Source organism: Pseudomonas alkylphenolica (assembly GCF_000746525.1).
Lineage (GTDB): Bacteria > Pseudomonadota > Gammaproteobacteria > Pseudomonadales > Pseudomonadaceae > Aquipseudomonas > Aquipseudomonas alkylphenolica.
This window is the reverse complement of sequence record NZ_CP009048.1, coordinates 327197-440953: the sequence shown is the minus strand read 5'-3', so window position 1 is coordinate 440953 and position 113757 is coordinate 327197. Positions and strand designations below refer to the sequence as shown.

Genomic DNA, 113757 nt, shown 5'->3' with positions numbered 1-113757 from the left:
GCCCATCGGGCATGTTCTGGTGCCGTGTTTAGAGAAGCGCGCAAGGCCTAAATAGAAGAGCAATAGCTGAGCAGAGTGAGGCAAGCAATGACTGAACACGTTCAAGTCGGTGGCCTTCAGGTCGCCAAAGTCCTGTTCGACTTCGTGAACAACGAAGCCATTCCCGGAACTGGCGTCAACGCCGAGCAGTTCTGGGTGGGGGCAGAAAAGATCATCAACGACCTCGCTCCAAAGAACAAAGCACTGCTGGCCAAACGTGACGCGCTGCAGGCACAGATCGATGCCTGGCACCAGGCGCGTAAAGGCCAGGCTCACGATGCCGTGGCTTACAAAGTCTTCCTCCAGGGCATCGGTTATCTGCTGCCAGAAGCTGCAGACTTCCAGGCCTCGACCCAGAACGTCGACGACGAAATTGCCCGTATGGCTGGCCCGCAACTGGTTGTGCCAGTGATGAATGCGCGCTTCGCCCTGAACGCCTCCAACGCCCGCTGGGGCTCGCTGTACGATGCCCTGTACGGCACCGACGCGATCAGCGAAGCCGGTGGCGCGGAAAAAGGCAAAGGCTACAACAAGGTTCGCGGCGACAAGGTGATTGCCTTCGCCCGCGCCTTCCTCGACGAGTCCGCGCCGCTGGCCGCCGGCTCGCATGTCGACTCCACCGCTTATCGCATCGAAGGCGGCAAGCTCGTGGTTGCCCTCAAAGGTGGCAGCAACAGCGGCCTGCGCGATGACGCCCAACTGATCGGCTACCACGGCGACGCCTCGGCGCCGACCGCGATTCTGCTCAAGCACAACGGCCTGCATTTCGAAATCCAGGTCGATGCCAGCACGCCGGTCGGCCAGACCGACGCTGCCGGGGTCAAGGACGTGCTGATGGAAGCCGCCCTGACCACCATCATGGACTGCGAAGACTCGGTTGCCGCAGTCGATGCCGATGACAAGGTAGTGATCTACCGCAACTGGCTCGGCCTGATGAAGGGCGACCTCGCGGAAAGCGTCAGCAAAGGCGGCCAGTCCTTCACCCGGACCATGAACCCGGACCGCGAATACAGCGCGCCGAACGGTGGCACCGTTACTCTGCACGGTCGCTCGCTGCTGTTCGTGCGTAACGTCGGTCACCTGATGACCATCGACGCCATCCTCGACAAGGACGGCAACGAAGTACCCGAGGGCATCCTCGACGGTCTGGTCACCAACCTTGCCGCGATCCACAACCTCAACGGCAACACCAGCCGCAAGAACAGCCGCACCGGCTCCGTGTACATCGTCAAACCAAAGATGCACGGCCCGGAAGAAGCGGCGTTCACCAACGAGCTGTTCGGTCGCATCGAAGACGTGCTGGGCATGAAGCGTAATACGCTGAAGGTCGGCATCATGGACGAGGAACGCCGTACCACGGTCAACCTCAAAGCCTGTATCGAAGCGGCCAAGGAACGTGTGGTGTTCATCAACACCGGCTTCCTCGACCGTACCGGCGACGAAATCCACACCTCCATGGAAGCTGGCGCTGTAGTGCGCAAGGGCGCCATGAAGACCCAGAAGTGGATCGGTGCCTACGAGAACTCCAACGTCGATATCGGCCTGGCCACCGGTCTGCAAGGCCGCGCCCAGATCGGTAAAGGCATGTGGGCCATGCCGGACCTGATGGCCGACATGCTCGAGCAGAAGATCGCTCACCCGCTGGCCGGTGCCAACACCGCCTGGGTACCGTCGCCGACCGCCGCCGCGCTGCACGCGCTGCACTACCACAAAGTCGACGTGTTCGCCCGTCAGGCGGAACTGGCCAAGCGTGCACCGGCATCGGTGGATGACATCCTGACCATCCCGCTGGCACCTGACACCAACTGGTCGGACGAAGAGATCCGCAACGAGTTAGACAACAACGCCCAGGGCATCCTCGGCTACGTTGTACGCTGGATCGACCAGGGCGTGGGTTGCTCGAAAGTACCGGACATCAATGATGTCGGCCTGATGGAAGACCGCGCCACTCTGCGTATTTCTGCGCAGTTGCTGGCCAACTGGCTGCGCCACGGTATCGTCACCGAGGCTCAGGTACTGGAAAGCCTCAAGCGCATGGCGCCGGTGGTCGACAAGCAGAACGCCAACGACCCGCTGTACCGCCCACTGGCACCGGACTTCGACAACAACATCGCCTTCCAGGCGGCGGTCGAGCTGGTGGTAGAAGGCACCAAGCAGCCGAACGGCTACACCGAGCCGGTGCTACATCGCCGTCGTCGTGAGTTCAAGGCCAGGAACGGTCTGTAAATAGCCCGTCGCGGGTCAAGCCCGCTCCCACAGGTTTTGTGGGAGCGGGCTTGACCCGCGATCAGCTTCAAGCAATTCCCAACTCCCTGCGCACCAACCCCATCAACTTGTCCACATCGATCGGCTTGAGCAAAAAGTCGACAACACTCAAATGCATCGCCGCTATGGCGTCTGGCACGTCGGCATCACCGGACACGATGATGATCGGCAACGCCGCTTTGTCCGATTCGCGAATCTGCCGGATCAGCTCCAGGCCATCGAACGGCCCCATACGCAGATCGGTAATCAACAAACCGATATTCTGCTTGCCTTTCAGGCACGCCAAGGCCCGCTCGGCATTTTCCGCCATCACGCACTTGATACCCTTGGTTTTCAGGTAACTGGCCAACGCTTCGCGAGCCAGCTTGTTGTCATCGACGATCAATACCTTCTGTGGCGTAGCCCGCGGCGCCGTAACCGTTGCCAGTGCTTCACGTTCGGCATCACTCAGTATGTCTTCTTGGTCGGGCATGGCTGTCTCATCATCAATGACTCGCAAAATGTCCCTCGAATCAAGTTCAGACCGCTTTTGATCGCCTTGCAACCCGTCTCTCGTCGACAATTTGACACCCGTCGCGTTTCTCACCCTGCCCGTCGCCCCATTTAGACTTACGTCCAATGGGCACTGGGCACCCTGCAGCCGACCATGAGGGTCGAAAACAACAAGGTCGATATCTACAAGGTCGACACAAAGACGCGGTAATGCTCATGAGCAAAATGGACGCCTTCTCCCAGGCCGGAAAAACTGCAGTACTGCAGAACATCCAGGGGACCCTGCAGTTCCTGCAACGCTTCCCCCCCTTCAACCAGATGGAGAACGCCCACCTGGCGTTTCTCGTCGAGCAGTGTCAGCTGCGTTTCTATGCGGCCAACGACAGCATCATCAAGCCCAGCGACGGGCCGGTCGAGCACTTCTACATCGTCAAACAGGGCCGAGTGATCGGCGAACGCCAGCACGTCACCCGCCCCGGCACCGAAACCACGTTCGAGATCACCAGCGGCGAGTGCTTTCCCCTGGCCGCCCTGCTCGGCGAGCGCGCGACCCGCACTGAACATCTGGCCGGTGAAGACACCTTCTGCCTGCAGCTGAACAAGGCGGCATTCATTCGTCTGTTCGCCCTCTCCGACGTGTTTCGCGACTTTGCCCTGCGCGGCGTCAGCAGCCTGCTCGACCAGGTCAACCAACAGGTCCAGCGTCGCGCGGTAGAAACCCTCGGCACGCAATACTCACTCAACACCCGTCTGGGTGAGCTGGCCATGCGTCACCCGGTGGTCTGCGAACGCCACACGCCGCTGCGTGAGGCCGTGGCCCTGATGCACGAGCAACAGGTCGGCAGCATCGTAATCGTCGATGAGCAGCGCTTTCCGCTGGGAATCTTCACCCTGCGCGACCTGCGCCAGGTGGTGGCCGACGCCAGCGGCGATTTTGCCCAGCCGATCGCCGGCCATATGACCCACAATCCGTTCTACCTGAGCCCCCAGGCCAGCGCTTTCGACGCAGCCATTGCCATGACAGAACGGCACATCGCCCACGTCTGCCTAGTCGAGGACCAGCGCTTGTGCGGGGTGGTCTCCGAGCGCGACCTGTTCTCCCTGCAACGTGTCGACCTGGTCCACCTGGCGCGGACCATCCGCCATGCCACGCGGATCGAAAGCCTGGTGTCGCTGCGCGGCGAGATCGGCCAGCTGGTCGAACGCATGCTGGCCCATGGTGCGTCTTCAACACAGATAACCCAGATCATTACCCTGCTCAACGATCACACCGTGTGCCGGGTGATCGAGCTGGCAATCGAAGACAAAGGCGATCCGGGTGTGCCGTTCAGCTGGCTGTGCTTTGGCAGTGAAGGCCGGCGCGAACAGACCCTGCACACCGACCAGGACAACGGCATTCTGTTCGAGGCCCGCGATGCCGCCCACGCTGCCGAAATCCGTGGCCGTCTGCTGGCGCTGGCACAACACATCAACCAGGGCCTGGCGCAATGCGGCTTTACCCTGTGCAAGGGCAACATCATGGCCGGTAACCCCGAGCTGTGCCTGTCGCGTGCCGAATGGGCGCGACGCTTCGCCGCCTTTATCCGCGAAGCCACACCGGAGAACCTGCTGGCCTCGAGCATCTATTTCGACCTGCGGGTGGTCTGGGGTGACGAAAGCGCCTGCGAACAACTGCGCCAAAGCATTCTTGAGCAGGTCGCGGATAACCGCCTGTTCCAGCGCATGATGGCCGGCAATGCCTTGCGCCAGCGACCACCGGTCGGGCGCTTCCGCGAGTTCGTGTTGACCCGTCAGGGCAATGACAAGGCCGCCACACTGGACCTCAAGGTCCAGGGCCTGACGCCGTTCGTCGACGGCGCGCGGTTGCTGGCGCTGGCCAATGGCATCAGCGCCAACAACACCCTGGAACGCCTGCGCGAGCTGGTGACCCGCGAGGTCATCGACCCGCTCGACGGCGCCGCCTATGAAGAGGCCTACCACTTCATCCAGCAAACCCGCATGCAGCAACACCAGTTACAAAGCCGCCAGCACCTGCCGTACTCCAACCGCGTCGACCCGGACAGCCTCAACCATCTCGACAGACGCATCCTGCGCGAGTCCCTGCGCCAGGCCCAACGCCTGCAGAGCAGCCTGGCCCTGAGGTATCAGCTGTGAGCCTGTTCACCTGGCTGCGGCCCCGACAGATCAACGAACACATACGCCAACGGGCAGCACAGCTGGCACCCGCCGCCACACTCAGCGAAGACTCGCTGCGCAGCCAGCGCTGGGTGGTACTGGACCTGGAAACCAGCGGCCTGAATACCCAGCGCGACCAGGTCCTGTCGATTGGCGCAGTGGTCATCGAAGACGGCGCCATCGACTTCAGCCAGCAGTTCGAACGCACCCTGTACCAACGCGATCACAAGCTGACCTCCAGCGTCCTGATCCATGGCCTGGGGCCCAGCGCCATCGCTGCCGGCTGCGATCCTGCCGAGGCGTTGCTCGACCTGATGACCTTCATTGGCAACAGCCCGGTACTGGCCTTTCATGCGCCCTTCGACCAGCGCATGCTCAGCCGCGCCCTGAAAGACCACCTGGGCTATCGTCTGCAGCACCCGTTCTTCGACGTGGCCGAACTGGCGCCGCTGCTGAACCCGCAGATCACCCTGCGCGAAGCCGGGCTGGACGACTGGACGGCCTGTTTCGGCCTCGAGGCGATCGAACGGCACAACGCCAGCGCCGATGCCATGGTCACGGCCGAGCTGGCCCTGATCCTCTTCAGCCAGGCCCGGCGCCAGCACCTGGACAGCCCGGCGCAGCTGGACCAGCACCTGCAGCGCTGGCGGCGGCGAAAGCAACAAAGTCACGGCTTCTAGCGCCATCCGATAAGCGTCAATTGCGTTCCACAAGAAGATTCTGCAACAATCGCGAATAATTCTCGTTAGTTAACGCATCTTTTTCGGGGAACGCCTTGTCGTCCGTACAAAGCCCACACAGTGAGCTGGTCGGTACGCTCTACCGCGACCATCGCAGTTGGCTACTCGGTTGGCTACGGCGTAATATCGCCTGCGCCGAGCGTGCCGAAGACCTCAGCCAGGACACCTTCGTGCGCCTGCTGGGTCGCGACCAGTTGCCGCCACCGCGTGAACCCCGAGCCTTTCTCCTGGCCATCGCCAGGGGCCTGCTGTTCGATCATTTTCGCCGCGCGGCACTCGAGCAGGCCTATCTGGCCGAGCTGATGCTGATCCCCGAAGCCGAACAACCGTCCCCGGAAGAACAACACCTGATTCTCGAAGACCTCAAGGCCATTGATCGCCTGCTGGGCAAGTTGTCGAGCAAAGCCCGCGCGGCGTTTCTCTACAACCGTCTGGACGGCCTGAACCATGCGCAGATTGCCGAACGCCTGGGTGTTTCCGTATCCCGCGTGCGCCAGTACCTGGCCCAGAGCATGCGCCAGTGCTACATCGCCCTGTACGGCGAGCCGACATGAACGGCAAGCCGGTCAGCGCCCGCGTGCTTGATGCCGCCATCGCCTGGCAGCTGTGCCTGGATTCAGGCAGCGGCACTGCCGACGAACGTGCCGAATTCGCCCGCTGGCATGCCGCCAATGAAGAGCATGCCCGCGCCTGGATGCAACTGGGCATGCTCGAGCAGCGCTTCAGTGCCGCCGCCGGGCCTGCGCGCCAGGCTTTGCTGCAGTCGCGCGCCAGCCTGCGTCAGCGCGTACGCAAGATTGGCAGTGGCGTCGCCAGCCTGGTGCTGGTGGTTGGCTTGCTGAGCTGGGTCAGCGCCTATCAGTCAGTCGGTTACTGGCTCGCCGATCAGCGCACCGGCACCGGCGAGCAACGCAGCCTGCGCCTGGCCGACGGCACCCTGATCAGCCTCAACACCCATTCGGCGGTGGACATCCGCTTCGATGAAAAGGAACGCCTGATTGTCCTGCATGAGGGCGAGGTTTCCATCGAGACCGGACACAAGGATGATCGTCCCTTCATCGTCGCTACCGAAGACGGGCGCATGCGTGCGCTGGGCACACGCTTCCTGGTCAAAGTGGAAGATCAGGGTACCCGCCTGAGCGTGTTGCAGTCGGCCGTGGCGGCCAGGCCGCAGGACAGTGGCGACGAACAGATTCTGCATGAAGGGCAGCAGGTGCTGATGAGTCATGACCGGCTCGGGCAGATTGCCGGCCTCAACGTCGGTGCCGACGCCTGGACCCGCGGCATGCTGGTGGTCGACAACGTGCCTCTGAGCGAGTTGATCGACGAGCTTGGCCGTTACCGCAGCGGCTACCTGGGGGTTGCGCCGGAGGTGGCCAACCTGCGCATTACCGGCAGCTTCCCGCTGAACGATACCAACCTGGCGCTGACCTCATTGCTGCCGACCTTGCCGGTACAGATCGAGCAGCACACCCCGTGGTGGGTGACGGTGGTGGCGCGACCTTAAGACCCTGATCGCGGGCATGTGGGAGCGGGCTTGCCCCGCGATGGCCTGTGCCTGCAACCCAAGCTGCAATCAAAATCTAAATTATTTTCACTAAGCCCTATCACTTTTCCCCTCTCACTCGGCAAGGAAGCTAGTTAGCACGTATTCGTCGAGGAGTTGCTGCATGTCCCGCGTTTTCCAAACCTTCCTGCGCCCCAGCTTGCTGGCCATCGCCATTGCCCTGTCCGCCCCCGTGGTGAGCAGCTCGCTGGTGGCCGCCGAGCAATCCGGCCTGCACAGTTACAACCTGCCTGCCGCACCGCTGTCGAGCACCCTGAACCAGATCGCCAGCCAGGCCGGCATCGCCCTGACCCTCGACCCGAGCCTGGCCAACGGTCGCACCTCGGCACCGGTCAGCGGCGAGTACAGCGGCGTGGGCGCCTTGCAGGCGGCATTGCGGGGCACCGGTCTGCAACTGCAGCAAAGCAGCGCGGGCACCTACAGCCTGGTCGCGACGCCCGAAGGTAGCCTGGCGCTGCCGGAAACCAGCATCAACGCCACCGGCGATTATGAAAGTGCCTGGGGCCCGGCCACCGGTTTCACCGCTACCCGCAGCGCTGCAGGTACCAAGACCGACACCCCGATCGTCGAAATCCCGCGCTCGATGACGGTCATCACCCGTGAGCAACTGGACGATCGCCAGGTCCTCAACCTCAACGACGCCCTGCGCTACACCGCAGGCGTGCAGAGCAGCGGCTACGCCTCCGACCCCCGCGCCGACTGGCTGCGAGTCCGCGGCTTCGATCCAACCCAGTTCCTTGATGGCTTGCCGCTGCCAAAAGGCTCGTTCGCCAACCCCAAGGTCGAACCATGGAACCTTGAGCGTATCGCTGTGCTGCGTGGTCCGGCTTCGTCCGTCTACGGCCAGACCCCGCCAGGCGGCATGCTCGACATGGTCAGCCGTCGCCCGCAGGCTGAAAGTGCCCACGAGATCGAAGCGCAGACTGGCAGCAACAACCACCGCCAGATCAACTTCGACAGCACCGGCAGGATCGACGACGAGGGCCAGTTCCTCTACCGCGTCAGCGGTGTGGTGCGCGACAGTGGCTCGCCAACCGACCATGTTCCGGACAAGCGCTACAACCTTGCGCCCAGCCTGACCTGGAACATGAATGAAGACACCAGCCTGACCTTCATCACCCAGTTCACCCGCGACGATACCGGCATCTCCGGGCAGTTCCTGCCGATACAAGGCACCAAGCTGGACTCGCCGGCCGGCGATATCTCCCACCACAAGAACCTCGGCGATCCGGACTGGGAATTCTACGACCGCACCTACTACGCGCTCGGTTACGCCTTCGAGCATCGCTTGAACGATGTCTGGCAGTTCCGCCAGAACCTGCGCTACACCAAGAGCGATCTGTCGTTCCAGGGCATCAACGTCGCGACCATGAACAACGGCTTTGTCGAGGCAGACGGCACGGTTCCGCGGGAAACCGGCATCGTCAACGAAGACATCAGCCAGTTCGCCGTGGATAACAACTTCCAGGCCGACTTCCAGACCGGAGCCTTGAGCCACACCCTGTTGATCGGCCTCGACCATCAGCGCTCAAACACCAACTATCGATGGGACTACGGCCTGAGCGACAGCGTGCCGCCAGGCAACGTGATCAAGCCTCCGTATGGCCAGGACTTCTCCAACGTCCAGTACTTCACCATGTACGACTACAACCAGAAGACCCGCCAGACCGGCCTCTACGTCCAGGACCAGATTGCCCTGGACAACTGGCGCCTGACGTTGGGTGGTCGTGAAGACTGGGTACACACCGGCACCACCTTCCACAACCTCGGCGACGCCACCAGCACCGAACGCGACACGGCCTTCACCGGCAACGTCGGCCTGAGCTATGTCTTCGACAATGGCGTGACCCCGTACATTTCCTATACCGAGTCGTTCCAGCCGACCACCGGCGCAGCGGTCTCGGCCACTCAGTCGTTCAAGCCGACCGAAGGGCGCCAGTATGAAGTGGGCGTGAAGTATCAACCGGTAGGCAGCAAGAACCTTTACACCGCCGCGGTCTACGACCTGCGCCAGGAGAATGTCAAAGTTGCCGAAGGTAACCTGACCCGCCAGGTAGGCGAACTGCAGGTCCGCGGTCTTGAACTGGAAGCGACGACCCAGGTAACCGACAACCTCAAGCTGATCGGTTCCTACAGCTACACCGACACTGAAATCCTCAAGGGCGCGGCCAACGAGCAAGGCAATCGCATGGCCCTGATCCCGCGTAACCAGGCGACCCTGTGGGCTGACTACACCTGGTACAACGGCCCGCTTGACGGCTTTGGCATCGGCGGTGGCGTGCGCTACGTCGGCGACAACTATGGCAACACCGCCAACACCGATCTGGCCCACGTTGGCTCCTACACCGTCTACGATGCCTCGGTCCATTACGACCTGGGCCGCAAGATCAACACCCTCAAAGGCATGACCGTAGCGGTCGAAGCCAAGAACCTGTTCGACAAGGACTACCTGGCCAACTGCGATGGCTACTGGTGCTACTACGGTGACGAGCGCAACGTGGTTGCCAGCGTGAATTACAAGTTCTAAGGGCGTTAATGAAAAGCCAGACCATACGCCGCTGGTCCTTTGTCCACACCTGGACCAGCCTGATCTGCACCCTGTTCCTGCTGATGCTGGCAGTGACCGGCCTGCCGCTGATCTTTCACCACGAGATCGACCACTTGCTGGGCGATGCTCCGCAACTGCAGGAGATGCCCGCCGACACGCCGAAACTGGACCTGCAGCAACTGGTCCTCAAAGCCCAGGCGCATCGCCCGGGCGAGGTCATGCAGTACTTCGGCTGGGATGAGGACGACAGTAATGGCGTGATCGCGATCATGGCGGCCACCGCCGGTACCGAGCCGAACTCGTCGCATACCTTCATGCTCGATGCCCGCACCGGTGAAGCGGTGGAAATGCCGTCGGCCAATGGCGGCTTCATGATGACCATGCTGCGTCTGCATGTAGACATGTTTGCCGGCCTGCCCGGCAAGCTGCTGCTGGCGTTCATGGGCGTGCTGTTCGTCGTCGCGATCATCTCCGGCACGGTGCTCTATGCGCCGTTCATGCGCCGCCTGAAGTTCGCCACGGTGCGCCATGAAAAGTCGCCGCGCTTGCGCTGGCTCGATCTGCACAACCTGATCGGCATCGTCACCCTGACCTGGGCCCTGGTGGTTGGCGTGACCGGGGTGATCAGTGCCCTGTCGGACCTGGTCATCGCGGCATGGCGCAACGACAGTTTGAGCGCGATGGTGGCGCCTTACCGTGACGCCCCGCCGTTGACGCAACTGGCACCGGTCAGCCGGGTGCTGGACATCGCCGCCGAAGCCGCGCCGGGGATGGTGCCGGACTTTATCGCGTTTCCGGGCACGCGCTTCTCCAGCGAGCATCATTACGCGGTGTTCATGAAAGGAGGTACGCACCTGACTGCACACCTGCTGACTCCGGTACTGATCGATGCATCGACCCTGGCGGTGACCGCGGTTGGCGATCGCCCCTGGTACATGGACGCGATGGGACTGTCGCAGCCGCTGCACTTTGGTGACTACGGTGGCCGGCCGATGCAGATCCTCTGGGCGCTGCTCGATGTACTGACCATCATCGTGCTGGGCAGCGGATTGTACCTGTGGTGGGGCAAACAACGGCGTCCGCGGGTGCAGGAGGTGGCAGCATGAGCCACCGATCGCAATCAACCCGCAGGGTCTTTGCCTGGCCGCTGGTCATTGGCCTGTCGGGTGCAGCCGGGCTGTTCGCCGCGCTGCTTGGCGATGGCTGGTGGGATGCTCTGGCCTGGGTTGGCCTGGGCATTCCCGCGGTGTTGGGTCTGCGTGGGTTCTGGCGACCCCGCACCTCAGTGTCATAACAGTGTACCGACTGCGCCTGACTACGCGCTCCTAGCATGGCCAGCTCCTTTTCTGCAGGAGCTGGACCATGACCCCCCTTGAACGCATCGAAGCCGTCGATCAGCAGATCGCCGAGCTGCTCAACGACCTTCCATCCCCAGAGCAACAACTCCTGAATGGCAACCAAGGTGCGCGCCAGCGTCTTCATGGCGCACTGGCGAGTTTCTGGTCGAGCGCCAATCCAGAAGGTGTCACGCGCAAGCAGCAACTGATCACCCTGCGCCGCGATCAGATGCTCGCTGAAGTGGACCTGCGCGTGGCCGACCAGACCTTGAGCGCCGACCAGGCCTGGCAGATGCGTACCTGCCTGGAGCTTCCTCAGTCCTGGCAACGCCGGCATCTACCACAGCAGCAGCGCCCACAGGTTTATCGGCCGCTGCTGGAGAGCAGCCAACCGAGCTGGCGCAGCTACCTGCATGGCACCCTGGTGATCATTGCAGGCACCCCGGAAGGCACCCTGCTCAACCCGGGAGAGACCAGTGGCCGGGCGTTGCTATGCAGCTTGTCCCATGGCATCGAAGCCTATGCCACGCTTGCCGAGCTACACGCCGAACTGTGCGAGCGCCTGGACGATCCACAGCAAAGCAAACCCCTGCTCCATCTCTTCAGCAACCAGGAGGATGCCGAACGCGCGCGTCATGCCGAACGGCTGCGCTATGACTGGTACGCCTATGATCTGCTCGAAGAACAGATCGAGCGTTTGCTCGACACCCAGCGACAGCGCCTGAGCAACGCCTGGCTGCAAGAGCAACAGGGCAACCTCCGGGCCCGGCTCGACAAAGCAATGAGCCTGAAGGAAGACTGTGGCGCTCAGGCTGCACTGCAAACCCGCTATTCCTTGCTGCTGGAGAAACACTTGCCCGCATGGCTGCGCAAGACCAGCGCCCAGGGGCTTAGCCACATCATGCAGACCTTGCAAGAACTGGTGCTGGCCACGGAAGAAGCGGCCGCACCCGGCATCCTCACCCTCACCCGGTTTCAGCAGCAACACAGCTTGCTGGCATGGACCCGTGAGCGCCTGCAAACACGCATTCGCCACGATCTGGGCGTAACGCTTGCGCCTGAACAGATCAGGGTCAGCATCACCCGCGGGCGCCAGACCGGGCCCCATCTGAACCCGCTGAACCCATCGAGTCATGTCACCTGGCAAGGCGTAGTCCACGTCGGCGACGAACTCGTGGAGATGATCACCCAAACCTTTCCGTTAGACCTATTGGCGTTGAACAATCTGCCCTGGTTCGATTTCGACTACTGGCTCACGGCGAGGATTTCTCATGCGCAAAGAGCGGAGCTTCCCGCCGAGCTCTCCCCCGCCTATGTGAAGACACTCATCCGCGATCTGAACGTCGGCGGGAGCTACGCCGAGTTTCTCTATACCCAATTGATCGATTCACGCGCCGGGCGTTGGCGCACGCAGGCGCACGCCCGGATCAACCGTGCCCGGATGCGCGCCGAAGCGGCCAAAGCCCGCTATGCCGGGCATTTCGCCGAGGATCGGCTGGAACGTGGGTACCGTTGGGTGACTGCCGTACTCGACGCCCCTGACAATGGCAACAGCCGCCAAGTGGAAGGCCACTCGATTCAGGTTCGGCAATTGCTGATCAAGGGACATACCCTGCAAGGCGTACTGTTGATCAATGCTCAAGAACAGAGCATTCCCTCCTTTGTCCTGTACACCCCGGACGCACCGGACAGGCGATCCTGGCGCGAATACAGCAGCGTCCGTGCGTTGTTACGCGCCGTACGCACCAGCCCGCCGCTACGCCAGTACATTACCCAACGTCTGCCACAACTCGATCCGGCCATTACCGAGCGACTGCTGACCAAAGGTCGACTGGGCCCTTATTTCACCCAGCCAGCCATCTCAGGTGATCTGTTCTTCGCTTACTACATGGCTGAGGTACGCGGCCTGCTCGCGGCGGTCAGCACCAGCAGTCGAACGACCGCCGAGGTCAACGTGCAGTCGGTCATCGATGCAGCCTGGCTGATCGTCGACCTGATCAGTCTGGTACTCCCCAATCGCGCCATGCTGGCACTGTCCACAGGCCGCCTGGCGCTTGAGGTCTGGGATGGCTTCGAAGCTTATAGGCAAGAGGACCGGGAAGGCGTTCTCAGGCACCTCTACAACGCCCTTAGTCACGCCAATGACGCGGCCACCAGCTACGTTGGTACAGGCTTCATGCGCCGAGCCATCCGCGGCATACCCAAGCGACCACCGCTGCCGGTGCCAGGCCGTTTTCAGGTCAGCCCCGAAACCAGCACGCTGCGCTACCGTATCGATGGTATCTATGGCGAAGGCGTGTACGAAAAAGCTTCTGCCTTTGAAGGGCTCTCCCAGTACTACGTGAAGGATAACCAGGGGCACTATTACAAGGTCAGCTTCGATGGCCAGCGTTGGCATGTGCTCGATCCCGAAGAACCGGACGCCTACCTTCAACTCCCGCTCAAGCGTCGCGAGAACGGTGACTGGGTTATCGATTCACCGGTGATCTGGAACGAAGGGCTGCCGGACCTGAAACGCTTGCTGGATGACTGTCGCCTGGCAGACCCGCTTGATGGCCAAGCTGTCGACGGCGGCCATGGAGTGTATGAGGACGACGGCCAGCTGTACCTGCAGGCCGGCTCCAGGCAGCTGCCTCTGCGTCGGCACCTGCTGGACAAGCACTTTCACCTGATTATTCCCGACGCCCAGCGCGCCACGGTTGTTGCCTGGGCGGTACTGCGCTGGCACCAGGGCAGTTGGCGCATCAGGGTCCGCCAGACCGGCCGCAGCAGCGACTGGCTGGCGTTGCCCGCTGGCTACCAGTAGTGGGTGCCGGTGGGAGCGGGCTTGCCCCGCGATGCGATGTGGCTGCTAGACCGCTTTCGCGGGGCAAGCCCGCTCCCACAGAAGCCCGCTCCCACCGGTCAGTCAGTCAGCTTCGGCAAGCACTCATCCAGCCGCTTGTGCAGGGCACTGCCACTCGGCCAGTTACGCAACAGCCGCGCCCGGTCACGGGCGAAGGCCGGGGCGAAACTGAGCTGGGTGGCGTGCTGGCACATGGCGTCCAGGTCGATCAGCGACCACTGACCGTCCTGCCAGAACAGGTTGTGGCCCTTCATGTCGCCATGGCTGATGCGCTCATGGATCAGCTGCTTCAACAGCGCTTGCAACGCCTGCAACTGCGCCTCGGGCACCTCGCCACTGTCGACGTAAGGCGCAAAACATTCGATCAGGTCCGGCCCGTCGGCATACTCGGTCACCAGATAGGCGCGACTGCGCAGGCCAATGACCCGCTGCTCCAGCACCGCCAGCGGCCGTGGCGTGGCAATGCCGAGAAACTCCAGGCGATGCCCTTCGATCCACGAGTGCCAGGCCCGGCTCGGGCGCCAGAAACGCTTGAACCAGTGCGCGGTGTTCTTGATGTTGTAGCGTTTGAGGACCAATGGCCGGCCGTTCACGTCAATGCGCGCGACACTGGCGGCACCACCGGTCTTGTACAGGTGACCCTGGTCGATCAGCGCATCGGCCTGCTCCAGCACCGGCAGCATGGCCGCCAGCTCGTTGCGGCGGATCGAACGCAAGCCAGAGAGACCGCGCTCGACGCTGAACAACGTGCACTCGCGCCCGGCCTTCTCCAGGTAATCCTTCAGACGCCAGTTGCGCACCTTGTCGATCTGCTTCTGCAAGGCTTCCAGCGGCAGGGCGTGCTCGGCGTTGGCCAGCAGATAATGCACTAGCAGTTCTTCGATGAACGGCTCCAGACGCTTGGGCAGTTGCGCGAAGAGAACACCCAGGTTCTGCAACACTTGCGGGCGAGAAAGAGGTTTGCCAAGGGTTTCGGCTTTGATCCCAGCACCATCGATCAGGTACAGCTGGCCGCCATGGCGCAACAGGTTGTCCAGGTGCAGGTCTTCCTGCCACAAGCCCTTGGCATGCATCTGCCCGACTGCCGCCAGCGCTTCACCCAGCACCAGCTGCTGCTCATCGGCCAGCGGCGGCAAGGCTTCGACCGCTGCCCAGGCATCGGCCAGGCTCTGCGCATCTTCGAGGAATTCGAACAGTAACCAGCCACCCTCGCCTTCGCGCAAGCCATCGGCAAGCAACAGTGGTGTGGTCAGGCCTTGTGCCGCCAACAGGCGCGCACCTTCAAGCTCACGCTGGAAATGCCGGGAAGCACTGCTGCCCACCAGCAACTTTGCCAGCACCGGCTTGCCACGCCAGACGCCAGCGCCGACATAACGTTGCCCGGGCAACACCCGCAGCAGGCTGAGCAGTTGCAGCTCGGCATTGCCAGCGGCGTCGGCCAGGCTGATGTTCAGGGGCAGGTCCGGGTGTCGCCCGGCATCCTTGAGTTCGGACAAACGCATCAACGAGCCTCTTTCGCACGGCGGCGGCGCGTCAGGCGCTGCAGCCAGGTATCGACCAGCATGCTGTCGGCAGGCTGTTCCAGGTAGGATGACAGCATCACCCGCACTTCAGCTTCGCTCCAGACCGGGGCACGGCGCAACAGCGGCTCAAGGTCCTTGAGCCGGTCACGCATGCCCAGCAACAGCGGCCGGGTTTTCTCCAGGTCGATCAATTGCGCCAGCCAGCCATCGCTGCGCTCGCGCAGGAAGATGTGCTTGGGATAGAAGCAGCCATGCACCTGGCCGGCGGCGTGCAGGGTACGCGCCAGCAGGCCACAGGCGCGCAGGATGTCCTGGCGCTGGCCGATCTCCAGCATCGGCCATTGCCCGAGCAAGCCGTCCAGATCGTCCCAGTCGTCGAGGGCACGGGTCATCAGGATCGCCCGGCGTTCGCCGTCGACTGTGCGCTCACCGTAGTAGACCGCCTGCAGCGCGGGAATCCCCAGCTTCTGATAGCGGCTGATATTGCGAAACTCACGGGCGAAGGTCGGCTCGCCGAAGGGCCGGTGCAAGGTACGGGTCAGGTAATCGCTCTGGCGCTTGAGGTAGTAGCCCTTACCCTCCAGCTCCAGGCGAAAGACGCTGCTCCAGCCGCCGCGACCGGTATTGGGCTCATCCACCGCGTCGAGTTGCAGTGCCCAGAGCTGGTCGAAACCGTTCAGGCCATGGCGCTCAAGCAGTGCCGTCTCGGCACTGGCGAGAAAGTCATTCATTCGCGTCCCTCGAAAAACGTCACGACATGCCGGATCCGGCGCTTGTCCGCCGCATTCAGGCGCTCGCGTCCACGATACTGCAGGTAAAAGCGCAAACGCTGGGTGGCCGACAGGTGATACTTGGCCACTTTGTCCAGGCATGCCAGGTCTTTGGTGATCCGGTAGCGCAGCATGAAGCCCCACCAGAAGTCGCCGGTCGGGCAATCGATCAAGAATAGCCGGGCCTGGTCATCGACCAGCAGGTTGCGCCACTTCAGGTCGTTATGGGTGAAGTGGTGGTCATGCATGATCCGCGTATGCCGGGCCAGTTGACGGCTGACGTGGTCGACCCAGCCGCGGTCGGCCAGACGTTGATCCTTGCGCTCGGCCAGCGCCGACAGGTCTTCGGTGCGCGGCAGCTCACGGGTGATCATCGCCCCGCGGCCAAAGGCCAGACCGTTGCGCTCCAGGCCCCAGGCCACGACTTCGGCGGTGGGAATATCCCACTTGGCGAACTGCTTGAGGTTCTGCCACTCGGCCTTGATCCGCGGACGCCCCAGGTAGCGGCGCAAGCCTTTTCCAGCACCGATGTAACGTTTGACGTAATAGTTGACGCCGTCACGCTGAACGCGGATCACCTCACTCAACGGATCGTGCGTCAGGCGCTCGCCCTGCAAGGCGAAGACCGCCTCGATACTGCCAAAATCCGCCGCCAGTGCCTGGCAATCAGGCGCCAGTGTCCATCCCGCCATCAGAGCGCATCCCCGTATCGTTGTTTACGCTCGTAGAGCTTCTGGGCCTTGCCTTCCAGCCAGCGCAGCAGCGCGGCCTCTTCAGCAAGGATCTGACGCAGTGGTTGCTGGAAATAACCACGCAGGAAGCGCAGCTTGTCGCGCGTGGTCAGGCCGATGTCCAGCGCCGAAAAATACAGCGCGGCCAGGTCCTTGTTACGCCAGCGTCGGGAGATGGTGGTGCGGGTCTGTGCACGGTGCAGGTCGATCACCGATAGCCTGAAATCATCAGCCGTCACTTCACGATCGGTGTGCAGCAGGAAATGGCAGATGTAGCAGTCGCGGTGATTGACCCCGGCGCGGTGCATCATCCCGGTCATGCGCGCCACTTCGGCAATCAGCGCATGTTTGAGACGCGGCAGCGGCGGCTGCTTGACCCAGTCGATACTGAAGTCTTCCAGGCTGATGGTCGGTGCCAGCTCTTCGGTGACGATGAACGAATGCTGCCCGGCCGGATTGCTGCCACGTTCGCCGTAAGCGACGGCGGTCATGGTCGGCACCCCGACTTCATGCAGGCGCTGGATCGCCCGCCATTCCTGGCCAGCGCCGAGCACCGGCAGCTTGGCAGTGAACAGGTTCTTGAAGATCTCGCCCCAGCCAATGCCGCGGTGGATCTTGACGAAGTAGCCACGCCCTTCGACTTCAGTACGCAGGGTGCGACGGCCTTCCAGCTCGCGGTATACCTGACCCTGCAGGCCCTCCACGGCATCAAAGGCATCGCGCCCGGCCCACAGGCGTTTGAACGGCTCGGCCAGTATCAGTTTCATTTACGCTCCGGGGCCAGGATCACATCGGCGGCATGCTCGGGCATGCTGTAGAGATCAGCGCTGTCGGCGAAGGCCAGCCCGTTGCGCGCCCAGCTGGCGCGGGCTGCATCGTCTTCGAGCATGCGTTGTAGGTACTGGTTGAGCTGCTCCTGTTCGAACGGCTCGTCAAGCACCAGGCCACTGTCGGCTTCGGCAATGTAATGGGCATAGCCACAGACCTTTGACACCAGCACCGGCAAGCCGGCAACCAGCGCTTCGAGCAACACCGTGCCGGTGTTTTCGTTATAGGCCGGGTGAATCAACAGGTCGGCACCGAGCAGGAAACGCGGGATATCACTGCGGCCCTTGAGGAACTGCACCTGATCGGTCAAGCCAAGGGCCGCGCTTTGCAGCTGGAACACCTTGGGATCATCCTGACCGATGACCATCAGCCGCGTGCGTTTGCGCAGTGCCGACGGCAAGGCCGCCAGGGCCTTGAGGCTGCGGTCGACGCCCTTGGTCTTGAACCCGGAGCCGATCTGCACCATCAGCAACTGGTCGTCCTTGAGGTCGAACTCGCGACGAAATTCGGCGCGGATCTCGGCGGCATTGGCCGGTGCCCGGCGGTCCTGGGAAATACCCGGTGGTAGCAGATGGAAACGCTCCAGCGGGGTGCCGTAATGCTTGATGAACAGCGGTTGCTGGACTTCCGAGATCATCAGGACCTCGGTCTTGGCGTCCTTGGCAAACACCGCACGCTCGTACTCGGCAAAGTGCCGGTAGCGGCCCCAGCGCCGGTACAGCGAGTTACGCAGGTTCTGCGCCTTGTCTTCGAAACAGCCATCGGCGGCGTAGTAGACATCCAGCCCCGGCATCTTGTTGAAGCCGATCAGGCGGTCGACCGGACGCTTGGCCAGGTCGGCTTCCATCCAGGCACTGAGCTTTTCATTGCGCCGATGGTTGAACAGCGCCTTGACCGGCGCCACCAGCACTTCGAAGCCTTCCGGCACATCGCCTTCCCAGATCAGCGTGTAGACACGGATCTGATGGCCACGGCGCTGGCACTCCAGGGCAATACGCATGAAGTCGCGCTGCAGGCCACCGAAGGGGAAATATTTGTACAGCACAAAAGCCAGTTGCATTAACGAACATCCTCAGCCAGCAGCAACGCGCGCAATTGGCTCGCCACACGCTCGGGATTCAGGCGAGTGAAGCACAGCGGCCACTCGCGTTTGAGATCGAACCGGCGCTGGTCTTCAGCGCTCGGTTTATAGGTACATTTCTTCTGCAGGCAGGGTGCGCAGGCAAGATCGCTGGCCAGGTGGACCTGAGACTTGCCGTAGGCACCGGTCAGCCCCGGGTTGGTCGGGCCGAACAGCGACAGGGTCGGCACATCCAGCGCTGCCGCCAGATGGCCAAGACCGGTATCCACCGCCACACAGGCTTTGGCAGCCGCCAACACGCGAGCCACACCGGCCAGGTTCAATTTGGGCAGTACCTGGCAGTTATTCAAGCCCTTGGCGATGCGCTCGGCACGCGCCTGCTCGGCCGGGTTGCCCCACGGCAGACGCACCTCCAGGCCCTGCTGGCCGAGGCGCTCGGCCAGCTGACGCCAGTAGGCCTCGGGCCAGTGCTTGGTCGCCCAGGTCGTACCGTGCAGAAACACCACGAACGGCGCGGCCGCTGGCAACTGCAGGCGGTTGAGGTCCAGGCCGTAGTCGCCCAGACCGGCCGGCAGGTCGTAGCCCAGGGCCAGGGCGAACAGCTGACGCACCCGTTCCACCGCATGTTGCCCACGCTGCACCGAAAAACGCCGGTCATAGAAGCGGCTGGCCAAGCCTTCGCGCGCCGAATAGCGATCGAGCCCGGCCACCGGAGCCTTGACGTAGCGGGTCAGCCACGCGGATTTGACCAGGCCCTGGGCATCGATCACCAGGTCATACTTGGTCTCGTGCAAACGCTGCTTGAACTGGCGCCATTCGCCATTCTTGAAGGTCTGCCAGAGGTTCTTGCGCCAGCGGCGGATCGCCACCGGAATCACCTTGTCCACCGCCGGGTGCCAGCTGGGGATCTCGGCAAAGCCTTCCTCGACCACCCAATCGAAGCGAATACCGGGAATCGCCCGGGCCGCGTCGGTGAGTGCCGGCAGTGCGTGAATCACGTCGCCCAGGGAAGAGGTCTTGATCAGCAATACCCGCACTTAGTCGACCTCGGCCAGAACATCGATCAGGCCCGGACCATTGAGGCGCTGCAACGCAGCCACCACTGCCTCGGGCTCGAGCTGACGCAAGCAGTTGTAATGGCCGAAACGGCAGGTACGGTCGAAGCAGGGGCTGCATTCCAGGCCCAGGCGCACCACTTCGACCTGATCGGCCAACGGCGGAGTGAAGCCCGGCGAGGTCGAGCCGTAAACAGCCACCAGCGGCCGGTTGAGGGCAGCGGCGACATGCATCAGCCCGGAATCGTTGGACACCACCGCATCGCTGCACGACAGCAGGTCGATGGCTTCGGCCAGCGAAGTTTCGCCACTGAGATTGCTGGCTTCCTCACGCAGGCCAGGAATCAGCCGGTCGCGAATCGACTCGCCCACGGCGTGATCGTTCTTCGAACCGAACAGCCAGACCTGCCAGCCTTCGCGGATCTTGGTCTCGGCCACTTTGGCGTAATGCTCCGACGGCCAGCGCTTGGCTTCGCCGAACTCGGCGCCCGGACACAAGGCCAGTACCGGACGGTCCAGGCTCAGGCCGAACTTGGCCAGGGCGGCATCGCGGCTGGCAGCCTCGATCTGCAGGCTCGGGCGCGGGTACGGCTTGGGCAGCTCGGTACCCGCCGGGTAGGCCAGGGCCATGAAGCGCTCGATCATCAGCGGATAACGCGCCTTGTCCAGCTTGCGCACATCGTTGAGCAGGCCGAAACGCAGCTCGCCGCGCCAGCCGGTACGCTTGGGGATACCGGCAAAGAACGGCACCAACGCCGACTTCAGCGAGTTGGGCAGCAGGATCGCCTGGTCGTACTGACCGGCCAGGGACTTGCCGATGCGCCGCCGGGTCGCCAGTTCCAGTGCGCCGTGGCCGAGCGGAAAGCTCAAGGCCTGGCGCACTTCAGGCATGCGTTCGAGGATCGGCCGGCTCCACTCGGGGGCCAGCACGTCGATCACACACGCCGGATGTTGCTGCTTCAGGCAATGGAACAAGGTTTGCGCCATTACCATGTCGCCCACCCAGCTGGGGCCAATGATCAAAATTCTCATGCTTTATCCAGAAACGATCAGGGAGGCTGCAGCCTGTCCGCGAACAGCCTGGCCTCCCCTCTTTATATTCAGGCTATATGTGGACCAGTGTACGCCACTCGGGCTGTAGTGTGGTCTTGGCAGGCTTCCTGCCGCCTGATTCGCCTGGTTCAACCGCTCATGCCAGCCCCAGCTCAGCCCAGATACGCCGTACTTCCCGGCGCTCCTGGACAAACTGCGAGGCATCGATCACCCCGGCCTGCTTCTGCAGGGCCTGGCGGTGCGCCGCCGAGCGGAACGCTTTGTACACCTCACGCAGCAGTATGGCGTCGCTGGCAGGCATCAGTCCGGCCTGCTCGAGCTCTTCGAGGATGCGGATGTTGTCGGTCCAGCGCAGCAGTTCCGGATGGTCGTGAGACCAGGCCAAAGCGGCGTATTGCACCATAAATTCGATATCGACGATACCACCGGCATCCTGCTTGATATCGAAGGGCACGCCGGCCTCGAACGCGTTGGCACCGGTACCGGCGGCGCTGACCTTGGTCCCCAGGTTGTCGCGCATCTTGGCGCGCATGTCGCTGACTTCGGCCTGCAGCTTGGGCAGGTCGCGGGCCTGGCCCAGAATCTGCGCGCGCACCGTCTCGAACGCGCTGCCCAGCTGCGCACAACCTGCCAGCACCCGCGCCCGCACCAGCGCCTGGTGTTCCCAGGTCCAGGCCTCGTTCTGCTGATAGCGCTCGAAGGCACCCAGCGAACTGACCAGCAGGCCGGAAGCGCCGGAAGGACGCAGGCGCATGTCCACGTCGTAGAGCTGCCCGGAGTTGGTCTGGGTGGCCAGCAGGTGGATGATCCGCTGGCCCAGGCGGGTAAAGAACTGGGCACTGTCGATCGGTTTGGCGCCATCGGTTTCAGCCTGGGGGTCGCCATCATGGATGAACACCAGGTCAAGGTCCGAACCATGGCCAAACTCGATACCACCGACCTTGCCGTAGCCAATAATGATGAAACCGGGGTCACACAGGCTGCCGTCGCTGCGTTTGGGCTGTCCATGGCGCGCCACGGTCTGGCGCCAGGCCAGGGCCAGCACCTGGTTGAGGATGGCTTCAGCCAGCCAGGTCAGGTAATCGCTGACCTTCATCAGCGGCAGATTGCCGGCGATTTCCGACGCCGCTACCCGCAGGCTGTGGGCCAGCTTGAAGTGCCGCAGCGCTTCCATCTGCTGTTCAAGATCGTCCTCGGGAATCCGCGTCAGCCGCTCGCGCAATTCAGCCGCCAGCTCCGGGGCCTTGGGCGGGCTGAACAAACGGCCTTCGTTAAGCAGCTCGTCGAGCAACAGCGGGAAACGGGTGATCTGTTCGGCAATCCACGGGCTGGCGGCGCACAGGGTCAGCAAGCGCCGCAGCGCCCCCGGGTTCTCGGTCAGCAACACCAGATACGCCGAGCGCCGGGCCACCGCCTCTACCAGCGGCAGCACGCGCTCCAGTACCAGGTCCGGGTCGGCGTGCTCCACCGCCTGGGCCAGCAAACGCGGAATGAAGGCGTCCAGACGTTCGCGCCCCAAGCGCTGCATGGCGCGCAGCTGCGGACTGGCGCGCAACCCGGCGAGCTGCTTGAGTGCCTTGCCCGGATCGGCAAAGCCGGCGTCTTGCAACTGACGGCAAGCGGCTTCTTCATTCTGGGCTTCTTCCCACAGCGGCAGCCATTCGCCACCGACAATCACTTCGCCCTCTTCGTTTTCGTCCTCATCCGGATCGGCGATGACCTGGCGGAAGTGCCAGTCGATCCGACCGCGCCAGTGCGTCAGCTGGTCACGGAAGCTCGCCCAGTTGCTGAAGCCGAGCATAAAGGCAATACGCACACGGTCCAGTTCACCATCCGGCAACATCTGCGTCTGACGGTCGGCAATCGCCTGGATCGCGTGCTCGGTGTAACGCAGGAACTCATAGCCCTCACGCAGTTCGGCAACCACTGCAGGCGGCAGGTACCCCTGGCCCTCAAGCGTCACAAGGACTTTCAGCAAAGGCCGCTGTTGCAGGCTCAGGTCGCGGCCGCCATGGATAAGCTGAAACGCCTGGGCGATGAACTCGACCTCGCGAATGCCACCAGCTCCCAGCTTGATGTTGTCAGCCATGCCCTTGCGCCGCACTTCCTGCTGGATCAGCTGCTTCATGGTGCGCAGCGCTTCGATCGCGGAAAAGTCCAGGTAACGCCGGTAAACGAAGGGTCGCAGTACATCCAGCAATTGCGCGCCGGCCACCTGGTCACCGGCCACTACCCGCGCCTTGATCATCGCGTAGCGTTCCCAGTCGCGGCCCTGGTCCTGGTAGTACTGCTCAAGTGCATTAAAGCTGAGAGCCAGCGCACCGGACGAGCCGTAAGGACGCAGGCGCATGTCGACACGGAACACGAAGCCGTCGACGGTGATCGGGTCCAGGGCCTTGATCAGGCGCTGGCCCAGGCGGGTGAAGAACTCCTGGTTGTCCAGCGAGCGCTTGACCCCTTCGGTCTCGCCACCTTCAGGGAAGGCAAAGATCAGGTCGATGTCCGACGACAGGTTCAGCTCCACCGCGCCAAGCTTGCCCATGCCCAGCACCACCATATGTTGCGGCAGGCCACTGCGATGCCCGATCGGGGTACCGAATTGCTGGCAATGGCGTGGGTACAGCCATTGGTAGGCCTGATCGATGCAAGCGTCGGCCAGGTCCGACAGGTCACGGCAGGTCTGCACCAGGTCGGCCTGGCGGTTCAGGTCACGCCAGATGATCCGCACCTGCTGGCGGCTGCGCTGGCGCCGCAGGTTGCGCGCCAGCTCGTCTTCGCTCGTGGCAGCCTGGGTGGCAGCGGCAATCTGCGCGCACAGCTCGCCCGGCGCGAAGCTGCGGTCGAGTTCGCCGCTGGCGACCAGATCGAGGAGCATGGCCGGATCACGCAGTGCTTGTTCGAAGACAAAGTCGCTGGCCGCGGTAACCCGGGCGAACTGCGCCCAACGCTGGGCCGTCCAGCTCTCGAGCGATAAAGAAGGCGTCTGGGCAACCGCGTCACGCAACGATTGCTCGCTGCGGCTGACAAACGGCGCAAGGGTGGCGGGCACATCGGCCAGCAATGGCAGGCTCATGGTCTATCCTTGATCGGCGAGAAAAGATTGGCAGCGAGCTGTGGGAGCGGGCTTGCCCCGCGATTGCAATTTTCCTGGCAAAACGCAATCGCGGGACAAGCCCGCTCCCACCGACCAGAGTTGGACTGTCATACAAAAGTTAGAAATAGCTGAAAAATCTGATTCTCTGGCAGAAACCATCGCAGCAAACCTTTTCTTAACTTGTTTTTAACTACCGGTATCGATTTTTCTCACAACCCGAACAGAGGCCACGAGCCATTTTTCTGTAGTTTTACTACTGCTTCTTCACTTCAAAAGCATGAAATGGTGATTCATTTGTAGTAAAACTACACAACGCCGGTACACTCTCCGGTAATCCAAGAATTTCATGTCGTCTGCCCAAAAGGCCAGTCGCAAACTCAGGCAACCGATTCTGGAAGCCTTTCCGCCCTGGAGCAAGCCATGCAAGACCTCGATCCCGTCGAAACCCAGGAATGGCTGGACGCCCTGGAGTCGGTTCTCGACAAAGAAGGCGAAGACCGCGCTCACTATCTGATGACCCGTATGGGCGAGCTGGCCACCCGTAGTGGCTCCCAGCTGCCATATGCCATCACCACGCCATACCGCAACACCATCCCTGTCACCCACGAAGCACGCATGCCTGGCGACCTGTTCATGGAACGCCGCATTCGCTCGTTGGTGCGTTGGAACGCGCTGGCCATGGTGATGCGCACCAACCTGAAAGACTCGGACCTGGGCGGCCACATTTCGAGCTTCGCCTCCAGTGCCACCCTGTATGACATCGGCTTCAACTACTTCTTCCAGGCCCCGACCGACGAGCACGGCGGCGACCTGATCTACTTCCAGGGCCACACCTCGCCAGGCGTCTATGCCCGCGCGTTCATGGAAGGCCGCATCACCGAAGAGCAGATGAACAACTTCCGTCAGGAAGTCGACGGCAAGGGCCTGTCGTCCTACCCGCACCCTTGGCTGATGCCTGACTTCTGGCAGTTCCCGACCGTTTCGATGGGTCTGGGCCCGATCCAGGCCATCTACCAGGCACGCTTCATGAAGTACCTGGAGCACCGTGGCTACATCCAGCCAGGCAAGCAGAAAGTCTGGTGTTTCCTGGGCGATGGCGAGTGCGACGAGCCGGAATCGCTGGGTGCAATCTCGCTGGCTGGCCGCGAGAAGCTCGACAACCTGATCTTCGTCATCAACTGCAACCTGCAGCGCCTCGATGGCCCGGTTCGCGGCAACGGCAAGATCATCCAGGAACTCGAAGGCGTATTCCGCGGTGCACAGTGGAACGTGACCAAAGTCATCTGGGGCCGTTTCTGGGACCCGCTGCTGGCCAAGGACGTCGACGGTATCCTGCAACGTCGCATGGACGAAGTCATCGACGGCGAGTACCAGAACTACAAAGCCAAAGACGGCGCGTTCGTGCGCGAGCACTTCTTCAACACGCCTGAACTCAAGGCGATGGTTGCCGATCTGTCTGACGACGAGATCTGGAAGCTCAACCGTGGCGGCCACGACCCGTACAAGGTCTACGCGGCGTACCACGAAGCGGTCAACCACAAAGAGCAACCGACCGTCATCCTGGCCAAGACCATCAAGGGTTATGGCACCGGTGCCGGCGAAGCGAAAAACACCGCGCACAACACCAAGAAAGTCGACGTCGACAGCCTGAAGCTGTTCCGTGACCGCTTCGACATCCCGGTCAAGGACGAAGACCTGGAGAACCTGCCGTTCTTCAAGCCAGAGCCCGACAGCGCCGAAGCCCGCTACCTGAGCGAGCGCCGCACTGCCCTGGGCGGTTTCGTGCCGCAGCGCCGCGCGCAGAGCTTCAACATCCCGACTCCGCCACTGGAAACCCTCAAGGCCATCCTCGACGGCTCGGGCGACCGCGAAATCTCCACCACCATGGCCTTCGTGCGGATCCTCGCGCAGCTGGTCAAGGACAAGGAAATCGGCCAGCGCATCGTTCCGATCATCCCGGACGAAGCCCGTACCTTCGGTATGGAAGGCATGTTCCGCCAGCTGGGCATCTACTCGTCCGTCGGCCAGCTCTACGAGCCAGTCGATAAAGACCAGGTGATGTTCTACCGCGAAGACAAGAAAGGTCAGATCCTCGAAGAAGGCATCAACGAAGCGGGCGCCATGTCCTCCTTCATCGCTGCCGGTACTTCGTACTCGAACCACAACCAGCCGATGCTGCCGTTCTACATCTTCTACTCGATGTTCGGCTTCCAGCGTATCGGTGACCTGGCCTGGGCCGCTGGCGACAGCCGTACCCGTGGCTTCCTGATCGGCGGTACCGCCGGCCGTACCACCCTCAACGGTGAAGGCCTGCAGCACGAAGACGGTCACAGCCACATGCTGGCCGCGACCATCCCGAACTGCCGCACCTACGATCCGACCTACGGCTACGAGCTGGCGGTGATCATTCAGGACGGCATGAAGAAGATGACCGAAGAGCAACAGGACGTCTTCTACTACATCACCGTGATGAACGAAGCCTACACCCAGCCAGCGATCCCAGCCGGCGCCGAGGAAGGCATCATCAAGGGCATGTACCTGCTCGAGGAAGACACCCGCGAAGCGGCGCACCACGTTCAGCTGATGGGCTCCGGCACCATCCTGCGTGAAGTGCGTGAAGCGGCGAAGATCCTGCGTGAAGAATTCAACGTCGGTGCCGACGTCTGGAGCGTCACCAGCTTCAACGAACTGCGTCGCGACGGCCTGGCCGTAGAGCGCAGCAACCGTCTCAAGCCTGGTCAGAAGCCACAGATCACCTACATCGAAGAGTGCCTGGCTGGCCGTAAGGGCCCGGTCATCGCCTCTACCGACTACATGAAGCTGTTCGCCGAACAGATTCGCCAGTGGGTACCGAGCAAAGAGTTCAAAGTCCTGGGTACCGACGGTTTCGGTCGCAGCGACAGCCGCAAGAAGCTACGTCACTTCTTCGAAGTCGACCGTCACTTCGTCGTGCTGGCTGCACTGGAAGCCTTGGCTGACCGTGGCGAGATCGAACCCAAGGTTGTGGCCGACGCCATCGCCAAGTTCGGTATCGACCCGGACAAACGCAACCCACTGGACTGCTGAGGAGTATTTTTAAGTGAGCGAACTCATTCGCGTACCTGACATCGGCAGCGGTGAAGGTGAAATCATTGAGCTGTTCGTCAAAGTCGGCGACCGTATCGAGGCTGACCAGAGCCTGCTGACCCTGGAGTCCGACAAAGCCTCCATGGAGATCCCGGCCCCCAAGGCCGGTGTGATCAAGTCGCTGAAGGTCAAACTCGGCGACCGCCTGAAAGAAGGTGACGAGCTGATGGAACTGGAAGTCGAGGGCGCCGCTGCGGCGCCTGAGGCTCCGGCTGCTGCACCGGCTGCCGCGGCTCCTGCTGCCGCTCCGGTTGCAGAGGCTGCGCCTGCTCCGGCAGCTGCCCCGGCGGCTGCCACGGTTCAGGACATCCACGTTCCGGACATCGGCTCCTCGGGCAAAGCCAAGATCATCGAAGTACTGGTCAAGGTCGGCGATACCGTCGAAGCCGACCAGTCGCTGATCACCCTGGAATCGGACAAAGCCTCGATGGAGATTCCGTCTCCAGCCGCTGGCGTGGTCGAAGCCGTGATTGCCAAGCTGGACGACGAAGTCGGTACCGGCGACCTGATCCTCAAGCTGAAAGTTGCCGGTGCTGCACCGGCTGCCGCTCCAGCACCTGCCGCTGCCGCTCCGGCGCCAGCTGCTCCTGCTGCTGCAGCCGCACCTGCACCTGCGCCGGCTGCCCCAGCCGCCGCACCGGTTGCCGCCCCTGCCGCAGCCAACGGTGCCAAGGTTCACGCCGGCCCGGCCGTGCGTCAGCTGGCCCGTGAGTTCGGCGTCGAGCTGAGCGCGGTAGCGGCCACCGGCCCGCACGGTCGTATCCTCAAGGAAGACGTGCAGGTTTACGTCAAGGCCATGATGCAGAAGGCCAAGGAAGCCCCGGCCGCCGGTGCAACCGGTGGTGCAGGTATCCCGCCGATTCCGGAAGTCGACTTCAGCCGCTTCGGTGAAATCGAAGAAGTGCCGATGACCCGCCTGATGCAGATGGGTGCTACCAACCTGCATCGCAGCTGGCTGAACGTGCCTCACGTGACCCAGTTCGACTCGGCCGACATCACTGAGCTGGAAGCCTTCCGCGTTGCGCAGAAAGCCGTTGCAGAGAAAGCCGGCGTCAAGCTGACCGTCCTGCCGCTGCTGCTCAAGGCCTGTGCCCACCTGCTCAAGGAACTGCCGGACTTCAACAGCTCGCTGGCGCCTAGCGGCAAAGCGATCATCCGCAAGAAGTACGTCAACGTCGGTTTCGCCGTAGACACCCCGGATGGCTTGCTGGTCCCGGTGATCAAGAACGTCGACCAGAAGAGCCTGCTGCAACTGGCTGGCGAAGCGGCGGCCCTGGCGGAAAAAGCCCGGACCAAAAAGCTCTCGGCAGACGACATGCAAGGCGCCTGCTTCACCATCTCCAGCCTCGGTCACATTGGCGGCACCGGCTTCACGCCGATCGTCAACGCGCCGGAAGTGGCGATCCTCGGTGTTTCCAAGGCCACCATCCAGCCAGTCTGGGACGGCAAAGCCTTCCAGCCGAAGCTGATGCTGCCGCTGTCGCTGTCCTACGATCACCGCGTGATCAACGGTGCAGCTGCCGCGCGCTTCACCAAGCGCCTGGGCGACCTGCTGACCGACATCCGCACCATGCTGCTGTAATGCTGTTTCCTGTCTCCCTCTGCCGAGGGAGACAGGCTCCCTTTTCGAGCTGCCACGCTCGTACCTCAACCCCGCCACTTTGGCGGGGCTTTTTTTGTCTGCAATTCCCGGTGGGAGCGGGCTTGCCCCGCGATGCGATGTGACTGACAAACCGCAATCGCGGGGCAAGCCCGCTCCCACCGGGTTTAAGATTCACGCTTGGGTGCCGACACAGTAGATGCAGGCTTGTCAGCCTCAAGCGCATGATGCAACCTTGCCCAAACGCGTAGCAGCAGATTGCGCTATCTTCGCGAACAGCCTTCTTGAAGCGAGCCCTCAATGAAAAGCCAACCCGATGCCGCCAGCCGTATGGTGGCCGAGGTCGTGACGCAATTGCCCGTGCCTTCGCGGCTCGGCATGCTGCGTTTCGAACGGCTGAATGAAGCCAGTTGGGCCCTGCTGTACCTCGACCCCGCCTGCGAACGCCAGTTCGGCCTGGCCGCGGTCGAGCTCTGCGCCCTGGTCGGCTCGCCCTACGCCAGCCTGATGGAGCCCGAGGCTCGCTACAAACTGCATGACGCCATCCAGCTGCAGCTGGGCCAGCGCCCGCACTACCTGGTGCGCTACACCCTGCACACCGCTCAAGGACCGCTGCACCTGCTGGAACTCGGTGAGGCCTACAAGCAGCACAACCGCCAGTTGCTGCGCGGCTACCTGATGGTCATCGACACCCAGCCCGGTGACGGCCCGGACCTCAGCGCCGCCGACCTGGAAACCCGCAACAACCGCCTGCAGATCGCCCTGCAGCTCAACCAGCAGGCGCAGCAGGAACAACTTGAGCACCTGGAACGGGTGCGCGCCCAGCAGGAGCTGATCCTGCACCTCGCCCGTCATCGCTACAGCGCCAGCAACTCGCTGCTCGAAGCCGCCGAGCTGATCACCCGCAGCGCTTGTGAGATCTACAAGATCGAATGTGCGAGCATCTGGTACCTGGAAGGGCAGCGCCTGGAGCCTATCTCCGCGTACTACCGCGAGAGCCAGGAATACCACCTGCCCGATCCCATCGACGCCAGTTGCTTTCCCGACTACCTCGACGCCCTGCACACCAGCCGCGCCATTGACGCCCACAACGCCAGTCACGATCCGCGCACCCGGGAAATGGCTGAAAGCCTGCGCCCGCGCGACATCAACGCGATGCTCGATGCCAGTATCCGTATCGATGGCCAGGTGGTCGGTGTGCTCTGCCTGGAGCACACCGGCTCGGCACGGGCCTGGCAGTCGGATGAAATTGCCTTTGCCGGCGAGCTCGCCGATCAGTTCGCCCAGGTCATCAACAATCACAACCGGCGTACCGCCACCAACGCCTTACATCTGTTCCAGCGTGCTGTCGAACAGAGTGCCAACGCCTTTTTGCTGGTCAACCGCGATGGTGTGGTCGAGTACGTCAACCCGAGTTTCACCGCCATCACCCAGTACAGTACTGAGGAGGTCCATGGCCATCGCCTCTCCGAGCTACCGGCCCTGGAAAACCTCAGTGAGCTGTTGTTCGACGCCCCTTCGAGCCTGGCCATGGGCAACAGCTGGCAGGGCGAATTCAAGAGTCGGCGCAAGAACCTCGAGCCCTACTGGGGGCAGCTGTCGATCTCCAAGGTCTACGGTGATAACCGCGAACTGACCCACTACATCGGCATCTACGAAGACATCACCCAGAGCAAGCTGGCGCAGCAGCGCATCGAACGCCTGGCCTACACCGACAACCTGACCAGCCTGGGCAACCGGCCGGCGTTCATCCGCAACCTTGACGAACGCTTCGCCCGCGACAGCGACAGCCCGATCTGCCTGCTGCTGGTGGACATCGACAACTTCAAGCGGATCAACGACAGCCTCGGCCACCAGACCGGCGACAAGCTGCTGATCAGCCTGGCCCGGCGCCTGCGCAACAGCCTCAGCGCCGGCGGCAGCCTGGCGCGCTTTGCCAGTAACGAATTCGCCGTCCTGCTCGAAGACACCGACCTCAAAGACGGCAAGCAGATTGCCCAGCAACTGCTCAGGACCCTCGACAAACCGCTGTTCGTCGACAACCAGCTGATCAACGTCACCGGCTCCGTGGGCCTGGCCTGTGCCCCGCTGCATGGCCGCGACCCGCAGACCCTGATGAAAAACGCAGGCCTGGCCCTGCACAAGGCCAAAGCCAACGGCAAGCACCAGGCCCAGGTGTTCACCGAAGCCCTGAATGCCGAAGCCAGCTACAAGCTGTTCGTCGAAAACAACCTGCGCCGCGCCCTGACCCAAAACGAGCTGGATGTGTTCTACCAGCCCAAGCTGTGCTTGCGCAGCGGCCGTTTGCTGGGCCTGGAAGCCCTGCTGCGCTGGAACCATCCGGACAAGGGCATGATCCGCCCGGATCAGTTCATCAGCGTTGCCGAGGAAACCGGGCTGATCATCCCGATCGGCAAGTGGATCGCCCGCCAGGCCTGCCGCATGAGCCAGCAGTTGCGCACTGAAGGGCTGGGCGATCTGCAGGTGGCGATCAACCTGTCACCCAAGCAGTTTTCCGATCCCGAGCTGGTTGCCTCGATCGCCAACATCCTCAAGGAAGAAGCCCTGCCGCCCCATCTGCTGGAGTTGGAGCTGACCGAAGGCCTGCTGCTCGAAGCCACCGAAGACACCCATCGCCAGCTCGACCAGCTCAAGCAGCTGGGGCTGACCCTGGCCATGGACGATTTCGGCACCGGCTATTCCTCGCTCAGTTACCTGAAAAAGTTTCCGATCGATATCATCAAGATCGACCGCAGCTTCATTCATGAAATCCCCGACAACCAGGACGACATGGAAATCACCTCGGCGGTGATCGCCATGGCCCACAACCTCAAGCTCCAGGTGGTCGCCGAAGGCATCGAGACCGCCGAGCAGCTGGCGTTCCTGCGTCGGCACCGCTGCGACGTCGGCCAGGGCTATCTGTTCGACCGCCCGATTCCCGGGGCCGAGCTGGTCAACAAACTCAAGCGTTATCCGCGTGGTCCTGGCGCCTGACAGTGGCGCCACTCTCGGGCAATATAGGAACATTCGGGCCGATCGCGGGGCAAGCCCGCTCCCACCGGTGGGAGTGGGCTTGCCCCGCGAAATGGCCACAACCTATCTACCTGAATACAGAGGAACGGCTATGGTCCTGCGCTCGGAAATCCTGGTGAACAAAAACGTCCTGCCTACTGCGGAACAGGCCCTGCCTGGCCGCGAAACCCCGATGACCCTGCCCGAGAAGCATTTTGTTTTCAAAGACACCCCACTGCTCGGGCCGTTCTTCGAGAACGTCGACTTTGCGATCTTTGGCCTGGGTTGCTTCTGGGGTGCCGAACGGCGCTTCTGGCAACGTGAAGGCGTGGTCAGCACCGTGGTTGGCTATGCCGGCGGCTTTACCCCCAACCCGACCTACGAAGAAGTCTGCTCGGGCCTGACCGGCCACACCGAAGTGGTGCTGGTGGTATTCGACAAGGACAAGGTCAGCTACCAGGAACTGCTGGCGATGTTCTGGGAACTGCACAACCCGACCCAGGGCATGCGCCAGGGCAACGACATCGGCACCCAGTACCGCTCGGTAATCTACTGCACCAGCCCCGAACAACTGCAACAGGCTCAGGCCAGCAAACAGGCCTACCAGGCTGAACTGAGCAAAGCCGGCTTCGGCGAGATCACCACCGAGATCGACCAGGCGCCGACCGTCTACTTCGCCGAGGCGTATCACCAGCAGTACCTGGCGAAAAACCCTGACGGCTACTGCGGTATCGGTGGCACCGGTGTTTGCTTGCCGCCCAGCCTGCAAGGCAACTGAGGGTTCGACATGTCCGCACCGAGCATGATCCTGTTCTACTCGCCGGCTTCGCCCTTCGTACGCAAGGTCATGGTGGTGCTGCACGAGACCGGGCAGACCGGGCGCGTAGCGCTGCAGAGCGTCAACCTGACGCCGGTCAGCCCGGTTGCCGAACTCAACCAGGGCAACCCGGCCGGGAAAATCCCGGCCTTGCGCCTGGCTGACGGCAACGTGCTGCACGACAGCCGGGTAATCTGCGAATACCTCGACCTGCAGCATGTTGGCAACCCGCTGATCCCCAGGGAAGGCTGGTCGCGCTGGCATCGCCTGACCCTCGCCTCGCTGGCCGATGCGGTCATGGACGCTGCGGTGCTGACCCGTTACGAAACCTTCCTGCGCCCGCAAGATAAACGCTGGGACAGCTGGATCGAAGCCCAACAGGACAAGATCCGCCGCGGCCTGGCCAGCTTTGAGCAGGAGCATATTGCCGAGCTGAGCGCGGCGTTCGACATCGCCGCCATCGGTGTGGCCTGTGCCCTGGGTTACCTTGATCTGCGCATGCCGGACCTCGGCTGGCGTGAACAACAGCCGAAGCTCGCGGCCTGGTATGCCGAGGTCAGTCAGCGAGCGTCGATGCAGGCTACTGATCCTTCAGTCTGAAAGGGCCTCTCGCGGGGCAAGCCCGCTCCCACAATGAATCCACCTCCTGTGGGAGCGGGCTTGCCCCGCGATTGAGCCAACGCTCAATCCGTCTGGCCAACACCGCCCCCACTCGCCGCTCCTCGCGCAACCCCCTCATTGCAGTTTCCCCTGACCAACGCTGTACCAGTCCAGTCGCCGGGTCAGGACCATGAACACACCCAACAACCCGAACAGCAGCAGCGAACCCATCAACAAGGCATAGTCCTCGGCGCTAAGCAGCCCGTAGAGCATGCCGTAGAGCACCGCCAGCCCGAGGGCAAAGCCCATGGCGCGAAACAGGCTGTGCAGCACATGAGACAGATAGAAACCGATCAGCAGTACACAGGCGCCGGCAGACAGCAGATACGCCAGGCCAAAACCCAGATGCTCGGACAACGACAGCAACAGCAGGTAGAACAACGCCAGGGCCGCACCCACCAGGGCGTACTGAATCGGGTGCACGCTGAGGTTCTTTAGAATCTCGAAGAGGAAGAAGCCAGCAAAAGTCAGGGCGATGAACAACAACGCATACTTGATCGCCCGCTCGCTCTTGAGGTACTGATCCACCGGGTCGACAAAGCTGACCCCGAAGGCGCGGTCGCGGAAATCCGCGCAACTGGCATTGACCGCACATTGGCTCAGGGCGTCTTCCAGGTTGGTAGAGAAGAACGACGTCTGCCAGCGCGCCGAGAAGCCACCCGCATCAATCTTGCGGCTGCTGGGCAGGTAGTTGCCGACAAAGCTTGGGTGCGGCCAGTTAGCCGCCATGCTGACACTGGTGCTGCGGCCAACCGGCAGCACATACAGCTGACCAGTACCCTGCAAGCTGAGATAGAAGGCATAGTCGAACAGGGTTTCTGCCTTGCCGTCGAGGCGGCCAAGGGGCACGTGCACACCACCACCCAGCCAGCTCAGGCCGGTGCCGGCCTGGAAGTCCAGGCGCTGGTCATTGAACTGCAATTGCAGGCCCTTTTCGATACCGCGGATATCACTGATGCCGACCGCGAGAAAGGCTGGCTCGAAGCGATAATCCTCAAGGTCCTGGTTAATGCCCCAATTCGCCGGCACTTTGAACTGGCCACTGATGTGGTTATCGGCATGAAACAGCCGCGCCTGGTAAATCCCTCGCGAACGCAGTTCAGTGTCGATGCTCGACTTCAGTTCGAAGGTTTCTGGCAGAAAATACAGGTGACCACTGACTTGCTTGGTTTCCACGAAGATTTTGCCCTCTTCGGTCTTCCAGCTTCGCTCGGTCTTGCGGTACGGCACCACCAGTACCGGGCCGCTGATCTGCTGGCTGAAACTCGCGCTCTGGGCGATGTCCTGTACGACGTTGTCACGCAATTGCTGACGCTCGCCAATCAGGCCGCCGATCATGAACAGCGGGATCAGCAACAGCACAATCAGCAAGGCGATGGTGCCAAGTTTCAGACTCAGGGTTCGGCTCATGGGGCAAGACTCCGGTTTCGATGAGCAGAGTCTGCGCAATCAAAATGGAGCGTTTGGGGAGATGTGTGGAGCTTGCGTGCAGAGTGTGTGAAGTTTCAGTCCAGGCGTTTGCCGGGCAGCCACAATCTCACGCGTACACCGTCCTCGACGTTGGCGACTTCCAGCGAACCGCCATGCAGTTGCATCACTTCTTCGACAAAGTTCAGCCCCAGCCCGGTACTCTTGCGCCCGCTAAGCGGCCGCGGCAACGAATAGAAGCGCTCGCTCACCCGCCCCAAGGCATAGTCGGGAATCGCCTCGCCCTGGTTGAACAGGCTCAGGGCCACGCGCGCGCCCTGTCTCTCCAGCTCGAACACCAGCTTGCCGCCGGGCGGGGTGAAGTCCAGGGCGTTGTCCAGCAGGTTGGCGATGGCCTGGCGCATGAGGAACGGCTCACACAGCAGGCGGGTACTCGCCGGTACACGTTGGCGCACCTGCAGACCGTTGCTTTCGATCCGCGCACTCTGGGCCAGCAACAGCTCATCGACCAGGGCCGCCAGCGACACATGCTGCTGTTCTTCCAGGGTTTGCAGCTGTTCGACCTGCGCCAGGTTGAGCAGGCGCTCGATCAACTGCTGCATGCGCGCACTTTCGCTCTCGATGTTGTCGGCAAAGCGCTGGCGCTGTGCTTCCGGCATCGGTCCCTGGAGCAGCTCCGATGCGCCGCGAATGGCCGCCAGCGGGCTCTTCAGCTCATGGGTCAGGGTATGAACGTAGCGCTCGACATAGTCCTTGCCTTCCAGCTGGGTGCGCATACGCTCCACCGCCGCCGCCAGCTGCCCCAGCTCACCGCCGCGATAGTGCGGTAGCGCGGTGCGCTCTCCTTCGCTGACAGCCTGGGCGTAATGGGTCAGGCGTCGTAGCGAACGGGCCAGCCACCAGGACAGCGCGGCACCGACCAGCAAGCCCAGGCCGATCAGGCCCAGTCCCAGGTACAGCAGACGCTGCTCGGAGCGATCGATATACGGCTGCAAGGACTTGTTCGGCTTGGCCACGGTGACCACGCCGATGATCTTGCCTGCATCGAGAATCGGCGCGGCGACGTGCATCACTGACGACTCGGGATCATCCGGGTCGCTGCGGGTCGAACGTGCACCATACTCACCGCGCAGGGTCAGGTAGACGTCGTTCCAGCGGGAATAGTCCTGGCCCACCGCCGCACCACTGGAGTCGAGCAGGACAATGCCCTTGGCATCGGTGACATAGATGCGGTGGTTGACCTGATTCTTCGACAGCCCCCAGATATCGGCATTCGGCTGACGCTGGCCGTAAGCACTCAACACCTGCGGCAAGCGGCTCTGGCCGAGGGTACCGGCCTTGACGTCGTCGTGAAGGATTTCGGCGAGCAGGTTGGCAGTGTCCACCAGAGTTTCTTCAGTGGACTGGCGCACACCGGGACGGATCTCTTCACGCACGGTGCTGAGAATGAAGTAGCCGGTCAGCCCGACAAACAGGAAGTAGACCAGGAAGATGCGGATGCCCAGGCGCATCAGCTGTGGCTCGGGCTGTAGCTGTAACCCAGGCCACGGTGGGTCTGGATCGGCTCGGCATCGGCGGCCACCTGGCGCAGCTTGGCACGCAGGCTCTTGATATGGCTGTCGATGCTGCGTTCATAACCTGCGTCGGCGGGCACACCGACGGCATCGAGCAGCTGCTCGCGGCTGAACACCCGCTCGGGTTGCTCCAGCAGGCTCTGCAACAACCGGAATTCGTGGCGGGTCAGGCTCAGGGCTTGGCCGCGATAGCTGATCTGCATGCGCAGGGTATCGACCTGGAACAGCAGCGCTGCGCTCACCGGCTCCGCACGCGGTGCCATGCGCTTGAGGATTGCCCGTACCCGCGCCGCAACTTCGCGCGGGCTGAAGGGCTTGACCACATAGTCGTCGGCGCCGATTTCCAGGCCCACCACGCGGTCGATTTCACCGTCGCGGGCACTGAGGAACATCACCGGCACATCGCTGAAACGGCGCAGCTGGCGGCAGGTTTCGAAGCCGCTGATATCCGGCAGACCGATATCGAGGATGATCAGATCGGCTGGCCGCTGACGCTGCTGATCGAGCGCCGCACTGCCCAGGGTCACCCACTCCGTACTGTGACCATCACCCTGCAAGGCAAAAATCAGGGTGTCGGCAATGGCCGCTTCGTCTTCGACAATGAGTATGTGGGGCATGGCGTCCGGGCCTGGCACTGGGGTGTTGCATCTTGTAGGAGATTCTCAGGGGTCTGGCAAGGCCCATAGGATGTTTTCCCCACCGGTGGGAGCGGGCTTGCCCCGCGATGCGATGCGACTGAGAAACCGCAATCGCGGGGCAAGCCCGCTCCCACCAGGTATCAGCACTCAGGTTTGCCCGCCGTGAAGCGTCGCGCCGGGTTCACCGCCGCCTTGAACTCACGCAAGGCCTTGGCACCGATCAGCAGTGGATAGTTGAAGCTGCTGCGGTCGGTCAGGTTGACTTCAACGGTACGCTTGACGTCGCCCAGGCACAGCTCAAGGTCCACCACCGGACGCTTGCTGATCTCCGCCCCCTCGCCGTCTTCATCTTCATCGGCGCGGTTCTTGATCTTGCTGATGCGCGCCAGCTTGTGTTCGTAAACCTTGCCGCTGGAGTCCTTGGTCGCCAGGCGGAAACGCACCCACTCTTCGCCATCACGGGTAAAAAGCTCGATGTCTTTGGCCGACAACGACGCGGTCAGCGCCCCGGTGTCCATTTTCGCCTTGAGGGTTTCACCGCCAAACTCCGGCAGCGTGATGTATTCGTAGCGGCCATACAGGGTCGGCTCGGCAGCCATCACCGGAAGGGCCAGCAGCGACAGCAGTGCAAGTACAGATTTCACGGGGATCCGCTTCCTAGAGATAAGACAGTGTTTAGACTGCGAAGGCAGGATAGGTTCGCGTTGATAGCTTATTCAACACAATGTGAAACATTTGTCCCAGTCGAGCAGACCTGAGCATTTGGCGTATGCCGACAGGCTGCTTATCATTGCCGGCCGCTTACTTGAATATAAGAGCTTTCTTATGCGCCGCTTACTGACGGGCATTCTTGTGACCTTGCTGTTGCTGCTCAACACCCTGGTCCTGATCGGCCCATTGCTGGTCTTTGCCCTGCTCAAACTGGTCCTGCCCGGCCGCTACCGTGACTATGCCTCATGGACGGTGATGTGGATCGCCGAAACCTGGTCTGAAATCGACAAACTGATTTTCCGTCTGTGCATCCCCACGGTGTGGGACGTGCGTGGTGCCGATGACCTGCGCCTGGACACATCCTACCTGGCCATCAGCAACCACCAGAGCTGGGTCGATATCCCGGCGCTGATCCAGGTGCTCAACCGACGTATCCCCTTCTTCAAATTTTTCCTGAAAAAAGAACTGATCTGGGTGCCATTGCTGGGCCTGGCCTGGTGGGCGCTGGATTACCCGTTCATGAAGCGCTACAGCAAAGCGTTTCTCGACAAACATCCGCAGCTCAAAGGCCAGGACCTGGAAATCACCAAGGCCGCCTGCGAGTTGTTCAAGCGCCAGCCGGTAACCGTGGTCAATTACCTCGAAGGCACGCGCTTCACCGAAGCCAAGCGTGTGGCCCAGCAGTCACCCTACAAGCACCTGCTCAAACCCAAGGCCGGTGGTGTCGCCTTTGTGCTGGCGGCGCTGGGCGAACAGCTCGATGCCCTGCTTGACGTCACCATCGTCTACCCCGGTGACAAGGCGCCGGGCTTCTGGGACCTGCTCAGTGGCGCTGTGCCGAAGGTGATCATCGACATCCAGGTGCACGAGCTGGACCCGGCGCTGTGGGAGGGCGACTACGAAAACGACCCGCTGTTGCGCCAGACCGTGCAGGACTGGGTCAACCAGCTGTGGCGCGACAAAGATCAGCGGATTGAAGCCTTGCGGGCGGAGCTGAACTGATCGCGGGGCAAGCCCGCTCCCACCGGGTGGGGGGGAGCTGTGGGAGCGGGCTTGCCCCGCGATAGCCGATTAAAATCTGCGTTAATAATCAAGATAAGGGAATCTTCTTTGCTATTGGCGGATTAACTGGATAAAAATCGATCAACTAACAACTACAAAAAAGCCAGGATCGATCAATGGCCAACCAATCCAGCAATGCTGCCCAGGCAGATTCCGCTCAACTGCGCCGCGTCCTCGGGCTTCCCGCCCTGGTGTTCTTCGGGCTGGTGTACATGGTCCCGCTGACCATTTTCACCACCTACGGCATTGTCACCGAGCTCACCGGGGGACGCACCGCCGGCGCCTACCTGGTCACTCTGCTGGCCATGCTCTTCACGGCCACGTCCTACAGCTTCATGGTCCGGCGCTTTCCGGTTGCCGGCTCGGCCTACTCCTACACCAACCTGGCATTCGGGCCGAGCATCGGCTTTCTCGCGGGCTGGTCGCTGCTGCTCGACTATCTGTTCCTGCCGATGATCAATTACCTGCTCATTGGCCTGTTCCTGAACATCGCCTTCCCGAGCATCCCGGTCTGGACCATCATCCTCGCGTCGATCGCCCTGGTTACCGTGCTCAACGTCGTCGGCATCAACTCGGTGGCCAAGGCCAGCAACCTGATTGTCGGCGCGCAGATCATTTTCATCGGCGTGTTCGTCGCGCTGTCGCTGAAAACCCTGGGCGGTGGGCAACCGGTCGATGTGCTCTCACCTTTCCTCGGCGATGGCACCCAGCCGGGCTTCAGTCATTTGATGGCGGGGGCGGCGGTGCTGTGCCTGTCGTTCCTCGGCTTCGATGCCGTGTCGACCCTGGCCGAGGAAACCAAAGACCCGGAACGTAACGTGCCACGGGCGATCATCCTCACCACCCTCGGCGCTGGCCTGCTGTTCACCCTGCTGGCCTATATCAGTCAGCTGGTGCTGCCAGGCAGCCATTTCGCCAATACCGACGCGGCCGCCAACGAGGTCATGTTCAAGGCTGGCGGTCAGTTCCTGGCCAACTTCTTCACCGCTGCGTTCGTCGCCGGCAGCCTCGGTTCGGCCCTGGCTTCGCAAGCGGCGGTATCGCGGATTCTCTACACCATGGGCCGTGACAAGGTCTTGCCACAACGCTGGTTCGCCACCCTCTCACCACGCTTCGGCACACCGGTCACCGCTACCCTGGTGGTCTCGGCGTTTTCGCTGCTGGCGCTGGTGATCGACCTCGCGACCCTGGCATCGCTGATCAGCTTTGGCGCCCTGGTGGCGTTCTCGGCGGTGAACCTGGCGGTGATCCGCACCCACCTGATCAGCGACACCTGCCAGCGCAACCTGGCCGGGTTGCTGCGTTATGGCCTGATCCCGCTGGTGGGCATGAGCCTGACCCTGTGGCTGTGGACCAGCCTGTCGGCGATGACCCTGACCATCGGCCTGAGCTGGTTCGGCCTGGGCCTGGGCTATCTGATGGTGCTGACGGGCGGATTCCGCCGCCCGGTGCGCACGGTGAATTTCTCCGAAGCAGCCTAAGCGCCGTTATACCGACGGCACTGTAGCCGGCGTGCCCCACAGGCCGCCGAGGCTCTGCAACAGCGAACCGGTAACGCCCTGCTGACCGAGGTACTGCAAGATCAGCGGGGCAAACAGGCCGATCATACCGGTGTCCATACCCAGGGCACTGAAGGCATTGTTCAGGTCATTGGTGTCTTTGACGTTGCCGCCCAGGGCATTGCTCAGGGCCGACGAGTTGCCGCTGTTACCGAGCAGTTCACCCAGCCCGCTCAAGCCGCCCAAGGCGTTTTCGCCAGAGAGCAGATCAAGGCCCGGTACGGCTTTGCTCAGTTGTTCGTAGTCAGTGCTGCTGAGTTGATTACGGGCCAGACCGAGCAAGGCACCGGTACCACCGATGGCTTGTTCCGGGGTGATTTTCAGCTCGCTACCGAGGGTGTTGAGCAGATTCGCCGAGGCGGCTGGCGCCTGCACTGCAGCGCCGTCCTTGTTACCTTGCATGGCGGAAACGGCGTTGGCCGCATCGCTGAGGTTGAAGGCAAACACCGGGCTGGCAGCCAGGGTCATCAGGGTGACCAGTGCGAAACGTTTCATGAAGGGACCTCGTCAGCCGTAAAGGCGGGGGGAAACGAGGGTTGGACTGTGGAGGTGGGGGAATGTTCCGTGGGCAGTGATGGCCTCTTCGCGGGGCAAGCCCGCTCCCACCGGTGGGAGCGGGCTTGCCCCGCGATGTTGTCAAAGCGGACTCAACTCCCGATTCTCCAGAGCATCAAGCAAAGCCTCCACCAGCCCCTTGGCCATCTCCACCGAATGCAGGGTGGACCAGAGAAAGCCCTTGGCCGACTCATCGATACCATCGAAAGATTGATTCGCCGTGTCGTAGGCGCAACGCAGATACAGCGAGATATGCACCAGCGCGTCATGCGGAGCGATGCCGGCATTGACGGAGAAGAGTTGCGGGTGACCGGCAGGGCAATCGCCGAAGGGTTTGTCGAGGGTGGGATAAAGCGAGGTGGGTGGATCAGGGACGATCTTTTTCATGGAAACTCCTGCATGCATAGGAGCCGCCCCGTCCGTTTCCACACGTAAGGTGGCAGCTGTACGCGGGGTGGAAAACCGGGGCATACAGGAAACCCGGCAGGCCAAAGGCCTCCCGCGCACAGCCGCCATAACGGCAGATCCTGAATGACTACCGGGTTTCCACACCCGATCGCTGAACCGACAGCGACCCACGGAGCCTAAAAGGACAGGTTTCCGAGGGCAATCAGACCTGGATCGACAGACGCGGTAGGGTATTTCCTAGGACCGGAATTGACCAGCCTGGAAACATCCAGAAGTAACTGCAACGGCCGGTGGGAGCGGGCTTGCCCCGCGATTCGATGTGACTGACAAACCGCTATCGCGGGGCAAGCCCGCTCCTACCGGGGGGTTGCTTACGATTGCCTTTGGCAACATTGAGATCCAGTTTGGTCGGGTGCCTCCACCGCTCGACAACTACCTTGAAAATTCATCTTTCAAGGAGCCACGACATGGACAGTCCCGCCTCCCACCGCCTGCGCCGCGGCCGCTTCTCCGAGCCCGGCCGCTATTACCTGCTGACCAGCATTACTCGCAATCGAGAACCGATATTCGAGAGTTTCCAGGCCGCCCGCTGTATTCCGGCACAGTTCCAGCAGGCACAAATTGATGGCGCCGCACGTACTCTGGCCTGGGTGGTAATGCCGGATCATGTGCACTGGCTGATTGAACTGCAGCATGGCTCACTGGCCTGCCTGATGCGCCGCTTCAAATCCCGCAGCCGTTGTGCGCTGTACAAGCAAGGCACGCTGCAGGGCAAGCTGTGGCAGCCTGGATATCATGATCATGCGTTGCGGCGGGAAGAAAAGGTGCGGGTGGTGGCGCGCTATGTGGTGGCCAATCCGCTGAGGGCTGGGCTGGTAACCAAGCTTGGGGATTATCCGCATTGGGATGCGGTCTGGCTTTAACAGCATCGCGGGGCAAGCCCGCTCCCACCGGGTTCTCAAAATCCGGTGGGAGCGGGCTTGCCCCGCGATGGCCTTACGCCGCGCTAAACAGCTTGTGCGGATCGATAACGAATTTCTTCGGCACCCCGGCATCAAACTCGCCATACCCTTCAGGCGCCTGATCCAGGCTGATCACCTGCACGCCCACCACTTCGGCAATGTTGATGCGGTCCCACATGATCGCCTGCATCAGCTGACGGTTGTACTTCATCACTGGCGTTTGCCCGGTGTGGAAGCTATGCGACTTGGCCCAGCCCAGACCGAAGCGGATGCTCAGGCTGCCGATTTTCGCTGCGGCATCCACCGCACCCGGATCTTCAGTGACATACAGGCCGGGAATGCCGATCTTGCCGGCAACACGGACCACGCCCATCAGCGAGTTGAGTACGGTAGCCGGTGCTTCGTGCTTGGCACCGGCATGGCCATGACCACGGGCTTCGAAACCCACGGCATCCACCGCGCAGTCGACTTCCGGTTCGCCCAGCAGGTTGGCGATCTGTTCGTGCAACGGGGTGTCCTGGGACAGGTCAGCAATTTCAAAGCCCTGGGCCTTGGCGTGCGCCAGACGCACCGGGTTGACGTCGCCGACGATTACCACTGCTGCCCCTAGCAAACGTGCCGAAGCTGCCGCAGCCAGGCCCACAGGGCCGGCACCGGCGATGTACACCGAACTGCCTGGGCCAACCCCGGCAGTTACCGCGCCGTGATAGCCAGTCGGAAGAATGTCGGAGAGGCAGGTCAGGTCGCGGATTTTCTCCATGGCCTTGTCGCGGTTGGGCAGTTTCAGCAGGTTGAAATCGGCGTAAGGCACCAGCACGTATTCGGCCTGGCCACCGGTCCAGTCGCCCATGTCGACATAGCCGTAGGCACCACCGGCACGCGCCGGGTTGACCGTCAGGCAGACGCCGGTGTGTTGTTCCTTGCAGGAGCGGCAGCGGCCACAGGCGACGTTGAAGGGCACCGAGACCAGATCGCCGATCTGCAGGTTTTCCACGTCGCGGCCTTTTTCGATCACCTCGCCGGTGATTTCATGGCCCAGCACCAGGCCGACCTGGGCCGTGGTACGGCCACGGACCATGTGCTGGTCGGAGCCACAGATGTTGGTGGAGACCACCCTGAGGATCACCCCGTGCTCGATTTTCTTGCCACGCGGATCCTGCATTTTCGGGTAGTCAATCTTCTGCACCTCGACCTTGCCGGCGCCGAGATACACCACACCACGATTACCAGACATGCTTTTACCTCGCTAAAGTTTGTTGTTATGTAGCGGTGCAAAGTGCGCTGCCCGGGGGCGGCGCTGTGTTACTGGAATCTGTTTGTTTTATCGCGGGGCCACTCAACCCGGTGGGAGCGGGCTTGCCCCGCGATCAAAGCACTACCGTCCTGTTGGCATTCAAAAACACTCGCCGCTCAATGTGATAGCCCACCGCCCGCGCCAACGTCAGGCACTCGATGTCGCGGCCTTTGGCGATCAGGTCTTCCGGATAGTGACTGTGATCGACCGACTCCACGCCCTGGGCAATGATCGGCCCTTCGTCGAGATCGTTGTTGATGTAGTGGGCCGTCGCCCCCACCAGCTTCACGCCTTTGTTGTAGGCCTGGTGATAGGGCTTGGCGCCCTTGAAGCCCGGCAGCAGCGAGTGATGGATGTTGATCGCCCAACCGTCGAGCTTGCGGCACAGTTCCGGCGACAGCACCTGCATGTAGCGGGCAAGGATCACCAGTTCGGCGCCGGACTCTTCGATCACCTGCAGCACCTTGCGCTCCTGCGCCGGTTTATCGTGCGGCTCCAGGGCGAAGTGGTAATAGGGAATGCGGTGCCACTGGGCCAGCGGTTCGAGGTCCGGGTGGTTGGAGATCACCGCCACAACGTCCATGCTCAATTGCCCGATGCGCTGGCGATAGAGCAGGTCGTTGAGGCAGTGATCGGCTTTGGACACCATGATCACCACTTTCGGTCGATGCTTGGGCGCGGTCAGCTCGAACAGCATGCCAAAGGCCTCGCCCCGCTCCGCAAGGCCTGCACGAAAACTGGCTTCGTCGAAGTCATCCGGCTGACGGAATTCCACGCGAATGAAGAAGCGCCCGGACAACCGGTCATCGAACGAATGGTGCTCGGTGACGTAGCAGTGCTGCTCATACAGATAACGCGTCACCACATCCACCGTACCGAGCAGGCTCGGACAGTCAGCGGTGAGAATCCAGGTGTCCGGTGCTCGGCTCATGACGACTCTCCCTAGGCCTCGATGCTCAAACCGTATTCGGCTGCCGCGTCCTGCAGCCACAGCCACCAGTAATCGGAGAAGCTGCGACGAATCAGCAGTTCCCAGGTTTCCTCGCCGGTACGGCGGATCACCAGTTGCGACTTGGCGAACACCGTGCCCACGGCCTTGCCGACCGGGAAGTTGTTTGGATGAACATCATAGCTGGTGGATTTCATCAGCACTTCGCGCACATTCGGGCCGCTCAGTTCCAGCAGGGTTTGCCCGCCGCTGACGTTGACCACCTGGATATGCTGACCGTCGAGGGCATCGCGCAGCTTCTGCTCGACCGCGAATTCCTGGCCGCCTGGGACGATCAGCAGCCACTCATCCGGGCCCAGCCATTGCAGCGACATCTCGCCGTTGGCGACCACGGTCAGCGCCACTGGCAGTTCCAGGCCCAAGGCCTTGAACACACCGCCGGCAAACGCGGGGTCGCGGCCATCGCCACGCAGGGTCAGATGACCGAGAAACTTGTGTTCCCGCAGGGTCACCCCGGCGTTCTTGCGGCCTTTGCCGACCAGGCTGGGCAGGTCGGCGTGATGCAGTGGCGACTCGGCTTTGACGTCGTTGCCGGGGCGTTGCTGGTAGACGTTGATCGTGCTCATTACTCACCTGCCTTGAATTCTATGGACCCTGCCTGCGGGAGGGACTTCTGTGGGAGCGGGCTTGCCCCGCGATGACGTCGGTACAGTCAACATCGCATCGCGGGGCAAGCCCGCTCCCACACACAATCCCCTTCCCACAGTGTTAGATGTTCTGCCGCTCACCCTTCGGATCGAAGAACACCGAAGAACAGATCTCCGCTTCAATCACGCTGCCATCGGCCTGCGGCGAGTAAACCCGCTCGCCGATCCGCTTGAGCCCGCCTTTCACCACGCCCATGGCAAAGGAATAGCCCAGGGAGTTGCTGGCATAGCTGGAGGTGACGTGACCGACCATGTCCATCGGGATCGCTTGTTTCGGGTCGAACACCAGTTGTGCGCCTTCCGGCAGCCACTGGGTCGGGTCGACCGGCTTGAGCCCGACCAGCTGCTTGCGGTTTTCGCGCACGCAGTCTTCGCGGTTCATGCCGCGCCAGCCAATCCACGAGAACGGCTTGGTACGGCCCACACACCAGCCCATGTTGAGGTCGTCCGGGGTCATCGAGCCGTCGGTGTCCTGACCGACGATGATGAAGCCCTTCTCGGCCCGCAGGACGTGCATGGTCTCGGTGCCGTAAGGGGTGAGGTTGTACTGCTTGCCGGCCTCGGCGATTTTCTCCAGCACGCCCATGGCGTAGTTGGCCTGGATGTTGATTTCGTACGACAGCTCACCGGTGAACGAGATGCGGAACACCCGCGCTGGCACACCCGCGACCAGGCCTTCCTTCCAGCTCATGAACGGGAACGCGTCCTTGTCCAGGTCGATATCAGTCACTTCGCTGAGCAGCTTGCGGCTGTTCGGGCCCGACAGGGTCAGGGTCGCCCAATGGTCGGTCACCGAGGTGAAGTACACCTTCAGGTCTGGCCATTCGGTCTGTTGATAAATCTCCAGCCACTGCAGTACACGCGCCGCGCCGCCGGTCGTGGTGGTCATGATGAAGTGGTTTTCGCCGACGCAAGCCGTCACGCCGTCGTCGAAGACCATGCCGTCTTCCTTGCACATCAAGCCATAACGGGCCTTGCCTACATCGAGCTTGGTCCAGGCGTTGGTGTAAATGCGGTTGAGGAACTCGCGGGCGTCCGGGCCCTGGATATCGATCTTGCCCAGAGTCGAAGCATCGAGCAGGCCGACGCTGTCACGCACAGCCTTGCACTCACGGGCCACGGCGGCATGAAGGTCTTCGCCGTTGCGCGGGAAGTACCACGGCCGTTTCCACTGGCCGACGTCTTCAAACTCGGCGCCGCTTTTCAGGTGCCAGGCATGCAGCGCGGTGAAACGCACCGGTTCGAACAGGTGCCCACAGTGCCGGCCAGCCACGGCGCCGAAGGTGATCGGCGTGTAGTTGGGGCGGAACATGGTGGTGCCCATTTCCGGAATGGTGATGCCCATCGAGCGCGCTGCGATGGCCAGGCCGTTGATGTTGCCCAGCTTGCCCTGATCGGTACCGAAGCCCAGGGCGGTGTAGCGTTTGACGTGCTCGACCGATTCGAAACCTTCGCGTGTAGCCAGTTCGATGGCGGCGGCGGTGACGTCGTTCTGCTGGTCGACGAATTGCTTCGGCGCCCGTGCGGTGTTTTTGTCGTGGGGCACCTGGAACAGTGCCACGGTAGCTTCTTCCTGACGCGCCAGGACTTTCGGCAGGGTGCCCTGCACGGCCTTGAAACCGGCTTCGGTTGCCGCGCGCACGCCGCCTTCGAAACCGTCTGCCAGGGTGTCGGCCAGGGCGAACACACCGTTGATGCCACCGACACACACACGCTTCTGCGGTGCGTCGCCCGGCACGAAGCCGAGAATGTCTTCACGCCAGACCGGCTTGCCGCCCAGGTGCGAAGCCAGGTGCACGACCGGGCTGTAGCCACCGGAAGTGGCAACCAGATCGCAGTCCAGCCATTCGCCCGGGCTGGTGATTTTGTGCGCTTTGACGTCAATCGCGGCGACACGGGCAGCGGTCACATGCTTGCTGCCACGCGACTCGATCACTGCGCTGGAGGTGAGGATGCGCATGCCCTTGGCCCGCGCTTCTTCCACCAGCGAACCGCGCGGGTTGTGCCGGGCGTCGGCGATGGCGACCACTTTCAGGCCGGCGTCATGCCAGTCCAGCGCCACACGGTAGGCATGGTCGTTGTTGGTCGACAGCACCAGGTTGCGGCCCGGCGCCACGCCATAACGACGCACGTAGGTGGAAACCGCGCCGGCCAGCATGTTGCCCGGCACATCGTTGTTGCCGTACACCAGCGGACGCTCATGGGCGCCAGTGGCCAGCACCACGCGCTTGGCACGTACCCGGTGCATGCGCTGGCGCACGGTGCCGATCGGCGCGCGATCGCCCAGGTGGTCGGTCAGGCGCTCGTGGATGGTGAGGAAGTTGTGGTCGTGGTAACCGTTGACCGTGGCCCGTGGCAACAGGGTCACTTCACGCATGCCCTTGAGCTCGGCGATCACCGCCGCGACCCATTCGGCAGCCGGTTTGCCATCCAGGCTTTCACGGCTGTCGAGCAGGCTGCCACCGAACTCTTCCTGCTCATCGGCAAGGATCACCCGGGCACCGCTACGCCCGGCGGCCAATGCCGCGGCAAGGCCGGCAGGCCCAGCGCCGACCACCAGCACGTCACAGTGCTGGTTCATGTAGTCGTAGCTGTCCGGATCGTTTTCCAGCGGCGCACGGCCAAGGCCGGCCGCCTTGCGGATGTAATTCTCGTAGGTCATCCAGAACGACTGCGGGTACATGAACGTCTTGTAGTAGAAGCCCGGCGGCATCAGCTTGCCGCCGACCTTGCCGAGAATCCCCATGACGTCGGTGTTGACGCTCGGCCAGCCGTTGGTGCTGGTGGCCACCAGGCCGGCATACAGGGCCTGCTGGGTGGCGCGCACGTTGGGCACCTGGGTGGCTTCGGTGGCACCGATCTGCAGGATCGCGTTCGGCTCTTCGGAGCCTGCGGCGATGATCCCGCGGGGGCGCGAGTACTTGAAGCTGCGCCCGACGATGTCCACACCGTTGGCCAGCAACGCTGCGGCCAGGGTGTCACCGGCATAACCCTGGTAGGTCTGGCCGTTGAAAGTGAAGTTCAAGACTTTGCTGCGATCGATACGACCGCCGTTGGACAGGCGATAGACCTGGCTCATACCTTTTCTCCCTGACCACTGACTGCCAACTGCGGGCTGGTGTTTTTGCCGGTCACTTGCGGCTTGGCGCCGATCGGATAGGTTTCCAGGATTTCGTAGGTCACCGTGTCACGGGTGGCGTTGAAGTACTGGCGGCAACCGGCGGCGTGAATCCACAGCTCGTGGTGCAGGCCACGCGGGTTGTCACGGAAGAACATGTAGGTGCCCCACTCCTCGTCGGAGCAGGCGCTGGGGTCCAGCGGCCGCGGAATGTGCGCCTGGCCTGCGGCGTGGAACTCCTCTTCGGAGCGCAGCTCGCCGCAGTGGGGACAGAAGATATGCAACATAGGGATTTCTCCTGTTAGTGGGCGACAGCGGCGGCGCCGTGTTCGTCGATCAGTGCACCGTTGTAGAAACGGTCGATGGAAAAAGGTTTGGCCAGCGGGTGCATTTCGCCCTTGGCCAGACTGGCGGCAAAAACGTTGCCCGAGCCCGGGGTGGCCTTGAAGCCGCCGGTGCCCCAGCCACAGTTGAAGAACATGTTCTTCACCGGGGTTTTGGAGATGATCGGGCAAGCGTCCGGCGTGGTGTCGACGATGCCGCCCCACTGGCGGTTCATCCGCACCCGCGAAAGAATCGGAAACATTTCGACGATCGCCTGCAGGGTGTGTTCGATCACCGGGTACGAACCGCGCTGACCGTAGCCAACCCAGCCGTCGATACCGGCGCCGATGACCAGGTCACCCTTGTCCGACTGGCTGATGTAGCCGTGCACGGCGTTGGACATGATCACGCTGTCGATGATCGGCTTGAGCGGTTCGGACACCAGCGCCTGCAGCGGATGCGATTCGATCGGCAGGCGGAAGCCGGCGAGCCTGGCCATGTGCCCGGAGTTACCGGCGGTGACCACACCGACGCGCTTGGCGCCGATAAAGCCCTTGTTGGTCTCGACCCCGATGACCACACCGTTTTCCTTACGAAAGCCGATCACTTCGGTCTGCTGGATCAGGTCCACGCCCAGGGCATCGGCGGCACGTGCGTAGCCCCAGGCCACGGCATCGTGACGGGCCACGCCACCGCGCCGTTGCACGGTGGCGCCGAGGATCGGATAGCGGGTGTTTTTCGAGCAATCCAGGTAGGGGATTTCTTCGGCGACCTGCTGGGTGTTGAGCAGCTCGCCGTCCACGCCGTTGAGGCGGTTGGCGTTGACCCGGCGCTCGGAGTCGCGAATGTCCTGCAGGGTGTGGCAGAGGTTGTAGACGCCGCGCTGGGAGAACATCACGTTGTAGTTGATGTCTTGCGACAGCCCTTCCCAGAGCTTCATGGCATGTTCATAGAGATGTGCCGATTCGTCCCACAGGTAGTTGGAGCGCACGATGGTGGTATTGCGCGCGGTGTTACCGCCGCCCAGCCAGCCCTTCTCGACCACGGCGACGTTGGTGATGCCGTGTTCCTTGGCCAGATAGTAGGCCGTAGCCAGGCCGTGCCCGCCACCGCCGACGATGACCACGTCGTAGACCTTTTTCGGGGTCGGCGTGCGCCACATGCGCTGCCAGTTTTCGTGGTGGCTGAGCGAGTGCTTGAGAAGGCCGAAGCCCGAGTAACGTTGCATAGTCTTCACTCCTGAACCGCTCAGCGATAAACCGGGAAATCTGCACAGAGTGCCGACACGTTCTTCGCAACATCAGCCTCGACATCGGCATCGCCGAGGTTGTCGAGGATGTCGCAGATCCAGCCGGCCAGTTCCACGCACTGGGCAACCTTGAAGCCGCGGCTGGTAACCGCCGGGGTGCCGATGCGCAGGCCGGAGGTGACGAACGGCGACTGCGGATCGTTGGGTACGGCGTTCTTGTTGACGGTGATGTGGGCGCGGCCCAGGGCAGCGTCGGCATCTTTACCGGTCAGCCCCTGGCGAATCAGGCTGACCAGGAACAGGTGGTTGTCGGTACCACCGGAGACCACATCGAAGCCACGCTCGATAAACACCTTGGCCATGGCCTGGGCGTTGTCGATCACCTGCTGTTGATAAGTCTTGAAGCCCGGCTCCAGCGCCTCCTTGAAGCACACTGCCTTGGCGGCGATCACATGCATCAGCGGGCCGCCCTGGGCACCGGGGAATACCGCGGCGTTGAGCTTCTTTTCGATCTCTTCGTTGCTGCGCGCCAGGATCAGGCCGCCACGTGGGCCGCGCAGGGTCTTGTGGGTGGTGGTGGTGACCACATCGGCGTAAGGCAGCGGGTTCGGATACAGGCCCGCAGCCACCAGACCGGCAACGTGGGCCATGTCGACGAACAGGTAGGCGCCGACCTTGTCGGCGATCTGACGGAAACGTGGAAAATCGAGGGTTTTCGAGTAGGCCGAGAACCCGGCAACGATCATCTTCGGCTTGTGTTCCACGGCCAGGCGCTCGACTTCGTTGTAGTCGATCAGCCCGGTGCTGGTGTCGATGCCGTACTGCACGGCGTTGTACAGCTTGCCCGAAGACGACACCTTGGCGCCGTGGGTCAGGTGGCCGCCATGGGCCAGGCTCATGCCGAGAATGGTATCGCCGGCCTGCAGCAGAGCCAGGTACACGGCACTGTTGGCCGAGGAGCCGGAGTGCGGCTGGACGTTGGCGTAGTCGGCGCCGAACAGCTGCTTGGCGCGATCGATAGCCAGTTGCTCGACTTTATCCACATGCTCGCAACCGCCGTAGTAGCGCTTGCCTGGATAACCTTCGGCGTATTTGTTGGTCAGGCCGCTGCCCTGGGCCTGCATGACGCGCTTGCTGGTGTAGTTTTCCGAGGCGATCAGTTCGATGTGATCTTCCTGGCGTTGCTCTTCGGCATTGATCGCCGCCAGCAGTGCATCGTCGTAACCCTGGATCTGGTCTTGCTTGCTGAACATCGCGTCTCTCCCGGCAGCGGCATCGGTTCTTGTCGGGCAATTGCCCTTTTGCAGCGATCCTATGCCCGACGCAGACAGCCCAGATGCCTATGGACGCCACACAAAGGTGCGTTTACGACATGCGACCTGATCGCGGGGCAAGCCCGCTCCCACCGGGTTGTGCAGATCCTGTGGGAGCGGGCTTGCCCCGCGATGCTTTACCGTCCAATACAGCTGTATAGGCGACTTCATAAATCTTGTTTACAGTGCTCACCTGCGTCGTTCACAGGACAGTGTCATGACAGATCAAAGCCAGCAATTCGCCAGCGACAACTACTCAGGTATCTGCCCGGAAGCCTGGGCCGCGATGGAAAAAGCCAACCAGGGTCACGACCGCGCCTACGGTGATGACCAGTGGACCGCGCGCGCCTCGGAGTACTTTCGCAAACTGTTCGAAACCGACTGCGAAGTGTTCTTCGCCTTCAACGGCACCGCCGCCAACTCGCTGGCGCTGTCGTCGCTGTGCCAGAGCTATCACAGCGTGATCTGCTCGGAGACCGCCCACGTCGAGACCGACGAATGTGGCGCGCCGGAGTTCTTCTCAAACGGCTCGAAACTGCTCACCGCCCGTACCGTGGCCGGCAAGCTGACCCCTGAATCGATCCGCGAAATTGCCCTCAAGCGCCAGGACATCCACTACCCCAAGCCACGTGTGGTGACCATTACCCAGGCCACCGAAGTCGGCAGCGTGTATCGCCCGGAAGAGCTCAAGGCCATCAGCGCCACCTGCAAGGAGCTGGGCCTGAACCTGCACATGGACGGCGCCCGCTTCAGCAACGCCTGCGCCTACCTCGGCTGCACGCCGGCCGAGCTGACCTGGAAGGCCGGTGTCGATGTGCTGTGCTTTGGCGGTACCAAAAACGGCATGGCGGTAGGCGAGGCGATCCTGTTCTTCAACCGCAAACTGGCCGAAGACTTCGACTACCGTTGCAAACAGGCAGGCCAGCTGGCCTCGAAGATGCGCTTTCTGTCTGCGCCATGGGTCGGTTTGCTGGAAACCGGCGCCTGGCTCAAGTACGGCGCCCATGCCAACCGCTGCGCACAACTGCTCAGCGAACTGGTGAGTGACGTGCCGGGCGTAGAGCTGATGTTCCCGGTGGAAGCCAACGGGGTGTTCCTGCAGATGTCGGAACAGGCACTGGAAGCCTTGCGCAACAAGGGCTGGCGCTTCTACACCTTCATTGGTAGTGGCGGTGCGCGGTTCATGTGTTCGTGGGACACCGACGAGGCGCGGGTGCGTGAACTGGCGGCGGACATCCGTGAGGCCATGGGCGCCTGACGACTGCATCGCGGGGCAAGCCCGCTCCCACTGGGTGTTGTGATACCTCTGTGGGAGCGGGCTTGCCCCGCGAATCAATCTAAAGCTTGAACCCACCCATCTGCCGCGCCAGATCATCGGCCAACCCGCGCAATGCCTGACACTCCTCACGACACTCCTGTACTTCGGATACCGTCTCCGCGGCCAGATCGGAAATCCCCTGAACGTAAACCGGCCTTCTTAAACCCGAACAAATAAAAGCCAATAAGTCAGATACAACGACTATCAGTTATCTCTTGTCACAGAGAAGCCTCTAGCCAAACTTGAATTTCGCTCAACGAGACTGGCGAGGCAGCAGGCGGCCTTAGCAAAAAACACCTGCTGTCAACTGATAAAACTGTCAGTTGCGAGTCGTGCCAATCCGCATACTATCGAAAATGCAGACGCCAACAACACAATTACGTCACTGGCCGGAGAGAATTTCAATGTACGAAGATCTTGATGTCTATTATTTTGACAGTCAGGTTAACCACCCCGACTTGAAAAAATTCGTGATGAATCTTAGCGCTACAGACTATCCAGGTAGCTTCACTGGGGCTCCTTCTGTGCACAGATACACGGTATTTGAAGGCAGAGGTCGCTGGGATTTCAAAAACCCTTACAACTTTGAAAGTGCCACTCCTCCTAACATCAAACTCATCAATGAAGCCACTAAAGAAGGACCATTCTCTGTTTATCTAGGGGATATAAGCGACGGTACCGCTCATCCGGTAACTGGGCATCTAAAAGATGCGCTAATCCATCTCCAGACAGGGTCGGTTTTTGAAAAAGATAAAAACAATCATGAGATCCAAGTCAGGGTAATTATTTTACTCGACCCCGATCATTTGCAACTAGTCTGTTTAACACGCAAATTATCTTAATAACTGACTCAACCGGGTGTGCTGAGTATTTTCATCGCTCACACACCCGGCTCGTCTGCATGATCCGGCGTTACAACCTGAAGCCTCCCATCTGCCGCGCCAGATCATCGGCCAACCCGCGCAACGCCTGACACTCCTCACGACATTCCTGCACTTCGGATGCCGTCTCCCGGGCCAGATCGGAAATCCCCTGAACGGTACGATTGATCTCCTCGGTCACCGCCGACTGCTCCTCGGTAGCTGTCGCCACCTGATGGTTCATGTCACTGATGTGTTCGACCTGATCGGTAATGGTGCTCAGTGAGGCGCCGGTCTGCTGGCTGGATTGCACACCGGTGCCGGTTGCCGCCTGCCCGGCCTGCATCGATGTCACTGCGCTGCCGGCGCCGTGCTTCAGGCGCAGGATCATCTGCTGCACTTCATCGGTGGACACCTGCGTGCGCCGGGCCAAGGTGCGCACTTCGTCGGCGACCACGGCAAAGCCGCGGCCCATCTCCCCGGCACGCGCCGCTTCGATGGCGGCGTTGAGCGCCAGCAGGTTGGTCTGTTCGGAGATGCTGCGGATGACCGCCAGCACCTCGTCGATTGACGCCACTTCACTGGCCAGCTCACCCACTGCATGGGCCGCCTGGCCTATTTCACCGGACATGCCCTCGATATGGGCAATCGAACGGCGCACCACTTCGCGGGCGGCAAGCGCCTCGGTACGCGCGGTTTCCGACGCGTGTGCGGCATTGCCGGCGTTCTGCGCGATGTCCTGTACGGTCAGGCCCATTTCATGCACTGCCGTGGCAACCATTTCGGTCATTTCCTGCTGACGCCCCGAGCGGTCTGCGGTGTTCTCCACAACCTGGGTCACCAGTTCGACCGAACGGTGCAAGCGTTCGCTGGTGTGCAAGACCTCGCCGATGAGGTCGCGCTGGCTGTCGAGAAAGCGGTTGAACCCGCGAGCCAGGTCGCCCAGTTCATCCGCGCGCGTCGCATCCAGGCGCTGGGTCAGGTCACCGCCACCGTTGCCAATCGCCATAAGCGCCCCGGTAACCCGGCGGATCGGCCGGACAATGCCACGGGCCAGCAACACCACCAGCAGCAACGACACCAGCGCCACGCCGGCACCAATCAGGCTGGTCAACCACACCGTCTGGCGCACCGGGGCATAGATTTGCGCTTGCGGTACTTCAGCGACCAGGGTCCAGTTCAGGTCGCGCAGCGGCAGGCTCAGGGCCAGGTAGCTCTCGCCGTCACGCTCGAAGCGGCTGCTGTGCAAGCCTTCGGTTCGGTTCAAGACAGCCTGGGCGGCCGACTCACCGATCTGCTCGGCAAGCTTGGTTTTGCCGCTCAATTGCTGCTCCGGATGAACCTGGATCAGGCCATCGCCGCGCACCAGAAACACCCGGCCGCGCTCACCGAAACTGAAGTTGTGGATCAATTCCGACAGTTCGGTCATGCGCAGACCGAGCCCGGCAATGCCAACCAGTTTGCCGGCCTTTTCCACCCGATAGTCGATGAACAGTGCCAGTTCACCGGTACTGCCATCGGTGTCGATGTTGAGCAGGCGCGGATTGCCGCTGTCGATGAAACCAAAGAACCATTTGTCGGCCGGGTTGCTGCGGCTCAACGTACGATCAAGGCCTTTCTCGTTGTAGTAATGGTTGGTTTCAGTGGCTGCGAACAACGCCGTGAAGGCCTGGTTTTTCTGCCGCAGCGCTTCGAGGTACTCGATAAATTGCGGCGCCTGGGCACTGTCTTCGCCCGCCGCCAGCCAGTCGCGCAGCAACGTGTTGTTGGCAATATCGGCGGCGGCGGTGAGCGGACGGCTCAACATCCGCTCGATGTCGTTACGAATCGCCTCAATGCTGGCCGGCAACGCAGTGTCGACCAGGTAACGCTCAGTCAGGCGATTGACCGCCACCGAGTAGATTCCGACCACGATAAGAATGCTCACCAACAGGGCTGCGCCCATGCTTGCAATCAATTGCCACTGGATACTGCGCCGCCAGAACTGCATGAACCTTCCCCTGAGTAAATAAGCCTTGTGCTGCAATAGCCAGGCCAATTGTATACAGACGAAAATACAATTATTCCATTGACCCACGACAATGCCGCCCACTGCCGAAAGGGCAGTGAGCAAGCAAAAGAAGTGGAACGGTGTAGCGGGAGCCGATCAGCTGTTGCCGATGGTCCGGGCAATGACATCGACCGTGGCGCTGACTTGCTCTTGGTAACGGTCGAGGGCCTGCTGGTGCTGCTGTTGCAGTTCGATCTGCTGCGAGCACAGGTTCAGGGCTGCCAGAACCAGCAGCTTGTCACCAATCAGGGTCGGGTATTTACGCTTGGTCTCGGCCAGCGACGCGTTGAGCATCTGCACGGCCTGCGCCAGGGCCTGTTCCTGGCCTTCGGGGGCCTTGATCGAATAATCGCTGCCGAGGATCGACACGACATTGATCGGCTGTGCTGAAGTTCTCATGCGTTAACGGTACCAACGCTGGCGCGCTCGACCAGGGCCTGGATGCGCGCGGCGGTGGCGCCCTGTTTTTCTTCCTGTTCCATCAGCGCCAGCTGCAGGCTTTCGTTTTCATCTTTGGCCTGGGCCAGTTCAGCAGCGATCTGCTCGTTGCGTTCGGTCAGTTCCTGATTCTTCTGTACCAGGTCGCTGACAAGTTGTTCCAATTGACTGAGGGAAGTTTCCAACATGATTGCCTTCTCGGGATTTTCAGGGGGCGCACACGATAAAGAAAAGTCCGCGTGGTCGCCAGGGATATCGGGTTAGACGCTTCGGCCTGGTGCAGATTGACCCACCGATCAGCGTCCGGTTCCCGCTGCAGATGCCCGCCTGTCAGGAAAACCGATGGCTATTTCACAGTTTCATCTTCCGCCCCTCAAGTCTGCCCAAGGTTGTCCGATAGGGATGGCAATCCTGAATCCGGCGCCGGTATGGCGCGCCTTTTCCCCCTCCGGAAGACCACCATGTCCCTACGTAATATGAATATCGCCCCGCGCGCGCTGCTGGGGTTCGCCTTGATCGGCGCGCTGATGCTGGGCCTGGGTCTGTTCGCCCTGAACCAGATGAGCAAGATCCGCCAGGCCGGTGAATTCATCGAGCAATCCTCGGTGCCGAGCATCACCAACCTTGATCAGATCACCCAGCTGACCCTGCGCCTGCGAACTTTGTCCTATCGCCTGCTGCTCAACCGCGAAGCCGATACCCTGCAAAACACCCTCAAGCTGATCGGCCAGCGCAACCAGCAGATCGATGAAGCGCGCCGGATTTATGAACCGCTGATCAGCAGTCCGCAGGAGCGTTCCGCCTACAACCAGTATGTGCAGCTGCTCAACGAGTACCGCCAGCTGGAAAGCCGCATGCACCAGGCTTCGCAGAGCAACGATCTGGAAACCCTGCGCACCCTGATCAACCGCGACATGCTCAACAGTTCCGAGCAGATCAACAGCGTCATGGATCAACTGGTCAGCATCAACACCGAGCAGACCCGTACCATCAACCAGACCGCTGCCGATCAGTATTCCAACGCCGTCAGCCTGGTCATCAGCCTGCTGTTGGCCGCCACGGTACTGACCCTGATCTGTGCCCTGCTGCTGACCCGCAGTATCGTCAAACCGATCGATGAGGCCCTGCAGGCGGCCGAGCGCATCGCCGAAGGCGACCTCACCCGCACCATCGAGACCGAGGGTCACGACGAAGCCGCACGGCTGCTGCGGGCCATGGCCAAGATGCAGAATAAACTGCGCGACACCCTGCAGCTGATTGCCGGCTCCGCCACGCAGCTGGCCTCGGCTGCCGAAGAATTGAACAGCGTCACCGACGAAAGCGCCCGTGGCCTGCAACAGCAGAACAACGAAATCGAGCAGGCCGCCACCGCTGTCACCGAGATGACCAGCGCGGTTGAAGAAGTGGCGCGCAATGCCGTGAGCACCTCCGAAGCATCGAAGGAAGCCACCCGTTCGGCAGGCGATGGCCGTGATCTGGTGCTGGAAACCGTCAGCGCCATCGAGCGCATGAGTGTCGATGTGCAGGGCACCGCCGAACTGATCGGCAACCTGGCGGAAGAATCGCGAGATATCGGCAAGGTCCTGGATGTTATTCGCGGCCTGGCCGACCAGACCAACCTGCTGGCACTCAACGCCGCCATCGAGGCCGCGCGTGCCGGTGAGGCCGGTCGTGGCTTTGCCGTGGTCGCCGATGAAGTCCGCGCCCTGGCCCACCGCACCCAGCAGTCGACCAGTGAAATCGAGCGGATGATCGGCAGTATCCAGGGCGGTACCGAGCAGGCGGTCAACTCCATGCGCAACAGCACCGAACGTGCCGAGTCGACGCTGAACATCGCCCGCGGTGCAGGCCTGGCGCTGGACACCATCACCGGCGCGGTCGCCGAGATCAACGAGCGCAACCTGGTGATCGCCAGCGCTGCCGAAGAGCAGGCTCAGGTGGCCCGCGAAGTGGACCGCAACCTGGTCAACATCAACGACCTGTCGGTGCAATCGGCCACCGGTGCCCACCAGACCACTGCGGCCAGTGCCGAGCTGTCGCGCCTGGCGGTTGACCTCAACGGGCTGGTGGCACGCTTCAGCGTCTGATCATCGCGGGGCAAGCCCGCTCCCACAGGGGGCAGTCTCCCCCTGTGGGAGCGGGCTTGCCCCGCGAAAAATTCCCGGATCAGTATTCAATACGCACGTCGCCCTTGGGCACGCTGCAGCACGACAGGATATAGCCTTCGGCGACGTCATCATCGGTGATGCCGCCGTTGTGCTCCATCTCCACCTCGCCGCCCAGCTTGAGCACCTTGCAGGTGCCGCAGATGCCCATGCCGCAGGCCTTGGGAATCATCAGGCCAAGCTTGGCCGCCGCGGCATGCACGGTCTCACCCGGCGCCACCCGAATACTCTTGCCGGCGGCGGTAAACTCCACCTGATGCAGGTCGGCATTGTCCACTTCCGGCGCGTCGGCCGCTTGCTCGGCGAGCTCGACGGCGTCGGCCTTGACCTCGGCTGGGGTCGCCCCGAACGACTCCTCATGGTAACGGGTCATGTCATAGCCGCTGCCTTCAAGCAGACGCTTGACCGCATGCATGTACGGGGTCGGGCCGCAGCAGAAGATTTCCCGTTCCATGTAGTCCGGGGCAATCAGCTCCATCAGCTTCTGGTTCAGGTAGCCGCGATAGCCCGCCCAGGGCTCGCCCAGGCCGTGCTTCTCACAAATGATGTGCAGGCTGAAGTTGTCGATCCGCGACGCCATGTGCTCCAGCTCGCGGTGATAGATGATGTCTTTCGGCGAGCGCGCGCTGTGCACAAACACCATGTCGACATTGCCATTGGTGTCGTAGAACCAGCGGGCCATGGACATCACCGGGGTAATGCCGACGCCGCCACTGAGGTACAGCACCTTGGGGCTGGGGAAGTCGATGGCGTTGAACAGCCCGACCGGGCCGTGCACCGCCAGCTCCTGGCCTTCGTGCAGGGTGTCGTGCAGCCAGTTGGAGACCTTGCCGCCCGGCACCCGCTTGATCGTCACCGAGAAGCTGTAAGGCACCGAAGGCGAGCTGGAGATGGTGTACGAGCGCATGATCGGCTCGCCGTCGATCTCCAGCTCCAGGGTGACGAACTGCCCGGGCTTGAAGAAGAACATGATCGGCTGGTCGGCCATGAAACAGAAGGTGCGCACATCCCAGGTTTCCTGGATCACCTTGACGCAACGGACGATGTGGCGGCCGTTGGCCCAGGTCTGGGTGCTGACCGGATTGAGGAAATTGGACATGCTCGTCTCCACGGCCGACTGCGGCCTGATGCTTGCGATTCTGCTCAAGCTGCACGGCGGACACATTCCTATCCGCGACATCGGCGTGCTTATCGCGACCAGCCCCCTGCCACAAGGGCTGGCGCGTCGGAAACGGATCTGATCATGTCGTCCATGGATATGGATCGCGGCGGCTTCGAACGCACACTCCATCGCAAATGATCCTGCTGTTATTCAGCCTTGCGTCGCCATAACAATGATTAGCCACTTTCACCGGCCACAAACACCGGCCATGAGGACCTGAACGATGGACGTCACCGCAACTTTGAGTCTGGGCGATCCACTGGAACCTGCGCGCAAGGCGACTGCCGAGATGCTGCAGAGCCGCGAGCGTACCTTCTCGCTGCCACAGCCGTTCTATAGCGACGAACGCCTGTTCCAGATCGATATGGAAGAGATTTTCCAGAAGGAATGGCTGATCGCCGGGATGACCTGTGAAATCCCGGCCAAGGGCAACTTCCTCACCCTGCAGATCGGCAAGAACCCGATCCTCGTGGTGCGCGGTGCTGAAGGCCAGGTGCATGCCTTCCATAACGTCTGTCGTCACCGTGGTTCTCGGCTGTGCACCAGCGACAAGGGCAAGGTGGCGAAACTGGTCTGCCATTACCACCAGTGGACCTACGAGCTCGATGGCCGCCTGCTGTTCGCCGGCACCGAGATGGGTGCCGATTTCGACATGAAGCAGTACGGGCTCAAACCGGTCAACGTCAAGACCGCTGGCGGCTACATCTTCATCAGCCTGGCCGAGAATCCGCCGGCGATCGACGACTTCCTCGCCACCCTGGCTCATTACATGGAGCCCTACGACATGGAAAACACCAAGGTGGCGGTGCAAACCACTTTGATGGAAAAGGCCAACTGGAAGCTGGTGCTGGAAAACAACCGCGAGTGCTACCACTGCAGCGGTTCGCACCCGGAGCTGCTGAAAACCCTGCTGGAATGGGACGACGTCACCGACCCGCGTGCCGACCAGGCCTTCAAGGATCACGTCGCCGCCTCGGCTGCGGCCTGGGACGCCGAGAAGATTCCGTATGCCCACGCCAGCTTCGGCCTGCGCAACCGCATCGTGCGCATGCCGCTGCTCAAGGGCACGGTGTCGATGACCCTGGACGGCAAGCAGGGCTGCCAGAAGCTGATGGGCCGGATCAAGAACCCGGACCTCGGTTCGATGCGCATCCTGCACCTGCCGCACTCGTGGAACCACTGCATGGGCGATCACATGATCGTCTTCACCGTGTGGCCGATCAGCGCCCAGGAAACCATGGTCACCACCAAGTGGCTGGTGCACAAGGATGCGGTCGAGGGTGTGGACTACGACCCCGAGCGCATGCGCCAGGTATGGGACGCCACCAACGACCAGGACCGGCGCCTGGCCGAAGAGAACCAGCGCGGGATCAACTCCACGGCGTATCAGCCTGGGCCGTATTCCAAGACCTATGAGTTCGGGGTGGTGAACTTCGTTGACTGGTACAGCGAGCGTATGTTGAACAACCTGGGGGCGGCGCCTGCGCCTTATCTCAAGGGTGTGGCTGTGCAGTAAAGTCTGATCGCGGGGCAAGCCCGCTCCCACCGGGATGGTGAAAACCGGTGGGAGCGGGCTTGCCCCGCGATGCTCTGCTCAAATTTTAACCACCTCGCGCAACGCCCCGGCCCCACTGGGCCCCTGCACACAGCAAACACTTTATCCACAGGACAGCCCACAGCTAATGTGGGCAAGTCATTGTTTTTCCCTGCAAAAAATATTGATCAATATTTGATCAAATCTCTACAAGCCTTTAAACACAAGGCTCACAGCAGAAGGCGAACACCTTATCCACAGAGACGCCAACAGACTTTGTGTGCAAAAGTCCCAAGCGTGGAAAACCGTTGTGGATAACGCCTCAAATGGCCCAGATACACAGCATTGGCTAAGGCAAACAGGCGAATTGGGTGTTTTTTGATCAACCTCGTGAAACCCTTGCCACACGGGGCTCTCCGCCATGGGCAAACATATTATCCACAGACCCGCCAACAGCGATTGTGGGCAATATCAACCAAGGCGGTGAGAGAAAATCTCGAAAAATCCGTCACTTAGCCTGATCACTTTTTGACCATAACGCCGAAAGGCACGCCATGCGTGCCTTCCAGCGATACACAAACACTTTATCCACAGATCGGCCAACAGACTTTGTGAGCAACTGCTCAGCGCAGCACACCCTCTTCCACCAGCAGTTTGAGGATGGCTTCGGCACCGGCTTGCGGGCTGACATCCTTGAGCACTTGTCCACCGCCACCGCTGGCCTTGGCCGTGGCCGCTTTCATGCGATCGGCACCGCTCTTGGCCTTGATCACTTTCAAGCGCTTGGGCCGCGGTTTGGCCGGCTGCAGTTCGGCGCTTGTGAATAACTCGTCTTCGACAATCTGTACCTGGCGGGCGGCCAACACACCACGCCGAGCCGGGCCAAAAGCGCTTTGGCGTGGCTTTGGCGCGGCGTTATCCACCGTTGCCAGCAGCGGCAGGCGCACCTTGAGCCGGCGCCGCTGGCCGCGTGGCAGCGCCTGCAGCACCTGGGCCACGCCATTGTGGATAGATTCCACCTCGGCCAAGCCCACCACCAGCGGCCAGCCCAGGCGTTCGGCCAGCAGGAACGGCAGCATGCCGGAGCCTTCACCGGTTTCCGCCTGGCTCCCGGTCAGCACCAGCTGGGCACCGGCATCGCGCAGGTAATCGCCGAGTACCCCGAGGGCATCGGCGCCCGACGGTTGTTCAAGTACATCCAGTTGTTCCAGGCCCATGCCCAGGTAGGCGCGCAAGGCCGGCTCCTGAGGATCGCCAGCATGCAGCACCTGCAAGTTATCCCCAGCCAGCTGCAGGCCCAGCTCCACCGCCCGTGCGTCCTGCTCGGCGCGCCGGGTGCGGCCGGAGCTGGGATGAGCACCGATCGAAACCAGACTGATGACCTTGGTGTTCATAGTTGTCCCCTGCCCTTATGCCGCGTCGCACTTGGCGTCGTTGCGATAGTTTTCCACAGCCTCGATCAGCGCCTGGAGGATCGCCGCACTGTCGCCGATGACCGACAGATCGGCACGTTTGATCATGTCGCAGCCAGGGTCCATGTTGATCGCCACCACCTTGTCGCAGGCGCCAATGCCCTGCAGGTGCTGGATCGCCCCGGAAATACCCACAGCCACATAGACCCGTGCGGTCACCCAGGTACCGGTGGCCCCGACTTGCCGATTGCGCGGCATGAAGCCGTCATCCACCGCCACCCGCGACGCGCCCTCGGTTGCGCCGAGGGCCACGGTGGCGCGGTGGAACAGCTCCCAGTCCTTGACCCCGTTACCGCCGGACACAATGAACTCGGCTTCGGCCATGGCAATCGCGGCCGGGTCGACAGCCACCGGACCGAGGTCTTCGATACGTGACAGGCTGCGTGCCACGCTTGTGGATAACTGCTCAGGCAAGGCTTCGTGACGCGTTTCACTGACCGGCTCGGCGCATTCGGCTGCGGCCAGAATCAAGCGTGGCAGGCGACGAATCAGGTCCTGCTGGCCAGCACCGGCGCGACCGCTGCATTGGCCGTCCTTGACCTGCCAGACCCGCGTAGCCGGGCGTTCATTGATCGCTGCAGCAAAACGCCGGCCCAATTCGCCGCCACCGGTGCGGCTGTCGGGCAGCAGCCAGTGGCGCGGGTTGAACTGGTTATCCACAGCGCGCAGGCCCTGCACCAGTTGCTCCGGTGCATATCCGTCGAATTCATCGCCCTCGATGACCAGCAAGCGATCAACACCGGCTGTGGAAAAGTTATTTTCCTTGTGCTCGCCAAACACCACGGCCAACACCGCGCCGTCACTCCCGGCCAGGCTATGGGCCAGGCCGAGCAGGTCGCGGTCGTGGCTGCCCAGGCGGCCACCGACCATGTCCGGGACCACGGCGATGTAGAACGCCGGTTGCAGTACTTGATGCAACGGCAACTCCACCACCGCCGCCGCACTGCGCTTGTTGCTGGTGCCCTGCTGGGCGCCACTGCGGTCGATGCGTTTGATGCCGTTGGGGCCGATAAAGCCGACGCCATGGAGGTTCTTGCGGATGACCCCGTTGGGGCCCATCCAGCTGTGCTGCTGACCCTGTTGCATAGCTGCGTGCAGCGGGTGCAGGCGGTTGCGGGCAATCCACTCGGCGCGCGGATCACGGCGAATAATGTCGCTCATCAGTGCACCTCCGCAGGTTCACGCTTTGCCGGGGCAGGTTTACTCGCCGGGGCCTGTTCTTCGAGCAGGGCATCGGCGACCAGCTCTGCCAGGTCCTTGATCAATGGGCGCGGTTCGACCACCCCTTCGAGCATCGCCGTGCACTGTGGACAACCCACGGCCACCAGCTCGGCGGCGGTCTCGCGGATATCCTCCATGCGCATGTCGGGAATCCGCTGCTTGCCGGGAATGTCGGTGATCGGCGCACCGCCGCCACCGCCACAGCAACGCGAGCGGAAGCCCGAGCGCTGCATTTCCTTCACTTCGATGCCCAGGGCCCGCAGTACTTCACGCGGCGCCTCGTACTCACCGTTGTAACGGCCCAGGTAGCACGGGTCGTGATAGGTGACGCTGCCGCCCTTGTGCTGCCCAAGATTCAGCGCACCCGCGCCGATCAGTTCGGCAATGTAGGTGCTGTGATGTTGCACCCGATATTCGCCGCCGAAGGCGCCATATTCATTCTTGAGCACATGGAAGCTGTGCGGATCGCAGGTGACGATACGCTTGAAGCTGTACTTGGCCATGGTCTGGATATTGCGTTTGGCCAGTTGCTGGAAGGTCGCTTCATCGCCCAGGCGCCGGGCCACATCACCACTGTCGCGCTCTTCAAGACCAAGCACGGCAAAGTCCACCTGAGCCGCTTTCAGCACTTTGACGAAGGCGCGCAGGGTGCGCTGGTTGCGCATGTCGAAGGCGCCGTCGCCGACCCAGAACAGCACGTCTGCGGTTTTGGTATCGCTGAGCAGGCTCAGGTTGAGGTCTGCGGCCCAGTTCATCCGCCCGCCTGGGGCAAAGCCGCCCGGGTTGTCGGTGGCGATCAGGTTATCCAGCACCTCGGCGCCCTTGTTTGGCGTGGCGCCCTTTTCCAGAGTCAGGTGACGACGCATGTCGACGATGGCATCGACGTGCTCGATCATCATCGGGCACTCCTCCACGCAGGCGCGGCAGGTGGTGCACGACCACAGGGTTTCGGCATCGACCAGGCCGTTGACGATTGGCTGGTGCGGGTTGCCGCCGTGCTCGCCGATTGGCTTGCCGGGGTACGGGCTGCCGGCAAACTTGGCGTCAGTGCCGCCGGCCAGGCCGACGACCATGTCCTGAATGAGCTTTTTCGGGTTCAGCGGCTGTCCGGCAGCAAAGGCCGGGCACGCGGCTTCGCACTTGCCGCACTGCACGCAGGCATCGAAGCCGAGTAACTGGTTCCAGGTGAAATCCTTGGGTTTCTCAACGCCCAGCAATGCCTGCGGGTCTTCCAGGTCCAGCGGTTTGAGGCCGGTGGAACGGCCACCGCCGAAGCGCTCGGCGCGACGGTGCCAGGCCAGGTGCAAGGCCCCGGCAAAGGCGTGCTTCATCGGCCCGCCCCAGGTCATGCCGAAGAACAGCTCGGACACGCCCCAAAGCACACCAAGCCCCAGCAAGGCCACCAGCACCCACCCGCCAAAGCCTTCGGGAAGAATGCCGGCCACCGGCAAGGTGGCAATGAAGAAGCTGCCGGCGAACACCAGCAAACTTTTCGGCAGGCGCATCCACGGCCCTTTCGACAGGCGCGAAGGCGGGTTGAGCCGGCGTTTGTAGACGAACAGCGCACCGGCAAACATCAGCACCGTGGCCAGCAGCAAAGCATAGCCAAGAATCTTGTTGTGCAGGCCAAAGCCGTGCACCAGGATCGCCAGCACCGCAGCCAGCACAAAGCCACCGGCGGTGGCGACGTGGGTGTTGGCCATGTATTTGTCACGGGCGACCACGTGGTGCAGGTCGACCATATAGCGCCGCGGCATGGCCAGCAGGCCGCCGAGCAGGTCGACCTTGGACGGCCGGCCTTGGCGCCACATCCGCACACGTCGCAGCGCGCCGAGGACGGCGAGGCCCAGGGCGGCGAACAGGAGGATGGGAAGCAGGGTGTTCAACATGGGAAGCTCCCACAGCAATCGTGCTTTGGAAATGACACTGTGGGAGCGGGCTTGCCCCGCGATAGCGGTATGTCAGCTACATGGCTATCGCGGGGCAAGCCCGCTCCCACAGAGGTCGATCAGAAGTCCTTGCACAGGCGCAAGGCGTCGTAGATCGCCGCATGGGTGTTGCGCTGAGCCACGCAGTCACCGATGCGATACAGCAAGTAGCCTTCGCCCGCTTGACTGAGGATCGGCTGCGGCTGGATCGCGAACAGCGCCTCGACATCGATCTGGCCCTTGTTGCGCGAACCTTCCTTGAGCCCGTAGTAGAGCGCTTCGTCCGGCCGCACGCCGTTCTCGATCACCACCTGGTCGACCACCCGCTCCTCTTTGGCGCCGGTGTATTCGTTCTCCAGCACCGCCACCAGCTTGTCGCCCTCGCGGTAGACCTTTTCCAGCGCCAGGTCACCGGTCATGATCACTTCCTTGGGGTACATGCTGCGGTAGTAGGTCGGGAACGACGTACCACCAATGGCCACGCCCGGCTTGATGTCGTCGGTGACGATCTCGACCTGGCTGCCTTTGTCGGCGAGGTAGTCGGCCACCGACATCCCGGTGAACTCGCAAATGGTGTCGTACACCAGCACGTTCTTGCCCGGCGCCACCTTGCCGTCGAGCACATCCCAGCTGCTGACCACCAGGCCTTCAGCAGCGCCCCAGTGCTCGTTCTGCTCAAGGAACGGATGACCGCCCACCGCCAGCACGATCACATCCGGACGCAGGTCCTTGATGGTGTCGATATCCGCGGCGGTGCCCAGGCGCAGGTCGACCTTCAGGCGCGCCAGCTCCAGCTGGTACCAGCGGGTAATACCGGCGATCTGATCGCGTTGCGGGGCCTTGGCGGCGATGCTGATCTGCCCGCCGATGGCGTCTTTCTTCTCGAACAGAGTGACGTCGTGGCCACGCTCGGCCGATACCCGCGCCGCTTCCATCCCCGCAGGGCCGGCGCCAACCACCACCACCTTGCGCTTGGGCCCGGTGGTTTTTTCGATGATGTGCGGCACCCCCATGTATTCACGGGAGGTCGCGGCGTTCTGGATGCACAGCACATCCAGGCCTTGATATTGACGGTCGATGCAGTAGTTGGCACCGACGCACTGTTTGATCTGGTCGACCTGACCCATCTTGATCTTGGCGATCAGGTGCGGGTCGGCGATGTGCGCACGGGTCATGCCGACCATGTCGACATAGCCGCCTTCAAGAATGCGCGTGGCCTGGTTCGGGTCCTTGATGTTCTGCGCATGCAGCACCGGAACCTTGACCACTTCCTTGATCCCGGCCGCCAGGTGCAGGAACGGCTCCGGTGGATAACTCATGTTGGGGATAACGTTGGCCAGGGTGTTGTGGGTATCGCAGCCCGAACCGATCACCCCGAAGAAGTCGAGCATGCCGGTGGCGTCGTAGTACTTGGCGATTTCCTTCATGTCCTCGTGGCTGAGGCCATCTGGATGGAATTCGTCACCGCAGATGCGCATGCCGACGCAGAAATCCGGACCGACCTCGGCACGCACGGCCTTGAGCACTTCCAGGCCGAACTTCATGCGGCCCTCGAAGCTGCCGCCCCATTCGTCGGTACGCTTGTTGACCCGCGGGCTCCAGAACTGGTCGATCATGTGCTGGTGCACCGCCGACAGCTCGACGCCGTCCAGGCCGCCTTCTTTGGCCCGGCGCGCGGCTTGCGCGTAGTTGCCGATCACCCGCCAGATTTCCTCCGGCTCAATGGTCTTGCAGGTCGCGCGGTGTACCGGTTCACGGATGCCCGAGGGCGACATCAGGGTTGGCCAGTTGAAACCGTCCCAGCGCGAGCGGCGGCCCATGTGGGTAATCTGGATCATGATCTTGGCGCCGTGCTTGTGCATGGCGTCGGCCAGGTTCTGGAAGTGCGGGATGATCCGGTCGGTCGATAGGTTCACCGAGGCCCACCATTCCTGCGGGCTGTCGATGGCCACCACCGAGGAACCGCCACAGATCGCCAGGCCCAGGCCACCCTTGGCCTTCTCTTCGTAGTATTTGATGTAGCGCGCGGTGGTCATGCCGCCGTCGGTGGCGTAGACCTCGGCGTGCGCAGTACTCAGGACCCGGTTGCGGATAGTCAGTTTGCCGATCTGGATCGGCTGGAACATTGCTTCGAAAGCCATGGCGGGATCCTCGACTTACAGCGGCTTGACGATGAACAGGCCGTCGTCGTGGCCTTCTTCCGAACCGCCGTAGACCTGCTCGGCGACCGTACGGATGGAACTGCCGCGGGCGGCAAGAATCTGGTCCATGGCCCCGGCGAACCAGCCGGTGAACATGTAGTCGACCTTGCGCCCGACCTTGCCGTACACATAGACGAATGCCGAGTGCTCAAGCTTGACGCTGGCGGTGCCGTTTTCCAGGTCGATGTCCTGGATCTTGAACAGGCCCCAGCCGCGCTGCGACAGGCGTTTCATGTAGTGCTCGAACACCGCCACGCCTTCCAGACCGTGGCATTCAGCTTCTTTCTCGCACCAGTGCCAGGCGGACTTGTAGCCGGCTTTGTAGAGGATTTCGGCATAGGCTTCAGCGCCCAGCACTTCCTCGATACCCATGTGGTTGTTGACGAAGAAATGCCGCGGCACGTACAGCATCGGCAGGGCATCGCTGGTCCAGACACCGGTCTCGCTGTCGACTTCGATAGGCAATTGCGGGGCGATCTTGGCCATGGAAACTGAACTCCAGAAATTTTGGTTGGCTGCCCCTGCGCCGGTGGCAGGGGTCGGAAGACGGTTACTGGCGGCTTATTCGCCCCAAACGTCTCTGAGCACGTTGACCCAGTTCTCGCCCATGATCTTGCGCACCACGCGCTCGCTATGGCCGCGTTTGAGCAGGGTTTCGGTGAGATTGGGGAACTCGCCCACGGTGCGGATGCCCAGCGGGTTGATGATCTTGCCGAAGTTGGTCAGGCGCCGGGCGTAGCCCTTGTCGTGGGTCAGGTACTCGAAGAAGTCCTGGCCATGGCCCTGGGTGAAGTCGGTGCCGATACCGATGGCGTCTTCGCCAACGATGTTCATGGTGTATTCAATGGCTTCGGCGTAGTCGTCGATGGTCGAGTCGATGCCTTTGGCCAGGAACGGGGCGAACATGGTCACGCCGACAAAGCCGCCATGGTCGGCGATGAATTTCAGCTCTTCATCGGACTTGTTGCGCGGGTGCTCCTTGAGCCCGGAGGGCAGGCAGTGCGAGTAGCACACCGGCTTTTTCGATTCGAGGATGACTTCTTCGGAGGTCTTGGAACCGACATGGGACAGGTCGCACATGACCCCGACACGGTTCATTTCCGCGACGATCTCGCGGCCGAAGCCCGACAGGCCGCCGTCGCGCTCGTAGCAACCGGTACCGACCAGGTTCTGGGTGTTGTAGCACATCTGCACGATACCGACGCCGAGCTGCTTGAACACCTCGACATAACCGATCTGGTCTTCATAGGCATGGGCGTTCTGGAAGCCGAAGAGGATGCCGGTCTTGCCCAGCTCCTTGGCCTTGCGAATGTCGGCAGTGGTACGCACCGGCATCACCAGGTCGGCGTTCTCGCGAATCAGTTTCTGGCTAGCGGCAATGTTGTTGACCGTGGCCTGGAAGCCTTCCCAAACCGACACTGTGCAGTTGGCAGCCGTCAGGCCGCCCTTGCGCATGTCTTCGAACAGCTCGCGGTTCCATTTGGCAATGATCAGCCCGTCGATAACGATGCTGTCGGCGTGTAATTCGGCTGGGCTCATCAGGCTGTCCCCTTTATTGGCATTACCTGCGCCGAATCGTCTGCCGGCGCTTTGGGGCCAGCATATGCCTAGGGGCCAGGTCGCTAAGATGCAAAAACGACAGGGGAATTGCCGAAAGCGTCAAACCGCGACAAAGGGCTCGCGCAAGTTTCATTCGGAGGGTGACGGGGCTTGCGGCTACCCTGTTCTTTGCCGCGGCGCTGAGCGAGAATCGGCGCCCATGTTCCCCGGGGAGGATGATTGAATGAAATCGATGGTATGGCTGGTTCTGGCCGCGCTGGCCTTTGGTGCCCACGCCAGTGATGAAGACAGTACGCCGTGCGACAACGTCGAGACCGACCAGCAGAACTACGACTGCGCACTGTTCAGCCGCACCACCGCCGAACGTGAGCTCAACGCCGCGTTTACCGACCTGCTCGATCGCATCAAGGAACAGTATGCCGGGCAGGACGCGAAGATCAGTGAGGTCAGCAAGCGTTTGAACGACGCCGAAAGCCTTTGGAAACAGCTGCGCGATGCCGATTGCAAGGTGGAAACCTTCGACGAAAAACCGGGCAAAACCTTCGACGCGGCCCTGAATACCTGCCTGGCCCAACGTAGCGACGATCGCTCCGAATACCTGCAGTCCCTGGGTCTGCAAAACTCCGATTGAGAACAGCATGAAAATCTGCGGAATTGAAATCAAAGGCAGCGAAGCGCTGCTCGCCGTCGCCACGCTGGACGGCGCAAGCCCGGTGCATGTTGCCCTGGCGACGAAAAAGATCGGTCTGGAAGACGATGAACATGCAGACAACGTCAAAGCCTTCGCCAGCCAGGCCCGGCAGTTCATCGCCGAGCACGGCATCAGCCACCTGGCGATCAAGAAGCGCAGCAAGAAGGGCGATTTCGCCGGCGGCCCGACCACCTTCAAGATCGAAGGCGTGCTGCAGTTGCTGGACAATTGTGAAGTGGAGCTGGTTTCACCACAGACCGTCAGCGCTCAGGCCAAGAAGCACAACATTGAACTGCCCGCTTCGTTGAACAAGTACCAGCACGAAGCCTTCAAGAGCGCTTGTGCGGTGTTGCTCAAGCGCCGCTGAGGTTCACCGCTGGGCCTTGCGATCCTCCCGAGGGCAACGCTCGAAACGCCCCCGGTAGCAACGGGTGAAATAAGACGCTGACTCGAAACCGCAAGCAATGCCCACCTCCAGCACGCTCATGTCGGTCTGACGCAGCAGTTGCCGCGCCTTGTCCAGCCGCAGACGCAGGTAGAAACCGCTGGGGGTGTCGTGCAGGTATAGACGGAACAGGCGCTCCAGCTGACGCCGGGTGACCTGCACCGACTCGGCCAGCACCAGGGTGTTGAGCGGTTGCTCGGTGTTGCGCTCCATCTCGCCGATCACCTGCACCAGCTTCTTGTTGCTGATGCCGTAGCGTGAGGCGATCTGCATGCGCTGGTGGTCCTGGCGCGGGCGGATGCGCCCGAGCACGAACTGCTCGGACACCTGGATCGCCAGCTCCGGGCCGTGAGCCTGAGCGATCAGGTGGAGCATCAGGTCGATTGACGCGGTGCCGCCGGCCGAGGTTATGCGCCGTCGATCGACTTCGAACAGTTCCTGAGTCGCCTGCAGCTGTGGATAAGACTCCTTGAACGCTTCCAGCGCCTCCCAGTGCAGGGTCACCCGGTGGCCATCGAGCAGGCCGGCCTCGGCCAGGACCACCGTACCGGTGTCGATGCCGCCAAGCACCACACCGTCGTGATCGAGCTTGCGCAGCCAGTGCTGCAGCGTCGGGCTGAAACTGCCCAGCGGCTCGAACCCGGCCACCACCAGCAGGGTTGCACCTTTGGCCAGCGCCTGCAGCGCGCCATCGGCGTTGACCGACATGCCATTACTGGCCTGCACCGCCCCGCCCTCTATGCTCAGCACCTGCCAGCGGTACAAGCCGCCGCGAAAGCGGTTGGCCACCCGTAGCGGCTCGATCGCCGAGATAAAGCCGATCGCGGAAAAACCGGGGAGCAACAAAAAGTAGAAATCCTGGGGCATAGCGAACGACTCGACGGCCACGGGTCTGCGGTTAATACCCTGCAGGTCGCCACTGTGCAAGTGCGGGTCGCCAGGGTGCGTATTTTCCCGGTGCGGTGCGCGTAGTTTGATCAGCACGGCACGCAGAGGCCGCCCCTATAACAATTAGAACTGCCGTTGGAGGAGCCACCATGAACAGATTGATCAGCCGTAGCCTGCTGACGCTCGTCGGTACCGCAATCCTCAGCACCAACGTAATGGCCGCCGAACCGGCCGTATGCAAGAACGTGCGCCTTGGCGTGGTCAACTGGACCGACGTGATGGCCACCAGCGCCATGACCCAGGTACTGCTCGACGGCCTCGGCTACAAGACCAAGCAGACCAGTGCCTCGCAACAAATCATCTTCGCTGGTATTCGTGACCAGCGCCTGGACATGTTCCTCGGTTACTGGAACCCGATCATGACCCAGACCATCACCCCCTTCATCGACGCCAAGCAGGTCAAGGTCCTTGAGCAACCCAGCCTGAACGACGCCCGCGCCACCCTCGCCGTGCCCAAATACCTGGCCGACAAGGGCCTGAAAACCTTTGCCGACATCGCCAGGTTTGAAAAAGAGCTGGGCGGCAAGATCTACGGCATCGAACCCGGCTCCGGCGCCAACACCCAGATCAAGGCGATGATCAGCAAGAACCAGTTCGGCCTGGGCAAGTTCCAGCTGGTCGAGTCCAGCGAAGCCGGGATGCTCGCCGCCGTCGACCGTGCCGTGCGGCGCAACGAGGCCGTGGTGTTCTTCGGCTGGGCGCCGCACCCGATGAACGTCAACATCGACATGGCCTACCTCAGTGGCAGCGAAGGCGCCCTGGGCCCGGACGAAGGCCGCGCCACGGTGTGGACCGTCACCGCCCCGGACTACGCCGAACGCTGCCCGAACGCCAATCGCCTGCTGAGCAACCTGAAATTCAGCGCCGAAGACGAGAGCCGCATGATGCAACCGCTGCTCGAGCATAAAGACGCCCTGGCCTCTGCCCGCCAGTGGCTCCAGGACCATCCCGAGGACAAGGCGCGCTGGCTCGAAGGGGTGACCACCTTCGACGGCAAGCCCGCTGCCGACAACCTCAAGCTCACCTCCAACTGACAGACCGTATCGCGGGGCAAGCCAGCTCCCACAGAGATCCCTCCCCCCCTGTGGGAGCGGGCTTGCCCCGCGATGGCCCCAACACGCCTGAAGGAAACCGCACATGAACCATGACGTCATCATCACCTGCGCCCTGACCGGCGCCGGCGACACCGCCAGCAAAAGCCACCTGGTCCCCGTCACTCCTAAACAGATCGCCGCAGCCGCCGTGGAAGCCGCCAAAGCCGGTGCCACCGTGGTCCACTGCCATGTCCGCGACCCGCAAACCGGGCGTTTCAGCCGCGATGTCGCGCTGTACCGCGAAGTGATGGAACGCATCCGCGAAGCCGACGTGGACATCATCGTCAACCTCACCGCCGGCATGGGCGGCGACCTGGAGATCGGCCCGGGGGAAACACCGCTGGAGTTCGGCGCCGGCACCGACCTGATCGGTCCGCTGGAGCGCCTGGCCCATGTCGAGGCACTGCTGCCGGAGATCTGCACCCTGGACTGCGGCACCCTCAACTTCGGCGACGGCAACAGCATTTATGTCTCAACCCCGGCCCAGCTGCGCGCTGGCGCCAAACGCATCACCGAGCTCGGCGTCAAAGCCGAACTGGAAATCTTCGACACCGGCCACCTGTGGTTCGCCAAGCAGATGATCAAGGAAGGCCTGCTCGACGACCCGTTGTTCCAGCTGTGCCTGGGCATTCCCTGGGGCGCGCCGGCCGACACCACGACCATGAAAGCCATGGTCGACAACCTGCCAGCGGGCGTGACCTGGGCCGGCTTCGGCATCGGCCGCATGCAGATGCCCATGGCCGCGCAGGCGGTGCTGCTCGGCGGCAACGTACGTGTGGGACTGGAAGACAACCTGTACCTGGACAAGGGCGTGCTGGCCAGCAACGGCCAATTGGTCGAACGCGCCACGGAAATCCTCAGCCGTCTCGGCGCACGGGTGCTTAGCCCTGCTGAAGGCCGCGCGAAAATGAACCTGACCCGTCGCTGATTGAAGGAGTTGAAGATGAGCTTTATCACCGAGATCAAGACGTTTGCAGCCCTGGGCAGCGGCGTGATCGGCAGCGGCTGGGTCGCCCGCGCCCTGGCCCACGGCCTCGACGTGGTGGCCTGGGACCCGGCACCCGGCGCTGAAGCGGCGCTGCACAAACGCATCGCCAATGCCTGGCCGGCCCTGGAAAAGCAGGGCCTGGCGCCCGGTGCATCACCAGATCGCCTGCGCTTCGTCGCGACCATCGAAGAGTGTGTACGCGATGCCGACTTTATCCAGGAAAGCGCCCCGGAGCGCCTCGACCTCAAGCTCGACCTGCACAGCAAGATCAGCGCCGCGGCCAAGCCCAACGCACTGATCGGCTCCAGCACCTCTGGCCTGCTGCCCAGCGAGTTCTACGAATCGGCGACCCATCCTGAACGCTGCGTGGTCGGCCACCCGTTCAACCCGGTGTACCTGCTGCCGCTGGTGGAAATCGTCGGCAGCAACAAGACCGCGCCGGAAGCCATCGAGGCGGCGAAAACGGTGTATAGCGCCTTGGGCATGCGCCCGCTGCATGTGCGCAAGGAGGTCCCCGGTTTTATTGCCGACCGCCTGCTCGAAGCGCTGTGGCGCGAGGCCCTGCACCTGGTCAACGACGGCGTGGCGACCACCGGCGAGATCGACGATGCCATTCGCTTTGGCGCCGGCTTGCGCTGGTCGTTCATGGGCACTTTCCTCACCTACACCCTGGCCGGTGGCGATGCCGGCATGCGCCACTTCATGGCGCAGTTCGGCCCGGCGCTGCAACTGCCATGGACCTACCTGCCGGCGCCGGAGCTGACTGACGGCTTGATCGACGCTGTAGTCGAAGGCACCAGCGAACAGTTGGGCGAACGCAGCATCAGCGCGCTGGAGCGCTATCGTGATGATTGCCTGCTGGCCGTACTGGAGGCAGTAAAAACCACCAAGGCCAAGCATGGCATGGCCTTCAGCGACTGAACGGAGCCCTCGGATGCCGACACTGATCACCTATCAAACCCCGGTCCAGGCGGACTGGGTCGATTACAACGGGCATCTGCGCGATGCCTTTTATCTGCTGATCTTCAGCTACGCCACCGATGCCTTCATGGACCGTATCGGCCTTGATAGCGACAACCGCAGCGCCAGCGGTAACTCGCTGTTTACCCTGGAGTGCCACCTGAACTACCTGCATGAGGTAAAGCTGGGTACCCAGGTATGGGTGCAGACGCAGGTGATCGGTTTTGATCGCAAGCGCTTGCACCTGTATCACAGCCTGCACCGTGAAGGTTTTGCCGAGGCGTTGGCGGCCAGCGAGCAGATGTTGCTGCATGTAGACCTGGCCGGGCCGCGCTCTGCGCCGTTTGCGCCGGAGGTTGCGGCGCGTTTGCAGGGGATTGTTGATGAGCAGGTTGACCTGCCAGCGCCTGAGTTTGTTGGTCGGGTGATTGGCTTGCCAGGCTGAGGGCCCTATCGCGGGGCAAGCCCGCTCCCACCGGCCCCGCCATCGGACGCAAAAAATAGCCCCGGAAAGCCGTGAAGCAACCGGGGCTAAAGCGGACGGTGACCAAACCTTCCTTTTCTGTGCATGGCCTCAGTGTGCAACCTCCCGTCCCTGTCGATTTGCCCGAAAACGACCTGTTCTTAGGTAAAGCAGCCATTACGGCATTCTGTCCTTGCCGCCCTGCAACTGAGCCCACAGAATCGACTGACGATCACACCTGCAAACAAGGACAACAACCATGATGCATGCGGATTTGATTGATCAAGACGACCTGCTGGGCCAGTTGCGCGCCCTGGGTTTCGAGATGCCGGCCGACGCCAGCGCCGAACAGGCCTGCGAGTATGCAGTGCGGGGTTTGAGTGAACCGCGGGCCAAAGCCCTGAAGGGCATGGTTGAGCAGATGTACACCGGCAATGCGACCATTCTGCCCGCTGTGCGTCAGGCAATCGAAAAGCAGCTTTTGCCGGCGTTGGCGCAGTTCAAGAATCGCTGAAAGGGTGGGAGCGGGCTTGCCCCGCGATTGCGATCTGTCAGTCACATCGCATCGCGGGGCAAGCCCGCTCCCACCGAAGCCTCGCTTAGAGCCTCACACTGGCAAATGTCGACTCATTGCGCGCCTGGCTCAACGCCGACATCGGCCCGGCCAGCGGCGACAACACCAGTGCCTGCGGAATCGGCATCATCGCCACCTGTTGCGCGGTATTGGAACCCACGCGCTCATCACGCGGCGGAATGCCGAAGTACTCGCGGTAGCACTTGGAGAAGTGCGGTGTGGAGACAAAGCCGCACACCGACGCCACTTCGATGATCGACATCGGCGTCTGCTTGAGCAGTTGTCGGGCGCGAATCAGGCGCAGCTTCAGGTAATAGCGCGACGGCGAGCAGTGCAGGTATTTCTGGAACAGGCGCTCAAGCTGGCGACGCGACACCGCGACATACACAGCCAGTTCATCCAGGTCGATCGGCTCTTCCAGGTTGGCTTCCATCAGCGCGACGATTTCCTGCAGCTTCGGCTGGTTGGTGCCGAGCATGTGCTTGAGTGGCACACGCTGGTGATCCTGCTCGTTGCGAATGCGCTCGTAGACGAACATCTCGGAAATCGCTGCCGACAGCTCGCGGCCATGATCGCGGCTGATCAGGTGCAGCATCATGTCCAGCGGCGCGGTACCACCGGAGCTGGTGAAGCGGTTACGGTCGAGGGTGAACAGCCGGGTACTCATGCTCACCCGCGGGAAAGCTTCCTGCATTGCCGCCAGGCATTCCCAGTGCACGCTGCAATCAAAACCGTCGAGCAAACCGGCGCACGCCAGTGCCCAACTGCCGGTGCACACCGCACCCAGACGCCGCGACTGGCGGGCCTGGCTCTGCAGCCAGGTCACGTGCTCACGGGTCACGGTACGCTGAATGCCAATACCGCCGCAGACAATCACGGTGTCCATGGCCGGTGCCTTGTGCATGGCCGCATCCGGGGTGATCTGCAAGCCGTCGCTGGCCCACACCTGCCCACCGTCCACACTCAAGGTACTCCAGCGGTACAGCTCGCGGCCGGATAGCTGGTTGGCCATGCGCAGCGGTTCGACTGCTGAAGCCAGGGAGATGAGAGTGAAGTTGTCCAGCAGCAGGAAGCCGATGGATTGAGGTGCGCGGTTCTGGGTTGGGGTCCCGGAGTTGTACGACGTCATCGCGGTATCTCCTCACACAATGCAGGGTGCGCCTCAGGCAGGCACGGGCTTTTTTTGTCACGGCCCCGATTCGAATGCAGGGGCTTTGCCAATCACAACGCAATTGCCATGCCTGAAATTGAATGGGCATTCAATAAAACCCAAAAACGACGTCGCGCAGCGTCTAAATCGCCTTTGTTCCGAGCGCCGGTTTTAAACGGGAAAGACCGTGCTAGCGCCGCTGCATAGGAAACATGAGCAATTCGGTAGCACTTGTGGGAAGGATGCCCAGAAACGACATCGACGATGTGTCACCCCAGGCGCAAATGACCGGGGTGACAGGCGTTTATCGAAGCGCTAGCGAGTGATGCGCCAAAAGGTGGCATGCATGGGCATTAACGGCGCAGGCCGGATCAACATTCGATGGCGTTGACCGCCAGACCACCCCGCGAGGTTTCCTTGTATTTGTCATGCATGTCGGCGCCGGTGTCGCGCATGGTGCGGATCACCCGGTCGAGCGAGATGAAGTGCTCACCATCGCCACGCAGCGCCATCTGCGCGGCATTGATCGCCTTCACCGCGGCAATGGCATTACGTTCGATGCACGGCACCTGAACCAGCCCGCCGACCGGGTCGCAGGTCAGCCCGAGGTTATGCTCAAGACCGATTTCTGCGGCATTCTCAAGCTGCGCCGGCGTCGCTCCGAGCACTTCGGCAAGCCCTGCCGCCGCCATCGCACAAGCCGAACCGACCTCGCCCTGACAGCCCACCTCGGCACCGGAGATCGACGCGTTTTTCTTGCACAAAATGCCCACCGCCGCCGCCGCCAGGAAGAAGTCGACCACGCAGGCTTCGCTGACCTCGTCGCTGAAACGCATGTAGTAGTGCAGCACCGCCGGAATGATCCCGGCCGCACCATTGGTCGGCGCCGTGACCATGCGCCCACCGGCCGCGTTTTCCTCATTCACCGCCAGCGCGTAGAGGTTGACCCACTCCATGGCGCTCAAGGTCGAGCCGATCACATTGGGCTTGTTCAGTTCCTGCAGGCTGCGATAGAGCTTGGCCGCCCGGCGCTTCACATTCAGCCCGCCAGGCAGAATCCCTTCGTACTTCAGACCGTTTTCGACACAGGCCTGCATGGCCTGCCAGAGCTTGAGCAAACCGGCGCGAATCTCCGCTTCGCTACGCCAGACCTTCTCGTTTTCCAGCATCAGTTGCGACACGCGCAGGTCGTTTTTCTTGCACAGTTCCAGCAGTTCCACAGCGCTGTTGAAATCGTAGGGGAGCACCGTGTTATCGGCGTCCAGCACACCACTGGCGGCCTGCGCCGCATCCACCACAAAGCCGCCGCCGACCGAGTAATAGGTATCGCGATGCAGCTCGCCCGCCGCGCCTTCAGCGATCAGGGTCATGGCGTTGGGGTGATAAGGCAGGTTCTCGTCGAGCAACAGCATGTCGCGCGCCCAGACAAAGCCGACGTGCAGCCGGCCATCGAGCAGCAAAGTGTCTGTTTCGCGCAGTGCGGCGATGCGGGGGCCGATTTGCGACGGGTCGATAGCGTCCGGCCACTCGCCCATCAGGCCCATGATGACCGCATTGTCGCTGCCGTGACCGATCCCCGTGGCCGACAACGAGCCGTACAGGCGCACCTCGATGCGGCGCACCTGCTCGAGCTCACCACGCTCACGCAGGCCCTGGACGAACAGCGCCGCGGCCCGCATTGGCCCGACGGTATGAGAGCTGGATGGGCCGACGCCAATCTTGAACAGGTCGAACACACTGATGGCCATGCCACCTACCTCCTGATTGAGCAGCCACCCCCAAGCCAGGCCAAGGGCGTTGCAACTGCTACGCTAAATAGGCGGCAATCCGCCGAATTCGCGCATCATCAGGCTTTTGAGCGGACTTCTGACGTCTACAACCGACGCGTTCTTGCCCAGCAACGCCGCCAGCTGTCACGACCGTTTCTGCGCCGTTTTTTTGCGGTGCAGAAGCAGCAAAACTGCGTTTACGGGCTGATAAAAATCTGTAAACGACCTCATCGACACTGGATACGACCCTGTCTGTACTGGATACGACGCACCCTGTAGGCGTTTGATTTTCGCTGTTAGATGATCGGTATCGACTCGATTGCACGGCACCTGTCCCGCTATCGCCCGATAGTCAGGCCCGACCGAATGCAAACCATAAAGCACGGCGGTCCCGTGGGACATCCGAGAAAAAACATCAGGAGTCCATCGCATGAAAGGTTCACCCTCGCTATTGCTGACCGCGCTACTGAGTGTGCCGCTGTTGGCCCAGGCCACCGAGCCTGAGCAGTGTCATACCGTCAACTTCTCCGATGTCGGCTGGACCGATATCACCGTGACCACCGCGGTGACCAGTGTGGTGCTGCAATCGCTGGGCTACAAAACCAAGACCACCATGATTTCGGTGCCAGTGACCTACAAGTCGCTGGCCGACGGCAAGAATATGGATGTGTTCCTCGGCAACTGGATGCCGACCATGGAAAACGACATCAAGCAGTACCGTGATGCCGGTACGGTGGAAACCGTGCGGGCCAACCTGGAGAACGCCAAGTACACCCTGGCCGTACCGCAGGCGCTGTATGACAAGGGCCTGAAAAACTTCGCCGACATTGCCAAGTTCAAGAAGGAACTGGACGGCAAGATCTACGGCATCGAGCCGGGCAACGACGGCAACCGCACCATCCAGAGCATGATCGACAAGAACGCATTTGGCCTCAAGGACGCCGGTTTCAAGGTGGTCGAGTCCAGCGAGGCAGGCATGCTTTCGCAGGTTGAACGTGCCCAGCGCCGCGACACTGCGGTGGTGTTCCTGGGCTGGGAACCACACCCGATGAACACCCGTTTCAAGATGAAATACCTCGACGGCGGCGATGATTTCTTTGGCCCCGACTACGGTAAAGCCACCGTGCTCACCAATACCCGCAAGCGTTATGTGCAGGAATGCAGCAACGTCGGCCAGCTGCTGAAAAACCTGTCCTTCACCCTGGACATGGAAAGCACCCTGATGGGCAACGTCCTGGACGACAAGATGAAACCCGACGCAGCCGCCAAGGCCTGGCTGAAAAACAACCCTCAGGTACTCGATACCTGGCTGGCAGGGGTTACCACCGTTGACGGCAAACCGGGCCTGGAGGCGGCCAAGGCCAAACTGACGCAGTAAGCACTGCCTGCGGCGGGCTGGCCCCGCCGCAGGCTGTCTTCAATTTTTTGCAGGTGGACGCTCGCTATCATGCTGATCGATGAAAAACTCCCTCTGGGCCAGTACATCGCAGGCTTCGTTGAATGGTTGACGCAACACGGCGCCAACTACTTCGATGCTTTCGCTGCGGCACTGGAATACATGATCCACGGTGTAACCGGGGCACTGACCTGGTTCAATCCCTTCGTCCTGATCGGCCTGATTGCAGTGATCGCGCACCTGATCCAGCGCAAATGGGCGCTGACCACCTTCTGCGTGCTGTCATTCCTGCTGATCCTCAACCTCGGTTACTGGCAAGAGACCATGGAGACCCTGGCCCAGGTGCTGTTCGCCACCCTGGTCTGCGTGGCCATCGGCGTACCGCTGGGCATCCTCGCCGCGCACAAACCGATGTTCTACACCGCCATGCGCCCGGTCCTCGACCTGATGCAGACGGTCCCTACCTTCGTGTACCTGATCCCGACCCTGACCCTGTTCGGTCTGGGCGTGGTCCCCGGGCTGATCTCGACGGTGGTGTTCGCCATCGCCGCGCCGATCCGCCTGACCTACCTGGGTATCTGTGATGTGCCCCAGGAACTGCTCGATGCCGGCAAGGCCTTCGGTTGCTCACGCCGCCAACTGCTGTCACGCATCGAACTGCCGCATGCCATGCCGAGCATCGCCGCCGGCGTCACCCAATGCATCATGTTGTCGCTGTCGATGGTGGTGATTGCCGCGCTGGTGGGCGCTGATGGTCTGGGCAAACCGGTAGTCAACGCATTGAACACCGCCGATATCGCCCTGGGCTTCGAAGCGGGTCTGGCAATCGTATTGCTGGCGATCATGCTCGACCGTATCTGCAAACAACCCGACGCACCGGTAAGGAGTGAAGCATGAGCATTATTCGCTTCGAAGATGTAGACGTTATCTTCTCCAACCGACCGCGTGAGGCCCTCAGCCTGCTAGACCAAGGCCTTTCGCGGGAGCAGATCCTGAAAAAAACCGGGTTGGTAGTCGGCGTGGAAAAGGCCAACCTGGATATCAACAAAGGCGAGATCTGCGTGCTGATGGGCCTGTCCGGTTCAGGCAAGTCGAGCCTGCTGCGCTGCATCAACGGCCTCAATACCGTCAGCCGCGGCAAGTTGTTCGTCGAGCACGAAGGCTCGCATATCGACATCGCCCATTGCACCCCGGCGGAACTGAAGATGATGCGCACCAAGCGCATCGCCATGGTGTTCCAGAAGTTCGCCCTGATGCCCTGGCTGACGGTGCGCGAGAACATCAGCTTCGGCCTGGAAATGCAGGGGCGCCCGGAGAAAGAGCGGCGCAAGCTGGTCGACGAGAAACTCGAACTGGTCGGCCTGACGCAATGGCGCAACAAGAAGCCCGATGAACTCTCAGGCGGCATGCAGCAACGTGTGGGCCTGGCCCGCGCGCTGGCCATGGACGCCGACATCCTGCTGATGGACGAACCCTTCTCGGCCCTCGACCCGCTGATCCGTCAGGGCCTGCAGGACGAGCTGCTGGAGCTGCAACGCAAGCTGAGCAAGACCATCGTCTTCGTCAGCCACGACCTGGACGAAGCACTGAAGCTGGGCAGCCGGATCGCCATCATGAAAGACGGCAAGATCATCCAGTACAGCAAGCCTGAAGAGATCGTCCTCAACCCGGCAGACGAATATGTACGGACCTTCGTCGCCCATACCAACCCACTCAACGTGCTGTGTGGCCGCAGCCTGATGCGCACCTTGGACAAGTGCAAGCGCATCAATGGTTCGGTGTGTATCGATCCGGGTGGCGACTCGTGGCTGGATCTGGCCGAAGGCAATACCATCAAGGGCGCGCGTCAGGGCGCTACGGGTATGGACCTGCAGAACTGGGCACCAGGGGAAGCGGTGGAAGGACTAGCCCGCAAGCCAACGTTGGTCAGTGCCAGCATCGGTATGCGTGAGGCCCTGCAGATCCGTTACCAGACCGGTAACAAGCTGGTGCTGCAGGAAGGTAATACGGTGGTGGGGATTCTCGGTGACAGCGAGTTGTATCACGCGCTGTTGGGCAAGAATCTGGGGTGAATGCTATCGCGGGGCAAGCCCGCTCCCACCGGGATCACCTCAATTCCGGTGGGAGCGGGCTTGCCCCGCGATAGAGGACTGTCAGCGGACGACGATGCCTTGCTTGGCCATGAACGCCTTGGCTTCCGGCACCGTGTACTCACCGAAGTGGAAGATGCTTGCCGCTAGCACTGCGCTGGCATGACCTTCCAGAATCCCGTCAGCCAGGTGCTGCAGGTTACCCACACCACCTGAAGCAATCACCGGAATGCCCAGGGCATCGCTGATGGCCCGGGTCACGCCCAGGTCAAAGCCGTTCTTCATGCCGTCCTGATCCATGCTGGTCAGCAGGATCTCACCGGCACCCAGGCCTTCCATCTTCTTCGCCCACTCCACCGCGTCCAGGCCGGTCGGCTTGCGACCGCCGTGGGTGAAGATTTCCCAGCGCGGGGTTTCGCCCGGGCCGGAAACCTTCTTGGCGTCAATGGCAACCACGATGCACTGCGAACCGAAGTGCGCGGCAGCCTCGCCAACGAACTCCGGGTTGAACACTGCGGCAGTGTTGATCGAGACCTTGTCGGCACCGGCATTGAGCAGGTTGCGGATGTCCTGCACGGTACGCACGCCACCGCCCACGGTCAGCGGGATGAACACCTGGCTGGCCATGCGCTCGACGGTATGCAGGGTGGTATCGCGGCCATCGACGCTGGCAGTGATGTCGAGGAAGGTGATTTCGTCAGCACCCTGTTCATCGTAGCGCCGGGCGATTTCCACCGGGTCACCGGCATCGCGGATGTTCTCGAACTTGACGCCCTTGACCACCCGGCCGTTGTCCACGTCCAGGCAAGGGATGATGCGCTTGGCCAGTGCCATGTCGGAGTCCTCAGCCTTTATAGCTGTCGCAGAAGGCTTGTGCCTCGGCGACATCCAGGGTGCCTTCGTAGATGGCGCGGCCGGTGATCGCACCGATGATGCCTGGCGCCTTGGCGTCGAGCAGGGCCTTGATGTCACCCAGGTTGTGGATACCGCCGGAGGCGATGACCGGGATCTTGGTGGCCGCGGCCAGGGCGGCGGTGAAAGGCACGTTGCAGCCTTGCATCATGCCGTCTTTGGCGATGTCGGTGTAGACGATGGCCGAGACGCCGTCAGCTTCGAAACGCTTGGCCAGGTCGATGACCTGCACCGAGCTGACTTCAGCCCAGCCGTCGGTGGCGACGAAACCGTCTTTGGCGTCCAGGCCGACAATGACTTTGCCCGGGAACGCGCGGCAGGCTTCGGCGACGAACTCCGGCTCTTTGACCGCCTTGGTGCCGATGATCACGTAGCTGACGCCGGCTTTGACGTAGTGCTCGATGGTTTCCAGCGAACGGATACCGCCGCCGATCTGGATCGGCAGGTTCGGGTAGCGCTTGGCAATGGCGGTCACCACTTCGCCGTTGACCGGCTGGCCTTCGAAAGCGCCGTTGAGGTCAACCAGATGCAGACGGCGGCAGCCGCCTTCGACCCACTTGGCGGCCATGCTCACCGGGTCGTCGGAGAAAACCGTGGAATCTTCCATGCGGCCTTGGCGCAGGCGTACGCAAGCACCGTCCTTGAGATCGATAGCGGGGATAATCAGCATCTGCAAAACCTGTCTATTCGGTAAACAGTGATGCTCGGGAAGTCAGTTCTTCTCGAGCGCCCACAGGTCGCTTTCGATGCTTTCGAACCGTTCCTTGAGGTGGTTCTGCACATCGAAAATCGCCCTGTTGTAGTAGTGCGGGGCAATCTCTTTGGTGAACAGATCCAGCACCTCGGCGACCTCGAACGACCCCAGCTGCAACTCGAAACGGTCTTCGAGGAAGCGCTTGAGAACATCCAGCGCCTCGCGTTCCTGTTCCGGGGCGAGGGTGAGAATCGGTGCCTTGGTCCTGGACTTGCTCATTACCAGCGGCCGTCCCAGGCGGCGAAGTTCTGCAGCAGCTGCAGGCCATGGGTATGGCTCTTCTCCGGATGGAACTGCACGGCAAAACGCGAACCTTCGGCCAGCGCGGCGGCGAAATCGACGCCATAGTGACCGCGCCCCACCACCTGCACGGCCTTGGCCGCGGTGATGTAGTAGCTGTGGACGAAATAGAAGCGCGCCAGGTCAGGAATGTTGTGCCACAGCGGGTGGTCGATGGCCTGGCTAACTTCGTTCCAGCCCATGTGCGGCACCTTCAGGTGCTCGCCCTCTTCGTGCAGGTCTTTGCCGAAGAACTTCACCTGGCCTGGGAACAGGCCGATGCAGTCGACACCGTCGTTCTCTTCACTGTGATCGAGCAACGCCTGCATGCCGACGCAAATGCCGAAGAACGGACGGTCCTGGCTGACTTCACGCACCAGGCTGTCGAAGCCCAGGCGGCGAATCTCGGCCATGCAGTCGCGAATCGCACCGACACCTGGGAACACCACGCGGTCAGCCTCGCGGATTACCGCAGCGTCGCTGGTAATCAGCACCTTGCCGGCGCCGACGTGCTCCAGGGCCTTGGCCACCGAGTGCAGGTTGCCCATGCCATAGTCGATAACGGCAACTGTCTGCATTACAGGCAACCCTTGGTCGATGGCATCTGCCCGGCCATGCGCTCGTCCAGCTCGATCGCCATGCGCAGCGCGCGGCCGAACGCCTTGAACACCGTTTCGATCTGGTGGTGGGTGTTGTGCCCACGCAGGTTGTCGATGTGCAGGGTGACGTTGGCGTGGTTGACGAAGCCCTGGAAGAATTCCTGGAACAGGTCGACATCGAAGCCGCCTACCGAGGCGCGGGTGTAGGGCACGTGCATCTGCAGGCCGGGACGGCCGGAGAAGTCGATGACCACACGCGACAGGGCTTCATCCAGCGGCACATAGGCATGGCCGTAGCGGCGGATGCCCTTCTTGTCGCCGATGGCCTGGTTGAAAGCCTGGCCGAGGGTGATACCGACATCTTCGACGGTATGGTGATCGTCGATATGCAGGTCGCCCTTGCACTCGATGTCGAGATCGATCAGCCCATGTCGGGCGATCTGGTCGAGCATGTGTTCAAGGAAAGGCACACCGATATCAAATCGGGCCTTGCCGCTGCCATCCAGGTTGATCGAGGCCTTGATCTGGGTTTCCAGAGTATTGCGCTCGACGGAAGCCTTACGTTCGACCATCACCAGCTCCGCAAAATCATTGGGCGAAAAAGGTGATCATTATAGGCCTAGAAGCGCGTGGCATGAAACGAAGATGACATGTGGCAGGGGATTTACCTGCCACATGATGATTTTCTGCAACTTCTGATTGGAACAGTGACCGCTGGGGCAACTCGGTGGGAGCGGGCTTGCCCCGCGATCGCGGTTGTTCAGTCACATTGCATCGCGGGGCAAGCCCGCTCCCACCGAAGCCCGCTCCTACCGAGTCAGTTGAACAGCACCGCGGTTTTTTGCAGCGTCACCCAGATCCCCCAGGCCAGTGGAATCCCCACCACCAGCCAGGCAGCGACCACCAGCGGCAGACTGCCCGGCGCCGCATGCCACTCCAGCACCCGGGCGTTGCCGTTGCCCTGGTCATGGCTCAGCGCCTGTTCCGCCGCCAGCTGCGCATCGGTCATGAAGTACTTGTCGGCCACCGGGCGCACCAGCGCGTTACAGACAAACCCCAGCACCAGCAGGCCGGCCAGGATGTACAGGGTGATGTCGTAGACCGCCGCACGCTCCACGCCCAGCGCCAGCTGGTACTCACGCAGGTAGGTGATCAGCACCGGCCCCAGCACGCCAGCAGCAGCCCAGGCAGTCAACAGACGACCATGAATGGCGCCGACCATCTGCGTGCCGAACAGGTCGGCCAGATACGCCGGCACCGTGGCGAAGCCGCCGCCGTACATCGACAGGATGATGCAGAACGCCGCCACGAACAGGGCGATATTGCCCAGGTGGCCCATGTTCGGCACCAGCGCATACAGCGCGACACCCAGGGCGAAGAAGGCGAAATAGGTGTTCTTGCGCCCGATGTAGTCGGAGAACGACGCCCAGAAAAACCGCCCACCGATATTGAACAGGCTCAAAAGGCCGGTAAAGCCGGCAGCAATTGCGGCAATCTGCGCCAGTTGCGTGCTGCTGAGTTCGCTGAAGCTCAAGTCGTTGCCGAGCAACTTGCCGGCAAAAACTTCCTGCAGCAGTGGCGAGGCCATGCCCAGGATACCGATACCTGCCGACACGTTCAGGCACAACACCAACCAGATCAATGCAAACTGCGGCGTTTTCCACGCCACACTGACATGTACGTGGCGGTGGGTAATCATCGCGTTGCTGGCTTTCTTCAGCGGTGCGGTCCAGCCTTCGGGCTTCCAGCCGGTCGGTGGCACTCGATAGGCCAAGGCACCGCCGATCATGAACACGAAGTAAATTACCGCCATCACCACGAAGCTCTGCCAGACGCCTACGCCTTCAGGGCTGGCAAAGTGGTTCATCAGCGCTGCCGCCAGTGGCGCGCCCACCATGGCGCCACCGCCAAAGCCCATGATCGCCATGCCGGTGGCCATGCCGCGCTTGTCCGGGAACCACTTGATCAAGGTCGAAACCGGCGAGATATAGCCCAGGCCCAGGCCGATACCGCCGATGACACCCGAGCCCAGCCACATCAGCCAGAGCTGGTGGCTATAGATACCGAACGCCGAGATCAGCAGGCCACCACACCAGCACAACGCCGAAACCACCCCGGCCTTGCGTGGCCCAGCGTGCTCCAGCCAGCCACCCCAAACGGCGGCAGAACAGCCGAGGAACACGAAGAACAGGGTATAGATCCAGCTGAGCATCGAGATCTGCCAGTCGCATTCAGTGCTGAACAGGCGGGCGAAGAAGCTCATGTCCGGCGCGCAGGCGAGCGGCGCGGTAATACCGATCGCTTGCGACAACGGCAACCAGAACACCGAAAAACCGTAGGCCATGCCGATGCACAGGTGGATGGCCAGCGCCGCCGGTGGTACCAGCCAGCGGTTGAAACCAGGCGCGGCGATGATCCGCTCCTTGGACAGAAAACCAGGGCTGCTGGTTAACGTGCCTGCCGTGATACTGCTGTTCATTTATTGTGTTCCCCGCGTAGAGATGGTCAGCTCACGGCTCACGACCTTGGCACATAGGCAACTGATCGTTTTTTGGCACAGATGCCCTATAAAACGCGACAAATCGCCGCACAAGGGCCTGTGAGCGGCGCAAGAGTAGCATTAGCCTCTGCCTTTGAAAGCAAACTGATATCGTCTTTTGTTCGGCAGCTGATCACTGCGCGCAAGGAACTGTCATACCCATCGCTGTCGAAATCCTGAGCAAATCAGGCCAGCGCCGTAGGAGAAATCCTCAGTAATCCTTGAGCATCTCCAGCGACGCCAAGCGCAGCGCTATACTCTGCGGCTAAATTTTAGAATCGAACTACAAGGACTCGCCCATGAAAGCGTTCGGCAAAATCCTGGGGCTGGTGCTTCTCGGGTTGTTGCTGATCATTGTGGCTCTGGGATTTGCCCTGACCCACCTCTTCGATCCCAACGACTACAAAGACGAGATTCGCCAACTTGCACGCGACAAAGCCCACGTCGAGCTGACGCTCAATGGCGACATCGGCTGGAGCCTGTTCCCCTGGCTGGGGCTGGAGCTGCATGAAGCCAGCATCGCCACCCTGAACAACCCGAAAGTGCCGTTTGCCGATCTGCAGATGCTCGGTCTGTCAGTGCGCGTCCTGCCATTGTTGCGCCGCGAAGTGCAGATGAGCGACGTACGCGTCGAAGGTCTGAACCTGAGCCTGAGCCGTGACGAGAACGGCCACGGCAACTGGGAAGACATCGGCAAGCCATTGCCGGTCGCTGCAGCAGCCCCCGCCGAGGGCGCCGCACCCGCACCTGCTGGCGAAGCCACGGCCAAGGCCGAGACCAAGAGCGACAGCAACGAGCGTCCGGTCAAGCTGGATATCGACAGCCTGACCGTGAACAACGCCCGGGTTCAGTACAGCGATGCACGCAGCGGTCAGACCTTTGGCGCCGAAAGCATCCAGCTGAGCACCGGCGCGGTCCACGAAGGGGTGAATATCCCGCTGAAAATGACCGCCTTTGTCAGCGTCGGGCAACCGGTACTCAAAGCACGCACGGAACTCAACGGCGAGCTGCGTTTCGACCGCCGCCTCAAGCGCTACCAGTTCGAAGACATGAAGCTCAGCGGCGAAGCCTCGGGCGAGCCTCTGCAGGGCAAAACCCTGACCTTCGCTGCCCAGGGCCAATTGCTGGTCGACCTGGCAGCCAACGTCGCCGAATGGAACGGCCTGAAACTCTCGGCCAACCAGTTGCGCGCCCTTGGCGAACTGAACCTGCGTGACCTGGACAAGACCCCGCAACTGACGGGTGGCCTGTCGATCGCCCAGATCAACCTGCGTACCTTCCTCGACAGCGTCGGCGTGACGCTGCCCGCCACAGCTGACGCCAGCGCGCTGAACAAGTTCGAACTGGTCAGCCGCCTGCAAGGCAGCCCCACCAGCCTGGCCCTGGAAGACCTGGCGGTAAAACTCGACGACAGCACCTTCAGTGGCCGCCTGGCGGTCGAAGACTTCGCCAAACAAGCCCTGCGCATTCAGCTCAAGGCCGACAAGTTCGACGCCGACCGCTATATGCCGGCCAAGAGTGAGGCGGCGGCCAGTGCCACTGCAGCGCGCCAGGCCGAGGTCAAGAGCAAGGAACAAAGCGCCCTGGCCAGCGCCGGCAACACGCCGCTGCCCGACGCCCCGACCCAGGTGGCCTGGAGCAACGACAAGCTGCTGCCGGTCGATCGCCTGCGCCAGCTCGATCTGCAGGCTGACCTGACGTTCGGCCTGCTGACCCTGGAGAAACTACCGATCGAAAACGCCCACCTGAAAGCCCAGGGCCAGGGCGGCCTGATCACCCTGGAAGCCCTGCGCGGCGGCCTGTATGACGGCGACTTCGAAAGCAAGGGCACCCTGGATGTGCGCCCGGCGGTGCCGCAGATCGGCCTCACCACCAAGGTCAACCGGGTGCCGGTCGAGCACTTCATCAAGAGCCAGACCGAAACTCCGCCGGTCAAGGGCCTGCTGACCCTGAGCAGCGACCTGACCGCCACCGGCAACAGTCAGAAGGCGCTGGTCGACACCCTCAATGGCAACGCCAGCTTTGTCATCAACGACGGTATCCTGGTCAACGCCAACCTTGAACAACAGCTGTGCCAGGCCATCGCCACCCTCAACCGCAAAGCCCTGAGCGGCGAACCCCGCGGCAAGGACACGCCCTTCCAGGAGCTCAAAGGCAGCCTGGTACTGCGTAATGGCGTGGCCAGCAACCCTGACCTCAAGGCGCGTATTCCCGGCCTAACCGTCAACGGCCATGGCGACCTCGACCTGCGCGTGCTGGGTATGGACTACCGGGTGGGCGTGATCGTTGAGGGCGACAAACGCGACATGCCGGACCCTGCCTGCCAGGTCGGCGAGCGCTATGTCGGCCTCGAACTGCCGCTGCGCTGCCGTGGCCCGCTTGAGCTGGGCGCCAAAGCCTGCCGCCTGGACAAAGATGCGCTGGGCAAAGTCGCCGCCAAGCTGGCGGGCGACAAAGTCAGCGAAAAACTCAGCGACAAGATCGACGAGAAACTCGGTGACAAGGTCAGTCCGGAGCTCAAAGATGCGCTCAAGGGGTTGTTCAAGCGATGAGTCCTGAGCAGTTTTCCAGCGCCGTGCTGGAGTGGTACGACCGTAACGGCCGTCATGACCTGCCCTGGCAACAGGGCATCACGCCTTATCGGGTGTGGGTTTCGGAAATCATGCTGCAGCAGACCCAGGTCAGCACCGTGCTCAATTACTTCGACCGCTTCATGGCCGCGCTACCGACCGTGCAGGCCCTGGCCGAAGCCCCTGAAGACGAAGTGCTGCACCTGTGGACAGGCCTGGGTTACTACACCCGCGCGCGCAACCTGCAGAAGACCGCGAAAATCGTCGTCGAGCAGTACGGCGGCGAATTCCCCCGCGATGTCGAAAAGCTGACCGATCTGCCCGGCATCGGCCTGTCCACCGCCGGCGCCATTGCCAGCATCAGCATGGGCCTGCGCGCGCCGATCCTCGACGGCAACGTCAAGCGCGTACTGGCCCGCTACACCGCCCAGGAAGGCTATCCGGGCGAGCCGAAAGTGGCCAAAGCCCTGTGGGCCAACGCCGAACGCTATACCCCTCACACCCGGGTCAATAACTACACCCAGGCGATGATGGACCTCGGCGCCACCCTGTGCACCCGCAGCAAACCCAGTTGCCTGCTGTGCCCGCTCAAGCTCGGTTGCGAAGCACACATGCTCGGCCAGGAGATTCGCTACCCGATACCCAAACCGCGCAAGGAGCTGCCACAGCGGCGCACGCTGATGCCGCTGCTGGCAAACCGCGAAGGTGCCATCCTGCTTTACCGGCGCCCTTCCACAGGGCTCTGGGGCGGCTTGTGGAGCCTGCCGGAGCTGGACAACCTGGAACAGCTCGACGACCTGGCCGACCAGCACGGGCTGAGCCTCAGCGCCAGCCAGGCGCTGGACGGCCTGACGCACACCTTCAGCCATTTCCAGCTGGCCATCGAACCATGGCTGGTCCGGGTCGATGACACCCGGGCCCACGTGGCCGAGGCCGACTGGCTCTGGTATAACCTCGCCACCCCGCCGCGCCTGGGCCTTGCCGCCCCGGTGAAAAAACTGCTGAAACGCGCGGCCGACGTTTTGATTGCAGGAGAGTCGCGATGACCCGCACCGTAATGTGCCGCAAGTACAAAGAACAACTGCCAGGTCTGGAGCGCCCACCGTACCCGGGCGCCAAGGGCCAGGACATCTACGAGCACATCTCGCAGAAGGCCTGGGCCGACTGGCAGAAGGAACAGACCATGCTGATCAACGAGAAGCGCTTGAACATGATGAACGCCGAGGACCGCAAATTCCTCCAGGGCGAGATGGACAAGTTCTTCTCCGGCCAGGAATTCGAAAAGGCCGAAGGCTACGTTCCACCAGCCGAATAACCCCGAAAAATCGTAAGCGACGGAATTAATTTAAAAAATTTTCAAAAAGTCGTTGACGCAAACCTGAAAAAGCCTTTTAATGCGCCCCGTTGCCCAGATAGCTCAGTCGGTAGAGCAGGGGATTGAAAATCCCCGTGTCGGCGGTTCGATTCCGTCTCTGGGCACCACTAATACCGAAACCCCTGAATCGCGAGATTCAGGGGTTTTTTGTTTTCGCCATAAAAAAGCGGGGCGTTGACCACCGTCAGTGCGCGCTTGCCACACTGCCGTATGCTGCCTGAAGGACATTCGAAAAACCCAACAGGCCCCCAATGAGCGAAGAATCAACTGCCCTGCCTCTGCCCTCACCGACTTCAGACACATCGGCCAGTACCAGCCAGACCCCGTCACGCGCGCCCGGCACCAGCCGCCCACGGCGACCACGCACCACCCGCAAGCCCGGCACTGTCACCGCCGACGCTGAAATCAGCGCCATCAGCCAGCAACCGGCCGCACTGAAGGTAGCCTCCGCCCCGCGCGGCTCGAACGAAGACAGCACTACTGCAAAACTGCCCGCCAGCTACCCCTACCGCAACCGTATGCGCCGCGCGGAGTACGAAAAGGCCAAGCACGAGCTGCAGATCGAACTGCTTAAGGTGCAGAGCTGGGCCAAGGAAACCGGCCAGCGCATTGTCGTGCTGTTCGAAGGCCGTGACGCGGCCGGCAAAGGCGGCACCATCAAACGCTTCATGGAGCACCTGAACCCGCGCGGCGCGCGCATCGTCGCCCTGGAGAAGCCCTCCGAGCAGGAAAAGGGCCAGTGGTACTTCCAGCGCTACATCCAGCACCTGCCGACTGCCGGTGAAATGGTTTTCTTCGACCGCTCCTGGTACAACCGCGCCGGCGTCGAACGGGTAATGGATTTCTGCTCGCCGCTGCAGTACCTGGAGTTCATGCGCCAGGCACCTGACCTGGAGCGCATGCTCTGCAACAGCGGCATCCTGCTGTTCAAATACTGGTTCTCGGTCAACCGCGAAGAACAGCTGCGCCGCTTCATCTCGCGCCGCGACGATCCGCTCAAGCACTGGAAACTGTCGCCCATCGACATCAAGTCGCTGGACAAGTGGGATGAGTACACCGCCGCCAAAGAGGCGATGTTCTTCCATACCGACACTGCCGACGCGCCCTGGACGGTGATCAAGTCCGACGACAAGAAGCGCGCACGGATCAACTGCATCCGTCATTTCCTGCATTCGCTCGACTACCCGGGCAAGGACCTGGGCGTGGCCCACCAGCCCGATCCGCTGCTGGTTGAGCGCGCGGCACGGGTGCTTGTCGAGGAAGACCGCGGCGAGCTGGCACAGCCCGCCTGAGCGAAGGCCGTCGGCGGCACTTGGGTTTCTTTGCCAACTAGGCTTCAATACGCAAAATTTTACGACTCAGGATTCACCGATGGCCTCCAACAGCAAACAACAGAAACGCGCCAAGCGCGCCGCCACCAAGGCTCGCGAGAATCGCATGGTGCGTAGCGGCCAGGCGGTCAAGAGCTCCGGCGAAAGCTCCAGCGCCAGCGTCGAGCAGGTCTTCGACAAGGCCATGAACTCGGGCAGCTACAGCGCCCTGTTCGAAAAGATGAAGCAAGCCCAGGAAGGCGGCCTGGTGGCCTTGATTTCGGTGTTCCTGGTCGACCCGCTGCTGGCCCTGGTACTCAAAGGCCACAAGGAAGAGCACGCCACCGACTACATCGTCATGGTCTTCAGCGCCTACCGCAAATGGCTGGACGGGGCTGACGAAGCCACCACCATGGCCTGGCTGGAAAGCGACGAGTTCCAGGAAGCCTACATCTCGGCCTCGGAAGCAGTGGCCAAGCAGCAACAGAAGATGTTCGGCTGATTTCAAAGGCCTCATCGCGGGGCAAGCCCGCTCCCACAGAGATCACCTAAATCCCGGTGGGAGCGGGCTTGTCCCGCGATGCTTCGCTAAACAAAAAGGCCGCGATCCTTACAGATCGCGGCCTTTTCATTTCAACAGCCCTGAATCAGTTGTTCAGCACCGCACGCCCAGCCGCCTCGGCCTTGCGCTTGCGCGCCACCAGCAGGCCGGCCGCAACCACGGCAATCGACAGCAAGCCGGTCGCGATGATCTCGATACGGTGATCCGGACGGATCAGCATCACGGTGAGAATGGCAACGATGAAGAAGATGGTCGCCCAGGTCAGGCCCGGGAACAGCCACATCTTGAACGCGATCTTCTCGCCACGCGCCATACGCTGGCGGCGCATGCGCAACTGCGAGATGGCAATCACCAGATACACCAGCAAGGCAATGGCGCCGGAGCTGGCCAGCAGGAACTCGAACACCGCGGCAGGTGCCACGTAGTTGGCAGCCACAGTCAGGAACGCCGCCGCCGTCGACAGCACCACCGCAACGTACGGGGTACCGCTGGAGGTGGTGCGCTGGGCCACGGCCGGCGCATCGCCACGCTTGCTCAGGGAGAAGAGCATGCGCGAGGAGGTGTACAGCGCCGAGTTCAGGCAGCTGGTTACCGCGATCAACACAACGATGTCGACGATCAGCTTGGCGTTAGGAATGCCCATCAGGTTCAGCACGGTCTGGTAGGAACCGACTTCTGCCAGCTCACTGCTGTTCCATGGAACCAGCGCCACGACCAGGAAGATCGATACGAGGTAGAACAGGAAGATCCGCCAGATCACCGAATTGGTGGCCTTGGAGATCTGCTTGCCCGGATCCTTGGATTCGGCTGCCGCAATCGTGACGATTTCGGTACCCATGAACGAGAACATGGTGGTCAGCATGGCCGCCAGCACTGCGCCCAGACCGTTAGGCATGAAGCCCTGGGTGTCGAACAGGTGGCTGACGCCGCTGACCTGGCTGTTAGGCAGGAAACCGAACACGGCCGCCGTGCCAAGAATAATGAAGCCGATGATGGCGATAACCTTGAGCAGGGCAAACCAGAACTCGAACTCGCCGTAGTTCTTCACGCTGAACAGGTTGGTCGCGGTCAGCAGCAGGGTAATGACCAGACTAAAGACCCAGATGCCGACATCAGGGAACCAGGCATGCAGGATGGCCGCTGCGGCGTTGGCTTCCAGTGGAATCACCAGTACCCAGAACCACCAGTACAGCCAGCCAATGGTAAAACCGGCCCAGTGGCCGATGGCCTTGTCGGCATAAGTAGAGAAGGACCCGGTATCCGGCGAGGCGACCGCCATCTCCCCGAGCATGCGCATCACCAGCACCACCAGGGTACCGGCGGCGGCATAGGCCAGCAGAACGGCCGGGCCGGCGGCGGCGATGGCGTGGCCAGAGCCTACGAACAGGCCGGCACCGATAACACCAGCAATGGACAGCATGGTGACATGCCGTTGTTTGAGCCCCTGAGCGAGGTCATTGGAATTGTGCGTACCGCTCATAAAACTACCTTTGCAAGAATTGCGTTCTGATCCTGCGACCTGAGGCGCGCCTTGGATAAAAAGATTGCTACATCCTGTTGCCGATCGATAAGGCAATATCCGCGCCAGCACGATGACCGTTCGTTCGAAATATCTCACACCCCCGTCAAACAAGGCTTACAGGCCTTTCTGCCAGAAGCTGACCGAAAGACCCTCAAAAACCCTCGGAAAACCACGATTACTGAAATACCCACTTACAAATGCCCCAGGTGCACCAAAATCATCCAGCGGTAACACCTCACGCACATCGAAGAAACAAAAAGGCGCAACCCTCAGGTACAACCAAAGCCGCGATTCACGGCCCGAAGCTGTACCCAAGGTCAGAAACGACTTCCCAGCACTGGCCAAAAATGGCACCATCGCGCCTTTTTTCATCAAGGCTCCGGCCCTGGAAACGAGGGCAAGTGGTCATCCGCGCGACAGTCCGCTGCAGCGATGCGACACTCGCCCACCTGGCAACTGCTTGCCCCTCCCGACCTTGTTGGCTGTCATTCGGCCGCTATGCTAGCTTGGCGCTCGCCAAGAAGGCCGCCAACAGCAGGAGCGCACCAGAACACATGAGGACCGCACATGGCTGAGGCCACGCCCGCGCTGGAAATCCGCAACCTGCACAAACGCTACGGCGATCAGGAGATCCTCAAAGGCATCTCGCTGACCGCACGCGATGGCGACGTGATCTCGATCCTGGGATCCTCCGGCTCCGGCAAGTCCACTCTGCTGCGCTGCATCAACCTGCTGGAGAACCCGCATCAGGGCCAGATCCTGGTGGCCGGTGAAGAACTCCGGCTCAAGTCCGCGAAGAACGGCGAACTGGTGGCTGCCGACAACAAGCAGATCAATCGCCTGCGCAGCGAGATCGGCTTTGTGTTTCAGAATTTCAACCTGTGGCCGCACATGAGCATCCTCGACAACATCATCGAGGCGCCACGCCGCGTGCTTGGCCAGAGCAAGGTCGAAGCCATCGAGCATGCCGAGGCACTGCTCAACAAGGTGGGGATCCACAACAAGCGTCACAGCTACCCGGCCGAATTGTCCGGTGGCCAGCAGCAGCGCGCAGCCATTGCCCGTACCCTGGCAATGAAACCCAAGGTCATCCTGTTCGACGAGCCGACCTCGGCCCTGGATCCGGAAATGGTCCAGGAAGTGCTCAACGTTATCCGCGCTCTCGCCGAAGAAGGCCGTACCATGCTACTGGTTACGCACGAAATGGGCTTCGCCCGTCAGGTGTCCAGTGAAGTCGTCTTCCTGCACCAAGGGCTGGTCGAAGAGCAGGGAACGCCGCAGCAGGTTTTTGAAAACCCGAACTCGGCGCGTTGTAAACAATTCATGTCCAGCAACCGCTAACGGAGCAACACGCATGCAGACCTATAAGAAATTCCTCCTGGCCGCTGCCGCCACGCTGGTGTTCTCGGCCAATGCAATGGCTGCCGAGAAACTGAAGATGGGCATCGAGGCGGCTTACCCGCCGTTCAACAACAAGGATGCCAGCGGCCAGGTCGTCGGCTTCGACAAAGACATCGGTGACGCCCTGTGCGCCAAGATGAAAGTCGAGTGCGAAGTGGTCACCTCCGACTGGGACGGCATCATCCCGGCCCTGAACGCCAAGAAGTTCGACTTCATCGTCTCGTCGCTGTCGATTACCGACGAGCGCAAGCAGGCCGTGGACTTCACCAACCCGTACTACTCGAACAAGCAGCAGTTCATCGCCCCGAAAAACGTCGACTTCAAGACTGACGATGCTTCGCTCGCCGGCAAGACCCTCGGCACCCAGCGCGCCACCCAGGCCGCTATCTGGCTCGACGATCACGGCGGCATGGACGGCAAGTTCAAAGTCAGCCTTTACGACACTCAGGAAAACGCCTACCTGGACCTGACCTCAGGCCGCGTCGACGCCCTGCTGGCAGACAAGTACGCCAACTACGACTGGCTCAAGTCCGAAGCCGGCAAAAACTACGAGTTCAAAGGCGAGCCGGTGAACGAAAGCGACAAGGTCGGTATCGCTGTGCGCAAAGGCGACAATGAACTGCGCAACAAGCTGAACGCCGCACTGAAGGAAATCGTTGCCGACGGCACCTACGAGAAGATCAACAACAAGTACTTCCCGTTCAGCATCTATTGATTCGCCCCGACCGGCATCGCCCTGAGGGCGATGCCGGTCCCTTGAACAAACCTGCCCATGAATATTGATCTCTACGGATTCGGTCCGGCCCTGGTGGCCGGGACGCTGATGACCGTCAAACTCGCGTTGTCGGCCCTATGTCTGGGGCTGGTGCTGGGGCTGCTTGGCGCCCTGGCCAAGACTTCGCCGTACAAACCCCTGCGATGGCTGGGTGGCTTCTACTCCACGCTGGTTCGTGGCGTACCCGAACTGCTCTGGGTGTTGTTGATTTACTTTGGCACCGTCAGCCTGATGAACCGGCTCGGCGAAGCCCTGAATATTCCCGGCCTTGAGCTCAACGCCTTTGCTGCGGGCGTGATCGCTCTGGGCCTGTGCTTCGGCGCGTATGCCACGGAGGTCTTCCGCGGCGCGATCCTGGCCATCCCCAAGGGCCACCGTGAAGCAGGCCTGGCCCTGGGCCTTTCCAAAGGGCGGATCTTCTCCAAGCTTATCCTTCCGCAGATGTGGCGCATCGCCCTCCCGGGCCTTGGCAACCTGTTCATGATCCTGATGAAGGACACCGCGCTGGTATCGGTGATCGGCCTGGAAGAGATCATGCGTCACTCGCAGATTGCCGTGACGGTGAGCAAGCAGCCCTTCACCTTCTATATGGTCGCCGCGGTTATCTACCTGGGCCTGACCATCCTTGCCATGACCGGCATGCACTTCATGGAAAAACGTGCCGCACGCGGCTTCGTGAGGCCTAACCAATGAACTGGGAAGTCATCATCAAGTGGCTGCCACGCCTGGCCCAAGGCGCCACACTGACCCTCGAACTGGTAGCCATCGCCGTGATTGCCGGCCTGATCCTGGCCATTCCGCTGGGTATCGCCCGCTCTTCCCGACACTGGTACGTGCGCGCCCTGCCCTTCGGCTACATCTTCTTCTTCCGTGGCACGCCGTTACTGGTTCAGCTGTTTTTGGTGTACTACGGCCTGGCGCAGTTCGATGCCGTGCGCAACAGCGCCTTGTGGCCCTATTTGCGCGATCCGTTCTGGTGCACCGTGCTGACCATGACCCTGCACACCGCCGCCTACATCGCCGAGATCCTGCGCGGCGCGCTGCAGGCCATTCCACGCGGTGAAATCGAAGCGGCGCGGGCACTGGGCATGTCCAGGGCCAAAGCAATGTTCTACATCATGCTGCCGCGCGCGGCGCGGATCGGCCTGCCGGCCTACAGCAACGAAGTGATCCTCATGCTCAAGGCCAGCGCCCTGGCGAGTACCGTGACACTGCTGGAGTTGACCGGTATGGCGCGGACGATCATCGCCCGCACCTATTTGCCGGTGGAGATCTTCTTCGCAGCGGGCCTGTTTTATCTGTTGATCTCGTTCCTCCTGGTGCAAGCGTTCAAGCAACTCGAACGCTGGCTGCGCGTCGACGCCTGCCAGGGTCGCTGAACCTGTATAACGGGGCTGATCACAGCCCCGTTTTCGTATCTGCCCATGACCACTGCCCGCCCGCTCGAAGATAACCAGTTGCTCAGCCGCTTCCAGGCCCTGGACGGCTTCCTGCGCGAGCACCAGTCGCTTTGGCGGCCACGCCCCTTCACCCAGCTGCACCTGCCCTGGGAGACCGAGCACCCGGCCCTGGCCAGCTGGTTGCGGCAGCGCTCGCTGAACGAGGCGGAAGCAGCACACAATCACCCCGAACAATTGCACGCCCCCGCGCCTTTTCCACAGTTGGCCAGCCTGGCCGCTCAGCTGTCAGAGGTCGGTGAGTTATCCACAGTCGCTCTGCCCTCGGCAGGCCATCGTTTGAATGTCGACGTGCCTGGGCGCAAGTGGCAGCAGATCGAAGCGTTTGCCAGCCATCTGGGTTTTACCCGCCAACCGCAACACTGGCTCGACTGGTGCTCGGGCAAAGGCCACCTTGGCCGTCGGCTGCTGCAGGTCGAGAGACAACAACTGACCTGCCTGGAATACGACGCGGCACTGGTCGAAGCAGGCCAGCAGCTCATTCAGCATCACGGCCTGCCCAGCCAGCACCTGTTGCAGGACGTGCTGGCCGACGATGCCGATCGCCACCTGAGTAGTGCACATACTGCGGTGGCCCTGCATGCCTGCGGTGATCTGCATGTCCGCTTGATGCAACTGGCCAGCCGTCAGGGCTGCCGCCAGCTGGCCATCGCACCTTGCTGCTACAACCGCATTCAGGCAGCGCAGTACCAGCCGATGTCCACTGCTGCCATTGCTTCAGGGCTACAGCTGTCCATTGATGATCTGGGTCTGCCCCTGAGCGAAACCGTTACCGCTGGCGCGCGGGTACGACGCCAGCGCGACGAGTCGATGGCCAGGCGCCTGGGATTCGATCTGCTGCAACGCCAGCTGCGCGGCAAGGATGAGTATTTGCCGACGCCGTCATTACCGGTCAGCTGGCTGCACAAGCCCTTTGCCGACTACTGCCGGGATCTGGCTGCCCGCAAAGACCTGCAGATCGATCACGTCCCCGACTGGGAGGCACTGCAGGCCAAAGGCTGGCAACGCTTGGCCGAGGTACGCAACCTGGAACTGCTGCGCAATCTGTTCCGGCGCCCGCTGGAAATGTGGCTGGTGCTGGACCGCGGCTTGTACTTGCAGGAGCAAGGCTACCGGGTGCAGTTGGGGGTGTTTTGCGAGCAACCGCTGACACCGCGCAATCTGATGCTTCTGGCCGAACGCCAGTAGCCGCTGCCAACTGTGCGCAGCCTGTGGATAAGTCTGTGGGCAACCTTTTGAAAAAGCCCTGAAAATCCTTGGATCCAAGCGCTTTCGGTGATTGGTGGTTTTTTATCCAGCAGCTTATCGCTAGCAAAAACAGCCATTTGCGCAAAGACCAATGGCCTGCGGCGCTCCGACGCACGTACTGCCCGGCTGGCACATGCGTTGTGCATAAGCGCTTTAGCGATTTGCTCTAAGCAGGTAAATCAGGCCAGTTTCAGCAGGCTCATGCCCGCCAGCAACAGCACCAGGCCCAACCAGCCCCGCCCGGCCAGACGCTGGCCAAACAGTGCCCAACCCATCGCTACAGTGGCGAGGATGCCGAAACCGCCCCAAATGGCATAAGCCAGCGACAGTTCAATATCGCGAACAGCCTGAGCCAGCGCGGTAAACGCTACCAGCACACAGAGAATCGACAGAATCCCCAGGCCACGCTTGCGCAAGCCGTCGGAGTATTTGAGCAGCAGGTTGGCGATAACTTCCAGCACGATAGCCAGGCCCAACCAGGCAAAAGGAATCCAGTTCATGCTTAGCATGGCAGGGCCTCCATGTTGCGCTCGGCAGGTGCCGGGCGGGTACCGGCCTTGATCAGCAGGATACCGGCGATCATCACACCCAGGCCCGCGGCTTTAAGCAGGCCGAGGCTTTCACCCAGCCAGGTAACGCTGATCAGGGTGATCAGCACGATACCGATGCCTTCCCACAGCGCGTAAGCCACGCCCACCGGCACACGTTTTACTGCCAGGGCCAGGAAGAAGTACGACAGACCGATCATCGCGTACATCAAGCCATGGCCAAGCACCGGGTGCTCAGTGGCGGCGAATTTCATCGACGCAGTGCCGATCACCTCAGCAGTGATAGCGATAAACAGATAGATCCAGGAACGCATGATGCCCTCCCACGGGCGACACAAACCCGGCGCACAAACGGCGACGGCTTACAGACAAAAAGAAAGAAAAGGCTGTTTGTCGGGGGAGGCGCTAGAGACCGCCGGTCCAGTGATTTTCACGGGAAGCCAGACGAGAGGTGGGGAGCAGAAACGCTTTAGTGTTCAACATAATGAACAACAAATTAGCTCAAAGCATCGTTAAAGTCAAATCGATAGAAAATGACTAATTAAATTTCGCGTCTTTGAGCACGTATTCAGGTGAAAGCCCTTAAAGGCTGCAGAAAGGTTCGTAAATTATACTTTCCAGTCTCAAAAGCATCGCGGGGCAAGCCCGCTCCTACAGGGTGTCTAGGTGGGAGCGGGCTTGCCCCGCGATGAGTCAAAACGCCGCACACCCACAAATACAACAATTAATTATTGTATTACGATAATTTCTAGAAAATAATGCCCACCGCTCAACACCGAACGGAGGCAATCCATGAACAGTAAAACAGTGGCCTATGCGCGCTCGCGCCTTCGAGTGATCGGCGCCTTCGCCGCCCTCCTCACCTGGACAACCGCCATCGTCGAATTTGGCGGCAACTTGCTGCTCTGGGTATTCGACAAAGCCCAGGTACAAAGCGCCTACCTGCAAAGCTATGGCGATCAGATGCCACTGCTGCTGGCACCCGACCATCAACCTTCTACCCTGGCCCTGAGCCTGGTACTGGCCCTCGAGCTGATCCCCAGCAGCCTCTCGGTGCTGGCGCTGTTCTTCACCGGGCTGTTCTTCATGCGTCTGTCCAAAGGACAAACCTGGACCGCGTCGAACATCAAGTTACTGTGGTGGGTAGGCCTGCTGTGCATCTGCACACCAATGCTCTGGCCGCTGATCGGCACCCTCCAGGGCCTGGCCTTTGCCATCGACCTGCCGGCCGGGGAAAGAAGCTTCAGCGTATCGATCGGTGTATCATCCGTGGCGGTTTACGAGATCATGAAAGGGATATTGCTCTGCGCCTTTTCACTCCTCATGCGTGACGCCAAAACCATCAGCGATGAACACAACTGTTATGTCTAGCTTCCCCCTATGCCGATAATCATCCGCCTCGACGTGGTCATGGCCAAAAACAAGATCCGTTCCAAGGATCTGGCCGAAATTATCGGGATTACGGAAGCGAACCTGTCGTTGCTGAAAAACGGCAAGATCAAGGGTTTCAAGATCGAAACCCTGGAGAAACTCTGTCGCGCGTTGAACTGCCAGCCAGGTGACCTGCTGGAGTTCAGCGAGGAATGATCAAGGAAGTGGTAACTCGTGAGCAATTCACTCAAGTGGCGCGTTGCGCTGCTCCTGGCTGTCGCCCTGCTCGGCGGCTGCGGCCCCAGCTACACCTATAGATACTCGCCCCCGCCCAGCGTAATGGGCATGAACTGCATCAACAGCTGCGCCAGCGAACGCAACCACTGCAAACAGATGGCGCGCCTGCAAGAGAACAGCGAGCAGGCCCTGTACCAGGCCAACCTCAGAAGCTACCAATACTGCCAGGCCGGCAAGAGCAAAAAAGACGCACACAAAAGTTGCTACTACCCCAGCTACCCGTACAGCAGTGGCTCGAGCTTCAGTTGTGGCAACGACTACGACAGCTGCTACCAGGCTTGCGGCGGCACCATCCAGCGCATCCTCATCAAAGACTGAAACCTTCGGAAAACGGAATTCACTGTGAACACACTCAGCTCACTTGCCTTGCTCAGCTTCATCCTGACCCTGGCCGGTTGCAGCAGCGCAAGCTACACGCCGGACGCCAGCTGGGACATGCCAAAGATGCAGGTCCTGGGCGACAACGGCCTGCCGGCGCAGCCTTACATGCACTGCAACAAGCGCGGCTGCCACGATCACAAGCCGATGTTGTTCGACCCAAGCAAAGCCGAACCCGACGCCACGACATTGCACCGCGGTTGGTAAGAAAATGCCTCGTGATGCCGGTTGAAAACAGGTATTGCGAGGAATCTTGCAGAAGTAGTTTACAGACGCAAACTGATCGCTATAATGACGCCCCTGTGCCGGTATAGCTCAGATGGTAGAGCAACTGACTTGTAATCAGTAGGTCCCGGGTTCGATTCCTGGTGCCGGCACCATACGCAGTAAAAAAGAGGCTCACCGCAAGGTGGGCCTTTTTTGTTTGTGTCGTAGTAACGCCGTGTTCATGAGCTCCGAGGCTCAATCTCCTAACCGCTCAGCCGCCTTCCGATAAACCTGCTCCCGCTCTCGTTTATCCACAGCAACCACAAACACCACGACCTCCTGGTCAATCACCTGATAGACCAACCGATAGCCACTGCTACGCAGCTTGATCTTGTAGCAATCGGGCAAGCCATGCAGCCGGTTCGCTTCAACCCGTGGGTTGAGCAAAACCGTAGCCAGCTTTTTCTTGAGCTGCTGGCGAACGGTGTCTCCCAGCTTGTGCCATTCCTTCAGCGCTCGTGCATCAAACTCAAGGCTATAGGTCATCCAGCGAGACCTTTACCCGCTGAGGTGCAGCAAGACGTTCGCGCACCGTAGCAAGCAGAGCCTCATCATCCTCAGTCATCAGCACTGGCTTGAAAGGCAACTGGCCGCGCTCTGCTACATATTGCAGCGCTTGGCGCATCAGCTCGGAAGGCGTGACACCCAGCTTTTCAAGTTCGCGGTATGCACGCGCTTTGAGATCGTCGTCGATACGTACGTTGATAGATGCCATGGCACCGGCCTCACTGTAATGACATTAGTCTGTACATTGGCCTAAAGCGACTCTATGAGCAAGCGCGCCTGTAGACATACCGACGGGGCGTCATGCGAAAGCAGGCGGCGGACTTTTGAGCCCCAGCAACCAATCACAGTAACGCACCACACCCTGCCCAACCGTCAGCGTCGGCGCCTGATAGCCCACAGCGCGCAGACGCTCAAGATCGGCACAGGTGTAGCACTGGTACTTGCCACGCAGATGCTCGGGAAATTCGCTGTACTCCAGAATGCCTTCAAGCAAGGCCATCTCCAGTGACAACGGCGGCTGATCCTGCTGTTCACGCAGGCGGTTGATCACCGCCAGGGCCACGTCGTTGAACGGCTGGGCGCGGCCGCTGCCGAGATTGAAAATGCCGCTGAGCTGCGGGCGTTCAAGGAAGAACAGATTGACCTTGACCACATCCTCCACCGAGACGAAATCGCGCAGGTGCCCACCACTTGGGTAATCACCGTAGCTGCCGAACAGGCTGACCTTGCCATGGGCCTGATACTGGTTGAAGCAGTGCAAGGCCACCGATGCCATCGCGCCTTTGTGCTGTTCATGCGGGCCGTAGACGTTGAAGTAACGCAGGCCGACGATCTGGCTACGCGCAACGGGCAGTTGCCTGCGCACGCGCTGGTCGAAGAGAAACTTGGAGTAGCCGTAAACGTTCAGTGGCCGCTCACTTTCGCGCTGTTCGCGAAAGTCCCGCCCGGCGCCATACACCGCTGCCGACGAGGCATACAGCAACGGCACTTGCAGCCCTTGGGCAGCTTCGAGCAGGTCGCGGCTGAAGCGGTAGTTGTTGTCCATCATGAAACGCCCGTCGCCTTCGACGGTGCTGGAGCAGGCGCCCTGGTGCAGTACGGCACGGACTCTGCCGAACTGGCCGCGGGCAAAGCGCTCAAGGAAGTCGTCCTTGTCGAGGTAGTCAGCAATTTCGCTGTCGGCCAGGTTGCGAAACTTGTCGCCGTCAGTCAGATCGTCAACAGCGATGATCTCGGTTTCGCCGCGCTGGTTGAGGGCCTGTACCAGATTGCTACCGATAAACCCGGCGGCGCCGGTCACGATAATCGTCATGCCATTTCCCCTTCAAGGGTGGAGAGCCGACAGTCTAGGCAAGGGCTTTGTACAAAAATTAACCAGGATCAATAAAAGTGCGGATAGCCGTGACGCTCGTCAGGCCACGATTTTGCCGTGACTGTAGACTCTGCCTTATCATCCCTCACCCGCTTCTGTGCACATGGATGTCTGATGAAAGCCTTTACGCGCCTGCTGCCCGCCCTGATCGTTGCTTGTCTGACCAGCCCTGCTGCCTTTGCCGCCAGTTTCGACTGCAGTAAAGCCAGAACGCTGGTGGAAACTGCCATCTGCACCACACCTTCACTGTCGGCCAAGGATGATCTGCTCAATGAGCACTATCGTCCGCTGCAACACCTGAAGATTTTCCGTGAGCTGGAAAGGCAATGGCTGCGTGAGGTACGCAATCGTTGCACGGCGGTCCCGTGCATTGAGGAGGCTTACGATCAACAGATTTCACGGCTCACGCCGGTGCCGGCCAATCCTCAAGCCGAGACACCTGCGCTAAAGCCTTCACAGGACCAACAACCCTACCTGCAGATCGAGGATGCAGCCTGGCAACGCTTTGCCTTGGCCACCTTCCCGCAGGTCAAGGGTGTCGACTATGCCCAGGTGGTTGACGTGGCAACCCTGGACGGTGTGCTCAACGTGGTGATTTTTGTTGGCGAGCACCTGGACCAGACCATCCGCAGCCCTGGCAATAGCTATGAGCGCCGCTACTTCGGCTCGTTGTATGAGTACTCCGACGCCCGCCCAGGCCTTCATCCGATTGTCCGTGACATCCGTTTCAGCGGCTGGAACAAGATCGGCGCCAATGATCAGGGCGAGCGCTTTGCCGGCATCATCGATGGGGTGTTCTACTACCGTCATCGCGTGAAGGGCGAAGCCGAGCAAAGCATGGCCTACACCTTGGGCTCCAAGGCAGAACCACAACCTTCAACGCAGCTGTTTTCCGCAGAATCCGGGAGCAAACGCTTTTCCAAGGCGCGGATCGCCAATGACCTGAACGTCGAAAACTACCACCTGCAGCTCTACTACCCCTACGAGTACGACTCGAACGCTTACGACCAGGTGATGGACAAGAACGATAAAGGCTGGAGCCTGGTCAATCCGGTGTGGAACGAAACCCGGCCGGTGCTGTACTTCGACAACAGCGGCGACTTTGCCTGTGTCTGGCGTGTTGATCTACTGAACAAGACACTTGAAAAGATCGTCCCCGAGCATGAAGCAATTTCGGCAGTTCCGGTGGATGTTCTGGGCCACGAAGCCGTCGTGTACCTCGAAGGCGACAAGCTGATGTTCGCTATCGCCCCCGGGCAGTAATGGCTCAGCCTGGCACCGACAGTGCCACCGCGCGTCGGCGTCCGTACAGACGGCCGACGCTGATCGCCCAGTTGAGTAGAGCCACAACCAGCAAGCTGACCATCATCGCCTCGGTACCCTTGCTGACAATCAAGTGGCCCGCCAGCCAGGGAAAGCCGAACACCCCGAGAAAGTACGCCAGGCTGAACAGCAGCAAGGCCTGCGGGGTGTGCCCGGGCGGCGCCTGGTTCGCAGCGAGGCCGTTGATCACCGAATAATTCAGGCCATAACCGACGCCCAGCAAAGCCGCCGCCAGCAAGTAACCCAGGTTGCCCTGTACGCCCCAGCCCAAGGCCAGTACCGCCAGGACGATAAAGCCCGAAAGCAGGCAGGACGCCCGATAGGCATCGCGTTTGACCACCCAGCCGGCGATCAGCAACCGGCAGCTGATCGCCGCGCTCATGAAGCCAACGAAGAACAACGAGTAGTCCAGGCCACGCCCCGCTGCATAGGAAGTCTGGAAGCTGCCCAGGCCACCGAAGATCGCACCGCCCAGGCCGACCATGAGAATCGGCCAGCGCGCCTTTGAACCCAGTACCTCGTTACAGGCGCGGCGACTGATGCTGACCGGGCTCGAAGCCGGACGTGGCAGTCGCGCCAGATGGTTGAAAATCAGCAAGCCGCACAGCGCGGCCAGGGCTGCGGTGTAGAACGCAGTCTGTACCGGCAGATCGAAAACGCTGGCCAGCTTGCCGACCAGCGGCCCGGAACCGATCCCGCTCATCATGCTGCCCGAGAGCAGGGCAAAGCTGTGCGTGCGCCGCTGGGCATCGACCCGTTCACTGACCAGGATTGGCCCCAGGGTGTAAAACGCTCCCCAACCAAGGCCGAGGATCAGACCACACACCATCAACCCGCTGCCTGTGCCAGGCACCAGGGCAAAGCCCAGGCACGCCGTCACCAAACACAGTGCACAGAGCGCGATGGCCCGCGCCGAGCCCAGGCGATCGGCCAGGTGCCCACTGCCCAGCACGGCGACTACGGTACTGAGCATGGCCAGCGAAATGATCTGCCCGGCGTCCTGTTCGTTACCGCCACGACTGCTGACCAACAGCGACAGCAAAAACGTCGAACCGTAGGACAACGACAGCAGATAGCTGGCCAGGCACAGCAGGCCAAAGCCCTGTGCCGTGGGTGCTGCGCGGGTAGCGGGCATGGTGTGGCTTCACTTGGCAAATACTGGAAATGCCTTGTAGCACGGGTGCTGCAAGCGGCAGTTATGCAAGTGCCGGAGTCAGGTTCAGCAGGCAGCGAACTAACCCGCCGGGGCCGGCCTTGCAAGCACGCCGGGGATAAAAGTCTTTTACTGATTTAACGGGTTTTCCGCCCGGGCGCTTGCCCTATCCTTGGCAGGATCTCTCATATCAGTGGAAGATTCATGAAAGCTTCGCTTCCCAGCCGCTACGCCTGTCTGGCCGGCTGCCTGCTCTTCACCTGCATCAGCCTGCCCTTTCTTGCGAGCCATGCCTGGCTCTGGCCCTTCACCCTGATCTGCGCCTTGCTCAGCCTGGTTGGCCTGAACGATCTGCGCCAAAGCCACCATGCGGTACGGCGCAACTATCCGATTCTGGGCAACATCCGTTACCTGATCGAAACCATCCGCCCGGAAATTCGCCAGTACCTGCTTGAGGGCGATGACGACAAGCTGCCGTTCTCCCGCGCCCAGCGCTCGCTGGTCTACGCCCGGGCCAAGAATGAAAGCGCCGAGAAAGCCTTCGGTACGCTCAACGATGTGTACCGACCCGGCTTCGAGTTCATCAGCCATTCGATGCTGCCAGCGGACACCCCGGATCCCGCCTCGTTCCGTATCGCCATCGGTGGCCCGCAGTGTCGCCAGCCTTACTCTGCCTCGATCTTCAATATCTCGGCCATGAGCTTCGGCGCCCTCAGCGCCAACGCCATTGCCGCGCTCAACCAAGGGGCCAAGCGCGGTCGCTTCGCCCACGACACCGGGGAAGGCAGCATCAGCCCGTATCACCGTGAGCACGGCGGTGACCTGATCTGGGAAATCGGCAGTGGCTATTTTGGTTGCCGCACCGCCGCTGGCCGTTTCGACCCCGAACGCTTCGCCGCACAGGCCCGCGACCCGCAGGTGAAGATGATCGAAATCAAGCTGAGTCAGGGTGCCAAGCCTGGACATGGCGGGATACTGCCCGGGCATAAGGTCAGCAGCGAGATCGCCGCTACCCGCGGGGTGGAGGTCGGCGAGGATTGCATCTCACCGGCAGCGCACAGTGCCTTTCGCACGCCTATCGAGCTGTTGCAGTTCATTGCGCAATTGCGCGAGTTGTCTGGCGGTAAACCGGTGGGCTTCAAGTTCTGCCTGGGCCACCCCTGGGAATTTATGGGCATTGCCAAGGCCATGCTGGTGACCGGCATTGTTCCGGATTTCATCGTCGTCGACGGCAAGGAAGGCGGTACCGGCGCCGCACCGCGGGAGTTCAGCGACAACATCGGCGTGCCGATGCGCGAAGGGCTGATGTTCGTACACAACACGCTGGTGGGCCTGAACCTGCGCGACAAGGTGCGCATTGGTGCGGGCGGCAAGATTGTCAGTGCCTTCGATATCGCCAGCGTACTGGCCATCGGCGCGGACTGGGTCAATTCGGCGCGTGGCTTCATGTTCGCCATTGGCTGCATCCAGTCGCAGAGCTGCCACACCAACAAATGCCCCACGGGGGTGGCGACCCAGGACTCGTTGCGACAACGCGCACTGGTGGTGCCGGACAAGGCCGAGCGCGTCTACAGTTTTCACCGCAACACCCTGCATGCCCTGGCCGAGATGCTCGCCGCCGCAGGTCTTGAGCATCCGTCACAGCTCAAGCCCAAACACCTGGTCCGACGCATCAGCGCCAGCGAAATCCGCCTGTTTTCCCAGTTGCATGTATTCCTCAAGCCCGGTGAGTTGCTCAACGGCTCGATCGACAGTGAGTTCTATGCGCGGATGTGGCGGATGGCCCGCAGCGACAGTTTCGAGCCAGAGACGGGTGAGGCGCCGACTGACAAGCCCGTCGTACGCCGCAAGCTGGCGACACCAGCTTGATGGGGCATTACCAGTGGGAGCGGGCTTGCCCCGCGATTGCGATCTGTCAGCAACATCGCATCGCGGGGCAAGCCCGCTCCCACTGGCGGTTCCACTTCAGACAGGTAGGCCTGCCTGAAATGGGAGGTCCCTATCAGAGGATGCTGATCGGGTACTCGACGAACACGCGGACTTCGTTACCGTCGTCGTTGAGTTCGGCCTGACGCATGCTGGTGTCGGTACGCAGGAACGAGCTACGCAGTTTGATGGACAGGTCCTTGGCCGGGCCTTCCTGAACTACGTATTTGAACTGGTTGAAGATCTCGCGCTCTTCACCTTCGCCGAAGCCACGGGTGTTGATGTGGTCACCGCGCACGTAAGCCACTTTGTAGGTCAGACCCGGTACACCGAAGGCGCCGAAGTCCAGACCGTAGGCCAGCTGCCAGGAACGCTCGTCTTCGTTGTTGAAGTCAGACCAGTAGGAGTTGGCCAGGTAGATGGTCGAACCACCGTCACCCACGCCACCGGCGTTCTGGTAGAAGCCGTAGTTGTAGCCGGTGTTACCGGTGCTGCGCTGGTGCGCGATGGTCACCGAGTGCGCGCCGAAACCGTAAGTGGCCGCCAGGCTCCAGATGGTGTTGTCACGACGGTCGTCAGTGGCGAACTCGCGATCCAGTTTGGTCTTGTAACCGTTGAAGTCCAGAGTCAGGGACTGGTCAGACGCGAGCGGGTGAACGTAGTTGACGCCCAGGTAATGCTTCTTCAGCACGTCTTCGACGTCGGAGCCGTACAGCGAGGCCGACAGGTTCTCGGTGAACTTGTAGCTACCGCCAAATACGTTGATCGACTTCAGGCCACCGCTGTCACGGCCTTCAGCACTTTTGCGCGCTTCCTGGGTGAAACGACCGGCGTTCAGTTCCAGGCCCTGGATTTCCTTGGAGGTGATCAGGGTACCGGTGTAGCTCTCTGGCAGCAGGCGACCGTCGTCGTATTGCAGTACCGGCAGTTCCGGCATCTGGTCGCCGTACTTCAGTACAGTGTTGGAGACGCGGAATTTGACCGCGGCGCCACCACGGGCCAGGTTGTGCGGGGAATTTTGCGGGTTGCTTGGCGAGTCGCCATCTGCTGGTTTGAAGAAGTCGATACCGGCGCCGCCGTTGTGACCCTTACCACCGTCCAGACGCACAGCGTACAGACCGAAAGCATCCACACCGACACCGACGGTGCCCTGGGTGAAGCCGGAGGAGAATTTACCGATGAAGGCCTGACCCCATTCGCGCTGATCCTGGGTGTCGTGCTTCTTGTCGCGGTTGATGAAAGCGTTGCGCAGCAAAAGGCTGGCGCTGCTGTCTTCGATGAAGCCCTTTGAAGAGGCCTGGTCATTGGCCGAAGCCTGAGTCGCCGCCATAAGCCCCAGCGCGATCAGGCTGATCCTGGTTTTCAACATTTTATTTTCCTTATTACGTAGTCAAATACGCTCTGTGGCCTACGCCAAAAACCACGCCCCCTGCGTGGGTTGACGCTCGCGGGTCAAAAAATAAAAGCCCGCCTGCGAGTGATCGCAGCGGGCCTTTTATTCTGGACTCTTGGCCTATGGGCCTACAGGCGTTGACCGAATCCTATCCGTGTGCGGATCAGCATGTCAAAAATTCGTGAAATTGAATTGATAATTGAGTCAATTCGCCGCAGACCGGCACCACTGAAACAATTTGAAACATTAAACAGCAAGAGCAAATAAGAAACGATTAACACAAGTAAATAGCAAGCATTATCATCCGCGCAAAATTTCAATCCCCTTTTCGTCTGCTGCCCAACCCCCTTCGGATGTCCTTGATGCCTGCCCCTTGCCGCCTGTCACCCTTGACCCTGGGTGTCTCCCTGTTTCTCAGTTCCGGATTGGCGCTGGCCGCCACAACCACCCTGCCTGAAGTCTCGGTGACCGCCGAAAGCGATCGTGATCGCGATGATCCACGGGTCAAGGAAGTCAGTACCGCTACCCGCACCTCCACCCCGGCCCGCTACGTGCCCCAGGCCATCGACTCGGTGAAAACCAGCAACGTCCTGGACTATGGCACCAGCGATCTGGGCAAGGCACTGAGCGGCATCCCCAACGTCAGCAACGGTGCCGACACCCGCTTCGACAGCGTGCGCATCCGCGGCTTCGATGCCAGCAACGATTTCTACCTGGACGGTATCCGCGACGATAGCCAGTACGTGCGCGACCTGCATAACATCGAGCGCATCGAGGTGCTCAAGGGCCCGGCTGCGGTGCTTTACGGACGCGGCAGCCAAGGCGGGATCGTCAACCGCGTGAGCAAGATGCCGGAAGCCGGCCGGCGCTCGACCATCGAAGCGCAAGGCGGCAGCGAAGACCTGCGCAGCCTGTACGCCGACCTCAGTGCCGATCCGTCGGAAAACATCAGCCTGCGCCTGAACATGGGCAACCAGGACAACAACAGCTTCCGCGACGGTATCGACGGCAGCCGCCAGCTGTTCGCCCCGTCCATGAGCTGGCAGCTGACCCCGGACCTCAACTGGTTGGTGCAGTACGAATACAGCCGCTACAACCGTACCCCTGATCGCGGCATCCCCAGCGTCAATGGCCGCCCGGCCGATGTCGGCCGCGACACCACCTACGGCGACACTCAGCGCGATTTCATCGACGACAAGGCGCAATCGCTGCGCTCGCGCCTGAACTACCAGCTCAATGAAAACTGGCAGGTACGCCACACCCTGGGCCTGTTCAAGCTCAATAGCGACTTCGACAACACCTACCAGACCGGCTACAACGCCAAGACCAATCAGGTCACCCGGCAACGCTGGCAGCAAGACCTCAACACCCGCAACCTGTTCAACAACCTTGAGCTGGAAGGCGACTTCGACACCTTCGGCCTGCAGCACACCTTGCTGACCGGCATTGAGTTCGGCAACCAGCGCCGCGATCCAATGCTCTACAACGCCGCCACCAAGGGGCCCGGTGCCAGCCCGGTGCCAAGCGTGGACCTGGACAACCCCAACCGCCATCTGCAGCACAACGGCACAATGGCGTTATCGAGCAACAACCACACCGTAGTCGATAGCCGTGGCCTGTACATCCAGGATCAATTACGCCTGAACGATCAGTGGCAGGTGCTGGCCGGTGTGCGCTTCGACCAGTTCGAAGTGGAGACCACCAACAAGATCAAGGGCATTTCCGAGAAGCAGGACAGCAACAGCACCAGCCCACGCCTGGGTGTGGTCTATTCACCGTGGAAAGAGCACTCCTTCTATGCCTCCTGGAGCAAGACCTTCTCGCCGGTAGGCGGTGGCTTGATCGGTATTACCCCGGGTGCGGCCGGCAACAGCAACGAAACCAGCCCGGAAGAGACTCGCCAGAAGGAGATCGGGGTCAAGAGCGACTGGCTCGACGAGCGCCTGAGCACCACCCTGGCGATCTACGAGCTTGAGCTCTACAACCGTCGCACCAGTGATCCGAACAACCCGAGCATCACCCTGCTGACCGGCATGCAACGCTCGCGCGGCGTGGAGCTGACGGCTACCGGCAACATCGTCGGCAATTGGTATGTGCGCGGTGGAATCGGTATTCAGGATGCAACCATTGTCGAGGACAACAATGGCTTTGAAGGCAACCGTGTCAGTGACGTCGCCAAACGCAACGGCAGCCTGTTCGTCACCTGGAAACCGGAAATGGGCTGGTACGGTGAAACCGGTCTGACCCTGGTCGGCGAACGCTACGCCGACAACCAGAACACCGCCGTGCTGCCAGGTTACGGCCGTTGGGACGCCCTGGCGGGCTTCCGCAGCAAGGACTGGGACCTGCGTGCGGCGCTGAGCAACATCACCGACAAGACCTACTACAGCTCGGCCACCAGCGCCGCGCAGATCCAGTTCGGCGATCCACGCAGCCTGGTGGTTACCGGTACCTATAGTTTCTGATTTTTCCCGACCGGGAAGGGCGGCAAACATTCGATTTGCCGCTCTTGCTCTCTATACCCAAGCGCAAGCAACGCCATAGCAGGCGGTTGCGCCTTCAGACTTCATCGGGGTTATCCAGGTAAGGTGCATGGGTCTGAACGATTTTGAGGCGCAGGTGGAGCGGTTCACCGCCATCAGCGGCAATGTAGCTACAGCGCTTTGACTGCCAGCTTTTCAAACTTCGATATTTAAAGTGTTCTTCCCGCAGGCAAAGCGGTTTGCCTGTGTCCAGTGAGACCAGCCTGGTGATTACCTCATCCCCTTCTCCGATCACTACCCCATGCCTGCCTTCTTCACCAACGACAGGCTCGAAGCGGAACCTGGATCGGTTTTCCGCTTTCGTGCTGAACGCACCAAAGTAGCCGTCGCCATAACCGATGTAGCTACCGAAAAAATGTTCGCTTCTCGTGTAAATCACATAACCGGCGTCGGTCGACCGGAAATACCATTGCAATGGCTGTACAGGTCTGTCTTCACTTATATGGCCGAGAAAATGAGGAGCAAAAGAGGGAGTAAAGGCCCACGTATCCCTGGTAAATGGATCTACAAGACTTTCCGCATGCAACTGCCGGAAATGCCCAAGCGTCCCGAACTCCGACGAGATGGTAGCTATGAAAGATTTTTCTCGATGAGTGGCCATAGAACTACTTCCTTGTGTCAATGAAGGCAGAATCGCCTGCCGCTTCATTCTGGAAGAGCGCGCCTGAGCGACAGCTGTACTTAACTAACACCCGAAAAAAAGCCCGATTCAGAAATCGGGCTTTTTCTTGTCAGATACCACTCAGCCGTGCCAGACACCCAGCAGCGCTTCAAGCTCTGCGTCGGTGATCAGCCCCGTCGGGTAACGGGCCAGCAACGAGCGGCGCTGATCGGACTTGCTGCCGCGGATTGCTCCATTGTCTTTCAACCACTGGGCTACCTGCTGAAGGGCCTCGTGATTCACTGCTGATGAGGGCGAAGCCGGCTCACTTACTGCATTCATTTCGACACATACTCCCTGGGCCGTGAGCGGCAAACTACTCAAACTTTGTGACAGAACGAAGCTGCCCTATCCGCTTGAAATACAATGCAAAACAAATACAAGAGATGTGCCAGCGCGCCTCGCCGATCGTCGCCCACCCATAAAAAAACCCGTCCGAAGACGGGTTTTTTTATGGCTTGGATTCAGCCCTTGAACGGTGCCGGTTGCTGCTGGGTCAGGCAGTGGATGTTGCCGCCTCCCAAAAGCATCTCGCGGCCCGGGATCATGACCACTTCATGCTCCGGGAACACCCGCGCCAGAATCGCTCTAGCCTCGGCATCTGCCGGGTCGTCGAAGCTTGGCGCGATGATGCCGCCGTTGACGATCAGGAAGTTGACGTAGGACCCGGCCAGGCGAACCGACGGGTTGCGCTCCTGGCTACCGGCCACCGGATCGACGCCCGCACACTCTTCTTCAGTGGCGAACAGCGGTCCCGGGATCGGCATCTTATGCACGGTAAACGCGCGTCCTTTGGCATCACGGCTGTTCTGCAGCACTTCGAGTGCGGCATGGCAACGCGCGTAGTTGGGGTCTTGCGGATCATCTGTCCAGGCCAGTAACACTTCACCCGGGCGCACGTAACAACAGAAGTTGTCGACGTGGCCATCGGTCTCGTCGTTGTACAGGCCATCGGGCAGCCAGATGATGGTGTCCACCGCCAGGTGATCACGCAGCACCGCTTCGATCTGCTCACGATTGAGGTGCGGG

At 61.4% G+C, this 113757-nt stretch carries 102 protein-coding genes, 2 tRNA genes and 2 pseudogenes (1 of these 106 running past the window's edge); 52 read left to right on the top strand and 54 right to left on the bottom strand.

The window, feature by feature from the left end; translation table 11 throughout:
* The first annotated feature begins 87 nt into the window (after positions 1-87).
* Positions 88-2265: a malate synthase G gene (locus tag PSAKL28_RS02005; protein WP_038605935.1), complete on the top strand. Its 2178-nt coding sequence runs from the start codon at positions 88-90 to the stop codon at positions 2263-2265.
* 67 nt (positions 2266-2332) lie between these two features.
* Here the strand turns inward: PSAKL28_RS02005 and PSAKL28_RS02000 are convergent, their stop codons facing one another.
* A complete protein-coding gene (locus PSAKL28_RS02000) occupies positions 2333-2776 on the bottom strand; it encodes a response regulator (protein WP_038605932.1) in 444 nt (147 codons plus the stop codon).
* 236 nt (positions 2777-3012) lie between these two features.
* Here PSAKL28_RS02000 and PSAKL28_RS01995 point away from each other — a divergent pair, with 236 nt between their 5' ends.
* The 8 genes from PSAKL28_RS01995 to PSAKL28_RS01960 all read left to right on the top strand — a co-directional run bounded on the left by PSAKL28_RS01995 (position 3013) and on the right by PSAKL28_RS01960 (position 13969).
* A complete protein-coding gene (locus PSAKL28_RS01995) occupies positions 3013-4950 on the top strand; it encodes a DUF294 nucleotidyltransferase-like domain-containing protein (RefSeq protein WP_038616187.1) in 1938 nt (645 codons plus the stop codon).
* Positions 4947-5651: a 3'-5' exonuclease gene (locus PSAKL28_RS01990; RefSeq protein ID WP_038605930.1), complete on the top strand. Its 705-nt coding sequence runs from the start codon at positions 4947-4949 to the stop codon at positions 5649-5651. Before PSAKL28_RS01995 ends, PSAKL28_RS01990 begins: the two co-directional genes overlap by 4 nt.
* Positions 5652-5746: 95 nt before the next feature.
* Complete coding sequence (locus tag PSAKL28_RS01985; protein WP_038605927.1) at positions 5747-6265, top strand: RNA polymerase sigma factor; 519 nt, start codon at positions 5747-5749, stop codon at positions 6263-6265.
* Positions 6262-7218: a FecR domain-containing protein gene (locus tag PSAKL28_RS01980; protein WP_038605924.1), complete on the top strand. Its 957-nt coding sequence runs from the start codon at positions 6262-6264 to the stop codon at positions 7216-7218. The genes PSAKL28_RS01985 and PSAKL28_RS01980 overlap by 4 nt, the downstream gene beginning before the upstream one ends.
* Before the next feature lie 163 nt (positions 7219-7381).
* Positions 7382-9805, top strand: a complete 2424-nt coding sequence (locus PSAKL28_RS01975; protein WP_038605921.1) for a TonB-dependent siderophore receptor — start codon at positions 7382-7384, stop codon at positions 9803-9805.
* Between the two features lie 8 nt (positions 9806-9813).
* Complete coding sequence (locus PSAKL28_RS01970) at positions 9814-10932, top strand: PepSY-associated TM helix domain-containing protein (protein ID WP_038605919.1); 1119 nt, start codon at positions 9814-9816, stop codon at positions 10930-10932.
* The gene (locus PSAKL28_RS01965; RefSeq protein ID WP_038605917.1) at positions 10929-11120 is read left to right on the top strand and encodes a hypothetical protein; all 192 of its coding nucleotides are present in this window, start codon (positions 10929-10931) and stop codon (positions 11118-11120) included. The genes PSAKL28_RS01970 and PSAKL28_RS01965 overlap by 4 nt, the downstream gene beginning before the upstream one ends.
* A 68-nt stretch (positions 11121-11188) precedes the next feature.
* Positions 11189-13969 carry a dermonecrotic toxin domain-containing protein gene (locus PSAKL28_RS01960; RefSeq protein ID WP_038605915.1) on the top strand — a complete coding sequence of 927 codons (2781 nt, stop codon included), beginning with the start codon at positions 11189-11191 and terminating at the stop codon, positions 13967-13969.
* A 98-nt stretch (positions 13970-14067) separates the two neighbouring features.
* Here the strand turns inward: PSAKL28_RS01960 and PSAKL28_RS01955 are convergent, their stop codons facing one another.
* The 8 genes from PSAKL28_RS01955 to glnE all read right to left on the bottom strand — a co-directional run bounded on the left by PSAKL28_RS01955 (position 14068) and on the right by glnE (position 24122).
* Positions 14068-15510 (bottom strand): lipopolysaccharide kinase InaA family protein, encoded by a 1443-nt coding sequence (locus tag PSAKL28_RS01955; protein WP_038605914.1) that lies wholly within the window; start codon positions 15508-15510, stop codon positions 14068-14070.
* Positions 15510-16262 (bottom strand): lipopolysaccharide kinase InaA family protein, encoded by a 753-nt coding sequence (locus PSAKL28_RS01950; RefSeq protein ID WP_038605912.1) that lies wholly within the window; start codon positions 16260-16262, stop codon positions 15510-15512. Before PSAKL28_RS01950 ends, PSAKL28_RS01955 begins: the two co-directional genes overlap by 1 nt.
* Positions 16259-16993 (bottom strand): lipopolysaccharide kinase InaA family protein, encoded by a 735-nt coding sequence (locus PSAKL28_RS01945; RefSeq protein ID WP_038605910.1) that lies wholly within the window; start codon positions 16991-16993, stop codon positions 16259-16261. The genes PSAKL28_RS01950 and PSAKL28_RS01945 overlap by 4 nt, the downstream gene beginning before the upstream one ends.
* Positions 16993-17799: a lipopolysaccharide core heptose(I) kinase RfaP gene (rfaP, locus tag PSAKL28_RS01940; protein WP_038605909.1), complete on the bottom strand. Its 807-nt coding sequence runs from the start codon at positions 17797-17799 to the stop codon at positions 16993-16995. Before rfaP ends, PSAKL28_RS01945 begins: the two co-directional genes overlap by 1 nt.
* Positions 17796-18920 (bottom strand): glycosyltransferase family 4 protein, encoded by a 1125-nt coding sequence (locus tag PSAKL28_RS01935; protein ID WP_038605906.1) that lies wholly within the window; start codon positions 18918-18920, stop codon positions 17796-17798. Before PSAKL28_RS01935 ends, rfaP begins: the two co-directional genes overlap by 4 nt.
* On the bottom strand, positions 18920-19978 hold the full coding sequence (gene waaC / locus PSAKL28_RS01930) for a lipopolysaccharide heptosyltransferase I (RefSeq protein WP_038605903.1): 1059 nt from the start codon (positions 19976-19978) through the stop codon (positions 18920-18922). The genes PSAKL28_RS01935 and waaC overlap by 1 nt, the downstream gene beginning before the upstream one ends.
* Entirely contained in the window at positions 19979-21028 is a 1050-nt protein-coding gene (waaF, locus tag PSAKL28_RS01925) for a lipopolysaccharide heptosyltransferase II (protein ID WP_038605901.1), read from the bottom strand. It lies immediately after the preceding gene.
* A gap of 157 nt (positions 21029-21185) precedes the next feature.
* Positions 21186-24122, bottom strand: a complete 2937-nt coding sequence (glnE, locus tag PSAKL28_RS01920; protein WP_038605898.1) for a bifunctional [glutamate--ammonia ligase]-adenylyl-L-tyrosine phosphorylase/[glutamate--ammonia-ligase] adenylyltransferase — start codon at positions 24120-24122, stop codon at positions 21186-21188.
* 441 nt (positions 24123-24563) lie between these two features.
* Here glnE and aceE point away from each other — a divergent pair, with 441 nt between their 5' ends.
* From aceE to PSAKL28_RS01895, 5 genes are all read left to right on the top strand, one after another.
* A complete protein-coding gene (aceE, locus tag PSAKL28_RS01915) occupies positions 24564-27209 on the top strand; it encodes a pyruvate dehydrogenase (acetyl-transferring), homodimeric type (RefSeq protein WP_038605894.1) in 2646 nt (881 codons plus the stop codon).
* 13 nt (positions 27210-27222) lie between these two features.
* Positions 27223-28851: a dihydrolipoyllysine-residue acetyltransferase gene (gene aceF, locus PSAKL28_RS01910; protein ID WP_038605891.1), complete on the top strand. Its 1629-nt coding sequence runs from the start codon at positions 27223-27225 to the stop codon at positions 28849-28851.
* 318 nt (positions 28852-29169) lie between these two features.
* The gene (locus PSAKL28_RS01905; RefSeq protein WP_038605888.1) at positions 29170-31863 is read left to right on the top strand and encodes a putative bifunctional diguanylate cyclase/phosphodiesterase; all 2694 of its coding nucleotides are present in this window, start codon (positions 29170-29172) and stop codon (positions 31861-31863) included.
* 130 nt (positions 31864-31993) lie between these two features.
* A complete protein-coding gene (msrA, locus tag PSAKL28_RS01900; RefSeq protein WP_038605885.1) occupies positions 31994-32659 on the top strand; it encodes a peptide-methionine (S)-S-oxide reductase MsrA in 666 nt (221 codons plus the stop codon).
* A gap of 9 nt (positions 32660-32668) precedes the next feature.
* Positions 32669-33298, top strand: a complete 630-nt coding sequence (locus tag PSAKL28_RS01895) for a glutathione S-transferase (RefSeq protein WP_038605883.1) — start codon at positions 32669-32671, stop codon at positions 33296-33298.
* 135 nt (positions 33299-33433) lie between these two features.
* Here the strand turns inward: PSAKL28_RS01895 and creD are convergent, their stop codons facing one another.
* The 4 genes from creD to rloA2 all read right to left on the bottom strand — a co-directional run bounded on the left by creD (position 33434) and on the right by rloA2 (position 37642).
* Positions 33434-34768 (bottom strand): cell envelope integrity protein CreD, encoded by a 1335-nt coding sequence (gene creD, locus PSAKL28_RS01890; protein WP_038605880.1) that lies wholly within the window; start codon positions 34766-34768, stop codon positions 33434-33436.
* Positions 34769-34863: 95 nt separating this feature from the next.
* Positions 34864-36297, bottom strand: a complete 1434-nt coding sequence (gene creC / locus PSAKL28_RS01885) for a two-component system sensor histidine kinase CreC (RefSeq protein WP_038605878.1) — start codon at positions 36295-36297, stop codon at positions 34864-34866.
* Positions 36297-36977 carry a two-component system response regulator CreB gene (creB, locus tag PSAKL28_RS01880; protein WP_038605875.1) on the bottom strand — a complete coding sequence of 227 codons (681 nt, stop codon included), beginning with the start codon at positions 36975-36977 and terminating at the stop codon, positions 36297-36299. Before creB ends, creC begins: the two co-directional genes overlap by 1 nt.
* A gap of 161 nt (positions 36978-37138) precedes the next feature.
* Positions 37139-37642 (bottom strand): retropepsin-like aspartic peptidase RloA2, encoded by a 504-nt coding sequence (gene rloA2, locus PSAKL28_RS01875; RefSeq protein ID WP_038605873.1) that lies wholly within the window; start codon positions 37640-37642, stop codon positions 37139-37141.
* Positions 37643-37823: 181 nt separating this feature from the next.
* On the opposite strand from rloA2, the gene yihG reads away from it, so the two are divergent.
* Positions 37824-38711: a 1-acylglycerol-3-phosphate O-acyltransferase, YihG family gene (gene yihG / locus PSAKL28_RS01870; RefSeq protein ID WP_038605870.1), complete on the top strand. Its 888-nt coding sequence runs from the start codon at positions 37824-37826 to the stop codon at positions 38709-38711.
* A gap of 176 nt (positions 38712-38887) precedes the next feature.
* A complete protein-coding gene (locus PSAKL28_RS01865) occupies positions 38888-40252 on the top strand; it encodes an APC family permease (RefSeq protein ID WP_038605867.1) in 1365 nt (454 codons plus the stop codon).
* Positions 40253-40258: 6 nt separating this feature from the next.
* On the opposite strand, the gene PSAKL28_RS01860 is transcribed toward PSAKL28_RS01865, so the two are convergent.
* A complete protein-coding gene (locus PSAKL28_RS01860) occupies positions 40259-40825 on the bottom strand; it encodes a DUF2780 domain-containing protein (protein ID WP_038605864.1) in 567 nt (188 codons plus the stop codon).
* A 141-nt stretch (positions 40826-40966) separates the two neighbouring features.
* Entirely contained in the window at positions 40967-41272 is a 306-nt protein-coding gene (locus PSAKL28_RS01855) for a DUF3077 domain-containing protein (protein ID WP_038605861.1), read from the bottom strand.
* 488 nt (positions 41273-41760) lie between these two features.
* On the opposite strand from PSAKL28_RS01855, the gene PSAKL28_RS01850 reads away from it, so the two are divergent.
* Positions 41761-42216: an REP-associated tyrosine transposase gene (locus tag PSAKL28_RS01850; RefSeq protein WP_038605858.1), complete on the top strand. Its 456-nt coding sequence runs from the start codon at positions 41761-41763 to the stop codon at positions 42214-42216.
* A 73-nt stretch (positions 42217-42289) separates the two neighbouring features.
* Here the strand turns inward: PSAKL28_RS01850 and fdhA are convergent, their stop codons facing one another.
* The 7 genes from fdhA to glyA all read right to left on the bottom strand — a co-directional run bounded on the left by fdhA (position 42290) and on the right by glyA (position 51149).
* Positions 42290-43489, bottom strand: a complete 1200-nt coding sequence (fdhA, locus tag PSAKL28_RS01845; RefSeq protein ID WP_028942224.1) for a formaldehyde dehydrogenase, glutathione-independent — start codon at positions 43487-43489, stop codon at positions 42290-42292.
* A 133-nt stretch (positions 43490-43622) separates the two neighbouring features.
* Positions 43623-44480, bottom strand: coding sequence for a formyltetrahydrofolate deformylase (gene purU, locus PSAKL28_RS01840; RefSeq protein WP_038605855.1), 858 nt, complete (start codon positions 44478-44480; stop codon positions 43623-43625).
* Between the two features lie 11 nt (positions 44481-44491).
* A complete protein-coding gene (locus tag PSAKL28_RS01835; protein WP_038605852.1) occupies positions 44492-45124 on the bottom strand; it encodes a sarcosine oxidase subunit gamma in 633 nt (210 codons plus the stop codon).
* A 142-nt stretch (positions 45125-45266) separates the two neighbouring features.
* Positions 45267-48284 (bottom strand): sarcosine oxidase subunit alpha, encoded by a 3018-nt coding sequence (locus PSAKL28_RS01830; protein ID WP_038605849.1) that lies wholly within the window; start codon positions 48282-48284, stop codon positions 45267-45269.
* Positions 48281-48610 (bottom strand): sarcosine oxidase subunit delta, encoded by a 330-nt coding sequence (locus tag PSAKL28_RS01825; RefSeq protein ID WP_038605847.1) that lies wholly within the window; start codon positions 48608-48610, stop codon positions 48281-48283. The genes PSAKL28_RS01830 and PSAKL28_RS01825 overlap by 4 nt, the downstream gene beginning before the upstream one ends.
* A gap of 14 nt (positions 48611-48624) precedes the next feature.
* Positions 48625-49875, bottom strand: a complete 1251-nt coding sequence (locus tag PSAKL28_RS01820) for a sarcosine oxidase subunit beta family protein (protein WP_038605844.1) — start codon at positions 49873-49875, stop codon at positions 48625-48627.
* Between the two features lie 20 nt (positions 49876-49895).
* On the bottom strand, positions 49896-51149 hold the full coding sequence (gene glyA, locus PSAKL28_RS01815; protein ID WP_038605841.1) for a serine hydroxymethyltransferase: 1254 nt from the start codon (positions 51147-51149) through the stop codon (positions 49896-49898).
* Positions 51150-51426: 277 nt separating this feature from the next.
* Here glyA and PSAKL28_RS01810 point away from each other — a divergent pair, with 277 nt between their 5' ends.
* Positions 51427-52467, top strand: coding sequence for a threonine aldolase family protein (locus PSAKL28_RS01810; RefSeq protein WP_038605839.1), 1041 nt, complete (start codon positions 51427-51429; stop codon positions 52465-52467).
* Positions 52468-52931: 464 nt separating this feature from the next.
* Positions 52932-53369 carry a hypothetical protein gene (locus PSAKL28_RS27560; RefSeq protein ID WP_157686992.1) on the top strand — a complete coding sequence of 146 codons (438 nt, stop codon included), beginning with the start codon at positions 52932-52934 and terminating at the stop codon, positions 53367-53369.
* Between the two features lie 70 nt (positions 53370-53439).
* On the opposite strand, the gene PSAKL28_RS28445 is transcribed toward PSAKL28_RS27560, so the two are convergent.
* From PSAKL28_RS28445 to PSAKL28_RS01795, 4 genes and pseudogenes are all read right to left on the bottom strand, one after another.
* Positions 53440-54168, bottom strand: coding sequence for a methyl-accepting chemotaxis protein (locus PSAKL28_RS28445; RefSeq protein WP_371261987.1), 729 nt, complete (start codon positions 54166-54168; stop codon positions 53440-53442).
* 132 nt (positions 54169-54300) lie between these two features.
* Positions 54301-55332, bottom strand: a pseudogene (locus PSAKL28_RS28440) (HAMP domain-containing protein); the annotation flags it as partial.
* Positions 55333-55533: 201 nt separating this feature from the next.
* The gene (locus tag PSAKL28_RS01800) at positions 55534-55836 is read right to left on the bottom strand and encodes a cell division protein ZapA (protein WP_028942233.1); all 303 of its coding nucleotides are present in this window, start codon (positions 55834-55836) and stop codon (positions 55534-55536) included.
* The gene (locus tag PSAKL28_RS01795; RefSeq protein WP_038605832.1) at positions 55833-56063 is read right to left on the bottom strand and encodes a hypothetical protein; all 231 of its coding nucleotides are present in this window, start codon (positions 56061-56063) and stop codon (positions 55833-55835) included. The genes PSAKL28_RS01800 and PSAKL28_RS01795 overlap by 4 nt, the downstream gene beginning before the upstream one ends.
* A 240-nt stretch (positions 56064-56303) precedes the next feature.
* Between PSAKL28_RS01795 and PSAKL28_RS28435 the strand changes: the two are divergent.
* Positions 56304-57107 (top strand): annotated as a pseudogene (locus tag PSAKL28_RS28435) (MCP four helix bundle domain-containing protein); the annotation flags it as partial.
* A complete protein-coding gene (locus PSAKL28_RS28430) occupies positions 57090-57962 on the top strand; it encodes a methyl-accepting chemotaxis protein (protein WP_371261986.1) in 873 nt (290 codons plus the stop codon). The pseudogene PSAKL28_RS28435 and the gene PSAKL28_RS28430, both read left to right, overlap by 18 nt.
* A 79-nt stretch (positions 57963-58041) precedes the next feature.
* On the opposite strand, the gene gbcB is transcribed toward PSAKL28_RS28430, so the two are convergent.
* Entirely contained in the window at positions 58042-59139 is a 1098-nt protein-coding gene (gbcB, locus tag PSAKL28_RS01785) for a glycine betaine monooxygenase reductase subunit (RefSeq protein ID WP_038605826.1), read from the bottom strand.
* On the opposite strand from gbcB, the gene PSAKL28_RS27555 reads away from it, so the two are divergent.
* Together PSAKL28_RS27555 and gbca are read left to right on the top strand one after the other, a co-directional pair.
* Positions 59138-59281 (top strand): hypothetical protein, encoded by a 144-nt coding sequence (locus PSAKL28_RS27555; protein ID WP_157686991.1) that lies wholly within the window; start codon positions 59138-59140, stop codon positions 59279-59281. The two genes, gbcB and PSAKL28_RS27555, sit on opposite strands and share 2 nt — an antisense overlap.
* A 144-nt stretch (positions 59282-59425) precedes the next feature.
* Positions 59426-60718, top strand: coding sequence for a glycine betaine monooxygenase oxygenase subunit (gbca, locus tag PSAKL28_RS01775; RefSeq protein ID WP_038605823.1), 1293 nt, complete (start codon positions 59426-59428; stop codon positions 60716-60718).
* A 641-nt stretch (positions 60719-61359) separates the two neighbouring features.
* Here the strand turns inward: gbca and etfB are convergent.
* The 6 genes from etfB to PSAKL28_RS01745 form a co-directional block, all read right to left on the bottom strand.
* The gene (gene etfB / locus PSAKL28_RS01770; protein WP_038605821.1) at positions 61360-62130 is read right to left on the bottom strand and encodes an electron transfer flavoprotein subunit beta; all 771 of its coding nucleotides are present in this window, start codon (positions 62128-62130) and stop codon (positions 61360-61362) included.
* A 15-nt stretch (positions 62131-62145) separates the two neighbouring features.
* Complete coding sequence (gene etfA, locus PSAKL28_RS01765; RefSeq protein ID WP_038605819.1) at positions 62146-63369, bottom strand: electron transfer flavoprotein subunit alpha; 1224 nt, start codon at positions 63367-63369, stop codon at positions 62146-62148.
* The gene (gene dgcB / locus PSAKL28_RS01760; RefSeq protein WP_038605817.1) at positions 63369-65318 is read right to left on the bottom strand and encodes a dimethylglycine demethylation protein DgcB; all 1950 of its coding nucleotides are present in this window, start codon (positions 65316-65318) and stop codon (positions 63369-63371) included. Before dgcB ends, etfA begins: the two co-directional genes overlap by 1 nt.
* 119 nt (positions 65319-65437) lie before the next feature.
* The gene (gene dgcA / locus PSAKL28_RS01755; protein WP_038605814.1) at positions 65438-67498 is read right to left on the bottom strand and encodes a dimethylglycine demethylation protein DgcA; all 2061 of its coding nucleotides are present in this window, start codon (positions 67496-67498) and stop codon (positions 65438-65440) included.
* Positions 67499-67513: 15 nt separating this feature from the next.
* A complete protein-coding gene (locus tag PSAKL28_RS01750) occupies positions 67514-68044 on the bottom strand; it encodes a DUF5943 domain-containing protein (RefSeq protein ID WP_038605812.1) in 531 nt (176 codons plus the stop codon).
* Between the two features lie 75 nt (positions 68045-68119).
* Positions 68120-69097, bottom strand: a complete 978-nt coding sequence (locus tag PSAKL28_RS01745) for a dipeptidase (protein ID WP_038605809.1) — start codon at positions 69095-69097, stop codon at positions 68120-68122.
* Positions 69098-69341: 244 nt separating this feature from the next.
* Here PSAKL28_RS01745 and PSAKL28_RS01740 point away from each other — a divergent pair, with 244 nt between their 5' ends.
* Positions 69342-69749: a lysozyme inhibitor LprI family protein gene (locus PSAKL28_RS01740; protein ID WP_038605807.1), complete on the top strand. Its 408-nt coding sequence runs from the start codon at positions 69342-69344 to the stop codon at positions 69747-69749.
* A gap of 7 nt (positions 69750-69756) precedes the next feature.
* On the top strand, positions 69757-70176 hold the full coding sequence (locus PSAKL28_RS01735) for a DUF3010 family protein (protein ID WP_038605804.1): 420 nt from the start codon (positions 69757-69759) through the stop codon (positions 70174-70176).
* Between the two features lie 3 nt (positions 70177-70179).
* On the opposite strand, the gene PSAKL28_RS01730 is transcribed toward PSAKL28_RS01735, so the two are convergent.
* Positions 70180-71121: a GlxA family transcriptional regulator gene (locus PSAKL28_RS01730; RefSeq protein ID WP_038616182.1), complete on the bottom strand. Its 942-nt coding sequence runs from the start codon at positions 71119-71121 to the stop codon at positions 70180-70182.
* A 170-nt stretch (positions 71122-71291) separates the two neighbouring features.
* On the opposite strand from PSAKL28_RS01730, the gene choX reads away from it, so the two are divergent.
* From choX to PSAKL28_RS01705, 5 genes are all read left to right on the top strand, one after another.
* Entirely contained in the window at positions 71292-72236 is a 945-nt protein-coding gene (gene choX, locus PSAKL28_RS01725; protein WP_038605802.1) for a choline ABC transporter substrate-binding protein, read from the top strand.
* 103 nt (positions 72237-72339) lie between these two features.
* Positions 72340-73224, top strand: a complete 885-nt coding sequence (gene cdhC, locus PSAKL28_RS01720) for a 3-dehydrocarnitine:acetyl-CoA trimethylamine transferase CdhC (RefSeq protein ID WP_038605800.1) — start codon at positions 72340-72342, stop codon at positions 73222-73224.
* Positions 73225-73239: 15 nt separating this feature from the next.
* Positions 73240-74205, top strand: a complete 966-nt coding sequence (locus tag PSAKL28_RS01715; RefSeq protein WP_038605797.1) for an L-carnitine dehydrogenase — start codon at positions 73240-73242, stop codon at positions 74203-74205.
* A gap of 13 nt (positions 74206-74218) precedes the next feature.
* Positions 74219-74689, top strand: coding sequence for a thioesterase family protein (locus tag PSAKL28_RS01710; RefSeq protein WP_038605794.1), 471 nt, complete (start codon positions 74219-74221; stop codon positions 74687-74689).
* 277 nt (positions 74690-74966) lie between these two features.
* On the top strand, positions 74967-75221 hold the full coding sequence (locus tag PSAKL28_RS01705) for a hypothetical protein (RefSeq protein ID WP_038605791.1): 255 nt from the start codon (positions 74967-74969) through the stop codon (positions 75219-75221).
* A gap of 85 nt (positions 75222-75306) precedes the next feature.
* Here the strand turns inward: PSAKL28_RS01705 and gbdR are convergent, their stop codons facing one another.
* Positions 75307-76410 carry a choline metabolism transcriptional regulator GbdR gene (gbdR, locus tag PSAKL28_RS01700; protein ID WP_038605789.1) on the bottom strand — a complete coding sequence of 368 codons (1104 nt, stop codon included), beginning with the start codon at positions 76408-76410 and terminating at the stop codon, positions 75307-75309.
* A gap of 392 nt (positions 76411-76802) precedes the next feature.
* Entirely contained in the window at positions 76803-78179 is a 1377-nt protein-coding gene (locus PSAKL28_RS01695) for an L-serine ammonia-lyase (RefSeq protein WP_038605786.1), read from the bottom strand.
* A 451-nt stretch (positions 78180-78630) separates the two neighbouring features.
* Between PSAKL28_RS01695 and PSAKL28_RS01690 the strand changes: the two genes are divergently transcribed.
* The 3 genes from PSAKL28_RS01690 to choV all read left to right on the top strand — a co-directional run bounded on the left by PSAKL28_RS01690 (position 78631) and on the right by choV (position 81668).
* Positions 78631-79578 carry a choline ABC transporter substrate-binding protein gene (locus tag PSAKL28_RS01690; protein WP_038605783.1) on the top strand — a complete coding sequence of 316 codons (948 nt, stop codon included), beginning with the start codon at positions 78631-78633 and terminating at the stop codon, positions 79576-79578.
* A 66-nt stretch (positions 79579-79644) separates the two neighbouring features.
* Positions 79645-80493, top strand: coding sequence for a choline ABC transporter permease subunit (gene choW, locus PSAKL28_RS01685; protein WP_174446953.1), 849 nt, complete (start codon positions 79645-79647; stop codon positions 80491-80493).
* Complete coding sequence (gene choV, locus PSAKL28_RS01680) at positions 80490-81668, top strand: choline ABC transporter ATP-binding protein (RefSeq protein WP_038605777.1); 1179 nt, start codon at positions 80490-80492, stop codon at positions 81666-81668. Before choW ends, choV begins: the two co-directional genes overlap by 4 nt.
* 81 nt (positions 81669-81749) lie before the next feature.
* Here the strand turns inward: choV and hisF are convergent, their stop codons facing one another.
* From hisF to PSAKL28_RS01650, 6 genes are all read right to left on the bottom strand, one after another.
* The gene (gene hisF, locus PSAKL28_RS01675) at positions 81750-82520 is read right to left on the bottom strand and encodes an imidazole glycerol phosphate synthase subunit HisF (RefSeq protein WP_038605774.1); all 771 of its coding nucleotides are present in this window, start codon (positions 82518-82520) and stop codon (positions 81750-81752) included.
* Between the two features lie 10 nt (positions 82521-82530).
* Positions 82531-83268 carry a 1-(5-phosphoribosyl)-5-[(5-phosphoribosylamino)methylideneamino]imidazole-4-carboxamide isomerase gene (hisA, locus tag PSAKL28_RS01670; RefSeq protein ID WP_038605771.1) on the bottom strand — a complete coding sequence of 246 codons (738 nt, stop codon included), beginning with the start codon at positions 83266-83268 and terminating at the stop codon, positions 82531-82533.
* A gap of 42 nt (positions 83269-83310) precedes the next feature.
* Positions 83311-83571: a DUF2164 domain-containing protein gene (locus PSAKL28_RS01665; RefSeq protein WP_038605769.1), complete on the bottom strand. Its 261-nt coding sequence runs from the start codon at positions 83569-83571 to the stop codon at positions 83311-83313.
* Complete coding sequence (hisH, locus tag PSAKL28_RS01660) at positions 83571-84209, bottom strand: imidazole glycerol phosphate synthase subunit HisH (protein ID WP_038605767.1); 639 nt, start codon at positions 84207-84209, stop codon at positions 83571-83573. The genes PSAKL28_RS01665 and hisH overlap by 1 nt, the downstream gene beginning before the upstream one ends.
* A complete protein-coding gene (hisB, locus tag PSAKL28_RS01655; protein WP_028942262.1) occupies positions 84209-84802 on the bottom strand; it encodes an imidazoleglycerol-phosphate dehydratase HisB in 594 nt (197 codons plus the stop codon). Before hisB ends, hisH begins: the two co-directional genes overlap by 1 nt.
* Before the next feature lie 245 nt (positions 84803-85047).
* Positions 85048-86709: an OFA family MFS transporter gene (locus tag PSAKL28_RS01650; RefSeq protein WP_038605762.1), complete on the bottom strand. Its 1662-nt coding sequence runs from the start codon at positions 86707-86709 to the stop codon at positions 85048-85050.
* Between the two features lie 359 nt (positions 86710-87068).
* Between PSAKL28_RS01650 and PSAKL28_RS01645 the strand changes: the two genes are divergently transcribed.
* The 6 genes from PSAKL28_RS01645 to PSAKL28_RS01620 all read left to right on the top strand — a co-directional run bounded on the left by PSAKL28_RS01645 (position 87069) and on the right by PSAKL28_RS01620 (position 92526).
* A complete protein-coding gene (locus tag PSAKL28_RS01645) occupies positions 87069-89321 on the top strand; it encodes an AsmA family protein (protein WP_038605759.1) in 2253 nt (750 codons plus the stop codon).
* Positions 89318-90385: an A/G-specific adenine glycosylase gene (gene mutY / locus PSAKL28_RS01640; RefSeq protein WP_038605756.1), complete on the top strand. Its 1068-nt coding sequence runs from the start codon at positions 89318-89320 to the stop codon at positions 90383-90385. The genes PSAKL28_RS01645 and mutY overlap by 4 nt, the downstream gene beginning before the upstream one ends.
* Positions 90382-90654, top strand: a complete 273-nt coding sequence (locus PSAKL28_RS01635) for an oxidative damage protection protein (protein ID WP_038605754.1) — start codon at positions 90382-90384, stop codon at positions 90652-90654. Before mutY ends, PSAKL28_RS01635 begins: the two co-directional genes overlap by 4 nt.
* Before the next feature lie 91 nt (positions 90655-90745).
* Positions 90746-90821: transfer RNA gene (locus tag PSAKL28_RS01630), tRNA-Phe, on the top strand.
* A 144-nt stretch (positions 90822-90965) separates the two neighbouring features.
* Positions 90966-92006: a polyphosphate kinase 2 gene (gene ppk2, locus PSAKL28_RS01625; protein WP_038605752.1), complete on the top strand. Its 1041-nt coding sequence runs from the start codon at positions 90966-90968 to the stop codon at positions 92004-92006.
* A 79-nt stretch (positions 92007-92085) separates the two neighbouring features.
* Positions 92086-92526: a hypothetical protein gene (locus tag PSAKL28_RS01620; protein WP_038605749.1), complete on the top strand. Its 441-nt coding sequence runs from the start codon at positions 92086-92088 to the stop codon at positions 92524-92526.
* A gap of 145 nt (positions 92527-92671) precedes the next feature.
* Here the strand turns inward: PSAKL28_RS01620 and gabP are convergent, their stop codons facing one another.
* Positions 92672-94066 (bottom strand): GABA permease, encoded by a 1395-nt coding sequence (gene gabP, locus PSAKL28_RS01615; protein ID WP_038605747.1) that lies wholly within the window; start codon positions 94064-94066, stop codon positions 92672-92674.
* 156 nt (positions 94067-94222) lie between these two features.
* Positions 94223-94480, bottom strand: a complete 258-nt coding sequence (locus PSAKL28_RS27550; protein ID WP_157686990.1) for a hypothetical protein — start codon at positions 94478-94480, stop codon at positions 94223-94225.
* Positions 94481-94675: 195 nt separating this feature from the next.
* On the opposite strand from PSAKL28_RS27550, the gene PSAKL28_RS01610 reads away from it, so the two are divergent.
* Genes PSAKL28_RS01610 through PSAKL28_RS01590 form a run of 5 tightly spaced genes read left to right on the top strand, consistent with a single transcriptional unit; the run spans position 94676 to position 98929 of the window.
* Positions 94676-95449 carry an ABC transporter ATP-binding protein gene (locus tag PSAKL28_RS01610; protein ID WP_038605744.1) on the top strand — a complete coding sequence of 258 codons (774 nt, stop codon included), beginning with the start codon at positions 94676-94678 and terminating at the stop codon, positions 95447-95449.
* 13 nt (positions 95450-95462) lie between these two features.
* Positions 95463-96224 (top strand): ABC transporter substrate-binding protein, encoded by a 762-nt coding sequence (locus PSAKL28_RS01605; protein ID WP_038605740.1) that lies wholly within the window; start codon positions 95463-95465, stop codon positions 96222-96224.
* Between the two features lie 57 nt (positions 96225-96281).
* A complete protein-coding gene (locus PSAKL28_RS01600; RefSeq protein WP_038605738.1) occupies positions 96282-96977 on the top strand; it encodes an ABC transporter permease in 696 nt (231 codons plus the stop codon).
* Positions 96974-97663, top strand: a complete 690-nt coding sequence (locus tag PSAKL28_RS01595; protein WP_038605735.1) for an ABC transporter permease — start codon at positions 96974-96976, stop codon at positions 97661-97663. The genes PSAKL28_RS01600 and PSAKL28_RS01595 overlap by 4 nt, the downstream gene beginning before the upstream one ends.
* A 45-nt stretch (positions 97664-97708) precedes the next feature.
* On the top strand, positions 97709-98929 hold the full coding sequence (locus PSAKL28_RS01590) for a methyltransferase (RefSeq protein ID WP_038605733.1): 1221 nt from the start codon (positions 97709-97711) through the stop codon (positions 98927-98929).
* Positions 98930-99168: 239 nt separating this feature from the next.
* Here the strand turns inward: PSAKL28_RS01590 and mdtI are convergent, their stop codons facing one another.
* Together mdtI and PSAKL28_RS01580 are read right to left on the bottom strand one after the other, a co-directional pair.
* Positions 99169-99498: a multidrug/spermidine efflux SMR transporter subunit MdtI gene (gene mdtI, locus PSAKL28_RS01585; RefSeq protein ID WP_038605730.1), complete on the bottom strand. Its 330-nt coding sequence runs from the start codon at positions 99496-99498 to the stop codon at positions 99169-99171.
* Positions 99492-99851 (bottom strand): multidrug/spermidine efflux SMR transporter subunit MdtJ, encoded by a 360-nt coding sequence (locus tag PSAKL28_RS01580; protein WP_038605728.1) that lies wholly within the window; start codon positions 99849-99851, stop codon positions 99492-99494. Before PSAKL28_RS01580 ends, mdtI begins: the two co-directional genes overlap by 7 nt.
* 478 nt (positions 99852-100329) lie before the next feature.
* On the opposite strand from PSAKL28_RS01580, the gene PSAKL28_RS01575 reads away from it, so the two are divergent.
* From PSAKL28_RS01575 to PSAKL28_RS01555, 5 genes are all read left to right on the top strand, one after another.
* On the top strand, positions 100330-100908 hold the full coding sequence (locus PSAKL28_RS01575) for a hypothetical protein (protein WP_038605725.1): 579 nt from the start codon (positions 100330-100332) through the stop codon (positions 100906-100908).
* Positions 100909-100917: 9 nt separating this feature from the next.
* Positions 100918-101124, top strand: a complete 207-nt coding sequence (locus PSAKL28_RS01570) for a helix-turn-helix domain-containing protein (protein ID WP_038605723.1) — start codon at positions 100918-100920, stop codon at positions 101122-101124.
* 18 nt (positions 101125-101142) lie between these two features.
* Positions 101143-101523, top strand: coding sequence for an Aq_678 family protein (locus PSAKL28_RS01565; RefSeq protein ID WP_038605721.1), 381 nt, complete (start codon positions 101143-101145; stop codon positions 101521-101523).
* Between the two features lie 24 nt (positions 101524-101547).
* Positions 101548-101790, top strand: a complete 243-nt coding sequence (locus tag PSAKL28_RS01560; RefSeq protein WP_038605719.1) for a hypothetical protein — start codon at positions 101548-101550, stop codon at positions 101788-101790.
* Positions 101791-101887: 97 nt separating this feature from the next.
* Positions 101888-101963: transfer RNA gene (locus tag PSAKL28_RS01555), tRNA-Thr, on the top strand.
* Between the two features lie 82 nt (positions 101964-102045).
* On the opposite strand, the gene PSAKL28_RS01550 is transcribed toward PSAKL28_RS01555, so the two are convergent.
* The 3 genes from PSAKL28_RS01550 to rfaD all read right to left on the bottom strand — a co-directional run bounded on the left by PSAKL28_RS01550 (position 102046) and on the right by rfaD (position 103669).
* Complete coding sequence (locus PSAKL28_RS01550; protein ID WP_038605717.1) at positions 102046-102336, bottom strand: type II toxin-antitoxin system RelE family toxin; 291 nt, start codon at positions 102334-102336, stop codon at positions 102046-102048.
* A complete protein-coding gene (locus tag PSAKL28_RS01545; RefSeq protein ID WP_038605715.1) occupies positions 102326-102565 on the bottom strand; it encodes a type II toxin-antitoxin system RelB/DinJ family antitoxin in 240 nt (79 codons plus the stop codon). Before PSAKL28_RS01545 ends, PSAKL28_RS01550 begins: the two co-directional genes overlap by 11 nt.
* 90 nt (positions 102566-102655) lie before the next feature.
* Entirely contained in the window at positions 102656-103669 is a 1014-nt protein-coding gene (gene rfaD / locus PSAKL28_RS01540) for an ADP-glyceromanno-heptose 6-epimerase (protein ID WP_038605712.1), read from the bottom strand.
* 174 nt (positions 103670-103843) lie between these two features.
* Here rfaD and PSAKL28_RS01535 point away from each other — a divergent pair, with 174 nt between their 5' ends.
* Positions 103844-104992 (top strand): lysozyme inhibitor LprI family protein, encoded by a 1149-nt coding sequence (locus PSAKL28_RS01535; protein WP_038605710.1) that lies wholly within the window; start codon positions 103844-103846, stop codon positions 104990-104992.
* A 4-nt stretch (positions 104993-104996) separates the two neighbouring features.
* Here the strand turns inward: PSAKL28_RS01535 and PSAKL28_RS01530 are convergent, their stop codons facing one another.
* Entirely contained in the window at positions 104997-106187 is a 1191-nt protein-coding gene (locus tag PSAKL28_RS01530; protein WP_038605707.1) for an MFS transporter, read from the bottom strand.
* Positions 106188-106409: 222 nt separating this feature from the next.
* Between PSAKL28_RS01530 and PSAKL28_RS01525 the strand changes: the two genes are divergently transcribed.
* On the top strand, positions 106410-108074 hold the full coding sequence (locus PSAKL28_RS01525; protein ID WP_038605704.1) for an FMN-binding glutamate synthase family protein: 1665 nt from the start codon (positions 106410-106412) through the stop codon (positions 108072-108074).
* A gap of 133 nt (positions 108075-108207) precedes the next feature.
* On the opposite strand, the gene PSAKL28_RS01520 is transcribed toward PSAKL28_RS01525, so the two are convergent.
* On the bottom strand, positions 108208-109500 hold the full coding sequence (locus PSAKL28_RS01520; protein WP_038605701.1) for an OprD family porin: 1293 nt from the start codon (positions 109498-109500) through the stop codon (positions 108208-108210).
* Between the two features lie 386 nt (positions 109501-109886).
* On the opposite strand from PSAKL28_RS01520, the gene PSAKL28_RS01515 reads away from it, so the two are divergent.
* Positions 109887-111989 (top strand): TonB-dependent receptor, encoded by a 2103-nt coding sequence (locus PSAKL28_RS01515; RefSeq protein WP_038605697.1) that lies wholly within the window; start codon positions 109887-109889, stop codon positions 111987-111989.
* A gap of 94 nt (positions 111990-112083) precedes the next feature.
* Here PSAKL28_RS01515 and PSAKL28_RS01510 read toward each other — a convergent pair whose 3' ends face one another.
* The 3 genes from PSAKL28_RS01510 to aguA form a co-directional block, all read right to left on the bottom strand.
* Positions 112084-112668, bottom strand: coding sequence for a hypothetical protein (locus PSAKL28_RS01510; RefSeq protein WP_038605694.1), 585 nt, complete (start codon positions 112666-112668; stop codon positions 112084-112086).
* A 141-nt stretch (positions 112669-112809) separates the two neighbouring features.
* A complete protein-coding gene (locus tag PSAKL28_RS01505; RefSeq protein ID WP_038605691.1) occupies positions 112810-113010 on the bottom strand; it encodes a hypothetical protein in 201 nt (66 codons plus the stop codon).
* Between the two features lie 182 nt (positions 113011-113192).
* Positions 113193-113757: the 3' portion of an agmatine deiminase gene (gene aguA / locus PSAKL28_RS01500; RefSeq protein ID WP_038605688.1), read on the bottom strand. Its footprint extends 542 nt past the window's final position; the window shows 565 of its 1107 coding nt (coding positions 543-1107); its start codon lies off the right edge, out of view — the gene reads right to left on this strand; its stop codon occupies positions 113193-113195.

Bases quoted from the DNA above. Each gene is read 5' to 3' on its own strand.
- PSAKL28_RS02005 (WP_038605935.1), top strand. From the start codon at position 88: ATGACTGAACACGTTCAAGTCGGTGGCCTTCAGGTCGCCAAAGTCCTG.
- PSAKL28_RS02000 (WP_038605932.1), bottom strand. From the start codon at position 2,776: ATGCCCGACCAAGAAGACATACTGAGTGATGCCGAACGTGAAGCACTG.
- PSAKL28_RS01995 (WP_038616187.1), top strand. From the start codon at position 3,013: ATGAGCAAAATGGACGCCTTCTCCCAGGCCGGAAAAACTGCAGTACTG.
- PSAKL28_RS01980 (WP_038605924.1), top strand. From the start codon at position 6,262: ATGAACGGCAAGCCGGTCAGCGCCCGCGTGCTTGATGCCGCCATCGCC.
- PSAKL28_RS01975 (WP_038605921.1), top strand. From the start codon at position 7,382: ATGTCCCGCGTTTTCCAAACCTTCCTGCGCCCCAGCTTGCTGGCCATC.
- PSAKL28_RS01970 (WP_038605919.1), top strand. From the start codon at position 9,814: ATGAAAAGCCAGACCATACGCCGCTGGTCCTTTGTCCACACCTGGACC.
- PSAKL28_RS01965 (WP_038605917.1), top strand. From the start codon at position 10,929: ATGAGCCACCGATCGCAATCAACCCGCAGGGTCTTTGCCTGGCCGCTG.
- PSAKL28_RS01960 (WP_038605915.1), top strand. From the start codon at position 11,189: ATGACCCCCCTTGAACGCATCGAAGCCGTCGATCAGCAGATCGCCGAG.
- PSAKL28_RS01955 (WP_038605914.1), bottom strand. From the start codon at position 15,510: ATGCGTTTGTCCGAACTCAAGGATGCCGGGCGACACCCGGACCTGCCC.
- PSAKL28_RS01950 (WP_038605912.1), bottom strand. From the start codon at position 16,262: ATGAATGACTTTCTCGCCAGTGCCGAGACGGCACTGCTTGAGCGCCAT.
- PSAKL28_RS01945 (WP_038605910.1), bottom strand. From the start codon at position 16,993: ATGGCGGGATGGACACTGGCGCCTGATTGCCAGGCACTGGCGGCGGAT.
- rfaP (WP_038605909.1), bottom strand. From the start codon at position 17,799: ATGAAACTGATACTGGCCGAGCCGTTCAAACGCCTGTGGGCCGGGCGC.
- PSAKL28_RS01935 (WP_038605906.1), bottom strand. From the start codon at position 18,920: ATGCAACTGGCTTTTGTGCTGTACAAATATTTCCCCTTCGGTGGCCTG.
- waaF (WP_038605901.1), bottom strand. From the start codon at position 21,028: ATGAGAATTTTGATCATTGGCCCCAGCTGGGTGGGCGACATGGTAATG.
- glnE (WP_038605898.1), bottom strand. From the start codon at position 24,122: ATGAGCCTGCCATTGCTGGCCGATGTGCCCGCCACCCTTGCGCCGTTT.
- aceE (WP_038605894.1), top strand. From the start codon at position 24,564: ATGCAAGACCTCGATCCCGTCGAAACCCAGGAATGGCTGGACGCCCTG.
- PSAKL28_RS01905 (WP_038605888.1), top strand. From the start codon at position 29,170: ATGAAAAGCCAACCCGATGCCGCCAGCCGTATGGTGGCCGAGGTCGTG.
- msrA (WP_038605885.1), top strand. From the start codon at position 31,994: ATGGTCCTGCGCTCGGAAATCCTGGTGAACAAAAACGTCCTGCCTACT.
- PSAKL28_RS01895 (WP_038605883.1), top strand. From the start codon at position 32,669: ATGTCCGCACCGAGCATGATCCTGTTCTACTCGCCGGCTTCGCCCTTC.
- creD (WP_038605880.1), bottom strand. From the start codon at position 34,768: ATGAGCCGAACCCTGAGTCTGAAACTTGGCACCATCGCCTTGCTGATT.
- creC (WP_038605878.1), bottom strand. From the start codon at position 36,297: ATGCGCCTGGGCATCCGCATCTTCCTGGTCTACTTCCTGTTTGTCGGG.
- creB (WP_038605875.1), bottom strand. From the start codon at position 36,977: ATGCCCCACATACTCATTGTCGAAGACGAAGCGGCCATTGCCGACACC.
- yihG (WP_038605870.1), top strand. From the start codon at position 37,824: ATGCGCCGCTTACTGACGGGCATTCTTGTGACCTTGCTGTTGCTGCTC.
- PSAKL28_RS01865 (WP_038605867.1), top strand. From the start codon at position 38,888: ATGGCCAACCAATCCAGCAATGCTGCCCAGGCAGATTCCGCTCAACTG.
- PSAKL28_RS01860 (WP_038605864.1), bottom strand. From the start codon at position 40,825: ATGAAACGTTTCGCACTGGTCACCCTGATGACCCTGGCTGCCAGCCCG.
- PSAKL28_RS01855 (WP_038605861.1), bottom strand. From the start codon at position 41,272: ATGAAAAAGATCGTCCCTGATCCACCCACCTCGCTTTATCCCACCCTC.
- PSAKL28_RS01850 (WP_038605858.1), top strand. From the start codon at position 41,761: ATGGACAGTCCCGCCTCCCACCGCCTGCGCCGCGGCCGCTTCTCCGAG.
- fdhA (WP_028942224.1), bottom strand. From the start codon at position 43,489: ATGTCTGGTAATCGTGGTGTGGTGTATCTCGGCGCCGGCAAGGTCGAG.
- purU (WP_038605855.1), bottom strand. From the start codon at position 44,480: ATGAGCCGAGCACCGGACACCTGGATTCTCACCGCTGACTGTCCGAGC.
- PSAKL28_RS01835 (WP_038605852.1), bottom strand. From the start codon at position 45,124: ATGAGCACGATCAACGTCTACCAGCAACGCCCCGGCAACGACGTCAAA.
- PSAKL28_RS01830 (WP_038605849.1), bottom strand. From the start codon at position 48,284: ATGAGCCAGGTCTATCGCCTGTCCAACGGCGGTCGTATCGATCGCAGC.
- PSAKL28_RS01825 (WP_038605847.1), bottom strand. From the start codon at position 48,610: ATGTTGCATATCTTCTGTCCCCACTGCGGCGAGCTGCGCTCCGAAGAG.
- PSAKL28_RS01820 (WP_038605844.1), bottom strand. From the start codon at position 49,875: ATGCAACGTTACTCGGGCTTCGGCCTTCTCAAGCACTCGCTCAGCCAC.
- glyA (WP_038605841.1), bottom strand. From the start codon at position 51,149: ATGTTCAGCAAGCAAGACCAGATCCAGGGTTACGACGATGCACTGCTG.
- PSAKL28_RS01810 (WP_038605839.1), top strand. From the start codon at position 51,427: ATGACAGATCAAAGCCAGCAATTCGCCAGCGACAACTACTCAGGTATC.
- PSAKL28_RS27560 (WP_157686992.1), top strand. From the start codon at position 52,932: ATGTACGAAGATCTTGATGTCTATTATTTTGACAGTCAGGTTAACCAC.
- PSAKL28_RS28445 (WP_371261987.1), bottom strand. From the start codon at position 54,168: ATGGTTGCCACGGCAGTGCATGAAATGGGCCTGACCGTACAGGACATC.
- PSAKL28_RS01800 (WP_028942233.1), bottom strand. From the start codon at position 55,836: ATGAGAACTTCAGCACAGCCGATCAATGTCGTGTCGATCCTCGGCAGC.
- PSAKL28_RS01795 (WP_038605832.1), bottom strand. From the start codon at position 56,063: ATGTTGGAAACTTCCCTCAGTCAATTGGAACAACTTGTCAGCGACCTG.
- PSAKL28_RS28430 (WP_371261986.1), top strand. From the start codon at position 57,090: ATGGCCAAGATGCAGAATAAACTGCGCGACACCCTGCAGCTGATTGCC.
- PSAKL28_RS27555 (WP_157686991.1), top strand. From the start codon at position 59,138: ATGCTCGTCTCCACGGCCGACTGCGGCCTGATGCTTGCGATTCTGCTC.
- gbcB (WP_038605826.1), bottom strand. From the start codon at position 59,139: ATGTCCAATTTCCTCAATCCGGTCAGCACCCAGACCTGGGCCAACGGC.
- gbca (WP_038605823.1), top strand. From the start codon at position 59,426: ATGGACGTCACCGCAACTTTGAGTCTGGGCGATCCACTGGAACCTGCG.
- etfB (WP_038605821.1), bottom strand. From the start codon at position 62,130: ATGAACACCAAGGTCATCAGTCTGGTTTCGATCGGTGCTCATCCCAGC.
- etfA (WP_038605819.1), bottom strand. From the start codon at position 63,369: ATGAGCGACATTATTCGCCGTGATCCGCGCGCCGAGTGGATTGCCCGC.
- dgcB (WP_038605817.1), bottom strand. From the start codon at position 65,318: ATGTTGAACACCCTGCTTCCCATCCTCCTGTTCGCCGCCCTGGGCCTC.
- dgcA (WP_038605814.1), bottom strand. From the start codon at position 67,498: ATGGCTTTCGAAGCAATGTTCCAGCCGATCCAGATCGGCAAACTGACT.
- PSAKL28_RS01750 (WP_038605812.1), bottom strand. From the start codon at position 68,044: ATGGCCAAGATCGCCCCGCAATTGCCTATCGAAGTCGACAGCGAGACC.
- PSAKL28_RS01745 (WP_038605809.1), bottom strand. From the start codon at position 69,097: ATGAGCCCAGCCGAATTACACGCCGACAGCATCGTTATCGACGGGCTG.
- PSAKL28_RS01740 (WP_038605807.1), top strand. From the start codon at position 69,342: ATGAAATCGATGGTATGGCTGGTTCTGGCCGCGCTGGCCTTTGGTGCC.
- PSAKL28_RS01735 (WP_038605804.1), top strand. From the start codon at position 69,757: ATGAAAATCTGCGGAATTGAAATCAAAGGCAGCGAAGCGCTGCTCGCC.
- PSAKL28_RS01730 (WP_038616182.1), bottom strand. From the start codon at position 71,121: ATGCCCCAGGATTTCTACTTTTTGTTGCTCCCCGGTTTTTCCGCGATC.
- choX (WP_038605802.1), top strand. From the start codon at position 71,292: ATGAACAGATTGATCAGCCGTAGCCTGCTGACGCTCGTCGGTACCGCA.
- cdhC (WP_038605800.1), top strand. From the start codon at position 72,340: ATGAACCATGACGTCATCATCACCTGCGCCCTGACCGGCGCCGGCGAC.
- PSAKL28_RS01715 (WP_038605797.1), top strand. From the start codon at position 73,240: ATGAGCTTTATCACCGAGATCAAGACGTTTGCAGCCCTGGGCAGCGGC.
- PSAKL28_RS01710 (WP_038605794.1), top strand. From the start codon at position 74,219: ATGCCGACACTGATCACCTATCAAACCCCGGTCCAGGCGGACTGGGTC.
- PSAKL28_RS01705 (WP_038605791.1), top strand. From the start codon at position 74,967: ATGATGCATGCGGATTTGATTGATCAAGACGACCTGCTGGGCCAGTTG.
- gbdR (WP_038605789.1), bottom strand. From the start codon at position 76,410: ATGACGTCGTACAACTCCGGGACCCCAACCCAGAACCGCGCACCTCAA.
- PSAKL28_RS01695 (WP_038605786.1), bottom strand. From the start codon at position 78,179: ATGGCCATCAGTGTGTTCGACCTGTTCAAGATTGGCGTCGGCCCATCC.
- PSAKL28_RS01690 (WP_038605783.1), top strand. From the start codon at position 78,631: ATGAAAGGTTCACCCTCGCTATTGCTGACCGCGCTACTGAGTGTGCCG.
- choV (WP_038605777.1), top strand. From the start codon at position 80,490: ATGAGCATTATTCGCTTCGAAGATGTAGACGTTATCTTCTCCAACCGA.
- hisF (WP_038605774.1), bottom strand. From the start codon at position 82,520: ATGGCACTGGCCAAGCGCATCATCCCTTGCCTGGACGTGGACAACGGC.
- hisA (WP_038605771.1), bottom strand. From the start codon at position 83,268: ATGCTGATTATCCCCGCTATCGATCTCAAGGACGGTGCTTGCGTACGC.
- PSAKL28_RS01665 (WP_038605769.1), bottom strand. From the start codon at position 83,571: ATGAGCAAGTCCAGGACCAAGGCACCGATTCTCACCCTCGCCCCGGAA.
- hisH (WP_038605767.1), bottom strand. From the start codon at position 84,209: ATGCAGACAGTTGCCGTTATCGACTATGGCATGGGCAACCTGCACTCG.
- hisB (WP_028942262.1), bottom strand. From the start codon at position 84,802: ATGGTCGAACGTAAGGCTTCCGTCGAGCGCAATACTCTGGAAACCCAG.
- PSAKL28_RS01650 (WP_038605762.1), bottom strand. From the start codon at position 86,709: ATGAACAGCAGTATCACGGCAGGCACGTTAACCAGCAGCCCTGGTTTT.
- PSAKL28_RS01645 (WP_038605759.1), top strand. From the start codon at position 87,069: ATGAAAGCGTTCGGCAAAATCCTGGGGCTGGTGCTTCTCGGGTTGTTG.
- mutY (WP_038605756.1), top strand. From the start codon at position 89,318: ATGAGTCCTGAGCAGTTTTCCAGCGCCGTGCTGGAGTGGTACGACCGT.
- PSAKL28_RS01635 (WP_038605754.1), top strand. From the start codon at position 90,382: ATGACCCGCACCGTAATGTGCCGCAAGTACAAAGAACAACTGCCAGGT.
- ppk2 (WP_038605752.1), top strand. From the start codon at position 90,966: ATGAGCGAAGAATCAACTGCCCTGCCTCTGCCCTCACCGACTTCAGAC.
- PSAKL28_RS01620 (WP_038605749.1), top strand. From the start codon at position 92,086: ATGGCCTCCAACAGCAAACAACAGAAACGCGCCAAGCGCGCCGCCACC.
- gabP (WP_038605747.1), bottom strand. From the start codon at position 94,066: ATGAGCGGTACGCACAATTCCAATGACCTCGCTCAGGGGCTCAAACAA.
- PSAKL28_RS27550 (WP_157686990.1), bottom strand. From the start codon at position 94,480: ATGAAAAAAGGCGCGATGGTGCCATTTTTGGCCAGTGCTGGGAAGTCG.
- PSAKL28_RS01610 (WP_038605744.1), top strand. From the start codon at position 94,676: ATGGCTGAGGCCACGCCCGCGCTGGAAATCCGCAACCTGCACAAACGC.
- PSAKL28_RS01605 (WP_038605740.1), top strand. From the start codon at position 95,463: ATGCAGACCTATAAGAAATTCCTCCTGGCCGCTGCCGCCACGCTGGTG.
- PSAKL28_RS01600 (WP_038605738.1), top strand. From the start codon at position 96,282: ATGAATATTGATCTCTACGGATTCGGTCCGGCCCTGGTGGCCGGGACG.
- PSAKL28_RS01595 (WP_038605735.1), top strand. From the start codon at position 96,974: ATGAACTGGGAAGTCATCATCAAGTGGCTGCCACGCCTGGCCCAAGGC.
- PSAKL28_RS01590 (WP_038605733.1), top strand. From the start codon at position 97,709: ATGACCACTGCCCGCCCGCTCGAAGATAACCAGTTGCTCAGCCGCTTC.
- mdtI (WP_038605730.1), bottom strand. From the start codon at position 99,498: ATGCTAAGCATGAACTGGATTCCTTTTGCCTGGTTGGGCCTGGCTATC.
- PSAKL28_RS01580 (WP_038605728.1), bottom strand. From the start codon at position 99,851: ATGCGTTCCTGGATCTATCTGTTTATCGCTATCACTGCTGAGGTGATC.
- PSAKL28_RS01575 (WP_038605725.1), top strand. From the start codon at position 100,330: ATGAACAGTAAAACAGTGGCCTATGCGCGCTCGCGCCTTCGAGTGATC.
- PSAKL28_RS01570 (WP_038605723.1), top strand. From the start codon at position 100,918: ATGCCGATAATCATCCGCCTCGACGTGGTCATGGCCAAAAACAAGATC.
- PSAKL28_RS01550 (WP_038605717.1), bottom strand. From the start codon at position 102,336: ATGACCTATAGCCTTGAGTTTGATGCACGAGCGCTGAAGGAATGGCAC.
- PSAKL28_RS01545 (WP_038605715.1), bottom strand. From the start codon at position 102,565: ATGGCATCTATCAACGTACGTATCGACGACGATCTCAAAGCGCGTGCA.
- rfaD (WP_038605712.1), bottom strand. From the start codon at position 103,669: ATGACGATTATCGTGACCGGCGCCGCCGGGTTTATCGGTAGCAATCTG.
- PSAKL28_RS01535 (WP_038605710.1), top strand. From the start codon at position 103,844: ATGAAAGCCTTTACGCGCCTGCTGCCCGCCCTGATCGTTGCTTGTCTG.
- PSAKL28_RS01530 (WP_038605707.1), bottom strand. From the start codon at position 106,187: ATGCCCGCTACCCGCGCAGCACCCACGGCACAGGGCTTTGGCCTGCTG.
- PSAKL28_RS01525 (WP_038605704.1), top strand. From the start codon at position 106,410: ATGAAAGCTTCGCTTCCCAGCCGCTACGCCTGTCTGGCCGGCTGCCTG.
- PSAKL28_RS01520 (WP_038605701.1), bottom strand. From the start codon at position 109,500: ATGTTGAAAACCAGGATCAGCCTGATCGCGCTGGGGCTTATGGCGGCG.
- PSAKL28_RS01515 (WP_038605697.1), top strand. From the start codon at position 109,887: ATGCCTGCCCCTTGCCGCCTGTCACCCTTGACCCTGGGTGTCTCCCTG.
- PSAKL28_RS01510 (WP_038605694.1), bottom strand. From the start codon at position 112,668: ATGGCCACTCATCGAGAAAAATCTTTCATAGCTACCATCTCGTCGGAG.
- PSAKL28_RS01505 (WP_038605691.1), bottom strand. From the start codon at position 113,010: ATGAATGCAGTAAGTGAGCCGGCTTCGCCCTCATCAGCAGTGAATCAC.